This window comes from Negativicoccus succinicivorans (genome assembly GCF_014207605.1).
Classification (GTDB): domain Bacteria; phylum Bacillota; class Negativicutes; order Veillonellales; family Negativicoccaceae; genus Negativicoccus; species Negativicoccus succinicivorans.
Window position 1 is genome coordinate 15,005 of the sequence record NZ_JACHHI010000002.1, and the last position, 115,343, is coordinate 130,347.

Here is a 115,343-nt window from a genome sequence, read left to right on the forward strand (position 1 = left end):
GGCAGCTTCGTGCTCATGCTCATGTTCTTCTTCGTGAACGGCAGCTTCGTGCTCATGCTCATGTTCTTCTTCGTGAACGGCAGCTTCGTGCTCATGTTCATGTCCTTCTTCGTGCGCGTCGGCGGCATGTTCGTGATCATGATCATGATGATGTTCATGCGCTATCCAGACGCTGCGGATATCCGTTAAAACGGCGTGATCGTACGGGCCTTCCACCGGCGCCAAAATGCCGACGATCGTGTAGGTTTGATCTTTGTGGACATGACCGTGCGCGGTCGCGCCGTGAATGGATTGGAATGTGTCGCCGATTTTAGCGCCCAAAAGTTTCGCGGCGCCGTCGCCGATGACCGCTTCAAAAGGCGCGTTGAAACGGCGGCCCTCTGCGACTTTCAGCCATGGTTCGCTTTGCGGCTTGACGCGATAGTCGAAAATCGTATTTTCGGTGCCGACGATGCGAAAGCCGCGCCAGTTGTCACCGAACGCCAGCGGGATCGCCTGCTTCACCAAAGGATTATTTTTTACATCCTGATAGAGATCGCCGGATATATTACCGATCGGACGGTCTTTCAAATATACCGTGTTGAGTACCAACTGGTTGGCGCTGCCTTTGGCGCCGACGATTTGTGGGAACGGTTCGGTCGCTTTCGTGAGTCCGTAATGCATGCCGAACGAAAGCGCGGCGATAAATACGGAGGAGGCGATCGCCAGCGCGATTAAAAGTGTCAGCAAAAGCGTTTGCCACGGCCGGTGGCGCAGTTCGCTCCAAGCTATTTGGCGCAGCATAGGCGGCCTCCTTCCAAACGAATCGTGCCGTCGAGCTTCGCCGCGACGTCTTTATCATGGGTCGCCACAATCAGCGTGGCGCTCGCCGCGCGCGCGCGTTGCTGTAAAAGTTCGATCACGGCCATACCCGTGGCGCGATCCAGGCTGGCGGTGGGCTCATCGGCGAAAATATAATCAGGATTTTTGATGAGCGCGCGAGCCACCGCTACGCGCTGCTGTTCTCCCATGCTGAGTTCGCGCGGCAACTGATGACCGCGTTCCGGTAAACCGACCGAGCGCAAAAGTTCTTCCGCCGCGTCGGCACGGTCGCGATCAGAGGTGCGGGCGAAAAAAGCGCCGGCCAGGATATTATCCCGCGCGCGTAACGTCGGCAATAAAGAAAAGTTTTGCATGACGTAGCCGACATGCGCCGCGCGAAATTCATCAAGTTGGGATTCACGGCAAGCCGTAAGATCCGTGCCGTCGATCTGAATGACGCCTTCCTGCGCGCGCGTTAACCCCGCCAGTAAGTGCAGTAACGTCGACTTGCCGCTGCCGCTGGGACCGACCAATGCCCATTGGCTGCAGTCACCAAGCTCCAGAGCTTCGATCGCCAACACGGTGCGTTCGTGATCGCCGTCGCGATATGATTTTTTCACATTACGTAAAGTGATCATAAATTCCTTCCTATTGCGCGTTAACGCTGTAGGCGTTAATGCGAACTAATGATACAAAGCCCGTTTCCGCGTCGACCGCCGAACCGAGTTCGAGCGAACCGCGCACCGTGATAGGCGCGTCAAAAGGCAACGCGACAACGGGTTCCTGTAATTTTACGACAACGATATTATTCGGCCAATCGGCGTCTGTCGAACAGAACGGACAAACAGACATCGGCACTTCCGTCAACACGAAAAAATTAATGGTCGGCGTTAACGGCGGGGCCATAAAGCCTGTCATCTCCACTTCCTGCCCGGCGAGACTTTGCAAATAATCGGACAAAACCAAGCCGCGAACGGTAGAGCCCGCGTACATTTGCCCAAAAGAAAGCGAAGCAGCGGCGTGAACTACTCCGCTGCTTGCTCCTAAAGCCACAACCAGAGCAAGAACGAGATGCAATAATTGACGTTGCATGGTCATGCTCCTCTCGTACTATGTTGTTTGTTACTTCGTTGCGTCAATACCCAGAGCGCGCATGATCGCAAAGAAGATTTCGGTGTTGTCCATCAGACCGTGGAACTCTTCCGAGCCCGGACCGCCGGCCATGACGACGATGTCATCCGCGGAGTGGACTTCCTGCGTTTCCTTGGTCGAAGGCAACGAACCTTCAATGTAGCGAGCGCCTTTCGGTGCGCGATACGGGTTGCCGATAATCTTGCCGTTTTCGCCGGTAATCGCCGGTGACGTCGGTTTCGCTTGGAAGCGATAGTTTTCGTAGTGATCCGGGAAGTTGGCGTATTGCAGAGCGAGCGTTACGTCAGCATCGGGATCATCCGGGTAGCCGTCGGCGTTGCGGTCCACGAATGTCGGCCAGCCGGCTTCCGCGTACGTGCGAACCGCGTCGCGACCTTTCACGCCGTCATGTTCGTGGTACGTGCCGGTCAGCGATACGCCGTGCGAGTGGTCGGCAATGACGACGATCAAGGTATCGTCGCCGTTGGCTTTCGCCCAGTCGGTGGCGTAGGCTACGGCCTGGTCCAATTCGATCGTGTCGTAGGCGGCGCGCTGCCAATCCATCGTGTGCAACTGTTTATCAATGCAGGCGCCTTCGGACATCAGGTAGAAGCCGTTCGGGTTTTTCGAGAGAATATCGATCGCTTTCGCGGTCATTTCAATCAAGTTCGGCTGATCCGGGAAGTTTTTCAGAACTTCCGGATTCTTTTTGAATTCACGATCCATGTAGACGTTCATATGGTTCATCGTGAAGAGGCCGAGCAGGGGTTTATTGTCGTTGGCCGCCAACATTTCCTGACGGTTGCCGGCGAATTGGAAACCCGCTTTTTCAAAATCGGCGATGACGTTCTGTTCGTCTTTCCGTTTTGAACCGTTGGTGGAAAGCGGCAGGAAGAACTGCGCGCCGCCGCCGAGGATGACATCCGGACGATGGTATTCGGCGAGGTAGTCGGCGGCGATCGCCGGCTGTTCCGCGCGACGACGGGTGTGGGCAGTTACCGCGGCCGGTGTCGCGTCCGTAATGGCGGCCGTGGATACGATGCCGACGCCCATATCTTTGGTGCGTTTAACAATCTCGGCAATCGTTTCGACTTTCGGATCGTCCAGCGGATCTTTGGTGCGGTTTTCATACACGCCCATCGCGTTGACGACGGATTTGTGCCCTGTATTGTAGGCCGATGCCGAGTTCGCGGAGTCGGTGACCAGCGAGTCATAACCCGACGTGGTGACAAAGGCCATGTTCGGCAAGTTTTCCATGGACAGATGACCGTTGTAGCGGCCTTCGTAAATCCCTTTGGAAAGAATGCGCGCCGCTTCTTTGATCTGCGGGCTCATGCCGTCGCCGACAAAGAGGATGACGTTTTTCGCTTTTTTCTTCGCCTTTTCATCGACTACTTTGTAGTTGATTTGGCGTTTGAGCGCGCCTTTGGAAGTATTGGCGGCGACAGCGATGTCGATTTCGCCGCGCGCTTTGAAGCTGACGTTGTCGATCCGGTACGACGTGTAGTCGTCATGTACCGTAATCACCGGCTTTTTGCCGAAGTATTTAGCGGCGTCTTTGCCGTTGACGGTGATGTTTAACGCCGTCGGATTATTGCCGTTGACTTCGACTTCAAAGTCAAAGCGTTGCCCCTTTAAAAACTTCGCCTGATCGATCGGCATGATCGCGATTCCCGTGCGGGCCGCGCTGCGGGATGCGAGCTTTTGACCGTGCTGCCAGTCCGCTTTGGCCTGCTGCGACATGTAAGTCGGCATCGGTTGGGATGCGAAACTTACGTCGGCGGGCATCGCCAACGAGAAAATTCCCGCGGCCAGGAACAGGCGCAAGGTGCATTTGGTAATACTGCGTGAGTTCATAGTAACCTCCCCTTAATGGAAAATCCATTTTAGCTAAACGTATAATAGCAATCTGTCACCAAAATACGGTAAATTTTTCGCCGTTTCTGTGTAAACCTGAATGAGTATTCAAAAATGTTTTGTTTTCGCCGGAGACAGCGCGAATTTCCGCAATGATTTACGCAAGGGGAGAACAGCATTAACCAAAAAATGTATTGTTTTGTAAAATCCGCGTAAGCAAAAAGGCAGTCCGAGGACTGCCTTTTATGTTTGTTTTTTATTTAGCGTCTTCGTCGATCAAAACGACGGGCTTAATCAAGTCTTTCGGCTTGTCGTGCATCAACTCAAGCGCTTCCGGCAAATGTTCCATGCCGTGGAATACGTGAGTGACGAGCTCGGCGATGCGTAAGCGTCCCGATTCGACCATGTCCAAAAGCTGTTCCATGCGCAGACGACCGCCCGGCGTGAGACCGCCGCGGATCTGTTTGTGCGCCATGCCGGCGCCCCACGCTTCGCGCGGGATTTCGAGATAATCAGCGCCGCTGTAGTAGTTGACGGTGCTGACGATGCCGCCCGGTTTGACCATTTCAATCGCCTGACCAAGCGTTTTCGTTGTGCCGCCCGCGATGATGACGCGATCGACGCCTTCGCCGTTCGTTAATTTGAGGATCTGTTCGGCGATCGGACCTTCTTTATAGTTCACGATGGTGTTGGCGCCGAACGCTTGCGCCACTTTGACCGAAATGGGACGCGAACCGACGGCGTAGATGTGACCGGCACCGCGCAACGCGGCACCCTGCAGGGCCATCAAACCGACGGCGCCGATGCCGATGACAGCGACGGAATGACCGAAACCGATATCGGCGAGTTCCGCGCCGTGCAGACCGGTAGTGGCCATGTCGCAGAGCATGACGGCGTGTTCCGGAGCGAGCCAATCCGGCAAGAGAGCGAGGTTGGCGTCCGCGTCGTTCACGTGGAAAACGTCGGCGAAAACGCCGTCTTTAAAGTTGGAGAATTTCCAACCGGCGAGCATACCGCCCGAATGCATCGGGAACCCCGCCTGCGAGCGTTCCGCGCCCCAGTCCGGAGTAATCGCGGGCACGATGACGCGGTCGCCCGGCTTAAAGTCCTTGACCTCCGCGCCGACTTCGACGATTACGCCGACCGCTTCGTGACCTAAAATCATGTCATGGCGATCCCCCAGCGCGCCTTCGTAAACGGTGTGAATATCCGATGTGCAAGGCGATACCGCTAACGGCCGTACCAACGCGTCTTTGGCGCAGAGCGCGGGACGATCTTTTTCGGTAAAGCCGACTTCGTTCGGGGCAAGCATTGCAAAACCTTTCATGAAAAATCCTCCTTATGTGAACAAAATTCTCCTACAAGAGTACTCTTATTCTATCACAATATATTTTATTTATCATCTGTTGCGTGCGATAGATAGAAAGTACGATGAGGTTGCTGTGTTATAATAAATAGAAAAATAAAGTGATATCGCAGGCGGCCGTGGTTTACGCGGCGCGGTGCGGTGCTTTTCCGCATCCGCGAGAACGCTTGGCGGTCCACTATGGAGAATGGAATGAATATTTATTTATTGGCCCACAGCGGCGTCGCGCTGGAAACGGACGACCGCGTGTTGGTGTTTGATCCCTGGCAAGATCCCGAAAACCATTTGAAAAGGTTGGCGCGGACGGAAAAACCTTTGTATTTTTTTGTCACGCATGCGCACGGCGATCATTTCGCACCGCGCTACGGGAAAGAATACGGCGAACGCGCGGCCCGTTTCGTGCTGGAAAACGATTGCCGCGATGCGGCGTATCCCGCGGCGAAAACGGATTATGTCGGCGCGGGCGATACGTTGACGCTCGATGATATGACGATCCGCGTGTACGGCTCGACGGACGCGGGCGCGTCGTACCATGTGAGTTGGCCGGAACTGAGCGTGTTTCACGCGGGCGATTTGAACTGGTGGCATTGGACCGGCGATACGGACGCGGCGAATCGGGACATGCGCGCGCTTTTCTTCCGCGAACTTGCGCCCGCGGTCGAACATGGCGCGGATATTGTTTTCTTCCCGGTCGATGATCGCCAAGGTCCGGCGCAGGAATGGGGCGTCATTGAATATTTGCAAAAGCAGACGCCGGCGCGTTTATTGGTGCCGATCCATCGCAACGGCGCGCCGTGGCAACCGTCACTGTATTTTTCCTGGCGTTTTGCCGATGTCGCGGTCTGGACGGGTCTCACCGACGGCGATGTGCGTAAAGGAGTGTAAGATGACAAACAGTTGGTTATATATTCTGGTCGTCATGCTGGCCGGAAGTTTTATTATTCATATGTACCCGACGCTGGTCGTGGCGATCGGCGTCAACGTGGGTATTTTTATCGCGAGCTATTTTATTTTGCGGCGCGATCCGCGCGTGGATATGCGGGCGGGCATGCTGTTTATTTTCGGTTTGACGGTGATTAATATTTTGGCGGCGCTCGGCTGGATGTCGAGCATGATGGCCAACCTCGCCTTTATCGCGCTCTTTATCTGGTCGATGGCGGGCGGCGGCAGGAGTCGTTGATGACGCGTCGAAGGATCGCGACGGGCACGCTTTTGTTGTGTGCTGTCATCGTGCTTTCCTGCTACCCCGCGCGATTTACGTTTTGGGGCGGTTTTGGCGTGCATACGGCACTGGCGGCATTAGTGGGCGGTCTGGCGGATTGGTACGCCGTGACCGCCCTTTTTCGTCGTCCTCTGGGGATTCCGTGGCAAACGGAGTGGTTGCCGCGCAGCCGAGAAAAAATCATGACGATGGCGGGCACGATGGTTAAAGATGAATTGTTGACGCCGCGTCATCTCTATCGGGCGCTGAAGGCGCATTCTCCGTTGCCGTACCTGCTCACGCTTTGGGAACGCGATACGGAACGCTTTGTTCGGGCGCTTACAACGCTTTTTGAAACCCTTCCCGACGGCCTTTCGCCGGATCTTTTGCAGCATGAATGGGAGCCGCTGCGTAAGCGGATTTTGACCGCGCAATGGCCGGCGGATGTCGCGGCGGAAGCGTTATTGCTCTGGCAAAAGGAAGGCAATGCGAGCGGTCGCGAACGATTGGCGCAATGGTTGCAGTCGCGCATTAACGCGGCGCCGACGGCGGAATTTTTAACCGCGCAATACGAGCAATTCATGACGCTTTTGGCGGCGAAACATCCCGTGCGCGCGAAACTTTGGCAGGAAGCGTTGCGCACGCAGGGAGAAACGCCGAGTACTGTCGGCGTCTTCTTGCAGGAACGACTGGCCCGCGCCGCGGCGGATTTGGCTCAGCCGATGACGACGATCGGCGCGGCGTTTGACGACATGGTGACGATGGCGGTCACGCGCCTGCAAAATGATCGGCGTTTGCGTCAGCAAATTACGGACGCGGTCGCGCCGCTTTTGGCGACCAACATACCGACGGACAGTCAGGTTGTATTTGATCTGATTGTTACGCCGAAGCGTCGTCACGCGTTTGCGCAGACGCTCGCGACATTGGCGGTACGATGGCTCACCGCGGCGCGGCAGGATCCGGCGCGGATTCGTAAGTTGGAGCGGCTGCTCTTTGTGACGCTTGCCAAAATGTTGCCGCTGGTGCAGCCGTATTTCGGGACATGGGCGCAGGCGGCGTTGGCGCCGTACAGCGCGCGCGAACTCTCCGACTTGATCGAAGCCAAAGTCAGTGACGATTTACAGATGATTCGACTCAACGGCACGCTGATCGGCGGCGTGCTGGGCGCGGTTTTCTATGTGCTCGGGCACGCGATGTTGGGAGGCGGGTTCTGATGCGCACATGGCAACTGGCCCAACGTTTTTTGTGGGGGAGTGTCCTCTTTTTCGCCGCGGCGTTTGCTTTATTCGCATGGACGCGGCAATGGTGGAGCGAATGGCTTTACTATATCGCGCAAGCGGCGCTGATCGGCAGCGTCGCGGATTGGTTCGCGGTCATGGCGCTTTTCACGAAACCGCTCGGCATACCGTTTCACACGGCATTGATCCCGCGACAACGGGAAAAATTAATTCGCGGCTTGCGGCAATTGCTGGAAGAAAAATTGCTGCGGCGTGAACTTTGGGAAGCGGAACTCAATCAATGGCAACCGACGAACTACCTCGCGCAGTGGTGGCGCGATCCGGAACATCGCCGTGCCTTTTGGGAGTGTACGCGCAGAAATGTTGAGCAGCGCTTGCCGTCGCCGCAACCGGAGGAATGGGCGCGCACGCTTGCCGCTTGGACGCGACAGGTGCTCGGAACGGTACCGATGGCCGCCACGGCGCTTGCGGAAGTATCGCAAGAGGACGCCGAAAATGTAGTTTGGCAACCCTTGCGCAAGCGTTTGTTACAGACCGTCGGGACGCCCGCGTTCGCCGCACGGCTGGCAAGTGAAATGCGTCGGCTGGCGCGCGCGGAAACAGAGGGCGTGACGAAGTGGGTACGCATCGTCGGTGAAGCGACGGGCATGGTCGATTACGACGCGCTGGCGCAAACCTTACAGACATTATTGCAGGAGGAATTGAGAAAACGGGACACGATGCCGCCGGCGGTCTTGCGCTATTGGTCGCAGTGGCGAACCGAATGGCAAACGCCCGCGCACGCGAACGATTTACTGTTGTGGCAGCGCCAGGCGGCGGCGCTGCTGCCGCTCGAGAAGTGGTGGGAAGTCATCGGGGACGATTTCGCCGAAAAATATCTCACGCCGAGTGCGTACGGATCACGCTTTTCACAAGTGGTGGCGGATGCGGTTTTGCACGGCATCGACCGTTTCTTCGCCGACGCGGAGCAGCGCTCCCGACTCGATCGCGCGCTGCGCGGTTATTTCGCGGAATGGTTGGCGCGCGAACACGGCCGTCTCGGCGAGGTGGCGGAACAGGTGCTCAGCGTTTACGATGAGAAGATGCTGAATCGTTTTATTTTCACTAAAGTGGCCGATGAATTGGCGAAGATACGCATCAACGGCGCGTACGTCGGCGCGGTCATCGGCGCGCTGGCATGGCTGGCGCTGACCGGTTACGGCGCACTTTTGGAATATTTATAAAATTCGATTGAAAAGATTTCATCGGTACTCTACAATAGGAACATATGATCCTTTTTCATTCGCTTCAAAGGAGGAGCTTTTATGTGGGATGATTTTAAAAAATTTATCATGCGCGGTAACGTTATCGACATGGCCGTCGGTATCATTATCGGCGGCGCATTCGGTAAAATCGTCAGTTCGTTCGTCAACGATATTGTGATGCCGCCGATCGGAGTGCTTTTGGCCGGCGTCGATTTCAAGGACCTGTATATGAACTTGTCGAAGACCCATTACGCATCGCTCGCGGACGCGGAAGCCGCCGGCGCGCCGGTAGTTAAGTACGGCCTTTTTATCAATAACTGCATTGATTTTCTGATTATCGCGTTGGTCATTTTCCTGGTCTTGCGCGCGTTGATGAAATTAAAAAAACCGGAAGTGGTCGAAGAGACGGAAAAAGAATGTCCGTTCTGCAAAACGAAGATCGCGATCGCCGCGACTCGTTGCCCGCACTGCACATCGCAGCTGAATGAATCTACGGAGGTGCGTTAAGAGATGAGTAAAGCGCTGATTGTGATCGATATGCTGGAAGATTTTATCGCGCCGGACGGCAAATTGACTTGCGGACCGGCAGGACAGACGATTGTGCCCGCGTTGCAGGCGGAAATCGCGGCGGCGCGCAAAGAGGGCACGCCCGTCATTTATCTGTGCGATAATCACCGGGAAGATGATCCGGAGTTTGAAATGTTTCCGCCGCATTGCGTGGCGGGTACGCCGGGCGCGGAAATCATCGCGGAACTGGCGCCGCAAGCGGACGATATCGTTTTGCCGAAACGCCGTTACAGCGGCTTTTTCGGCACGAGTTTGGACCTTTGCCTGCGGGAACGCGGCGTGACCGAGCTCACGCTGAGCGGCGTCTGCACCAATATCTGCGTCTTTTTCACCGCCGCCGACGCGCGTAACTTCGGCTATGAGGTGCGCGTGCCGAAACATTTGGTCGCAAGCTTCGATGCCGAGGCGCACGCCTTTGCTCTGCGTCAAATGGAATCCGTTTTGGGTTGCCGTGTAGAATAAAATACGCAATAAAAAAGCACTCCGCGGAGTGCTTTTTTTATTGTATTCAGAAGTTTACACGTTGTCGTAATCGTACAGCGGCAGACCGTCTTGACGTTTTTCATCGTAATCGCGCAACACGGCTTTGATTTCCTTATGCAAAAGAATCAGCGCGATCAAGTTCGGGATGACCATGATGCCGTTGAACATGTCGCTCATATCCCAAACGAGTTCGACCTTGCCCAGCGTACCGAGCACGATAAAAGCGAGCACGAGCACGCGGTAAACATTCAGAGCCGCGGGCGAACGGAAAAGGAAACGAATATTCGACTCGCCGAAGTAGTACCAGCCGATGACCGTGGTGAAGGCGAAAAACGTGAGGCAAATCGCGATGATCATCGGACCGATTTCGCCGAACGCGGTGTGAAACGCTTCCTGCGTGACGAGCGCGCCGCTGAGACCGAGTTGATCCGCGCCGGTCAAAAGAATAATCAGCGCGGTCGAAGTGCAGACCAGCATGGTATCGACAAAGACGCCGATGAACGCGGTAAAACCTTGCAACACCGGATGCGCGACGAGCGCGGTCGCATGCGCGTGCGGCGTAGAACCCATGCCGGCTTCGTTCGAAAAGAGGCCGCGGGCGACGCCGAAGCGAATCGCTTCTTTCATCGTGATACCCAAGACGCCGCCGCCGAGCGCTTGCGGATTGAATGCGCCCATCACGATATGTTGAATCATCGGCAAGATTTCTCCCGCGTAGAGGAACAGAATGGACAGCGCGCACAAAATATAAATCACCGCCATCAACGGCACGATGAGCTGCGCGAAATGCGCGATCCGATGAATGCCGCCGATGAAGATTAAGCCCGCGAAGATCGCGATCACGACGCCGATCATCAGCGGGTCCAGACCGAACGCGTTGTTGACGGCGCCCGCGATCGAATTGGACTGCACCATGATGCCGATAAAGCCGAGCGCGATGATAATCGAAACGGCGAAGAAACCAGCGAGAAATTTCGCCCACCCTTTGCCGATGACAGGCGCTAAACCGCGCGAGATGTAAAACGCGGGTCCGCCGATAAATTTACCCGCCACTTCCACGCGATATTTTTGCGCTAAAATCGCTTCGGCGAAGATCGTGCCCATGCCGAACAGCGCGGATACCCACATCCAGAAAATCGCGCCCGGGCCGCCCGCCATAATCGCGGTCGCGACACCGGCGACGTTGCCCGTGCCGACCTGGGCGGAAATGGCTACCGCCAGCGCTTGGAAAGAGGAGATCGTACGACCGTCGCGATCGGTGTGCTGCTCTTTATACAAGCGACCGAATACCTGCCGCACGGCCGGACCGAAACGACGGAACTGCGGCGCGCCGAGATACACGGTAAAAAACAGACCGACGCCGACCAGCGCGTACATCAGTACGGAACCCCATAAAATTTCGTTGACAGATGCCACGAATTGGGACCACAGCCCCAAAAGCTCAGCCATAATATCTCCTCCACAAAAACAATTGACCGTGTTAAAAATACAAATAAATTGGATTAAGTGTACCACGATCATTAAAAAATGGCAAGGAGAAAATAATTTATTTTACAAAATAAGTATCGACAGTGTTTTTCATCCTTCCGCGCCTTGTTTATTTCATGTGATTCGGCGTTGCTCTGCACAGGAAAAACACGCCTCAAAAAACACGTCGCGGATGACCGACAGCTTTTTGCAAAGTCTTTTTTGCGCGCTCGGCACATGAAAATAAAATTTGCCAAAATAAAAATAACCCTATATACTTTCACCATATTCCGGAACAATGGAGTGCAACAGTAAAGGGGTGATACAATGCGCGTCAGTCAATTCAATGAAAAAGTCGCCGGAGCTTGCGGGAAAAAAGCCGTCCTTATGGACAAGAGTCCGGCCCGGTACATGGTTCGATCCGCGTTTGCCGGGGGATTTTTAACGTTGACTTCCTTGGCGGGTTTTGCCATGGGTGATGTGTTTAATACGCTTCATCCCACCTTGGGAAGATTTATTTTTCCCTTCGTCTTTTGTTGGGGATTGATTTATATTTTATTTTTGAACGGAGAGCTTATCACCTCCAATATGATGTACTTGACGGCGGGTCTCTATCGTCAATGGATCGCGCCTCGCAAGGCGCTTAAAATGGTGATTTTGTGCACTGTGGGCAATATTGTCGGCGCGTATTTTGTCGCGTGGCTCGCTTCCTACACGTCGGCGCTGCAAGTGTACGACGTGACGGGCATGGCGGCGACCATGGTCGGAGGAAAACTCGCGAAATCCGGCATGGAAATCATCTTCGCGGGAACCTTGGCCAATCTTTTTGTCAATATTGCTATCTTGTCCTGGCTATTTATTGAGAACCAGGCGGCGCGCATGGCCACCGTCATGTCCGCCATTATCATGTTTGCATACTTGGGATTTGAACACGTGGTCGCCAACTTCGGTTCGTTTGCGCTGCTGTACTTTTCGCCTGCCACGACCGCGGGATTTACCTTAGGCAATATTTTGCGGCAGTGGGGACTGGCCTATCTTGGAAACTATATCGGCGGCGGACTGCTGATCGGCCTCGTCTACGCCTGGCTCAATCGCGGCGCGGATGAATATGTGGATTAATTTGTGAGCGGAAAAGTCACACTGCTTGTCAAAAAAGAAATAAAAACGCCCCGTACGGGGCGTTTTTATTATGCGACGCTGTCATAGTCATAGAGAGGGATGCCGTCCTGCCGTTTTTTGTCGTAATCGCGCAAGATGCCTTTGACTTCTTTATGCAGGATGATGAGGGCGATTAAGTTCGGAAGGACCATAATGCCGTTGAACATGTCAATCATGCTCCAGATCAGGTCGACCGTGCCGAGCGTGCCGAGCACGATGAAAACCAGGACCAGCGCCCGATACGTGTAAAGAACGGCGTTTGATTTAAATAAATAGCGGACGTTTGATTCGCCGAAATAATACCAGCCGATGACGGTCGTAAAGGCGAAGAATGTGAGGCAGATCGCGATGATTTTCGGTCCGATGGCGCCGAACGCGATGTGAAATGCTTCTTGCGTGACCATCGCGCCGTCTAAACCGAGCTGATCCGCGCCCGTAAGTAAAATAATTAAAGCGGTCGAGGTGCACACCAGGATGGTGTCCACGAAGACGCCGATGAATGCGGTGAAGCCTTGCAGCACCGGGTGAGCGACCAGCGCCGTCGCGTGCGCGTGCGGCGTCGTGCCCATGCCGGCTTCGTTCGAAAAGAGGCCGCGGGCGACGCCGAAGCGAACGGCTTCTTTCATGGTGACGCCGAGTAAACCGCCGCCCAATGCCTGCGGATTAAACGCGCCGATAACGATGTGTTGAATCATCGGCAGAATGTGCTCGGCGAACAGGAACAGGATGACGACCGCGCAGAGAATGTACACTGCCGCCATTATCGGTACGATCAGTTGCGCGAAACGCGCGATCCGATGAATGCCGCCGATGAAAATCGCGCCCGCGAACAGAGCGATGAGTACGCCGCACACGACCGGCGAAATACCGAACGCGTTGTTCACGGCGGTGGCAATCGAGTTCGACTGCACCATGCTGCCGATAAAGCCTACGGAGATAATAACAATGACCGCGAAGATACCGGCGAATATTTTGGCGTTTGTTCGGCCGATGTAGCTTTGCAGGCCGCGCGAGATGTAAAATGCCGGACCGCCGATAAATTTACCGGCGACTTCCACGCGATACTTTTGTGCCAAAACCGCTTCGGCGAAAATCGTACTCATGCCGAAGAGCGCCGACAGCCACATCCAGAAAATCGCGCCGGGACCGCCCGCCATGATGGCGGTCGCAACGCCCGCGACGTTACCGGTGCCGACTTGGGCGGAAATCGCGACGGCCAGCGCTTGGAACGAGGAGATGGATTTGCCGTCGCGATCGGTATGTTGATATTTATACAGTTTACCGAAGACCTGACGCACCGCCGGTCCGAAGCGGATAAATTGCGGCGCGCCGAGATATATCGTAAAAAATAATCCCACGGCGACTAAACCGTACATGAGAACGGAGCCCCACAGTACCTCGTTGACAGCGGCAACGAATTGGGACCAATACGTGAGAAAATCGGATAAAAAGTGCTCTGTCGTCATGTGCTCGTCTCCTTGAAAATACATATGTATAAATCGAATTCATCTTATCACAAAAGCGCATACACGACAATAAAATATCAAACGAATTTTATATTTTTAAAAAATTTGCGAAAAAAATACTTTATGCGTACAATTAAGCCAAATCTGAAAATTTGGTGGTGAGGATCATGCGCGCCCGACCGCGTCATTACGCAGACGGGGTAGCGTCGGTGCGGCATGGCCAAAGGGAGGGAAAGGCGTGGCTTATCGAGTAGAGCATGACACCATGGGAGAAGTGCGAGTTCCCGCGGAACGGAAATGGGGCGCGCAAACCGAGCGTTCGTTTGAAAATTTCAAAATCGGTCAGCAAATGCCGCAGGAAATTATTCGGGCGTTTGCGGTATTGAAAAAATGCGCGGCGAAAGTGAACGCGGATCTCGGTAAATTGGACGCGAAGAAAGCGGACGTTATCGAAACCGTGTGCGATGAAATTTTAGCGGGTCAATGGCCCGATGAATTTCCGCTGGTCGTGTACCAGACAGGTTCCGGTACGCAATCCAACATGAATGTGAACGAAGTAATCGCGCATATCGCCAATGAAAAATTGGCCGCGGAAGGCAATTCGCTACGGATTCATCCGAATGATGACGTGAACAGTTCGCAGTCCTCGAACGACACGTTCCCGACCGCGATGCATATCGCCGCCGTTGTGGCACTGCACGAAAAATTGTATCCGGCGCTGGCGGAGCTGCACCGCATTTTAGAGCAAAAGAGTAAAGATTTCATGGACATTGTCAAAATCGGCCGCACGCATTTGCAAGACGCGACGCCCTTGACATTGGGCCAGGAAATTTCCGGTTGGGCGGCGATGCTGGAAGCTGCGGAAAAAATGATCAAGGAAAGCGAAGCGCATCTCTACCCCCTCGCGTTGGGCGGCACCGCCGTCGGCACGGGCCTCAATGCGCCGAAGGGGTTCGCGGAAGGCGTGGCGAAAGAAATCGCGCGCGCGACGGGCTATGATTTCGTTTCGTCCACCAATAAATTCCACGCGCTGACCGCTCATGATCAATTCGTGTACAGCCACGGCGCTTTGGAAGCGCTCGCGATGAACGCATTCAAAATCGCCAACGACGTGCGGTTGGCGGCGTGCGGACCGCGCGCCGGGTTGGCGGAAATCACGATTCCGGAAAATGAACCGGGCTCGTCGATCATGCCGGGTAAAGTGAATCCGACGCAATGCGAAGCGCTTACGATGGTGGCCTGCCGCGTTCACGGCAACAGCGCTACGATCGCGCTGGCCTCGGCGCATGGTCAGTTTGAGTTGAACGTGTATAAACCGGTACTCGTCGACGCGTATCTCGAATCCGTGCGTCTGCTGGGAGAAGCCTTGCATTCGTTTGCGGTTCATTGCGCGGAAGGTTTGGAACCAGATCGCGAACGCATTGCGAAAAACGTGCAAAACTCGCTCATGCTCGTCACGGCGCTCGCGCCGAAAATCGGTTATGAAAAAGCCGCGGAGATCGCCAAAAAAGCGCATCATGAAGGAACCGACCTCAAGAGCGCCGCGCTCGACCTCGGCTATGTCATCGCGGAAGAGTACGACGAGATCGTCGTTCCCGCCGATATGGTGCATCCGAAATAAACATCTGCAAAAAGCCGCCGCGGCGGCTTTTTGTTTTGGCAAAATAGAGTATGCTGTTTTTATGGTATGCATTTTTATTATATGTATCGCATCGCATGCGAATTTAGAAAATACTTGAAAAATAGTGTTGTCATGTTGTTTGCGCGTGCGGAATAGTGGTATAATAATTTTGTTAATAGCATACTCTATTTCATTAGGAGGTTACAACATGCGTATTGGTGTAGCAAAAGAAATCAAAAATAACGAATTTCGTGTAGGTCTTACCCCGGCCGGCGCGCACGCGTTAGTAGAAGCGGGACATGAAGTATTCGTCGAAAAAGGAGCCGGTCTCGGTTCGTTCATTGAAGACAGCGAATACGAAGCGGTCGGCGCTAAAATCGTCGCGGATAAAAAGAAACTGTTCGACGATTCCGAAATGATTATTAAAGTAAAAGAACCGATCGCGGAAGAATACGATCTCTTCCACGAAGGTCAGATCTTGTACACGTACCTGCACTTGGCGGCGGAACCGGCATTGACCGAAGCGCTGTTGAAACATAAAGTCATCAGCATCGCGTATGAAACGGTTCTCGGTCGTGACGGTCGCAGCTTGCCGCTCTTGCAGCCGATGAGTGAAGTCGCGGGTCGTATGTCGATCCAGGTAGCGGCTCATTTCCTCGAAAAAATCAACGGCGGCAAAGGTAAATTAATGGGCGGCGTTGCCGGCGTACAACCGGCCAAAGTCACCATCGTCGGTGGCGGCACGGTAGGTACGAACGCGGCGAAAATGGCGGTCGGCATGGGCGCGATCGTCACCGTTATTGATAACAACCTCGACCGTTTGCGTCAGTTGGATGACATCTTCGGCGCTCGCGTACATACGCTCGCGTCGAACCCGCTCAACATTGCGCAGTCCGTTAAAGAAGCGGACGTCGTTATCGGTTCGGTATTGATTCCGGGTGCGAAAACACCGCAGCTCATCACCACTGAAATGGTCAAAGAAATGAGCCCGGGTTCGGTCATCGTCGACGTGGCGATCGACCAGGGCGGCGCGGTTCAATCGGTTGACGGCCCGACCACGCACGATGATCCGGTCCGCATGAAATTCGGCGTGGTTCACTACTCGGTTGCAAACATGCCGGGCGCGGTAGCCAACACCTCAACCTACGCGTTGACGAACGCGACGCTGCCGTATGCGATCGCGATTGCCAACAAAGGTTGGAAACAGGCGCTCAAAGACGACAAGGGTCTGGCGAACGGTTTGAACACGTTGGACGGATACGTTACGTTCAAAGGCGTAGCGGAAGCGCTCAACAAAGAATGCAAAGACGTCAACGATCTTTTGAAATAAAAAGCGCATAAAAAATCCCCTTGCATAAGGGGATTTTTTTTACTTCCATTTTGTGAAATCGGACACAGACGGTTATAATAAGTGAAACATCTGGAGGGGATATGATGAATACAGGCTTGGTCACTGATTTTTATCAATTGACAATGGCGCAGGGACTTTGGCGCATCGGCGCGCATGATGTGCCCTGCGTATTTGATCGCACGTATCGCAACAATCCGTTTGGTGGCGGGTACACCGTCGTCGCGGGTCTGGAACACCTGGTCGATTTCATTCAAAATTTCCGGTACGGCGAAAGCGAAATCGCGTACTTACGTTCGTTACATACCTTTGACGAAGGCTTTTTACAATGGCTCGCCGATTTTCGCTTTACGGGAGACATTTACGCGATGACCGAAGGCACGATCGCGTTCCCCGGCGAAGTGCTGCTGCGAATGGAAGCCCCGAAAGCGCAAGCGCTGTTGATCGAAACGGGTCTGACGATGATCATGAATCACGAATCATTGATCGCGACCAAAGCGCGCCGCGTGCGTTCGGTAGCGGGCGATGACTTCTTGATGGAATTCGGCTTGCGGCGGGCGCAGGGCGAATCCGCCGGACATTATGGCGCGCGCGCGTCCATTGTCGGCGGCTTCAACGCGACGAGTAACGTCGAAGCGGCGCGACGTTTCGGTTTGTTGGCAGTCGGTACGATGGCGCACAGCTGGATCATGAGCTTTCCCGACGAACTTACCGCGTTTCGCGAGTACGCGCGGCAGTACGATAACGCGACGCTGCTCGCCGATACGTACAACACGCTCGAGTCGGGCGTTCCGAATGCTATCACTGTTTTTAAAGAATTGCAGGAAGCCAACCGCTTACCGGAAAAATACGGTATCCGTCTGGACAGCGGCGACATCGCCTACCTCTCTCGCAAGGCGCGTGAAATGCTCGATGCGGCGGGATTTACCACGGCCGGTATTACGGCATCGAACGACATTGATGAACACACCGTGCTGAGTTTGAAACAGCAGGGAGCGGCGATCAACTCTTGGGGCATCGGCACCAAGATTATTACCGCGGACGGCACCTCGGCGTTGGGCGGCATTTATAAATTGGCGGGACAGGAAGAAAACGGCGTATTGATTCCGAAGATGAAATTCTCGGATCAGCCGGAAAAAATGACAGATCCGGGGCGCAAGGAAGTGTTCCGCATTTCTCATCGCGACAGCGGGAAATTGATCACCGACGTGTTGACGCTGGCGGATGAAGACATTTCCCCGGCGGAGGACTACGAACTGATCACGTACGAATATCCGTGGCGGCGCAAAAAATTGGCGGCGAATTCGTTTGACGTGCGTCGCATGCTGGAGCCGATCATGCAAGGCGGCGAACTCGTGTACGAACTGCCGAGCCTTGATGCGATCAAGACGTATGCCGACGCGCAATTCAAGCAACTTTGGCCGGAATATACGCGCTTGGACAGCCCCGAGATACTTGAAATTAACCGTTCACCGAAATTGCAGCAATTGAAAGAGAAATTGATTCACGAACAGGTCGACAGCCTACACTGAAAAAAGCGTTGCCGCGCGGCAACGCTTTTTTCGTTCGCGAAATCTTAAAATTCTGTATGATGAAGACAAAATAATAGACCTTTGACATAATGGGCATGCAAATATGGATCTTTATTGTACAAATAATAACTCCTGCTATGTTAATCATGGCATTGTATGAATGGAGGAGAAAATAATGAAGCTTGATGATGTGATGGGCTTGGGTGAAGCCGCCGAACGTTGGAATATGGCGCGTATCACGTTAAAAAAAGCCTGCGCAGGACAAAACGGAAACGCGCCGCGCTTTATTGTGGGAGAAGAGTGTAAAAAATCGGGCGGAATATGGCTTGTTACGCGCGCCGGTATGGAACGTTTATACGGAGAAGAGGAAAACTCGCTTTGAAAGGCTGAGTATTAATAAAAAGAGTTGGAAAACACCGGCTCTTTTTATTAATACTCGTATTGAAATAATCTCCCCAAATTTTTCCCGAGCGATATTTTCTCATGGAAAGCGCCTGTTTGTGGGGTTCTTTATGATCTTTATTGTATAATGAAAGGAAAAGGAGGCAATGCATGGCAAAGCATTTGACATATCTTACCGCGGCATTACTCGCGGCCTTGGCGGTCACGACAAACGTGAGTTACGCGGCGGCGCCTGTCGTCGCGAGTGAACCCGCGGCGCTTACGACCGCGACCGAAAACGCGCCGGCGCAGACCGTCTGGCAGGCCGCTTGGCAGGCGCAGCGACCGCAAGTCGTAACGCGCAAGCAGGAAATGAAAAAAACCTATTTTCAATCGACTTGGCGGGGACCCGACGCAGGTAAAGAATTGGCTCGCGCGCTGGCGGAATATGCCGATAGCGGCTTGTTGCCGCCGCAGCAATATATGACGACGGCGCAACGCGAAACATTTTTGCAAAATGCCGATGTATTTCAAGCCGCATTTGTCGACGGCAACGTGGCGGATGTACTTATGATGCGCATGACGACTGCGGAGTTTCAGCGGGCGTTGGGGAAACGGTCTGCGCAGGCTTTGCGCGACGGCTTGGGACCGGCGCCGAGCGCAGCCGCGAAGCAGGTGCTCGCGACGCTTATGCCAAGTCGCGCCGACGTGCAAAAACAACTGGATCGCGCGGTGCGACGCCTCGATGAACGGTTGACGGAGGACATTTTTGTCGCCAGGCTCATGCAGGTCCGAGCCGAAGGAAAAATATTGCAAATGCGCGCCGATTTCGCGCCGATTATGGATGTAAAAATCACGGCGTATACGCCGTTGACGCGCCGTTTGGCAAACGGTCAGCCGTATTGGGAGCAAAGCGCACGCTACCGTGAGCGGGTGATCACGAAACCGGGCGAGCCGCCGATGGAAGCGGTCGTGACATGTATTGTGCAACTGTTTCCGCGAGAAGACGGCTGGGATATCGCGTATACGCTCATTGATGGCGACAGTAAGGAAAAATCAACGCAAACAAGTAAACGGATCGGTGTGCTTTTAATTTTTTGACGTTCTCGTTGTATGCATTATATTTGCGACGTGAAAAGCGATAGAGTATGATGAAAGCGCTAAAAGACGGATAGTATGCAGGGGTTGATTATCCTGCAAAACGAAATTAAATTAAAACGGATCGCGATAAAGGAGGAGCGGGCATGCATCGGATATTGTGGAGCGTGAGCTTGACGCTGGCGCTGTTGGGCAACGGTTGCGCGCAGGCGGCGTTGCCGAAGGACGCGCCGGCGCCGGTGAAAACGCATGCCGTGACGGACGGCTATTGGGGTAAGCAACTGTGGCAAAGCGACGTATTGAAAACGGCGTACGCGTCGGCGCTTTCATCCGCCGCCGCGGCCAGTGGAGAAATAGGCCAGGACGAAGTTACGCCGCGCATCGTCAAGGCGGTAATGGATTCGCTGATGTGGACGCAGTGGCAGGCGGAGGATCATCGCGGCGTGCATGTGGCGTATGTGGTGACGGCGCAGGTGCCGTTGGATCTCATGGCGCGGAGCCAAGCCGCGAAAGGAAATCGCGCGGCCGAGTTTTGGGCCACCGCGTTTAAAAATACCGACGCGCGGGAGTTGCCGGAATATCTCTTGACGCAACCGCGCACGAAAGAAGAGGTGCAGGCGCAAATGGATCAGGCGAAGGCTTCGCTTATCGCGGAAAACGCCGAGGCGTCGGAGCTCGTGCCGACATTGACACTGCGTTCGTACCAGCCGCTGATTCGTTATCGTGACGGGCAGGGCGGCGTTTACTACGGACAACATATGCGCCTTGTTATCGATACGGGGGGAGTCGTTTGGCCGATCGCCGTATTTTCCGATGTTCGCAAGACGGCGGACAATATTCAGTGCACGTGGCTGATTACGGCGGATACGGAGTACGCGTATTTCGCGCGAATTTGGAACCGATATGTGGGAATAGGAGGCGATCGCGATGCGTAAAGTGGCATGGTTGCTCAGCGGCTTGCTCGCGCTGACGACGGCGGCGTACGCGGCGACGCCCATCGCGGTGCCGCCGATGGGCACACTGCAATGGCCGGATACGATCACGGCGGCGTCCCTTGCGGATGGCTTCATGGATTCGCAGAAAGGCTCGGTTGCGCAGGAGCCAATGGCGGCGGTCGATGAAAATTTGACGCCAACGGAGGGTTGGTTTGTTTACCAGCTGCAGGCGGAGCGGCCGGAAGGATTGGCGACGGCGTGGCTGGTCAGCTTTGCCGTGCCGATGGACGACCCCGCTGAGCTCGAGCCGTTTTTCCGTTCATCATTGGGCGATGAGGAGCGCGCTGCATTGGCGCATTTTAATGTCATGCTCTACGGCTTGGAAACGAAATTAAATCAGCAAATCGCCGCGCACTGGGCGAGTATGGTGAAAGACAATCCGCAGTTACGCGGCGCGAACGAAATGCAAAATCAGCCGCCTCTTTATGTGCGTATCCGCGAGATCGATTCGCTCGTGCGGGTCACGCAAGCGCATGAAGTGATGTACCGCGTGGGCGCGCGACTGGCGCCGGAGATTGATGGCGGCTGGGTGCTTCCGTACTATGCGCAGTGTTACATTATTCGCCGCGATGATCAGTTGGCGGGCGTGCTGCTCCTGGTAAGCGATACGGATCGTGAATATTTTGCCCGCTATTTGGCGAAAGCCGTTCTGACTTTATAGCTTGCTACATAAAAAAGATAAACAAAAAAGACCGCGTTGCGGTCTTTTTTCATGCGTGGCGCACGTAAGTCACGAAACGATGCGCCAACGGATTTTTGGCATTTACTTCGCCCTCTTCGACACGCGTTTTTTCCCAGACGGTTTCATCTATCACGGGGAAATACGTGTCCGCCTCCGGTTCGCTGTCCACTTCGGTGATGTGCAGTTGCTCCGCGTACGGGAAAAAGGCGCGATAGATTTCGCCGCCGCCGATGACGAAGTAATCCTCATTTTGCTGCAGCGCTTGCAGCACCTCAGCGACGCTCGCGAAACATTGGACTTCGGGGTGCGCCGCGGCCCAGTTGCGGTCGCGGGTGAGCACCCAGTGCGCGCGGCCCGGCAGCATGCCCGGCAGACTTTCAAAAGTTTTACGACCCATGATGATCGGGTGTCCGGTCGTTATTTTTTGAAAGCGTTTCAAATCATCGCGTAAGTGCCAAAGCAGTTGATTGTCTTTGCCGATCGCCTGATTTTTCGCGACCGCGACGATGATGTGCAGCATCAGACGGACACCTCCATGGCCAATTTGCCGAGATGTTCATAATTTTCCAAATAAATATCGTCCGGCGTAAATTCATAGAAATTTTGCACGTCGGGATTGAGGACCAGCCGCGGCGCCGCCAGCGCTTGATCCCGGCGCGCGAGTTGCGCGGTGAGTGCGTCGACATGGTTATCGTAAATATGCGCGTTGTTGATGACATGCGTGAACAAGCCCGGCTGCAAGCCCGCGTGCCGCGCGATTAAGTGCACGAGCACGGCGTACTGCGTGAGGTTGAACGGCACGCCGAGGCCCATGTCGCCCGACCGCTGCACAAGCATGCAATTCAGGCGGCCGTCAGCGACGTCCCACATGGTGAGAAACGCGCAGGGGTATAATGCCATCTCCGGCAGATCTTCCACGTTCCAAAGCGACACGACCATGCGGCGGCTCTCCGGATTTTCGCGGAGCGTTTGCAATAGGGTGTCAACCTGACCGTATTTTTTTAACTGGTAACCGTAGGCTTTACCGATCGTGCCGTCAGGTTGCATCCATTCATCCCAAATGTGGCAGTTCCAATCCTGCAAAACGCGCACATCGTTTGACTGCTTCTGCCAAATCCAGAGCAGTTCTTTGACGGCGGTTTTGAACGCGACAAACTTTGTCGTGAGAATCGGAAATTCCCGCGCCAGATCAAATTGCATGATTTGGTGCGGCAATTTATAGGCCGGCATACCGGTGCGGTTGTTGCCGTGCGCGCCGGTTTTCAAAATGGCTTCGACAATGTTGAGATATTGCTGATCGGCAAGGCTCATAGGGATTCCTCCGGATGGTTTTGAATAAGATCGAGAAAGACGGGTGCGTAGTTAATCAGTTTAAACGGGCCGACGCCGCTGACTTGCGCCATGTCGTTCAGCGTTTGCGGACGCTTTTCGCACATTTCGAGCAGCGTCGCGTCGCTGAAAATGACGTAGGGCGGCACGTTGCGTTTTTCGGCCAGCGTTTTGCGCGCCGCGGCGAGACGGGTGAAAAGCGGATCTTTACGCGGCGCGGCGTGCGTTTTCGGCAGGGCCGTTGCGCCGCGGCGGCGCGGACTTTGCGGGATCGGCATGGTCACCGTCTGCGTGCCGCGCAATACTTCTTCACCGCTTACGGTCAGCGCCAGCAGCGGATACTTGGCGCCGCGCTTATATAAATAACCGTCGGCGATATACTGCTCGATTTCCCGGCGCAAATCGCGTTCGCTTTCCCCGCTGCGCGCGCCGTAGTAGCGGCAGTACTCAAATTCGCGAGCGCGATCTTTGGCCTGCAATGCGCCGCGTAAAATGCGAACTACGGTCGCGATGCCGTAGCGCTCTTTGATTTCTTCGACGGTTTTGAAAACCGTACGCGCGTCGCCCGTCACATCGCAGGTTGCCGTCGGGGTTTCGCATTGACTGCAATGACCGCAAGGCGCGGTGTCGGTCGCGCCGAAGTGTTGGAGAATCTGCGCGCGCAGGCAGCGGTTCGTCTGGCAATACGCTTCCATTTCCTCCAAGCGATCACGGGCGGCGGTATCGATAACGCCGGTTTCCTGTTCCGTTTGTTCGATTAAAAATCGTTGCGTACGCACGTCCTGACCGCTGTATAAAAGAATGCATTCCGCCGGCGCGCCGTCACGTCCGGCGCGGCCCGCTTCCTGATAATACGCTTCAATGCTTTTCGGCAATTGGTAGTGGAGCACGTATCGCACATCGGGTTTATCGATGCCCATGCCGAACGCGTTCGTCGCTACGATCACGGACGCTTTGTCACGCACGAACGCGTTTTGCGCGCGCGTGCGCACCGTCTCGCTTAAGCCGGCGTGGTAGCGCACGCAGGGCACATTGGCGCGGGTGAGATCATGGTACACTTCATCGACGGCTTTGCGCGTCGCGCAATAAATAATGCCGGCTTCGCCGCGATGCGCCGCGACATACATGCGCACGTAATCCTTTTTCTTCGCGCCGCGGACCACGCCGAAATACAAATTGGGTCGGTCAAAACCGGTCACGAAAATCGCGGGCTTTTCCAACTGCAGGAACGTCATGATGTCCTGTTGCACCTGCGGCGTCGCCGTGGCCGTGAAGGCGCCGATGACCGGCCGCTCGGGCAACGTTTGCAACGCGGCGGCGATAGTGCGATAGCTCGGCCGAAAATCATGACCCCACTCGCTGATGCAATGGGCTTCATCGACGACGCACATCGTCACATTGAGTTTACTGAGAAAATTGAGAAATGACGACGAGGTCAGCCGTTCCGGCGCGATATAGAGCAGCCGATACGCGCCGCGCAAAAGCGCGCGCATGCGTTCCCGATACGTTTCATCATCCAAGCTGGAATTCAAATACGTCGCGGGAATTTCGTTGGCGACCAAGGCGTCGACCTGATCCTTCATCAACGCGATTAACGGCGAGATGACAAGCGTCAGCCCGCTTTGTACGAGCGCCGGCAACTGGTAGCAAAGCGACTTGCCGCCGCCGGTCGGTAAAATCGCGAGCGTGTCGCGTCGCGCGAGGAGCGATTGCACGATGTCGGCCTGCGCCGGACGAAATGATGTGAAGCCGAAATAGTGTTGCAGATATTGATGCAAAGTCGTGGTACTCATCGCTCCTCCTTTCGGAATTATTATAGCAGACAAAAAGTGAAATCTTTTTCGCTTTCATTTCCCGTAATAAAAAACACGCCGTAGGCGGCGTTCAAAGAAAAAATCGGGACAGAAAAAAAGAGCATGTACATGCTCTTTTTTCTCCACTTACCTTCTGCCCAAAGTCATAATAACACGGAAAATATAATAATGCAATTATATTTATGTAATAATATATAATATTACATAAATATATAAGGGAAGCGAATGAAGCCGTTTTTCGCAAGTTAAAAAATGACTGCGGTCAAGATTGTGCGCCAACGGAGTTTCCGACGGCTGAAAACGGTAAGCAACGTCGGCGCAAGCTTTATTGCTAACGCGGTTACGCAGCGCGGCGGCGGTGGTGGGACGCGAACGCGCGCGTAAAATATGGATGGTCGCTGCGTTGAAGAAAATTTTTCGTAAAATAAAATAAAAAGTCAAAAAATTTTTTCTGAGAAAAAACGATCATTATACGCCGGTCAATTTACCTCGCGGGATAAAAATAAATCTGAAAAAAGTCCGCGGCAGTCGTTTTCAGTGTGTAATACAAGGAATTAAAGTTTTAGGCCCTGCTTTTTTATAAAAATATTGTCAACATATATTTTTTAATAAACAAACGAATTTTAAAAAATGCGATTGAATTATCGCCGACGGTTCGGTATAGTAAACACAGAAGCGGCATTTCGCAGGAGATGCCCTGACTATTATCGAATCATTGCTATTACTTATTCGGAACGGAGTAGGAACCTGTTAGGAGGAACCGAAATGAACGGAAAAATTTTAATTGTAGAAGACGAAAAGAAAATCGCCCGCTTTTTACAGCTGGAATTGGAACACGACGGCTATGAATGCGTGCTCGATTTTACCGGTGGCGGCGTTATCGACCATATCGGCCAGGGGCACTTTGACTTGATTTTGTTGGACTTGATGTTGCCGGAGGAAGACGGCTTTTCCATTATCAAACGCGTGCGCGAGATGAGCAATATACCGATTCTCGTGCTTTCGGCGAAAGACGATGTCGATTCCAAAGTGAAGGGTTTGGATCTTGGCGCAGATGATTATCTCACCAAGCCGTTCTCGAGCAAAGAACTTTTGGCGCGTATTCGCGCGTTGCTGCGCAAAAAGGTCGGCGGCGACAAACTCAATGAATCTTCGTACCACATCAAAGATTTGTACATTTTCCCGGATCGGCATGAAGTGCAGGTCGGCACGACGATCATCAATTTGACGAAAAAAGAATTCGAATTGTTGACGTATCTTGCGAAAAACAAAAACATCGTGTTGGGACGCGATCGCATTCTGGAAGATGTTTGGGGTTATGATTATGTCGGCGACACCAATATCGTCGACGTGTATATCCGTTATCTGCGCAGCAAGGTGGATGAAGTAGTCGGCAAGAAGTACATCCACACGGTGCGGGGCATCGGTTATGTCGCCCGCGATTAAGGGATGGCTGCGTAAACTTCAAAAATTTAATCAATCGTTGTCCGTCAAGTTGACGTTTATGTACGGCGGGATGATGTTTCTCATCCTGATTTTTACCGCGTTTCTTGCGATCGGTAGCGTCCATTACCTCTTGATGCGACAGCTTCAATTTGACGTGCGCATGAGCGCACGTCAAACTGTTTTTTACCTCGATCATCACGGTCAGGTGGACGCGAGTATTTTCCAAGGGCAAAACGTGCTGACGTACGTCAATCTTGTGGTGTACAACGACAAAGGGCGTCCGATTCTTGACAATATAGCCCGTTACGAGCCCGGAGAGCCGCTGACGCCGGGGCAGCTGCGCCAGCTGAACGAAACGGATCCCGACGGCGCTCACTTTGAGATTATTGATACGGAAAATGAATTTACCTATCGTTACCTCAAACGCTGGGAATCGGCGGACGGCAAGGTCTACTACCTGCAGTTTATCCGCGGCGCGCAACGCGAACGCTTTTTCATTGAGCTTTTGATTCGCCAGATCCTCGTGACGGTGCTCGCCAGCTTGGGCGTTACGATTTTAGCGGGCGTGGTACTGACGAATAAAGTGCTCGCCCCGCTGCGCGCGATGAAAGAGCCGCTGAAACATATCGAAGTCAATGAAATGGGCTACCGCATTCCGTTGCCGGAATCACGCGACGAACAGTATGAACTGGCGGTGACGATTAACCGCACGCTCGATCGTATCGAGCACGGGGTCGCGCAGCAGCGGCAGTTCGTCAGCGACGCGTCGCATGAGTTGCGTACGCCGATTACGGTGATCAACGGGTATACGGATCTGTTGATTCGCTGGGGGGCGCAGGATCCCGAGACGCTTTCGGAATCGTTGGCGGCCATTCAGGCGGAAACGGAATACATGCGGCAGCTGATTGAGCATTTGCTCTTTATCGCGCGCGCGAGCGCCGGCGAACTCAATATTCGCTTGCGGCCGCTGGAAACGTCGGAGATTGTGCGGGAAGTGTGGAACGGTCTGCAGATCGCGGATCGACAGGGACCGCACCACGAGTTGTATTTAGCGGCGAATGAGTCGGCGCTGATTGAGGCGGACGATGCGCTCTTCAAACAATTGTTGCGTATTTTCCTCGACAATGCGGTGAAGTACACGCCGGAAGGTCGACGGATCATGCTTTCGGCAACGGTCACGGGCGCGCAATACATTGTCTCGATCATGGACGAAGGCGTCGGCATTTCGGAAAAAGATTTACCGAATATCTTCACTCGTTTCTATCGTGTCGATTCCTCCCGAACCAAAGCGACAGGAGGTACCGGTTTGGGATTGGCGATCGCGCGTGACATCATCGACATGCATCACGCGGCGATTGAAGTTACATCGGAGCTCGGTTCCGGTACGACATTTACCATTACGTTCCCGCTGCTTTCTGAAGACGATTCAGAGGATATTTCACCGGAAGAATAAAAAAAGGAGGTCACGACCTCCTTTTTTTATATTTTAATTGTTATCTTTTGCAACTTTCTAATGTTGATTGTGGTAAAATGGATAAGATATAATTTTGTTTTTAAAGGAAAGGAACGGTATGGAACAACCGTTAATGTTTGATATTCATCATATGGCGCATGCCTATGTCGATGAAGAGGGCAACACGGGATACGCGATCCGTGATGTCAGCGTGCAAATCAAACGCGGCGAATTTGTGGCTGTCATCGGTACGAACGGCAGCGGCAAGTCGACGTTTGCCAAACATTTGAACGCACTTTTGCTGCCCACGGAAGGGGACGTCTTGGTGGACGGCATCTCGGTGCGCGATGAAGCGAGAGTTTGGGATATTCGCAGCCGCGTCGGCATGGTTTTTCAAAATCCGGACAACCAAATTGTCGCGGCGGTCGTCGAGGAAGATGTGGCGTTCGGCCCGGAAAATCTCGGCGTGCCGCGGGAACAACTGCAGGAGCGCGTCGATGAGGCGCTGGCGGCGGTCGATATGACGGCGTATCGCAAGCATGCGCCGCATATGCTTTCGGGCGGGCAAAAACAGCGCGTAGCGATCGCGGGCGTATTGGCGATGCAACCGGAATGCATCGTTCTTGACGAACCGACGGCGATGCTCGATCCGCGCGGTCGTGAAGAAGTCATGCATACGGTGCAGGCCTTGCATGACAAACGCGGTATGACCGTCGTGTACATTACGCATTTTATGGAAGAGGCCGCGCAAGCCGATCGTATTCTTGTCATGATTAAAGGAGAGCTGGTCATGGACGGCACACCGCGCGAAGTGTTTGCCGATGTGGATCGCTTAAAGGAACTCGGGCTCGATGTTCCGGTCGCCTCCGAAGTGGCGCACGATTTGCGCGCGGCGGGCATACCTTTGCGGGAAGACATCATCACGGATGAAGAATTGGGAGAGGCGCTATGTCAATACAACTCAAAGGGGTAAGTTATACCTACGGCGCCGGCACTCCTTACGAAAAGAAGGCCCTGCGCAATATTAATCTGGAAATTAAAGAAGGCGAATTCGTCGGCATTATCGGTCATACCGGCTCGGGAAAATCGACATTGGTGCAGCATTTGAACGGTTTGCTGCTGCCGACTTCGGGGACGGTCACGGTCGACGGCGTCGACCTCACCGGTAAAACCGCCGCGGCGCGCAAGGCGCGACACAGCGTCGGCATGGTATTTCAGTATCCGGAGCATCAGCTCTTTGAAGAAACGATTCGCGCTGATATTGCGTTCGGCCCGACGAACCTGGGGCTTGACGCGGCGAAGATTGATGAACGGGTCCATGTGGCGATGCGCTTTGTGGGCTTACCCTATGATGAATTCGCGGAACGTTCACCGTTTCGTCTTTCCGGCGGTCAGCAACGGCGCGTGGCGATCGCGGGCGTGATTGCGATGCACCCGCGCTACCTCGTTTTGGATGAACCGTCGGCGGGTTTGGATCCGATCGGTCGGCAGGCGATTTTTGATCGCGTGAAAGCGTGGCATGAAGATCGGCGCTTTACGGTGATCTTGGTGTCTCATAATATGGAAGATATTTCCCGCTTGGCATCCCGTGTAATTGTCTTGAACAAAGGGGAAATCATGCTCGACGGCAACCCGTTGGACATTTTCATCAACCACAGCGCGGAACTCGCCGCGGCGGGCGTGGAAGCACCGCCGGTGTCGCGCCTTTTAGCGCGCATCAATGAGTGCGGTTGCGCGGTCGATGAACGCGCGATTGAACCGGAAGAGGCGACGGCCAATATTTTGGCGGCGCTTGGAAAAATACCGCCGTCGAACGCCGCTCACGATGCGTTGCAGGGGAGACAATGATGCTGGGCAATATTACATTAGGACAATACTATCCGACAAAATCATTTATGCATCGCCTCGATCCGCGCACGAAGATTCTCTGCACGATGATTTTCATCGTCGGGATTTTTCTCGCCGATACCTGGGTCGCGTACGGCGTGGTGACGGCATTTGTACTGCTGGGCATCGCGCTTTCGAATTTGCCGTTATCACTCATATGGAAGGCAGTCAAACCGCTTTGGATTATTATCGTTTTCACGATGGTGATTCATGTCTTCACCACTCCGGGCACGCTCGTTTGGCAATGGGGCTGGCTGCATGTGACGGAAGAAGGCTTGCGGCAAGGCGCGATGATGACGATGCGGCTGGTCTATTTAATCAGCTTTTCCGCGCTGCTTACGTACACCACGAGCCCGATTGTTTTGACCGACGGCATTGAGCAGCTGTTGAATCCGTTCCGCGGCATCGGCGTGCCGGCGCATGAATTGGCGATGATGATGACGATCGCGCTGCGGTTTATCCCGACGCTGTTGCAGGAAACGGAACGCATCATGAAAGCGCAAAAAGCGCGCGGGGCCGACTTTGAATCCGGTAACCTGATCCGCCGCGGCAAGGCGTTGGTGCCGCTGATGGTGCCGCTGTTTGTGAGCGCGTTTCGGCGCGCGGATGAACTCGCGACCGCGATGGAAGCGCGTTGCTATCGCGGCGGTGAAAATCGGACGCGACTGCATGAATTGCATTACGAAAATGTGGACATGGTCGCGTTTGCGGGAACGATCGCGGTCGTTTTGGTGCTGGGAATTCTGCGATGGCTGCACTGAGAAATATCCACATCACCGTCGCGTATGACGGCAGTCCTTTTGTCGGTTTTCAACGACAGTTGAACGGCATGGCGGTGCAGGAAGTGATCGAAGATGTACTGCAACGCATTTTAGGAGAGAAAACGACGCTGTACTTCGTGGCGCGCACCGACTCGGGCGTGCACGCGTGGGCGCAGGAATGCACTTTTTATACGACCGGCACGATTCCCGGCGAACGGTTCGCGTCCGCCATGAACGCGCTTTTGCCGCCGGCCGTGCGCGTGCGAAAAAGCCGTGAAGTGCCGGAAGATTACAGCGTGCGTCGGCAAAATACGGGCAAGACCTATCTTTACCAGATTTTACGCGGCCGCGACGACGACCCGTTTCGTTACCGCTACGTCTGGCGACTTGGGTACGCGCTTGACGTGGCGACTATGCGCGCGGCGGCGCAAGTATTATGCGGCACGCATGATTTTACGGCGTATCGCGGTAACAATTCCGTGCCGAGCAATCCGGTGCGCACGATTTACGATATTCATCTCGAGGAAGCGGGCGACCTGCTGAAAATTTACGTGACGGGCGACGGTTTCCTGTACAAAATGGTGCGCAATATTGTCGGGGCGCTCGTCGATTGCGGACGCGGCCGTAAAACGCCGGCGGATCTTGTCGCGATCGGGGAGAGCAAGGATCGCCGCCGACTCGGCATGACCGCGCCGGCGCAGGGACTCTGCCTTTTGCATGTGTATTTTGACGCCGTCACGCCGGAGGCGATCGCCGAAGTGCGGGCGCTTGCCGTGCCGTTATGGCAAATGTAAATACCAACCGATGCGGCGATGTACAACGTTATAAATGAAATGAAAACAGACCTTTGCGGTCTGTTTTTTGTTTTCTGCCGGGCATCATGTGCGCATGTCGGGGCAGCGCATGCGTCGGACGTAAAAGCGGCGCTGTATTCCGCGCTTGTCACCCGCGTACCGTCCGACAGAGGGGCCGCCGTTGTTCCGCTTTGGAAAAAGAAATAAATCATTGTAAAATAAAAGTAACGAGCTTAGGCACGTATTGACGCAGAGCCTGCGTGAAAAGTTTTTTTACAACCTTGCTTTAGGGTGGCATACCTGCGTCGAATAGCGTACACTTATAAGAGAGAGTTTTGTAAAAGAACGGAGGAATCCCATGAAAAATCTACGTAAATTAACTTTACTTTGCGGTTTACTGACCGCGGTTTCACTCAGCGCCTGCGCGATGCCGACGACGACAACGACATGGAGTCAGAGTGAGGTAAAAATCTCCGGTCAACCGGTCGCTTCCACGAGCATTAATAAAGCATTGGCTCATTATGCGAGTGAAGCGCGCCAAAATGGCGAAAAAATTCAGGCCGAAGCGAAAAGCATGCAGGAACGCAGCTGGTCGTACGAACATAACTACACGCAAAAAGCGACGTACTGCGGAGATCAATATATTTCCTTTTTGACGGAGGAATATACGTACGAAGGCGGTCCGCACGGCTATACCGAAACGCGCGGACTCGTGTTCGCCACGAAGACGGGCGAGAAAGTCACGCTGGAGCAATATCTCGGTCGTTCCCGCGCGGAGTTGCAGACACTGCTGGGAGATGTGGTCCGCAACGATTTGGACGCGCGCAATGTAGCGTATTTTGAAGACGAGTTGCCGGCGGCGCTGGCGACGGATGCGCCGTACAATTACTACCTCGATCAGGCGGGACACGCGATTTTGCTGTTCAACCAGTATGAAATCGCGCCGTACTCCTCGGGACTGATCAGTATCGACGTATCGTCGCTGCGCAAATAAATCGGACAGATACGCTGCCTGTCGGCGGCAGTCATTAAAAATTATGGAATGCGAACACAGGAGGATTCTTTATGAAAAAATTATTTCTTTTAGCCGGCGTCATGATGACGCTCGCGCTCGGCACGGCGAGCGCCAACGATTACAATGATGTGGCGGGGGTCAGCGTAAGCCTTTCCGAGCGTCCGCGCGTGGAAGCGAAGATCAACGCGACGCTCGCGAAAGATGTGGCGCGCGCGCAGTATGCGGGTGCGCAATTACTGGCTAAAGAAGCGCCGGCGACGGGTCCCGTAGCGGACCACTGGCAGATGTACAGTCAGCAAGTGACCTACCAGAGCGACCGCTATCTTTCCGTGGTAGCGAAAGGCACCTCGTTTGACGGCGGCGCGCATCCCGATACGCAATGGCGGGCGTGGGTGTTTGATAAACAAAACGGTCAAACCGTAAAATTGGCGGACTTTTTAGGAGAACGCTCCAACGCCGCGACCAATCGGTTGGTACGCGCTTACGTGCAACGCGCGCTGGCGGCACGGGCGATTGAATACTGGCCGGAAGAACTTGCCAAAGCGACGGCCGTCTACAATGATTTGCCGTACTATTTGAATGATCACGGCGACGCCGTGGTGATTTTCAACCCGGCGCAAATTGCTCCGTACGCGACGGGCGTGTTGGAAGTCGTCGTACCGGCGCGCTTGCAACATAACTGAACCATAGCAGTCAGTGAAGGAGGGTTTTACTTTGCAGACGAGAGAAGATTTTGTCTGGAAGATGGGCGGCCAGCAGGGCGAAGGAATTGAATCGGGCGGTGAAATTCTTGCCAAAGTGCTTGCCGCGCTTGGCTACTCCCTGTTTTCCCAGCGTTTATTCGCCTCGCGCATCAAGGGCGGCCATACGACCTTTGCATTGCGGATCGCCAGTCACCAGTTGGGAACGATCGGCGAAGGCGTGGACAACCTGATCGCGCTCGATCAGGAAACGATTGATCAGCACGGCCACGAATTGCGTTCGGGCGGCGTGTTGATCGCCGATACGAAATTCGCTCCGAAAGGCGATGATTTGCCGGCGGGCGTTACGCTCCTGGCTTTGCCGATCACGGATACCGCGAAAGAATGCGGCTCGCTGCAAATGAAAAACATTGTGGCGCTCGGCATGTCGGTCGCGTACCTGGGTTTCCCGCGTGAACGTTTCATCGCGGCGATTTCGGATCGCTTCGCGAAAAAGACGCAGGAAGTGATTGCGGCCAACGTGCGCGCATTCAACGAGGGGGCGCGTCTGGTCGATGAACAGAAAGATAATTTTGCCGCGCCCGGAAGCTTGCCCGAACCGCCGGATGCCGATCTGCTGTTTTTGATGGGTAACGAAGCGATCGCGCTCGGCGCTCTCGCGGCGGGCGCTCGTTTCATGGCGAGCTACCCGATTACGCCGGCGTCCGAAATCATGGAATACATGATTCAGGCGATTGACCGCGTGCACGGCGCCGTTGTGCAAACGGAAGATGAACTGGCGTCTTGCATGATGGCGATCGGCGCGAACTTCGCCGGCGTCCGCGCGTTCACCGCGACATCGGGTCCGGGTCTGTCGCTGATGGCGGAATCGATTTCGCTGGCGACGATCGCGGAAATTCCGATGGTCATTATTGATGTCATGCGAGCCGGCCCGTCGACGGGCATGGCGACCAAGGTCGAACAAAGCGACATCATGGCGGCGATTTACAGCGCGCATGGCGACGTGGGCAAAATTGTCGTCGCGCCGACCTCCACCGAGGAATGCTTCTACGTGACGGCGGAAGCATTCAATCTCGCGGAACAATACCAATGTCCGGTCATTGTCTTGGCCGATTTGCAGCAGGGCTTGAATAAACAGAGCGTACCGGCGCTCGACCTCAGTCGCGTCAAAATTGAACGCGGCAATTTGCAGACGAAGGATTTGCCGGAACTGATACGACCGGATTATTTCGCGCGTTTCGCCGATACCGAATCGGGCATTTCGCCGCGAACGATTCCGGGCACGCCGAACGGCATGTTCCTGTCCACCGGTTTGGAACACGACACGGTCGGTAAGCCGGCGGAAGCGCCGTCGAATCGCGTCGTGCAGACGGATAAGCGTTTGCGTAAATTTACGACGGTGGCCGATCATTTCGCGCCTCTGGCCATTGATGCGCCGACCGAAGAGGCCGACGTACTGTTGATTTCGATTAATTCCGCCTGCGGCGCGGCCGCGGAGGCGGCGGAACCGTTGCGCAAGGAAGGCATTAAAGTCAACCGCATCGGTTTGCGACTCCTGGAGCCGTTCCCGACCGAAGCCTTGCGCCCGTATGTCGAAAAGGCGAAAAAAGTGCTCGTACTCGAGCAAAATGCGACGGGGCAGCTTACACAGCTCCTGACGATGCATTTGCCCGAATTGGCGCCGTTTTCCATGTTGAAACGTTATGACGGCCTGACACTGACACCGAGTCAGATTGCGGCCCGCGTCAAGGAGGTGCTCTGATGGCGAACGCACGAGAGTATAAAAATGCGATTCAGCCGAACTGGTGCCCCGGCTGCGGCGACTTCGGCATTCAGATGGCGATTCAGGAAGCCGCTTCGAAACGCAACATTCCTTTTGAAAAATTAATGCTGATTTCCGGCATCGGCTGTTCGAGCCGCATCGGCGGTTACCTGTACTGCTACGGCGCGCATACGACGCACGGTCGCGCGTTGCCGTTCGCGCAGGGCGTGAAATTGGCGAACCGCGATTTGGAAGTGGTGGTTTGCTCGGGCGACGGTGACGCGTACGCGATCGGCATGGGGCATACGATTCATGCGATCAAACGCAATTTGAACATCACCTACATCGTTTTCGATAACCATGTTTACGGTCTTACCAAAGGTCAGACCAGTCCGCGCAGCTCGCTCGGCTTCGTAACCAAGACAACGCCGCACGGCAATGTGGAAACGCCGCTGGCGGTATCGTCGATGGCGCTGGCCGCCGGCGCGGGATTTGTGGCGCAGGGATACGCGCTGGACCGGCGAGGGCTCGTGGATATCATCATGCGCGGCATGGATTACCAAGGTTTCTCTTTCATCAACGTCTTTACGCCTTGCGTCACGTACAATAAATACAATACGTACGAATGGTTCAAAGAACATCTCACCGATGTGAACGATGTGGCCGATTACGATCCCGCCGACAAAGCGCGCGCGTTGACGCTGTTGAATGAACGCGAAGGCTTGATCACCGGCGTGCTCTACGAAGAAAAAGATCGTCCGAGTTATGAAGACTTGATTCATCTCGCCGAAGAGCCGTTGGCCGCCAAGGTCGAAACGATAAATGAAAAAACATTTACCGATTTCATTGCGGCGTTTCGCTAACCCCCTGAAACAGGGACAAAATAATACAAAAGCAGCTGGTATTACACAGCTGCTTTTAAAATTCCGGAAAAACGACCCGCGCGCCGGTCGGAAAAATGAAAAGTGCGCGTTATACGGGAACGTCAGACCGCTAAATGTGTTAAAATAAAACATAATAATGTTTTTAGGAGGATGCGCGTTGTGAACGAATTTTTGACCTCGCTCGGGCGCTCAACGATCTATGTTTTGGCGCAGATCGGCGCCGCCGTTCAATTATTGATCGCGGCGTGGCAGCGCATTACTTCGCTCAATATGCGCCAGACAATTAAACAGATGGCGCTGCTGGGCGTCGGCTCGTTTCCGATTGTCGCGCTGACGCTGCTGTTCACCGGCATGGTGCTGACCTTGCAGATCGCCACCGAACTCTCGCGTTTCGGCGCGCAATTTTCCATCGGCGCGATCGTCTCACTCGGGATGGGCCGCGAATTGGGGCCGGTATTATGCGGCGTCGTTTTAGCGGGCCGCGGCGGTGCGGCGATTACGGCCGAGATCGGCACGATGAAAGTCACCGAGCAGATCGACGCCTTGCGCGTGCTGGCGACCGATCCGATCAGTTACCTGGTGGTGCCGCGCATGGCAGCATGCATGATCATGCTGCCGCTTTTAAATGTATTGGGACTGATTGTCGGCACCTTCGGCGGCGTTTTGGTCTGCACATTGAATAACGGTATTTCCGCCTACACGTTTTGGCGTTCGATTGAGATGTTTGTCACGCCGAGCGACGTCTATCTCGGGATGATTAAAGCGGTCGTCTTCGGGATGATTGTCGCGGTCGTCGGCTGCAGTCGCGGCATGCTCGCGACCGCCGGCGCAGAAGGCGTCGGCAAAGCGGCGACCGAAACCGTGGTGTATTCGATTATGATGATTTTTGCCGTCAACTATTTGTTGTCGAGCGTTTTATTTTAAGAGGCGAAGATGATTGAATTACAGGACGTGACGGTGCGCTTCGACGAACGCGAAATCCTGCGCGGCGTGGATCTGACCGTGGCGGCGGGCGAAACGCTCGTTATTTTGGGCGCATCCGGCTCGGGCAAATCGACGATTCTCCGCGTCCTCATCGGTTTGGTCAAACCGACCTCGGGACGCGTTTTGATCGACGGAGTCGATGTGACGGATTACAGCGAACGGCAGTGGAACGAAGTGCGTCGGCACATGGGCTATGTATTCCAATACTCCGCGCTGTTTGATTCGATGACCGTCGGCGAAAATGTCGCCTTCGGTCTGGTGCGGCAAAATGAATTAAGTAAAGACGAAATCGCAGCGAATGTGCGCGAACGTTTGCAACTGGTGGGACTGGCGGAGTGGCAAGATGCGTTGCCGCAGCAGTTGTCGGGCGGCATGAAAAAACGCGTCGCGTTGGCGCGCGCGCTGGCGACCGAACCGAAAGTCGTTTTATATGACGAACCGACGGCGGGGCTCGATCCGATCAGCGCGGCGACGGTCGATCGTCTGATCCGCCGCGCGCAGCATCAATACGGCACGAGCGGCGTGGTCGTTACGCATGAACTCGATTCGGCCCGAACCGTCGCCGATCGTCTCGCGTTTTTACATCAGGGGCGTTTTATTGCGGATGCTCCGGCCGATACATTTTGGCAATCGGACAATCCGCTCGTACAGAATTTTTTACAGGGCAAGAGCGAATTGGATGAGGAGGAGCGGCGTCCATGAAGTGGTCAACAGAGGCCAAGGTCGGAGCGTTTACCTTAGCGGGGCTGATCGCGACGGCGATCGTCTTGGCACAACTTTCAAACTTTGTATTTTTCGGCAAAAAAGGCTACGACGTCTATGGCATTTTTCCGGAAGTGAACGGTTTGGCGCAGGGCAACCAGGTGCGCTATTCCGGCGTGGAAGTCGGAAAAGTCGAAGAGGTGTCGTCACTGCCGCACGGCGCGAAAGTGCGGTTGCGCATTTACGACGGCATTTCGATTCCGAAAGATTCTTATTTTGCGGTCGAAGCGGACGGCGTGATGGGCGAAAAATTTATTCGCATTACGCCCGGCGATTTAAAAAACGGCGCGCTGCAACCGGGTGATACGATCACAGGCGGCATGCCCGGCGGTATTGATGCGATCATGCGGGAAACCAACCGCTTGCTGGCCAAGACGCAGGAAGCGATGGACAGTGTCAACAAAGTGATCGGCGACCCCGTCATGCAAGAGCAGTTGCGCGCCACGGTGGCCAACGCCAATGACATGACGGCGCGGATGATCGTGCTGACATCTTCGCTGCAGCAAATGACCGACGATGTGAATTTACTGCTCGCGCGCTTGGATGCCGACGGTAAATTAACCGACGATTTGCGGGCGACCGCGGAAAACTTTCGCGTGACGAGTGAAAACGCGCGGCAGATTTCCAGTCGCATCGGCGGAATCCAACGGTCGTCGCTCACCATGCCCGGCGAAGTCGAGATGTTATATAATACGGATAAGCATAAAGCCACACTGAACGCCAATTGGCGCATCGGTAATGAAAATGCGTTCGGACTGATCGGCGCGGAAGATATCGGTAAAGGTACGCTGGCCAACTTGCAATACGGTAAGCACAACGGCCGTTGGTCGTTGCGGGCCGGTTTGATTCGCGGCGAGGTCGGAGCGGGGGCGGATTATGAGATCGGCAAAGGCCTGCTCACGGTCGATGCGTATAATTTAGAGGATTCCGAATATCGGTTGCGCGCGCGTTGGCCGGTAGCGGAAGACTGGTCGGCAGTCGCCCAGTCGATTTTCCCGGAAAGTGCGCCCAACGGCGGTTACTATTTCGGTGTCAACCATACCTTTTAAGAGTGTAGAGAGTAAGAGGAGATCAATATGAACTATGTAAAAATTGCCGCGGTACTCGCGGCTGTCGCTTTAGTCGGACAAGGATCGGTATTCGCGGCGGATAACCCGCTTTTGGCGACGAAGAAGATCGTCAATACGACGGACGCGCTGCAACGGGAAAGCATCCCGACGCTTGTCGATCCGAACGAAGAGCTGGCGCCGCAGACACTGGAACTGTCTTTATCGGAAGCGGTACAGATCGCCGTGGTCAATCATTATGCCGTGCATATCGCGGAAGCGAAATGGCAGGCGGCTAATGCGGCCGTCAGCGAAATAGCGGCGAAAAAGAATCCGAGTTTTGATTTCCAGTTCGGCGCGTCGAAATTTAAAGAAAAAAGCCAGACGGTCGCCGTGCCGCGTCCGCTCGGACCGGAACATGCCGCTAAAGTCGACGCGACCGCGCAGACGATGTTGAACGCGTTGCAGCAGGTGAATCCGGGGGCTAATCTGACGCTCGAAGATCTGAAAAAGACCGACTTGTATAAAGGTCTCACAACGCAAACGGTACCGATGACGTTTGCGCAGGATCGCGGTTTTCAAAACACGCTTTCGGTCACCTGGCCGATTTGGACGGGCGGTCGTGTCGAAAGCGCGGTAGCGGCGGCGCGTTACGGCCGTGACGCGGCGGAATGGGGCATCTATAAAGAAGAAGCGGATTTGAAATACAAAGTCACGCAAGGTTACTATCAGTTGATGGAGGCGCAGCATTTTGCCGACATCGCCAACACCGCCGTGGAAAATCTGACGGCGCACGTCAAAAACGTGACGCAGATTTATAACGCGGGCGTCGTGGCGCGGATCGACGTGCTTTCGTCCGAAGTCGCTTTAGCGCAGGCGCGGGAAAAACAAATTAAAGCGCAAAACGCCGTGCAACTCGCGCGCGCCAACATGAGCAATCTTTTGCGTCTGCCGACGGTCACGACAGTCGTACCGGACACTAATGAATTGCCGCACCGCGCGATTACGATCCAGCGGGCGCAGGCGATCGACTATGCGCTGGCGCATCGTTGGGAATTGCAGCAGGCGGCGTTGAATGTCAAAGCCAGTGAAGAAAAATTAAATGTCGCGAAAGCCGGCAACAAACCGACCGTTGCGCTGACGGCGAACATGAGTTGGCAGGACAAGGATTTTCCGGGCTTTGAAAATGAAGACTGGAAAGTCGCCGGCGGCGTGAGCTGGCCGCTCTATGACGGCGGCGCCACTACAGGAAAAGTAAAAGGCGCTAAGGCGGATCTCGCCGCGGCGGAAGAAACGTACTTGCAAGCGCGCGGTCAAATCGAATTGGATGTGACGCAGGCCTACTTGAATATCGACAGCGCGGAAGAACGGATTCAATCCACCGCGCAGGCGGTAGAGCAGGCGCGGGAGGCGTACAAGATCGCGCGCATCCGTTACCGTGCCGGCGTCGGCATCAACTTGGACGTTTTGGATGCGCAACTCGCGTTGGATCAGGCGCGTACGAATTACATCACCGCATTGTACGATTACAACACGGGTCTCGCTCGTTTGGAACAGGCGATGGGCGTACCGGCTGTCGTGCGTTACGATGAAAGCGGCAAGGTGATCGCGCCGATTGAACCGATCACGCTGAGCAATGATGAAGCGATCCTGGTGACGCACAAACGACAGGTGGAACAATAATTTTTGTCAAACAATACATGGACAATAGCGAGGGGGCATGTCCGTGCGACGTTGGCTTTTGACGGGAGCCACGGTACTCGCCATCGGTGCGGGCGCGTTCGAGTTCTATGTGAAACCGACCGTGCTCGAGCAGACGCCGGCACTTGTGGACGAGGCCTTGGCGACGAGCGTCAACGGCACAGTCCGTTACGATAAACTGGATATAGACTGGGCTTGGAACGCGCATGTGAAAAATGCGACGGTCACCGATGCCAAGGGAATGACGGTAGCGCGCATTCCGGATATCGAAGTCAGCTGGAATCTGTGGCGGGCGCTCGAATATGCCATGGGTAAGCGCGCTGCTTTAGGCGTCATTGACGGCATTACGATTGAACAGCCGGAAGTTTGGTTGCGGGAAGAACCGGACCGTTCTTGGAATATTGCCCATTTGATCCGTCCGCAGGAAACGCAGACGGAGTTCTCTTTGCGCGCCAAAATCATGATTAATCGCGGTTTGGCGCATTTGGAATTTTTACAGGATCCCACCATCGATCTGACCGATGTCACGTGCGGGATGGATTTAAATGATTATCCGATCGTTACCGGCAGAGCGAAATTTTTATATAATAACGAACCTGTCACGCTGACCGGAAACTATACTTCGGCGGACGATTTTAACGCACACGTGACGGCGAAACGCTTGCCGATCACGCTCGCGAATTACGTGCTGCGCGATGCGGCGCCGGACATCGCGTTGCAGGCGGGTGAAATTCACAACACCGATTTGAACGTCAGCGCTGACGCCACCGGTTTGCGTTATGACGGCACTACGGAATTGCGCGACGGCGCGCTGCAATACGACCGGTATAATGTCACCGACGCCAAGGCCGCCGTGCGTCTGGCGACCCGCCGCCTGTCCGTTGCCGATATGCAGGCGCAAGTGAACGGGCAACCGCTGACGGCCAACGGTACGATATTACTTAATGATGATCCGGCGTTGGATCTGCATTTGGCGACGACGGGCGCGGAAGTGGCGGCGCTTGCCGATGTGCCTCTTTACGGGCCGGTCGCGGCCAATGTGCATGTGGGCGGCACGGTGGCGGCGCCGACGGCGGAAGGCGTCGCGATGCTGCAACAGGGGCGCTACGGCGCGACGCCGTTGGAAAATGTTTTTACCAAGTTTGTCTATCGCGGGGATGTTGTAAACCTGCCGGAAGTGGTGGCGGGAATCGGCGACGGACGAGTCCGCGGCAGCGGTTATTATAATGTTGTAACGAATACCGGCGCCGGTGAATATGCGGCGGACAATATTGATTTGGCGCAGCTTCCGGAAACGGACGGCGCGTACGCCGGTACGGTGAACGGCCGCGGCGCGGTCGAATTTCATAACGGGGAAATGGCGTTGGCGACGTTTACCGGTTCCGGAACGGGCGTAAGCGGCGCGGGTATCATGACCGATTCGCTGCGCGCGTCGTTGCGCTATGAAGCGGGCGCGCTTGCGTTGCATTATCTGAACGGCACCATGGGTGACGGCGCATTTACGGCGTTCGGCAGCATGGATACGCCGCAGGGTATTCAAGTGGCCGCGCATCATTTACCGCTTTCGTATCTTTCCGGTTTGGTCGGTGTCACTATGTCGGGCGCGGCGGATCTCACAGGACAACTTACCGGCAGCGTCGCGGCGCCGCAATTCGTCGGCACGGTGAGCGCGCGTGACGGCTCTGTGCACGGTCTCGCATATACGTCGATTCACGGCGATGTGGCGTATGTCGACGATACGTTTACCACAGATCGTCTTGTCTGGCAGGATGCCGAAGGCGGTCATGTCGTTTCCGGCAGCGCGCAGCTGACCGGAACGAAAGCACTGGATCTTACGGTTCAAAGCGACAACATCCGCCTGGAATCGTTACTGCGGGCCGCCGACTTGCCGTTGGACGCCACCGGTTGGGCCACCAATTCGCTGACCGTGCGCGGCACCCTCGATCAGCCGGAAGCGAGCGGTGAACTGCATCTTTGGGACGGTTCGGTGATGGGCGAACTCTACCAAGACGTAGTCGCCCGTTATCGTTACAATGGCGATATTTTATATTTGGATGAGGCGCTGGCCTCGATGTACAACGGTACTTTGTACGCGTCAGGCACGATCGCACCGAACGCGTTGAATATTCAGTTGAAGGCCAGCGAAATTGATATTGATCGCGTATTGCGCGAAAAAAATACATACCGACTGGCGGGCACCGTATCCGCCGAGGGAACACTGCGCGGCACGCCGGCCGATCCGCGCTTGGAAGCCGATTTTTGGGGTCATAATTTATATGCCAACGGCGAACCGATCGACGGTTTGCGCGGTCATTTAGCTTACGCCGAAGGCGTGGCGGCTTTGACCGATACGACGCTGACGCAGCGCGACGGCGTCTATCGTTTGAACGGCACGTATCGCTTGGACGGCGGCGTGTTCCGCGGGGCCGGCGACGTGGAGGGAGCGGATATTGCGCGCCTTTTGCGTCTGGCGAATATCCCGTATGAGAACTTGGCCGGTCAGGTGACGGGGCATGTCGAGCTCAACGGCACGGCCGCCAACCCGAGTTTGCGCATCAACGGCAAACTGGAAAACGGCAGCATTGACGGCAAACCTTTCGGCACGACGGAAATCGACGCGGATTACGCCAATCGCGTGGCGACCGTTCGCAAATTGCATATGCCGATCGGCGCGGGCGTGCTCGCCGCCGCCGGCACGGCCGATCTCGACGGTGAAATCGATATGCAGCTGGCGGCGAAAGATGTCGATGTCACTTACGTCACGGCGCTGGCGGGACAGCCGCTTGATCTCACGGGGAATTTGAATGTGAGCGCGGTCTTTACCGGACCGACGAAAACACCGGTGATGGATATGTCGTTCGAACTTTCGAACGGCGCATTCGCAGGTGTTGCCTTTGATCGTTTCATCGGCTTGTTGAATATGCGCGATCAAATCATCGAAGTCAACCAGACCTTGCTGCAACGTGAACCGTATCAATTAAGCATGTACGGTAAAGTTCCGGTCGCCGCGTTGACGAAAGCGGGACGGGCGACGCAATCGAATGAATCAATGAACTTGGAAATCCGCCTGGATAAAGCGGATTTGGAACTGCTGCGCGCGTTATCGCCCGCGGTTCTTTCCGCCGCAGGCGAAACCAAAGGCGGCATCACGGTCACCGGCACGCTTGCGGATCCGCACATCAACGGGCGCATTTTTGTCGCGGACGGTGCGGCGACGATAGAAACGATGAAAAGTCCGCTGGAACATATTCACGCGGAGTTGAAGTTTAACGGTAAATCCGCCACCTGGCGCGGCCAAACGACCATCGGCGGAGGCGATCTTACCACTGCGGGCGAAGTTCGCTGGACCGACTTTACCGATACGCGCTATGAAGGGACGCTTGACGCTGACGCGATCAATCCGCAGAGCTCGTACTACTCCGGTCCATTGACGGCGCATTTGCAACTTACGCAACAGGCGGGCGTGCCGTATCTTACCGGCGATGTTCTGGTGGAAAAATCTCGTTTCGATGTTCCGCTGACATTTACGGATGGCGGCTCGTCGCTGTTGATGGGATTTGATGTGAACGTCAGCATAGGCGAAAAGACACGTCTTTACAACAGCTATCTCTATGATTTGACATTGGCCGGCGATTTGCACGTCGGCGGCACGACTGCGGCGCCGGATGTTGACGGCAAAGTAGTCGTGAACCACGGGTACTTGCGGTATCTGAGCAATAAATTCAAGGTCGAGGAAGGCGTGGCCGATTTCAATCGCACGCAGAGCTTCCTGCCGAATCTGCACGTGCTCGCGACGACAAAATTTAATCGTTACCGTATTCATATGCAGGCGGACGGCTTACCGACGGAGCTCGATCTGAAACTTACTTCGGAACCGGCGTTAAGCCAGGAAGAAATCGTCATGATGCTTACCTTGCACACGCAGGGAGATATCAACGATCTCGGCCGGGCGGACGCCAACGCCGCCTTGGCGTCCGCGGCGCAGACATTGGTTTTCGGCACGCTCGAAAATCGCCTGCAGGATGTGTTGGGCCTCGACATGATCCAGGTCACGACCGGTTCGGTCGACCCATTTGAAACATCAACGGTCGCCAACCAAAGCTTTTACAACCTGCAAATCGGCAAATATCTGTTCGACGATTTTATGTTGGTGCTGACAACCGGCGTCAACAATGAACAGCAAAGCGCCGGTTTCCGTTACGACATTAACCAAAACTTCCAAGCGGAAGCGTGGCTGAATAATGAAGACAACTACTATATCGGCGGTAATTGGCAGTATCGATTCTAAAGGAGCGCCATGTTAAAAGAATATTTTCAGGAACTTGCCAAAATTGAATTATTGGATTCCGAAACGGAAGCTTCTTTGTGGCGCGCCTATAAAGAAAACCAGGATCGCGGCGCCCGCCAGACGCTGATCGAGCATTACCAGCCTTTGGTCGTCAAAGAAGCGATGCGTTGGCAGCTGCAGGAAGCGACTTTGCTGGATCTTTTGCAGGAGGGGACCGTCGGCTTGATGGAAGCCGCGGAACGGTATGAACCGGCGCGGTCGGTCGCGTTTTCACTCTTTGCGCGGCACCGCATTCGCGGACGCATGCTCGATTACATTTATAAAAACGGAACCGATATCCCGGTGAAAGACAGCGCCTGGGCCGAAAGCCGCGCGCAATTCAACAGTCTCGTGACGGAGGCGACGGATGCGTTTGAGGCGGCCGATCGGACGTTTTTGTGGGAAGCGGTACGTAGCGCCGTGCATCGTTTGCCGCCGAAAGAACAGCAGGTGGTCGACGGCATTTACATGCAAAATCGTGAGCCGAAAGAGCTGGCGCTCGAATTACAAGTTTCTAAAACTTACATTTATAAATTGCAAAAAACCGGCATACGCCGCTTGCGCGGCATGTTGTCGCGTTTGATGCACGAACGGCGCGAGTAAACGAAGATACATTGGCTATAATTTGCGAGAATTCGCTCAAAAACACGAGTATTATTCAGAAAAAGGATGCTGAATGCGGTTGCAAAGAAAATTCAAAAAGCCGACTTTAAATTGATTAGGAAATTTTACAAGAAAGGAGCACACGCATGAGTCTTTCCCGAGATGAGCTTGTCCGTCGCGTTGAAACGGCGCGTCGCTGGTTGGAACAGGCGGAGCATTCATTTCATGACGAAACGCCTCTGAAAGGTGAACTGAACTTGCTTTTAGCCCAAGCCGAAATGCAAAAACTTCGGGAAGACCGCGGCATGTCCCGACAGTGGCAACGTTGGCAACGCGCTCTCGCGTTGGTGACAGCGCTCGTTATGGTGAGCGGTTTCGGCTGGTGGTGGCAAAAGGATGATGACGCTCCCGCGCCGGTTACGGCTCCCGCAACGGTGGTGAAAACGGTTCCTTTGGAACACTCGGCGACATGGCCGCCACCGACCGTTTCGCAAACATCGCAACCAACACCGGCGGTAAGCACAGCGGTACCGGAGACGAGTGCACCGGCAGTGCATGCGCCGCCACCGGTCAAAACGGCAGCGGCAGCGCCAACAGTGCAACTTGCTCCGGACGAGATGCAGGCAGTGGTCAGCGATGCGGCGAAGGTGTTGCGTACACCGTAATTATCAAGTAAACTAAACCTATCATTCGGAGGAATGGATACCATTTGCAATTAGGAGGATATGACTATATGAAACATGGCAAACAGGCACGGCAATGGCTTGTCGCTGCAGTCACGTTGGCAACGTTGGGGGTTACCCAAGGATTCGCGGCGGATGCGCCGACAACGGTTTCCGAGCAGCATATGCCGTACACGGAAGCGGCGATCGCCACCGAAGTGGCACCGGGAGCAAGAGACTCGCTTGCGGCGCAGGGATTGATTGACAACCCGGCGCTGACCGTCGGCCAGACGACCGAGACGAGCAATGTACAGGCGCTGTATGTAGCCAAAGCGGATCAGGCGGCGATTGATGCGCAGGTCGGCAAAACGGTTACAAAAGTAGCGTTGGCAGGCGTTCCTGACGGAGTCGCACAGCAGATATTGCCGCGTTTGACGACCAAAGTCGGCGACAAAGTATCGTCGGAAGCGATCGCGGCCGACATCAAAGCCATTGGCGACAGCGGCATCTTTGCGCAAATCGCGCCGGTTTTCACCGCGGTGCCGGAAGGCGTGCAGTTGACGTACCAGGTCGCGACGAACCCGGTGGTCAATCAGGTTCGCGTGGAAGGCGTGTCGGCGTTTGATGCCGAGTACCTTGCGCAGATGTTGGCCATTCCGCAAGGCAGCGTTTTGAATACGGTGGAAGTGGGCGAAAAAGTTCGCGCGATTGAAGATCTCTACGTGAAGCAGGGTTACATTTTGGCCTCCGTTTCCGACGTGCAGGTCGCGCCGGACGGAACATTGACGGTCAAGGTCGATGAAGGTATTGTCGAAGATATTGTCATCAAAGGCAATAAAAAGACTAAAGATTATGTCATCACTCGCGAACTGCGCTTCAAAGAAGGGGATCCTTTCAATAAATATCTGGCGCAACGCAGCTTGGAACGTCTTTACAACCTGGGTTACTTTGAAGACGTCAACGTGCGTTTGCTGCCGGGCAAAGTCGATCATCAGGTCGTTGTGGAAATCGACGTGCTCGAACAAAAAACGGGCGTTGTTACCTTGGGCGCCGGCTACTCAAAGTCGGACGGCTTTGTCGGGATCGTGGAATTCGGTGAAAACAACTTCCGCGGCACGGGCGACAAGATCAATGTCCACTGGGAATTCGGCGGCAAGGGCAGCGATAAGAACTACCAGATTTCGTACACGCGTCCGTGGCTTGACGATAAAGGTACGTCGCTCGGTTTCTCGTTCTACAACCGCGTGGTGGAATATGATGATTACAACGAAGACGGCAGCACTGTCGCCACTTATGACAAGCGTCGCAAAGGTTACAACCTGACCCTGGGACGCGCGCATGGTGAATATCGTACGACATCGCTCACCTGGGAAAGCCGTGACGATAAGTATGATGAATATAAGGGCGGCTTCAACTACGGCGAAAACGCGGTCATTCCGCTGGTCGGCATGCAGCGCACGGAAGACGGCAAGTTGAAGCTGGATGCCAACGGCAAACCGATTCCGGTCGTTAACTTTGCGTTGAATGCGCCGCAGCCGACGCTTTTGGAACCGGGCGCGGCGGCATCCCTGCTTGGCAGTGTAACGCTTCCGGAAGCACCGAAACTGACCGGTGACGAGAACGCGGATATCGAAGCGCTCAACCAATGGCGCGATGACTTGCGCACGGCGGTGGCCAAAGTCACTCCGCAGGGTTACTACAATTTCAAAGACATGGACTACATCGGCAAAAACTTCGGTAGAACGAACAGCCTGTCCGTTACTCATGTGTTTGATAACCGCGACAATTACTTCAACCCGACCCGCGGCTACCGTTACTCGGTAACCGGCCAATGGGCGGGCCACGGCTTGGGCGGCGATTTCGACTTCTATAAAGTCAACGCCGAAGGACGTTTTTATAAGAAACTGAAAAATAACCACGTCTTGGCGCTGCGCGTCATGGGCGGTTACGCCAACGGCGAAATCGGTTATTCAGAACTCTTCAGCTTGGGCGGCGCGTACAACTTGCGCGGCTTTGAAGATGACCAGTTCAAAGGCAGCAACATGTATGCGGCTACCTTGGAATACCGCTTCCCGATCATCAAGAAAGTGGACGGCGTCGTCTTTACCGATGTCGGTAACGCGTGGGGCATTGATGAGTCGCGCGTTCCCTGGTACCATGACAGCAATAAGGTGCATTGGTCGACCGGTGTCGGCTTGCGTGTACAGACTCCGATCGGACCGATCCGACTCGACTACGCGCATGGTGACAAGAATAAATTCCACTTCAGCTTCGGCGGCCAATTCTAAACCGCGACAGGCGACAAATTCTTGTCGCCTGTTCACTGTTTATAAGAAAAGAGGGGATGTATGAGCAAGCGGCTTACCGGTCTCTTGAGTGCGGCTTTGGTCGCGCTGCCGCTGACTCTTTGGGCGGCGCCGATTCAGACGGTGGATGTCAGCGTGCAAACCGGTACGGGACGATTAGCGCCTTCGGTGGCCGACCGTATTGAGGCCAGTGTCAAAGTGATCGGTGAACGCGTTTTGATCGGTCAGCCATCGGAAACGGTGGCGGCTCATGCCGGAGAATACGGCAAAGTGTTGGCGGATGTCGCCGGACGTGTCATTTCGGGGTACGTGGTGACCGATGTCGAGGTGCACGCTGACGCAGCGACCCGACTGGTTCTCGTTCTGACACCCTACGGTGAGCACGTGCAAGAGGTGCACACGGCGGTTGACTACGGTAATTTATCGCCGACGGTGCATGCTTTGATGGCAAGTGATCTGGCGGCGATCGATGAAAGAATTAATGCGCTTTTGATTGGCTTACCGCTCGGCGCGTTGGATTGGGTGGGGGGCATTTCAGACACGCTCGTAAAAGATGAATTTGCCCGTCGTTTGCCGGAATTCAATGCCAAGCTTGAAATTATACCGGCGGCGACAACGAGCGCTAAAATCTACCTTTTACCGCAAGGACCGACGGTTCGTACCTATCAGGTGCGCACTGCTTCCGAAACAGTCCCGCGGATCTTCATCAACGGCGCGGCGGAACGTGTTCGGAAGGTCTTGCCGGAATACATCGGCGCGCCGCAGGCGTTTTTGCAACGTCACCGTGAAGAGATCGCAACGCGTTTGCTGGAGACGGCCAAAGAAGATCCCTTTGTCAGTCGTTACGATTTGGATTTGACAGGCGCGCTTACGATTGGCGAAGAACTTACCTATACGTTACATGCGGCCACGGATACGTGGTTGATTGACGCCAATGTCGCTCTGGATTTGGGACGGGAAGAAAAAAACACGCGGGTCCGCGGCACGCTCGGGAAACGGGCGACGGATCACGATACTTTCTTCGTCGATGTGGATTTTTTCCCGCATGATGTGAGTTGGGACGTTTCCACCGGTTACATGCACCGTTTTGGCGCGGGCACCTACTTGGGTTACCGTTACGAATGGACGGAACCGCAGCAAACGGCATTTTTGCGACAAGAATTCAGTCCGCGCTGGTATCTCCGGTGGGACCATGACTTGTCGCCGTCGGCGGACAGCGTTGCCGTCGGCTATCGTCTTCAGGATTATCTCGGTGTGGAGCTGATCCGCGACGAAGACGATTATTGGGTCCGTGTCATCGGACATATCTGAGGAATTAAAGGAGTCGATTGATTATGATGCGAGCAATGCGTAATAAGTACAATGTGAAAGTGGTTTCGTTCGTCGTCGCGGCGGTGTTCGTTCTCGGTATCGCGGCGTATGCCATGATGGGCATGGGGAATGTTGCGCAGGCGGCACCGACCTCGTCCATCGGCGTGGTCGATCAGGCCAACATTATTAAAGATACCTCCAGCTTAGGCGTGGAATACCAGCAGCAAATGGCGGCGGCGGCGCAGCAATTACAAAGCGAGTTTGACGCGAAATCGGCGAACATGTCGGACGCGGAAAAGCAGCAGTATTTCCAGGAAATGCAAAAACAGTTCAACGCCAAACAGGCTGAAATCCACAAAAACATTCAAGGTAAGATTGACAATGCCGTTAAAGAAGTAGCGGATAAAAAAGGCTTGTCGCTGGTTGTCGACAAAGCGGCTGTGCTTTACGGCGGCGTCGATATCACTAGCGAAGTGCAGACGGCGCTCAATAATGCTCTGACAAAAGAAGCGGGTAAAGAGCAGTCGGCAGAAACCAAGAAGTAATCTATGCAAAGGTCAACGCATGGAGCCCTGAGTGTACTTCTGGCCGCGTGTCTTTTGCTGAGCGGTTGCGGTATTGGCGGTTGCTCCCGTACGGAGCAGGCACCGCAAGCACCGCAGTACGGTGTGGCGGATATGGAAAAATTAGTGCACGCCCATCCGCGCTACAGTGATTATTTTCGTCTGGAGCAGGAGTACAAAAACCTGGTGGCCACGTATGACGCCGAACGCGAACAACTGATTCGCCGTTCCGCGCAGGCGCAGGAAACATTGCGCGAGCAACTTTCCTCCGGGGCCATCGAAAAGGGACTCAACACGGAATACCGGGCCAAAATGACGGCCCGTGAAACCGCATGGAACCAAAAGTTGGAAGCGTTGTATCGTGAGTGGATGGCGCGCGCGCCGCAACCGGCGGATGAAGCATTACAACAGGCGGATTTGGAAATCGTCAATCTGCAGCTGAAACTTCGGGCGCTCCATTTACCCGCGGCCGAACGTGAAACCATGGAAGCGCGGTTGCAGGAATTGCTCGCGGAACGCGCTGCTCTGACGGATACAGCGGTGGCGTTGCCGGAAGAAGGGCAAAAAGAGATTGCCGCTTTGAAAGCAAAAGCGCAGGCGGATCTGGCCCGATACAGCGACGAAGTGATCGCGGAACTGAGCGCCAAACGGGAGTCGGCGCAGCAGCAGCTCCACGATGAGATGGCGGCGCAACTGATGTCTGACGGCGCCGGTTGGAATCACGAATGGCGCGAAACACTCGCGACCAAACAAAATGAAATGAACCAAGTCAAAGAGGCAATCACCCAAGATATTCGTCACGAGGCGCAGGCGGTAGCGGAGGCCAAAAATCTCGAAGTGATTTTCGCCGAGTATCGCGCCAATATTTCCGCGCAAGATGTCACGAATGATATTTTGCAGAAATTGGGGACGAATCCTAAGGAGGTAAGTAACAGTGGTAAATAAATGGTGGCGGTCATTCGCGCTGGTCGGAATGCTGGCCGGCGTCATGCTGATGAGCGGCTGCGGCAATGATGAGAAAGTCGGCGTTGTCGATTTTGAACGCATCGCACGGGAAAGCGGCCAGGCGCAGCAGATCACTCAGGAAATCATGACCAAGCAGGCGGAAATCGCAGCGCGTCTGCAGCAGGCGCAGGCGACTTCCTCGCCGGAAGAATTCGCCGTGACGGAACAGACGGCCAAACGTGAATTACAAGTATTTCAGATGGCCAAACAACAGCAATTCCAGGCGCTGATCGAAAGTCAGTCCCAACTGATCGCCAAGGAAAAAAAGCTCGGCATTATTATGCATAAGAATGCCGTTCATTACCAAGGTGTGGACGTGACGGAAGAATTGCTGGCGAAACTCAAAGCCAACGACAACACGAATAAAAAACAGAATCAAGAGGCGCAACCGGCCTCCGCAGAGAAAAGCGGGCAAAAATAATGGCATACACAGTAGCGGATCTGGCTAAACGAGTCAACGGTAAAGTATACGGCGACGGAAATAAAACAATCACCGGCGTTGCGGGCGTGGAAACGGCCGGCCCGAACGACATTGCTTTTTTACTGGACGAATACGCCGCGCAATTGCCGCTGGTGAAAGCGGGCGCGGTACTGATGACAAGCGCGCCGGAAGAAACGGTGGCAACGACCGTGATCGTCACGGAAAATCCGAAATGGGCATTCGCGGAACTGGTCGATGTATTGAAACCCTTGTACGTGCCGCCGGTCGGCATTCATCCGACGGCCGTTGTCGATGCAACGGCGGAGATTGATCCGCAGGCGACGATTTTACCGTATGTGGTGATCGGTGCCGGCACTGTTGTCAAAGCGGGTGCTATTTTACATCCGCATGTCGTGTTGGGACGTGACGTGACCGTCGGTTGCGATACGGAAATTCATCCCGGCGCGGTGCTTCACGATCGGACCGAAGTCGGTGATCGGGTTATCATTCGCGCCAACGCCGTGATTGGCGGTGAGGGTTTCGGATTTGCTACCGAAGACGGTAAACATACGCGGATTCGCCAAATCGGTCGCGTCGTCATCGGCGACGATGTTGAAGTCGGCGCCGGCACGACGATCGACAACGCGACATTCGGTGAAACCTCGATCGGCCGCGGCACGAAGATTGACAACCTTGTGCATCTCGGTCACAATGTCCAAATCGGTGAAGACTGCTTTATCATTGCTCAGGTGGGCGTGGCGGGTTCGACCGCGATCGGTAACCACTGTATTTTAGCGGGGCAGACCGGCGTTTCCGGACATCTTACGATTGCCGATCATGTTACCTGCGGCGGTAAGACGGGCGTCGTGGGTAGCATTAAAGAGCCGGGCACATATGTGGGCTTTCCGGCCCGTCCGCATCGTCAGTGGGGACGGATTGAAGGAACACTCAATCATTTGCCCGAACTGATGAAACGCGTGAAACGTTTGGAAAAAGCGTTGGAGAAAACTACGAAAGAATAAAAAATGCCGTCGCAGACGGCATTTTTTTGACGGAGGCGGGATATGTATTTTTGGCTACAATTAGGGCGTCGTTGGGCATGCGGTTTGCCGGCCGGCGCCGCGCGTCATTGGGGGGATCGCCTGGGGCGGTTTTTCTGGCGCGTGCTGCCGCAAAAACGGAAAGATATTGCCGTGGAAAATATTTTGCGGGCCGAGCTGGCTGATTCGCCGGAGCAGGCGCGGGCGATCGCGAAAACATCCGCTGTTCGTTTGGGGCGGATCGCGCTCGATGTGCTGCGTTTTCCGCTGTACACCGAGGGCCGCATTTTAGAGCAGATGCATTTCACCGGCACGGAGGAACTCGACGCCCTTTACCGCAACGGCGGCGGCTGCATTATTGCGGCTTCGCACACGGACAACTGGGAGATGCTGGGCGGAGCGCTGGCGAGCAAATATCCCGGCAAAATTGTCGCCGTCGGTTTCAAACAGTCAAATGAAGGTTTCGATCGGTTCATTCGCGAGTCGCGCGCGATGCTCGGCGAAGAAGTGCTGTATCCGAAAAACATGCGGGAAATTTTGCGGCTTTTGGAAGAGGGCAAATGGATTTGCCTTTTGTACGATCAGGACGGCGGCGGCAAAGGAATGCTGGCGCAACTGTTTCGCACACTGGCGCTTTCCGTTACCGGACCGGCCGTTTTTTCCTATGCGCGCAAAGTGCCGATCGTGCCTGTGCAGATCTATACGCGTGACGAAGGTTTTGATGTGGTCGTGCAAAAATCGCTCCGGACGCGTCAGGATTTGAAAAAAGCGGTCGCGGTACGGGAAATGACCGATACCTTGAATGCGATTTTGGCAGAGCGCGTGAGCGAGCGTCCGGCAGATTGGTTTTGGATCCACAATCGTTGGAAATGGACGAAACGCATCTATGGAGATCCGCATGACCTGTGGCGCAAAGAACAGGCGCAACGGGCAAAGGAGGACGAAGCATGATTGCAAGTTATATTGACCACACGCTGCTGGCGCCCGACGCGAGTGCCCGCGCTATCGAAACGCTTTGTGAAGAAGCCAAGACGTATCATTTCGCCACCGTTTGCGTCGCGCCGTATCGCGTGCGACAGGCGGCGCAGGCGCTTGCCGGCAGCGGCGTCGGCGTGACGACGGTCGTCGGTTTTCCGCACGGCGCGAACGGCGGTCCGATGAAAGCGGCGGAAGCGAGCTGGGCGTTGGCGCAGGGCGCGACCGAAATTGACATGGTGCAAAATATCGGCGCGGTGAAAGACGGCGCGTGGGATATGGTGGCGAAGGAAATTCGCCAGGTGCGTGCGGCGATCGGTGATGTTACACTCAAAGTGATTTTGGAAACGGCGTTGTTGACGCCGACGGAAATTGTGAATGCCTGCAAGCTGGCCCAAGAAGTCGGCGCGGACTTTGTGAAAACCTCGACCGGTTTTGCCGGTGCAGGCGCCACCGTAGCGAACGTGAAACTGATGCGCGACACCGTGGGACCCCATTTTGGAGTCAAAGCCGCCGGCGGCATTCGCGATTTTGCGACGGCGCGCGCGATGCTTGACGCGGGCGCGAATCGGCTCGGCGTCAGCGCGGGCGTTGCGATTGCGCGGGCGGAAAACGCTGAAAGCAAATAAAAAGACCGCAAGGTCTTTTTTATTTTCACGAATAACAAAGATTTGACGAAACGATTACGCGTTTTTTCCGATGTGTGATATAATATTAAAGTTATTAAAAATCAGGAGGAACATCTATGCAACGGCAAGATATACGTAATGTCGCGATCATCGCTCACGTTGACCACGGCAAAACTACATTGGTCGACGCCATGCTGCGTCAAAGCCACGTTTTCCGTGAGAATGAACGCGTTGCCGAACGCGTTATGGACTCGAATGATCTTGAACGCGAACGCGGGATCACCATTTTGTCCAAAAATACCGCTGTCATGTACAACGGCACGAAAATCAATATTGTCGACACACCCGGCCACGCCGATTTCGGCGGTGAAGTCGAACGTATTTTGAACATGGTCGACGGCGTCGTGTTGCTGGTCGACGCTTTTGAAGGCCCGATGCCGCAGACGAAGTACGTGCTGCGCAAAGCCTTGGAGCAAAATTTGAAGCCGATCGTCGTCATCAACAAGATCGACCGCCCGGATCAACGCGTCGAGGAAGTCGAAGGGGAAATCATCGACCTCTTTATTGAACTGGATGCGAGCGACGAACAGCTCGACTTCCCGGTCATTTACGCGTCCGCTCGCGCGGGGATTGCCAAATTGTCAATGGATGACAGCAGCGACAGTGTCGAGCCGCTTTTCCAAACGCTTTTGGATTACATTCCGGCGCCGGAAGGCGACATGGAAGCGCCTCTGCAGATCATGGTTACGACGCTGGATTACGATGATTACGTCGGCAAAATCGCCATCGGTCGTATCGTGCGCGGTTTCGTCCGTTACGGTCAGCCGGTCGCGATCATGAACGGCGATCAGGTGCGCCAGGATAAAATCGGCCGTCTGTACACGTACAACGGTTTGGCGCGCGTGGAAACGAACGACGCGAAGATGGGCGACATCGTCGCGATCACCGGTTTCAAAGACATCAACATCGGCGAGACCATCACCGATCCGGAACATCCGGAAGCATTGCCCTCGATCAATATCGACGAACCGACATTGTCGATGGTATTTTCCGTCAACGACAGCCCGTTCGCGGGCCAGGACGGCGAATACGTCACCAGCCGTCATTTGCGCGCCCGCCTTTTGAAAGAAGTGCAGACGAACGTCGCGATGAAAGTGGAAGAAACCGATTCCGCCGACGCGTTCAAAGTGTCCGGTCGCGGCGAATTGCATTTGTCGATTTTAATCGAAATGATGCGCCGCGAAGGCTATGAATTGCAGGTCGGCAAACCGATGGTCATCATGAAAATGATCAACGGTCAGAAATGCGAACCGTTGGAACGCTTGAATGTCGACGTGCCGCAGGAATTCATGGGCACCGTTATGGAAAGTCTCGGACCGCGTAAAGCGGAACTCATCAGCATGAATGAGCTGTCGGGTTACCTGCGCATGGAATTTATCATTCCGGCGCGCGGTCTGATCGGCTTCCGCAGCGAGTTTTTGACGAATACCAAAGGCAACGGTGTTATGTACCACGTATTCCACGGGTACGCTCCTTTCAAAGGGGAGATTCCGATGCGGACGCGCGGCGCGCTGGTCGCTGTCGAACCGGGCGAAACCACCGCGTACGGCTTGGGTAATATCGAAGAACGCGGTACGCTTTTCCTCGGACCGAATGAATCCGTGTATGAAGGCCAAGTAGTCGGCGAAAACGCTCGCGATACCGATATGGACGTCAACCCGTGCAAGAAAAAACACGTATCCAACATGCGCGCGTCGGGCTCCGATGATACGATTCGCTTGACTCCGCCGCGTCAATTTACGTTGGAAGAAGCGCTGGAATGGATCAACGACGACGAAACGGTCGAAGTGACCCCGCACGCCATCCGCATTCGCAAACGTATTTTGAGCCAGCAGGCCCGTTACAAAGCGGCGAAGAAAAAACAGCAATAATAAAAAGACCTCGCAAGAGGTCTTTTTTGCGTGCATCAGGAATGTGTCACTCGGCGCCGGCTGATGAAACGGAGCAGCCACCAACCGAAGTAGGCGAAGAGAATAAAGATCGCGAAATAGTCAACGAAAAATAAAATCGCGCTCGGTTCCGCTTTTGGGTGTTTTAAATACAAATACGCCATTTTCAAAAAGAAATTACGAGCGACCGCGATATACAAGCCGTACAGACTGATCGCGCCGAGCACCGCATGCCATTTCGCACCGAGCGGCGGCAAAACACGTCGCATTGTGTGACGCAAACTGTCCCAATAAAAGCCGGCGTGCATCGCGACAAGCGCGTAAAACCAAGAAGACGAACAGATGTGAACGTACTTGGCATAGCGTAACACTTCACGGCCCGGATGCGGGATCAGCGATGAAAATAAAAATCCCGAAAGGAAACAAATGACGAACACCGCGCAAAGCACATAGTTCGCTGCGCGCAGAAAACGAGTTCTCGGCGTCGCGCGCCGGGCTAATTTTCCCAAGGCGCGGCGATGTTCGTAGACATGGTAGCCGACAATCAACGCGAAAAGATAGGCGATCCACTCATGACCGCTGAGTTTCGTCAACGGATACGCCATAGTGGCAAAGAGGCTGACCAAAAGCCCGATGTGCATAATGCGTCGTTGCATAATTCCTCCCTCGCGACCATTTCCCCGTGGCCGCTTTACTTTCATTATACCAGCAGAAAGGCGCGCGGCAACCGTCGTCAAAAGACCGCAAAGGCGATTCTTACTATGCTATAATAAAACCAGCTGTTTTACGTCTGCGTTGACGTAATTGTCATGGTTGTAGAAAGGGGAAAGAACGTGGACCCTTGGGTAGTCATGCGGCATCGTCTTAACGAAGCGCAATGGTTCAAACGTCTGCGTGATTCGCGGGCTTTATATATTGGTAAACGTTTATATCAGCGGTATATGGATGATGATGTGGGGATGCTGGCCGCGGCCGCGACCTACTACCTGATTTTGGCGCTGGTGCCGTTTATGATTTTCCTGTTTAATATCATATTGTTCGTGGCGGCGTCGCAAATCGATACGGTGTTGCGTTACATGCAGTACCTGCCGGGCGATGTGCCGGCGACGCTCGCGCCGGTGGTTACCGATATTATCGAGCAACGTTCGACCACGGTATTGTCCATCGGTCTTTTATTGGCGCTGTGGTCGTCATCCAAAGGCATCGACACCTTGATCCGCGCGACCGATATCGCGTTTCAGACGGGCAAAAATGTCCAGTCCTATATTCGCGTCAAAACGAAATCGATCCTGTTCACCTTGCTGATTGTCGGGACGATGCTGGCGTCGCTCGGCATTACCGTATTCGGCAATCTGATCGTGAAAACATTTATGGGAGTGCTCGGTTTGACGAAAGAATTTCTCTTCTTTTGGAGAATCGGCACCTACCTGATTCCTTTTGTGGCGATGATTTTGGTGTTGGCGGTTTTCTACCGTTACGCGCCGCGTTTTGTCGAACACGAGGGGCGCACGCCCTGGTCGCACACGCTCACCAGCGCCGCGATCGTGACGACGATTTGGGTCGCTATGACGGGGGCGTACGGCTTTTATGTGAGCAATATCGCCAATATGGGCGCGACCTACGGCTCGCTGGTCGGCTTGATGATTCTTTTCATCTGGCTCAATTTGACCTCGCTCATTTTCATTATGGGCGCGGAATTTATCGCGGCGTTTGACGATATGCATTTGTTTTTCACGGTTCCGCGTCGTAAAGATTACCAAACGGAAGACTTTCGGATTGTCTGACGCGACATGTTTCGCACGCCGGATATCCTGTGTTACAATACACTGTATTGAAAGATTTCTATGTAGGAGGCAAGTATGCACATTGTTTTAGTCGAGCCGGAAATTCCCGGTAATACCGGCAATATCAGTCGCTTATGCGCGGCCAATCATCTTGTCTTGCACTTGGTGAAACCGCTCGGATTTTCGATTGATGACAAGCATTTGAAGCGTGCCGGGTTAGACTATTGGGATTTGTTGGAAGTTCATATTCACGAAAATTATCAGGCGTTGGTCGAATATCTCAAGGGCCGACGTTTCTGGTTTAATACGACGAAAGCGGAAAAAAGCTATACCGATGTCCGCTTCACTGATGAAGATGTCCTGGTATTCGGCAAGGAGACCAAAGGACTGCCGGAAGAATTATTGGCCGCGCATCCGGAGCAATGCATTCGGATTCCGATGCGGGCCGAAGCCCGTTCATTGAATTTATCGAACGCGGTGGCGATTGTTTCGTACGAGGCCTTGCGTCAGTTAGATTTTCCCACGCTGGCGCAAAAAGGACATTTACCCGAAGGGAAAGGAGATTCCCATGAATATGTATGATGACGCTTATAATTTAGCGAAAAGTATTCGCGAAAGCGCGGAAATGAAACAGCTGATCGCGGCGAAAGAAAAACTGGCGCAGGACGCGTCGGCGAAAGATCTGGCGGAAGAATTTCTCGCCTTGCAGATGGAAGCGGAATACCGTCGCATGCTGCAGAAAACAGACGGCTGGGACGGCATGGAAAAGTTACAGAGTTTGCAGGTGATGGTGCAAAATAACTCGCTTGCGAGTGAATATCTGCACGCGTTCATGCGTTGGCAGCAGGTGGCCGCCGATATTCAAAAAATTGTTAGCGATGCTATCAGCGAAGGCGTTCCCGATTTATCCCGCTTTGCGCCGGCGGAGGGAAAGCAGTGACTAAAGAGTATTGGGAAGAGTTGTTTTCCGGCGTTGTCCCCAAGAGCGCGTTGCATTTTGCCGAGCCGATGGCGCGGCATACGACCTTTGCGATCGGCGGACCGGCGGATCTTTATATCGAGCCGGCGACCGAGGCGGAACTGGCGGGCGTATTGCGCGTTGTCGCCAATGAAAAATGCCCGCTGATGATTCTCGGCGGCGGGGCGAATGTGTTGGTGCGCGACGGCGGTGTGCGCGGCGTTGTGGTCGGTCTTTCACGGCTGGTGCGACCCTGCTACACCGACGGCACCCGACTTGTCGTGGCCGGCGGCGTGCGTTTGGCGCAGGCCTCTCGCGCCGCGGCGAAAGCGGAACTGTCCGGTTTGGAATTCGCTTGCGGTATTCCCGGTACGATCGGCGGCGCCGTGTGGATGAATGCGGGCGCGTATGGCGGCGAGATGCAACAGATCGTGACGGAAGTGACGGCGCTCACGCGCGCGGGCGAACGGGTCGTCTACGCGGGAGATCAGCTGCATTTCGCGTATCGCCACAGCGTGTTCCAGGAAACGGGCGATATCATCACGCAGGTGACGATGGAGCTGCAACCGGGGAATGCGGCGGAGATTCGCGCGAAGATGGCGGATTATACGCAACGGCGGACGACGAAACAGCCGCTCGATATGCCGAGCTCTGGCTCCACATTTAAGCGGCCCGTCGGCTACTATGCGGGGACATTGATTGAAACGACGGGACTCAAAGGTTTGACGGTCGGCGGCGCGCAGGTTTCCATGCGTCACGCGGGCTTTATCGTCAATTGCGGCGGCGCGACCGCGGCCGATGTGCTGGGCTTGATTGCCGAAGTGCAGCGGCGTGTTTTCGCGGCGCATGGCGTAACGCTGGAGCCGGAAGTACAAATTTTCGGTGAAGATGAACAAAGGAGTGAGACCGACGATGCGTATTGACGGTCGCGAAACAAATGAATTGCGTCCCGTGACAATTGAACGGGGCGTGAATAAATATGCGGAAGGTTCGGCGCTGATTACCTGCGGCGATACGAAAGTATTGTGCACGGCGTCCGTGCAGCCGCGCGTGCCGCGCTGGTTGCGCGGCGCAGGACGCGGCTGGGTGACGGCGGAATACCAGATGTTGCCGCGCGCGACGAAAGACAGAAATCAGCGTGAAGCGGTACGCGGCAAATTGTCCGGCCGCAGTCAGGAAATCCAACGACTGATCGGCCGCGGCTTGCGGCAGGCGGTCGATTTGGAGGCGCTCGGTGAAGTCGCTATCACGTTGGACTGCGATGTGTTGCAGGCCGACGGCAGTACGCGCACGGCGTCGATTACGGGCGCGTATGTCGCGCTCGTGGAAGCGATTGCCGGCATGTGGAACGGCGAAGGGCCGTTTCCGGTGAAAGATTTCTGCGCGGCGGTTTCCGTCGGTGAACTGGCGGGCGTGCCGCATTTGGATCTCTGCTACGAAGAAGACAGCACGGCCGATGTCGACATGAATGTGGTCGCTTTGCAGTCGGGCGAACTGGTCGAGGTGCAGGGCACGGGCGAAGGCGCGACATTTTCGCGCGCGCAGTTAAATGAGCTCTTGGATCTGGCGCAAAAAGGCATTGCAGAATTGATCGCGGCGCAACAGGAAGCGCTCGGTGATTTGGCGGATCTCGTCGGCAGCGTCGGACGGCGCGGCATCTTGCTGGCGACGCATAACGAAGGGAAAATTCGCGAGATGCAGGCGATGCTTGCCGAAGTCGGTTACCAAGGCATTCCCGTGACGGAGGTGGCGGATCTTCCGGATCCGGAAGAAACCGGCACGACATTTGCGGAAAACGCGCTCATAAAAGCGCGCTACTATATGGAAAAAACCGGACTCCCCGCGTTGGCGGACGACTCGGGTCTGGCGGTTGACGCGCTCGACGGCGCGCCGGGCGTGTACTCGGCTCGCTACGCGGGCACGCATGGCGATGATGCGGCCAACAATGCGAAACTGGTCGCGGAAATGACAGCGGTCGCGCCGCAAGATCGCGGCGCCGAATACGTTTGCGAATTGGCGCTGGTGTATCCGGACGGCACCAAACGCACGGCGCGCGGCATTTGCCGCGGCGAAATCGTGCTCGAACCGCGCGGCACGGGTGGATTCGGCTATGATCCGTATTTCTACCTGCCGGAACGTGAAAAAACGATGGCGGAACTCACTTTAGAAGAAAAGAATCGCATCAGTCATCGAGGCGAAGCGTTGCGCATTCTCAGTGAACGCTTGCGGGAACAGTCCGAGTAGCGGGCGCGGGGCGGAAAAGCATGACAACCAAAAAAACGCGGAAATTAAAATTATACGGTTTCAATAACCTGACCAAGACGCTCAGTTTCAATATGTATGATGTTTGCTACGCGACCAGCGAAGAGCAGCAGGAACAATACATCGCGTATATCGATGAGATGTATAACGCCGAAAGGCTCACGGAAACATTGTGTGAAGTGTCCGACATCATCGGCGCGCATGTCTTAAACATCGCCGCGCAGGATTACGATCCGCAAGGCGCCAGCGTAACCATGCTGATCGCCGAAGGGCATCCGGGCATAGCGAAAGAAGATGTGGTCGCGCATTTGGATAAAAGTCACATCACGGTGCATACCTATCCGGAACGCCATCCGCAACGCGGCGTGTGCACGTTTCGCGCCGACATTGATGTCTCGACCTGCGGGGAAATTTCACCGCTCAAAGCGCTCAACTTTTTGTTGAAACGCTTTGCGCCGGATATCGCGATCATGGATTATCGCGTGCGCGGATTCACGCGGGATGTCAACGGTAAAAAGATTTACATCGACCACCGCATGCAGGCCATTTCCCACTATATTGAAGCGGCTTTGCGCAACCGTTATAATATTGTCGATGTCAATATGTACCAGGAAAATATTTTCCATTGTAAAATGATGGTAAAGGATTTCGATCTTGACGACTATCTCTTCGATCAGACGCGCGCGGACCTATCCGCAAGCGCGGCGCAAAAGGTCCGGCGACAGTTACGCCAGGAGATGACGGAGATTTATTACGGTCGCAACTTACCGGCGATCAAGGGTGTGTAACCAGAGGAGGGATTACTGTGGATTTGAAACAAGAATCAATGGCAATGCGAAAACAGCACAACGGCATTTTAACGACGGGGCTCAAGATGCCGATCAATGATCGGCACGCGCTGGCGGTTGCGTATACGCCCGGTGTCGCCGAACCGTGCTTGCATATTAAAGAGGATGAGGATCTGTCGTTTTCGCTAACCTTGCGCGGTAACGTGATCGCCGTTATTTCGGACGGCACGCGCGTGCTTGGCTTGGGGGATATCGGCGCGGCGGCCGCCATTCCGGTCATGGAAGGTAAAGCGGCGATTTATAAACGTTTCGCGAACATCGACGCGTTGCCGGTCGTTATCAACACCAAGGATCCGGAAGAATTTATTCGCACTGTCAAATTGTTGGAGAAAAATTACGCGGGCATCAACCTCGAAGATATTTCTTCGCCGAAATGCTATGACATCGAAGACCGTTTGATTGAAGAAATGGAAATTCCGGTTTTCCACGATGATCAGCACGGCACGGCGATCGCCGCCTTGGCGGCCTTGCTGGGCGCGCTGCGCTTCGTGAAAAAAGATATTTCCAAAGTTAAAATCGTCATCAACGGCGCGGGCGCGGCGGGCACCGCGATCGCCAACATGATTTTGGCGGCCGGCGCGACCGATATGACGATGCTCAACAGCAAAGGGATTTTGCATGACAACGGCAAATTGAACCGCGTGCAGAAAGACCTTGTCGATCGGATCAATCCGGAAAACCGTCAGGGCACGTTCCAAGACGCGATCAAGGGCGCGGACGTTTTGCTCGGCGTTTCGAAGGCGGGCGCGTTCAAACCGGAAGACATGAAACTTTTGGCCAAAGACAGCATCGTCTTTGCCATGGCGAACCCCGTTCCGGAAATCATGTACGAAGACGCTATCGCGGCCGGCGTCGCCGTTTGCGGTACGGGTCGCAGCGATATGCCTAACCAGGTCAACAACTCGAGCGTGTTCCCGGGTCTGTTCCGCGGCGCGATCGACGTGCATTCGCGGCGAATCAATATGGAAATGAAATTGGCGGCGGCGTATGCGCTGGCCGATTTGGTCGACGACAAAGACTTGCGGCAGGATAATGTCGTCATCGACGTCTTCGATGAACGCGTGCCGCTTGCAGTCGCGAAAGCGGTCGCGAAAAAAGCGATCGAAACGGGCGTGGCCCGCATGAAGGAACTGCCGGCGCAGTATCGCGACTAAGTGAATGAAATAAAAAAGCACTCTCTTTTGCGGAGAGTACTTTTTTATGTAGCGATGCGCAAGTCGGGGCGTACTTGTCGGGTGTATTCAACTATGTAATAATTAAACCAAGCAAATGAACCGAAATGTGTGCGCAAGTGGAGGGCTTTATGCAAAAGAAGGGAAAGATTATCCTTGCCGTCATCGCGCTGCTGGTATTGTGCGGACTGCTTTACTGGGTCACTCGTCCGCAGGATAAAGGTTTGACGGCGACGGGCACGGTCGAAGCGACGCGGTATGATGTCACCGCCAAAGTGCCGGGATACGTGCGCGAACTTACTTTGCAGGCGGGCGATACGCTGAACGAGGGAGATCTTGTCTGCCGTATCGATCGTGAAGATCTGCGCGCGCAAGTGCTTGCCGCCAACGCCGGTTTGGCCGCCGCGCGAGCTCGCTTAGCGGATCTGGAAAGCGGCGCGCGGCCGGCGGAGATTTCCGCGGCGCAGGCGCAAGTAGCGAGCGCGCAGGCGCAAGCGAACAAAGCGTCTGCTGATTTCGACCGCTATCGCCAGCTTTATGATCAGGACGCGATTTCCGCGCAACAACTCGACGCGGCGCGCACGCAGGCCCAAGTGGCTCAGCAGGCGCTGACTGCGGCGCAGGATCAGTTGACCATCGTGCAGGACGGCGCGCGCAGCGGGCAAGTGGAAGCGGCTCGCGCGGAAGTGGAACGCTTGCAGGCCCAGGTGGATGCGCAACAGGCGCAGGCGGACGGGATTGATGTGGAAAGTCCGGCGAGCGGCACGGTTTTGAGCAAAAATTTTGAAAATAACGAATTCGCTCCCGCCGGTGTTCCAATCGTCACCGTCGGCGATTTAGACAACTGCTATGTGCGGGTGTATGTGCCGAGCGAAGATCTCGCGCGCATTCAGGTCGGTCAGGCGGTGAACGTATATGTGGACGCCTATCCGGGTCGCGCGATCGCGGGCACGATTCAGGAAATCAGTCAGCAGGCGGAATATACGCCGCGGCAAAGCATCACGGCGCGAGAACGGGCCAACCTGGTATTCGCCGTTAAAGTCGCCGTGCAAAATCAGGAGCGGATCGTCAAACCAGGCATGCCGGCGGACGTTGATTTCGAATGATTACCTTTCAAGATATCAGTAAGTCCTACGGAGAGGTGCAAGCTTTACACGATGTCAGCTTCACGATTCAGGACGGCGAGGTATTCGGCTTTGTCGGCGCGGATGGCGCGGGCAAATCCACGCTCTTGCGCATTCTCTTGGGGCTGATGCGGCCGGATGCGGGGACGGTTACCATTCACGGCGAAGCGCCGGGGCGTGTGCCCGTCGGCTACGTCGCGCAACGTTTCAGCCTGTACCCGAACTTGACCGCGCGGGAAAATATGGAACTCATGGGGGCGCTCTACGGACTGGATCCGCAGCAGGCGCGTGATCGGGCGACAGAAATGCTGAATTTCGTCGGTCTCGGGAAATTTGCCGACCGTTTCGCGGGCACTTTTTCCGGCGGCATGAAACAAAAATTGGCGCTGGCCGCCGCTTGGGCGCATGAGCCGAAGTATCTCGTGCTCGATGAACCGACGACCGGCGTCGACGCGGTTTCGCGCCGTGAATTTTGGCAACTTTTATACCAAACGCAACGGCAGGGGGCGACCGTTGTCATCGCGACACCGTATTTGGATGAGGCGTCGTATTGTCACCGCATCGCCTTTTTTGATCACGGGCATGTGTTGGACGTCGCGACGCCGCTCGCGATGCAACGCAAAATCGGTCCCGACGCCACCTTGGAAGACGTCTTTTTCTCACTGAGCAAGGGGGAAGAAGCATGAGCGATTACGCGATTCAAACGGACGGTTTGACGCGCCGTTTCGGTGATTTTACCGCCGTCGACCACTTGCCGCTGGCGATTGCCGCGGGAAGCATTTACGGCTTGCTCGGCGCGAACGGCTGCGGTAAATCGACGACGATCCGTATGCTTTGCGGTGTGTTGCCGCCGAGCGAAGGCACGGCGAATGTGTTGGGATGCGATCTCGTCACGCAGACGGAAGAAATCCAAGCGCGCATCGGTTATATGTCGCAGAAGTTCAGCCTGTATCCCGATTTAACCGTGACCGAAAATTTGGAATTTTACGGACGGCTGTACGGCTTGCGTGATGCGGATGTCGCGACGCGGATCCAAGAAGCGATGGAAGAAGTCGGCGTCAAACATTATCACGTGACGAAAGTCCGTCAGCTTTCCGGAGGTTGGCGGCAACGCCTGGCGCTCGCCGCCGCTCTTTTACATCATCCCGCATTGCTTTTTTTGGACGAACCCACGAGCGGCGCCGATCCGCGCGCGCGTCAAATTTTTTGGGATATCATTCACGATCTCGCCGCGCAGGGCACGACCGTCATTGTTACCACGCACTTCATGGAGGAAGGCGCGCAGTGTGACCGCGTCGGTTTGATGCACTCCGGCAAAATGATTGTGGAAGATACACCGGAACATTTAACCGCGCAATTGCCGGTGACGCTTTGGGAGCATCGCGGCGAAGTCGATTTGCACGCCGTATTACCGCCGGGCGTTTACGTCTACGGCGATCGCATGCGGACGATGGCGGACACGTTGCCGCCCGATTGGCGAAAAGAGGATGTCAGCCAAGTGGAACCGACTTTAGAAGACGCGTTTATTTACTACATGCAGACATCCCGGACGGAGGAACTATGATTCGATTTCGGGCGATGGTCATTAAAGAATTTATTCAAATGTTGCGTGACCCCGCGACGATTGTGATCATGGTCGCCATGCCGATTATTCAGTTGCTTTTATTCGGTTTCGCGCTGCGTACCGATGTCAAGCACATGCCGACCGTCGTTTTCGACCAGGCGCGCGTCACGGAAAGCCGGGAATTGCTCGATACTTTTGTCGGCACAGGCTACTACGATATTACGCACGTCGCGCACAGTTTTGACGACGTCAAACACCAAATCGATTCCGGCGCGGCGAAAGTCGGGATCATTTTCCCGCCGGATTTCGGTGAAAATCTGCGGCACGGTCGCGCGGGTTCGGTGCAGGTCATCGTCGACGCCTCCGACAGCATGACATCCGGCTCCGCCATTTCCACTGCGCAGATTGTCGCGCAAATGAAGTCGCAGGAAGTCGTTCAGTCCCGGCTCATGTCCGCGGGCGGCAAGACTTTCGTCGCGCCGTATGATTTGCGCATTCGGGCCTGGTACAATCCCGATATGGTCTCGGAATTTTACATGGTGCCGGCTATCATGGGCATGGTGCTCACCATGACGCTGGTCGCCATCACGTCGATGGCCATCGTTCGCGAACGCGAGCAGGGAACCCTGGAGCAACTTATGGTCACGCCGCTGAAACCGCATGAACTGATGTTGGGCAAAATCATTCCCTACATCGTCGTCGGTTACACGCAGATCATCATTGCCATTTTGATCAGCCGGATAATTTTCGACGTGCCGTTTGAAGGCAGCATCTTACTATTCTTCTTGTTGACAACCTTCTTCATTATCGCGTCGCTTTCGTTGGGAGTCATGATTTCCACATTTGCTGAAAATCAAATGCAGGCGATGCAACTTTCCGTTTTCGTCATCATGCCGAGCGTCCTCTTATCGGGCTTCATGTTTCCCATCGCCGCCATGCCGACGTTTTTTCAATATGTAAGTCAGGTCATTCCGATGACGCACTACCTCGTCATCGTGCGCGGGATCATGCTGAAAGGCATCGGGATCGTTGATCTTTGGCAACCGACGTTGGCGCTCGCCGTTTTCGTCGTCGTTACGCTGACCGGCGCGGTTCTGCGCTTCAGAAAAACGATGTAAATAAAAAAGCACTCTCTGGCGGAGAGTGCTTTTGTTTGTGATCAATCGTATTGCCGCGGCGAAATTCGGTGCCGATGCTCATTCGAATCACTTTCGGCAGCTTCGCCGGTTTCGTGAATCGTGTCGGCAAGATTTCGGTATAGTATAAGTCGTGTGCGGTTTCAGCGGTTTGGAGTGTTTTTGACGAATTACGCACGGATTTATTTTCTTGCGGAAAATAAATTTAGCGCGGCGGGCGCATCCTTATTTTTCTGCGGAAAAATATAAAATCTCGCGCGCTGTTTTCGCGCAATAAAAAAACGGCCTGCGCCGTTTAACCGCCACCCACTGAAAATGGAGCGGGTGAAGGGAATCGAACCCTCGTAGCCAGCTTGGAAGGCTGGAGCTCTACCATTGAGCTACACCCGCAAGTGGTCGGAGCAGCAGGATTTGAACCTGCGACCCCTTGGTCCCGAACCAAGTGCGCTACCAAACTGCGCTATGCCCCGATGAAAAATATTATAGCAAAGAAAAAATCATTTGTCACGTACTTTTTTATTTCTTTTTTCAATTGCTTGACAAAGATTGGGTTTGCCCCTGAAATCCGCTATAATGAAAAGAAGATATAAAATATTGTACCCCAAAGGAGACGAGCATGCAAGCGCCGAGCGATCTGATTACGACGATAAAATTAACCGCGGCGGAATATTTGCGGTGGCAGGAAGTAGCGGTAGAACGGTTCCATGATGTGCCGGAACTGGGCGCGATATTGTCCGAGATGCAGCAGAGTGAAAATTTATATAATTTCGTCGCGCAAAAGGGCATTTATCAATACCGAACGAAGTTGGATCCCGACGTGTGGCAAGAGATTGTGCGACGCTATACGGCGGCGCGTGAGCAATTGGCGCCGTACGCGACGGCGGACAGTTTGCCGGAGCCGCGTCGGCAGGAGTTCGCGCATGTGTTCTCGCGCATGGAGGCGCAGCATGCCGCGTTGACGGAGGCGGTTGACGACTGGTTTTACCAGGAGAGCGCGCGCACTGAACGCAAGGCGAAAAAAGGCTGCTTGGGATTGGGCGTGGCGCTTTTGGCGATCGGCGCGTCACCGGCGGCGCTGCTGTGGTGGTGGCTTGCGTAGCGTAAAGATGTTTGATTTTATATTGCATGCGTAAAATGTTTCTGAAATTTGTCCGACGCGCGCGCAAAATACATGCGACAGGCGGCGGGTTATGCTATAATAACGATAACAATTAAGGAGGGAACGACATGGCTAAACATATTCGTACACTCAATCCGGTGTCCCTGCAACAGACTGCGAAACACGGCGGTTGCGGCGAATGCCAGACCTCGTGTCAATCCGCTTGCAAGACAAGTTGCACCATCGGCAACCAGGTATGCAAACAACAACAACGGTAAACAGCTGAGGTCCTTTGCGCAGGCGAAGGACCTTTTGCATGTAAGGAGAACTCAATGACGGAAGTTTCTGCAGTACAACCTATGATTCACAAGTTTTATTTAAATGGCGAATACATCGTGCTCGATGTCAACAGCGGCTGCGTGCATCTGCCGGATCAGTTGACGTATGAGCTTTTAGATACCTATGACGGAACGAATCCGGACGAAGCGCGGGCGGCGTTCGGCGACCGCTATCCGGCGGCGGAGATTGAGGAAGCGATCGGCGAAGTCGACGAGTTGATCGCCGACGGTCTTTTGTTCGCGGAAATGGATCCGGCGTTTACCGTCGCGCTTGAAGAACGTCCGATTGTTAAAGCGTTATGCTTGAATATCGCGCATGACTGCAACTTGCGTTGCCGCTACTGCTTCGCGGGCCAAGGCGGTTACGGTAAATGGCGCGAGCTGATGAGCTTTGATACGGCGCGTCGGGCAGTCGATTTTCTGATCGCGCATTCCGGTCCGCGTAAACATTGCGAGATTGATTTCTTCGGCGGCGAGCCGCTGATGAATTACCATGTGGTGCAGCAGACGATCGATTATATCCGCGCGCAGGAGAAAAAACACGACAAGATTTTCAAGCTGACGCTGACGACCAACGGCATGCTGTTGGATGAGCGCAAGGTGCAATATTTCAATGAGCAGCATGTCAGTCTCGTGTTGAGTTTGGACGGTCGTGAAGAAGTGCATGACGAGATGCGCCCGGGAGTGCGTGGCGAGGGTACGTACCGGCCGATCCGGGACCACTTGGCGTACGCGGTGCAAAATCGTAACGGCGAAGAATACTACGTGCGCGGCACGTATACGGCGAAGAACCTTGATTTTACGACCGACGTGCTCGACATGGTGGACCAGGGCTTCAGCGAACTTTCGATGGAACCGGTCGTCAGTGAAGACGAGGCGTTCGCGATTACGGAAGAACATCTGCCGCGCATTTTCGCGGAGTACGAAAAATTGGCGCAGGCGTACTTGGATCGCCAGCGCGAAGGTCGTCCGTTCCAATTTTTCCATTTCAATATGGATCTTTACCGCGGTCCGTGTCTGCAAAAGCGTTTGCGCGGTTGCGGCGCGGGGCATGAGTACATGGCGGTCGTGCCGAACGGAGATATTTACCCCTGCCATCAGTTCGTCGGTCGGGACGGGTATGTGATCGGCAATGTGAAGACGGGGCTGTTCGATATGGATACGCCGCGCTCCTTCCGTGAAAATCACGTGCTAAAAAAACCGACCTGCCAAGGTTGCTGGGCGAAATTTTTCTGCTCGGGCGGTTGCCACGCCAACAATGAAACCTTTGCGGGCGATATTCATGAACCCTACAAGGTCAGCTGCGAAATTCAGAAAAAACGCATCGAGTGCGCCATGATGATTCAGGCTAAAATGGCGGATATCAAGGCGGAGCGGGCGCAGGCGGACAACGTCTCGGCGCGCGCGTAAGATTGTCGCGGGCGACATCGTTTAGTATAATAAAGAGAGTGTAATGCTAAAGGAGTGAGAGCTATGCAAAAGAAAATGAAACAGGCAATTTCCGCGGTTCTCGTCGGTACCTTATTGACATTCGGCACCGTCGCCAACACCCAGGCGTTTGATTTGGGACGCGTTTTGGGCGGCGTGCTGAAAGTCGGCGGCATCGGCTATGTGGTAGATCGTTATTCCGATCAACTCAATAATTTTATTAACAAATTGATGCGCGAAAACGACGTCGAAGCAAGCTACGCGACGAAAGTCGTGCCGATCATCAGTGTCGGCGATAAAGGCTACATCGGCGCGGCGCAGGTCATCGGCCCGCAAGCGGCGGTGGACGAAGTCGAAGCGGTCGCGCAGGTGGAAGGCAGCTTCAATGACAAGCTGTTTCGTATCCGTGGTCTGGTGCCGGTCGACAGCAAAAATCCTACGCGTCTGAACCGCGTCAGCGGTGTCGGCGTGTCGGCTATTATTGACGTGCGTTTCTAACGGAAAGAGCTGTTTCGCATGGCGAAACAGCTCTTTTTGAAAAACCGAACGATATATTTGCGGCGTGATTTTCACGTCAAGGGAAAAGAGGTAATGGAATGAAGAAACGATTGGCGCCGTTGCTTTCGCTTTTATTGACACTCCCCTGGGCCGCTTGCGCCGCCCAGCCGACATTGGCGGATCAGGCGACGATTATTGATAATGTTTTGTACGGTGAAGCGCAGTCGGGCGCCATGCTCGATCGCGTGCAAAAAGCGAGCCGTGATGTGTACGGTACGAAGCTCGCGCAAGACGGTCTCGCCGAACAGATCGGAACGCTTTATAACGACGTGGTGCGAAGCGACACAACGGAACCGTCGCTGGCGACTCGCGTCAACACGCTCGAATGGCAGCTGCGCAATGAAATCAGTCGCGCCGCGTTAGCCGATCGGATCGGCGCGCTGGAAACCGAAGTATACGGTGAGAAAAAAGGCGGCAGCCTTTCCGCGCGCGTGCTCGGTTTGGAAAAAAGCATTTATAAAAATCGTCACTTTGAATTGCGTGAAGTGGAAATGCCGGCGAATACCGTTTTCCCGATCACGCTTTCCGAAGAAGTAGCGACGGAAACCAATCATGAGGGCGATGAAATCCGTTTCACGGTCGCGCAGGATGTATTTGTCGATGATGTTCTCGTGCTGCCGCAAGGCGCGCAAGGCACGGGTGTCGTGACAAAAGTGCAACCGCCGCGCAGCTTCGGCCGTAACGGCAAGCTGGAAATCGAGTTCAATCAGGTGTTCGGCATCGATGATGAACCGATTGCCACCGTATTGGGACCGGAAGCGAAAGAAAAATTGAAATATGAAGCGGCGGCGCTGGGCGCGTCGGCGGCCGGCGCGATGGTATTGGGCCCGATCGGTTTGGTCGGCGGGTATTTCGTCAAAGGCAGCGATGTCGATATGCCGGCGGGAACGGCGCTCTACATTCAGGTGCAGGATACCGTCAAGACGCATGGCGTCGTCAGTGTGGACGGCGCGCCGCAGGCGCGTAAAAATGATCTCGTCGTGACGGCGGAAAACGTCGCGCAGCCGGGCGAAACGAATGCGGAGGTCAAAGAACGTCGGCGCGAAATGAACAGCGCGGACTCCGCGTCGACAGGTGAGGTCGCTGATGAAGATCTTGAAACCATTACTTTGCCGAACGAAGCGTCCGCGATGACGTCGGCGGAAAATGCGACGACGGCCGCCGGCGTAGCGGAAGATGCGGCGAAAGAAGCGGAAAAGGCGGCAGCGCAAGCGGAAAAGCACGCCTCGAACGCGAAAGTAGCCAAAGAAGTCGCGACGGATGAAAATTCGAGCGATGCGGCGGTAAAACAGGCGAAAGAAGTCGCGGCGACTTCCGAAAAAGAAGCGCATGAAGCGAAAGCCAAGGCCGACGCCGCTGCGGAAACCGCCAAAGTAGCGAAGGACGCGGCGAAAGACGCGGCCAAAAACGCGAAAGGGAAAATAAAAGCGGAAAAGAAACAGGATGCCGCTGAAGTTACCATTGAACCGATCAATGAGGAAGATGAAGACGATCTTCCGGTTGTGATTATTCGTCAGGAGTAGAAGACGGTATGAACAGTGCGTGGTGGTCGCGGGCGGCGCTCGCGGCTTTATTGGTGACACCGATGGCGGCGCAGGCGACGCTTCCTTCGCCGATTCACAGCGGCGCGCCGGCCGCGGAAGGGGAAACGCATGTATACCCGATGCATCCGTCCACGGGAACGGATTGGGTCATTACGGCGGATACCATGAAGTACAACGGCACCGACGGGGAAATCGCGGCGCTCGGCAACACGGTCGCGCGTTACGATACGGCGCAATTTGTAACGCCCCGCTTGCTCGGCAATCACAAAACGGAAGTGTACCATTTGCCGGATGACGTCGCCTGGACGGACGGCGCGCGGCAGATTGACCTTGCCGTGCGTGATCTCGAGTACAATGCGATGGAGGATACGGCGGCCTTTGCGAATGCCAAGGGTTACTATTCGCGCTTGTACATCGAAGCCGGTCGCGGCGCGTTTTCGCAAGGCGCGAACACCGGCATATTGCAAGAAGCCATGGTGACGACACCGTCGGCGGTGGCCGAGACGCCGGATTACCGCATCGAAGCGGAAACGATTACCATCATTCCGCAGGAATCGCTGCTGGCGGAAGATGTCAATTTTTATATCAAAAATAAACGGATTTTCCATCTGCCGCGCTACCGCGTGAACATGGAGCCGGGACGCAGCAGCAGCGTGGCGTCATTTTTACCGCGGCCGTCGTATAAAGCGCATAACGGTTTCGGTTTCAAAGCGAAGATGGAGTATCCTTTGAGCCAACGTACCGAGGCGTTCTTTAACTACGCGTGGTACACCAAGATCGGTTTCAAGCCCGATATCGGCGTACGCTATTACGCGCCGTACGGAGAATGGAAAATCCATTACAGCAAGGAAGAAAGTCGCTTAAATGACGAATCCGTCTGGATAAAAAAACGACCGGAGCTCATCTTCACGAGTCGGCCGTACCATTTCGGCGCTCGTCCGATCTACGCGCGGGCGCAGCTCGATTGGGGCGATTGGAAAGAGGGCGCAACGAGCGGCAGTCATAGCGGTTACAGCTTGCTTTTGGCGACCGATCCTTTGCGTTTGTCGGAGCGCGCGGAACTGACATTGGCGACAGGGTATTGGAAAGATTTTTACGGCTACGGGGATATGGACCGCAGCAATTTCTACTACGGCGCGCGCTTGGATTATGACGCCGGCCGCACGCAATGGTGGACGGGCGCGCAGATCAACCGACTTTCCGGTGAAACTCCGTATCGGTTTGACCGGCTGGACTTGGAACAACCGGCATTTGTAGGTTTCAAATATAAAGTCGATCGTCTTAACGCGCTCGGCGCGGAATACACATGGGATCTCGTCAACGGCGACTTAAAGCACGCGGACTACACCTGGTATCGCGACATGCATTCGCTGGCGGGAACGCTCACGTATCGCGCCAAAGATGACGAATGGCGTTTGGACGTGTGGGCGAAGGATTTCTGATGTTCGGGAGCAAAGTCGGTGCAACGCTGAAACTAAGCGCTCGACGTATTTCAAAATGGTATTATTTGGCAGGCGCGACGACATGTGTCGTCGCTCTTTGCATGCTGGGCGCGATGCCGGCGGCGCAGCCGCTCGCCGTGGCGCCTGCCGTTTCTTCCGGCGTAACCCTGTCCGACAGCGGCGCGAATACGCTTTCAATTTCGCATCGCGGCCATGCGCGCCAACCCTTTGGCGCCATGACGACCGCGGCGGAAATGGGATCGAGCAACACGGCGGCTTTTGACGCGGCGCAAGAGGAAATTCATTCGCAAGCGGCCGTTACCGCCACCCCCGCGATTATTTGGAACGGCACCATGACCGAAGGCGCGACGACGCTCGCGTTGCTGACGATCAACGGTGTACCGGTGACATTGGCGCCGGGAGAAAGCTATGCCGGCTACACGGTCACCGGTATGACAACGCGGGATTTAACGTTGGCGGGACCGCAGGGCGATCTGCATTTACAGCCTTTGGAGGCGCAATGATGAGCGTAGGCAAATGGGGAACTTTGCTGCTCGGCCTGAGCTTGCTTGCCGGACCGATTCAAGCGGCGGATGTGCAGGCGAGGGATTCTTCCGTGCGGGAAGTGTTGACCGGGCTGGCGCGGCTGACCGGAGATAACATTATCATCGCCGATGATGTTCACGGCAACGTCACGCTGACACTGCATGATGTGACGCCGCAGGAGGCGTTGCAGCTGGTGGCCGAGGCGGCGGACGTGACGCTGGTGAAAAACGGACGCACGTGGCTTGTACATGGCACGCAAACGAACGAAAAAGCGGCTAAACAGGCGCGCTCCTTCGCGCTGAATTATGCTGATCCCGTGAATGTGCAAAAAGAGCTCACGGCGATTGTGCCGGCGGAACAGGTGCAAATTAATCCGGAGAGCGCGAGCGTCATCGTCTACGGTACGCCGCGCGAACTGGCGGAAGTGGATCAGCTGCTGAAGAAAATCGACTACGCGTATCGGCAGGTCAATGTTTCGGTGGAAGTCGTCGCGGTCAATCGCGACCATATCAAAGAGCTCGGGATTGATTGGGACTGGTTGCCGCTGACGGGCAGCGCGCGCTATGAAACGCGTTACGAACGCGGCCGCGGCGCGCGGGAGAAGGTAAAGGAAATTGTCACGCCCGACGGGTTCGGTTCCATTCAATTCGGCAAAACCGTGGCGGGGCATCCGTATTCCTTTTTCTTCCGCGCGAAGTTAAATGCGTTGGTTGCCGACGGCAACGCGCAAATTTTGGCGCGACCGAATATCACGACGGTCAACGGCAAGACGGCGCGAATTTTGATCGGCAATAAAATTCCCGTGCTGGTCGATCAGATCACCAATGGTGAAAAAGTGACGACGACGGAGTATCGCGACGCGGGCATACGCCTTTTATATACGCCGCGCGTCAATGCGGCCGGTGAGATCACGGCTGATGTGACGGCGGAAGTATCGACGCCGTACCTTGTTCCGGAACTGCGGGCCTACCGTATTACGACGCGCGAAGCGCAAACGACGGTGCGCTTGCAACCGGGCGAAGCGCTCACAATCGGCGGTCTGATCGATCGCGAGGAACAAACAAGCGAACGGCGCGTACCGATTTTAAGTGAAATCCCGATCCTCGGACGATTATTCCGCACGACCGAGCATACGAAAAATAATGCGGAAATTATGATAACGATTACGGCGGATTTGCTTCCGGAGCGGCCGCCGAAGCCATAACGAAACGCCGAATCGGCGGGGAGGGCACATGGCTATGATCAAAGTCGCCGGGCTCTCGAAAGCCTTCGGCATCGAAACTATTTTTAAAAATGTCACATTCACCGTCGCGGAAGGACAGCGCGTCGGCTTGGTCGGCCGTAACGGCGCGGGCAAATCGACGCTGCTGCGTTGCGTCATGGGGACAATGGAGGCGGACTCGGGCAGTGTCAGCGTGACCGATCAGGCGACGATCGGTTACGTGCAGCAAAGCATCGATTTCGGCGCGCAGACATTGCGCGAAGTGGTGGAAACCGCGTGGGAAGATGTGCGGCGCATCGAACATGAACTCGAGGATCTGACGCAACGCATGGGACGGACTTCCGATCCGGCGCTGCTCGAACGCTACGCGAAACTGGAAGACCGCTTTGAACGGCTCGGCGGTTACGCCTATGAAACGATGACGCGGCGGATCATGGTCGGTCTCGGTTTTACGGAAGCGGACTGGGATCGCGCGGCGAATAATTTCTCTGGCGGTCAAAAAACCAGGATCAATTTGGCGCGCGCGCTCGTGCGGCGGCCGGATTTTTTGTTGCTGGACGAACCGACGAACCATTTGGATATCGCGATGACGGAATGGCTTGAAGATTTCTTGCGCAGTTATCGCGGCGGCATTTTGCTGGTGTCCCATGACCGCTACTTTTTGGACGCGGTGACGACGGACATTCTGGATCTCGAGCAGCATCGAGTCACGTCGTATCGCGGCAATTACAGCGCGTTCAGTAAAAAGAAGGCGGCGCGCTTGCATGCCGACTTGCGCGCGTATGAAAAGCAGCAGGAAGAAATTGCGCAAACCGAAGCCTACATTCGCAAATATAAAGCGGGCATCAAGGCGAAGCAGGCGCGCGGTCGGCAAAGTCAACTGGATCGCCTGGAACGCCTGCAAAAGCCGGTGACTGAAACGACGCTCGCCTTTTCATTTCGTCCGGCGACCGGCACGGCGGAACGCGTCTTGGATGTGCAGGAGCTGGCAGCGGCGTATGGGGACCGCACTATTTTTAAAGATATTTCCTTTTTGTTGCGTCGCGGCGACACCGTCGGCATCATCGGTCCGAACGGCATCGGCAAGTCGACGCTTTTGTCCGTGATTACCGGCGAAAAAACACCGGCACACGGCACGGTCACATTCGGCAATCGCGTCGCGCTCGGCTACTATTCGCAGGAACACACCAATTTACATCCGAGCCGCACGGTGCTCGAAGAGGTCATGCAGGAATACGGTTGCGGCGAAGATGACGCGCGTCATATTTTGGGCGGTTTTCTCTTCCGAGGCGATGACGTGTATCGTCTCGTCGGTCAGCTTTCCGGCGGGGAGCAGGCTCGGCTGGCGTTGCTGCTGTTGCTTTTGGAAGAACCGAATGTGCTCATTTTGGACGAACCGACGAACCATTTGGATATCCCGACGCGCGAAATGATTGAAGACGCGTTGCTCGAGTTCGGCGGCACGTACCTGGTCGTGTCCCATGACCGCTACCTTTTGGATCGGCTGGTGCAGCGCACGCTTTCCTTTGAAGACGGCACTTTCCGTGAATATTTGGGCAATTATTCCTATTGGAAAGAAAAGCGTAAGGAACTGCTGGAGACGGGTCGCATTCCGATACCGGAGACAGCAGAGCCGCGCAAAAAAGAAAATACGGCGACAGCGCCGTCGGCGGATGTTCCACCCGCGCCGCCTTCGCCGCGCGCGACGGATTCTTTCCGCGCGGCACCGCAGGCGGCGAAAAAAATCGCGGCGCTCGAGCAGGAAATCGCCCGCACGGAAGCGACGATCACGATGATTGAGACGCAGATCGCGCAAACGGTCGATGCGGACGCGTTGACGGAACTGGCCGAATCGCTTTCGACCGCGCAGGAAAAATTGGCGACGCAGTACGAAAAATGGGAACACTGGGCGCAAATGCTTGATTAAAATATTTTTTTGGAAAAGTTTAAAAAAGTGTTGACAGATGTAAAAATCGCTGGTAAAATCAGTCCAACACCAAAAAGCAATGACCGGGACCAAATTTTTCGGCAAGGAACTTTTCAGAGAGCAGACGTTCGGTGCGAGTCTGCAAGTCAGTCGGGAAAGATTACATCACTCGTGAGCTTTCGTCATGAATGAAGTAGTGACGAACGTCGCCGGCGTTAACGGAATGAGAGATAAACCAGGGTGGTACCGCGTAACTACGCCCCTGCAGAGATATTTTCTGCGGGGGTTTTTAAGTACCGCCAATCAAAAGGCAATGACCGGGACTAAATTTTTCGGCAAAGAACTTTTCAGAGAGCAGACGTTCGGTGCGAGTCTGCAAGTCAGTCGGAAAAGAATACATCACCCGTGAGCTTTCGTCATGAATGAAGTAGTGACGAACGTCGCCGGCGTTAACGGACCGAGTAATAAACCAGGGTGGTACCGCGTAACTACGCCCCTGCAGGGATATTTCCTGCGGGGGTTTTTAAGTACCGCCAATCAAAAGGCAATGACCGGGATCAAATTTTTCGACAAAGAACTTTTCAGAGAGCAGACGTTCGGTGCGAGTTTGCAAGTCGGTCGGAAAAGATTACATCACCCGCGAGTCGCAACGTGAACCGAGTAGCGATTGCCGTCGCCGGCGTTAACGGACCGAGTAATAAACCAGGGTGGTACCGCGTAACTACGCCCCTGCAGGATATTTTCTGCGGGGGTTTTTAAGTACCGCCAATCAAAAGGCAATGACCGGGATCAAATTTTTCGACAAAGAACTTTTCAGAGAGCAGACGTTCGGTGCGAGTTTGCAAGTCAGTCGGAAAAGATTACATCACCCGCGAGTCGCAACGTGAACCGAGTAGCGATTGCCGTCGCCGGCGTTAACGGACCGAGAGATAAACCAGGGTGGTACCGCGCTGCCGCGCCCCTGCAGGATATTTTCCTGCGGGGGATTTTTTATCCTCGAAGTAACGCCAAAACGGTTTTTAATAGAGAAAGGATGATATTCATGAAACGCTCCCAGGAATTAATTCAAGAAGAAAGTCATTATTTTGCGCCGGCCGGTCGGATTCCGTATTATCCGCTGGTCATTGATCATGCGCACGGTTCGACGCTGACCGATGTCGACGGTAACGAATACCTCGACTTGTTGACGAGCGCCAGTGCCTTGAATGTGGGGCACACACCGGAGCCGATCGTGAATGCCATTATCGCCCAGGTCAAGAAAATGATTCATTATACTCCGGCCTACATGTACCATGAGCCTTTGGTGCATCTCGCGAAAAAAATGTGCGAGATCACGCCGGGAGATTTTGAAAAACGCGTTATCTTCGGCTTGACCGGTTCGGACGCCAACGATGCTCTGATCAAGTTCGCCCGCGGGTACACGGGTCGTCCGTACATTATCTCCTTTGTGAACGCGTACCACGGATCGACCTACGGTTCGATTTCCATGTCGGCGATCAGTCAAAACATGCGCCGCAAAATCGGTCCGTTGTTGCCGGGCTTCTACCATATTCCATTTCCGGACAGCTATCGCGGCATGTACGGCAGCGCGGAACCGAATACGGTAGAAGAATACCTTGCACCGTTGAAAGAAATGTTGGCGACCTACGTGCCGCCGGAAGAAGTGGCGGCGGTGGTTATCGAAACGTTGCAAGGCGACGGCGGCTTGTTGCAGCCGGTCGACGGTTACTTTGAGGCTTTGCAGCAGTTGTGCAAAGAGCACGGCATTCTCTTTTGCGTTGACGACACGCAGCAGGGACTCGGACGCACCGGCACATGGTGCTCGTTGGAACACTGGCATTTGGATCCCGACCTTGTCGTTTACGGTAAATCGCTCGCGGCGGGACTGCCGCTCTCGGCCTTGGTCGGACGCAAAGAGATTATGGAAAGTCTGGATCGTCCCGCGCATATATTTACGACCGGAGCCAATCCGGTATGCTGCGCGGCGGCGCTTGCGACTTTGCAATACATGGAAGACAATGATTTGCTTGCGGAAAGCACGCGCAAGGGCAAGATCGCGCACGATCGTATGGAACATTGGCGGGAACGTTTCGACTGCGTCGGTGACGTTCGCGGTTTAGGCCTTTCGCTCGGCGTTGACATCGTCGCCGATAAAAAAGCGAAAACGAAAGATCCTCACGCCGCGCTCGTTATTTGCAACCGCGCCTACGAAAAAGGCGTCGTGATGATCGCTTTCGCCGGCAGCGTTTTGCGTTTCCAACCGCCGCTGACGATCACGGATGAGGAACTCAATAAAGCATTGGATGTTATCGAAGAAACCTTAACGGAATGGCAGGATGGCCGGCTCGCCGATTATGAAGTCGACGGGCAAGGCTGGTAAGGAGGGACATTATGGAACAAGTCAACTGGCGTAACGTAGTCAAGCTGAGCGGGGCGTACATCGCCTACCTCATCGGCTCGGGCTTTGCCACGGGGCAGGAAGTATTACAGTTTTTCGTTTCGTACGGCATGAAAGGTTTGTACGGCGCGTTGATCAGTGCCGTTTTGTTCTGCTCCATCGGCGTGATCGTCATGCGCAAGGGACATGAATTGCAGCTCGCACGGCCGTCGCTGATTTTCCGTCATTACTGCGGCAATTATTTGGGCCGCGCGATCGAGTATTTCACATTGCTCTTCATCTTTTCGATCGTCGTTATCATGATCGCGGGTTCGGGGGCCATCGCGGAAGAATATTTCGGCGTGCCGTCCGCGGTCGGCTGGCTCGGCATGGGCGTTGTCGCGATGATCACGGTGCTTGCCGGTTTGCGTCGCCTGGTCGATATCATCGGCGCGATCGGACCGTTTATCGTCGTCTTTACCGTCGCCGTCGGCATGTACACATTTTTCCATGATTTCAATTGGACGACTGCGCCGGTCGCGACGACGACAGCCGCGCTCGCTGCCCGGCCGGTCGCGCACTGGTGGCAGGCGGGAACATTATTCTTTTGCTACAACATGCTCGCCGGCATGGTCTTTTTCACCGAACTCGGCGCCCAGGCCTCGAGTCGTAAGGAAGCGGGTATCGCCGGTTTTTGCGGCGGCTTCTTCCTGATGCTGACAGTCGTCGGCATGCTGTGCGGCATGCTCGCCAACTTTGACGCCGTGATCGGTTTGCAAGTGCCGAATCTGTACCTCGGCGCGAAGATCAGTCCGTTGGTCGCGCTCGTTTTCTCCGTCATCATCATGTTCGGGATCTACTCGACCACCGCGCCGATGTATTGGCTGATCAAAAATGAATGCTTGAAAGTCGTTCCGCAGCGTTGGGAAATTGCACTGACCGTTGCGCTCGGCGTGGTATTTATGCTCGGCGGTTCGTTCCCGTTCGGTAAACTGGTATCGCTCATTTATCCGTTTGTCGGCTACGTGGGCATCGCGCTGGTTCTTGTCGTCTTTGCCCGCACGCTCTTTAAAAACTCGTCCAATGACGCGCAAGGTGATGTAGAGACGAATTAAGAAATTACGACACTAAAAAAGCTCTCCCGAGGGAGAGCTTTTTTAGTTGTTTGGAGAATTAGTAAGATTAGGCTTCTTCCGCGACGGGACGAAGCACGGGGTGGGTAAAACCGAGACCGAGATCGCGTACCATCACGCGATCCGCTTTGGGATCCCGACCGCCCGTAGTGAGGTAGCCGCCGACCATAATGCCGTTCAAACCGGCATTTAGCGCGTACGCCTGCAGATCGCGCAAGTTGACTTCGCGACCGCCGGCGGTGCGGATCAAAGCCCGCGGCAAGATGAAACGGAAGACCGCAAACGCGCGTAGAATTTCCAGCGGCGAAAGCGATTTGTTGTTTTCAAAAGGAGTGCCTTTAATCGGATTCAGAATATTGAGCGGTATGGAATCGACGCCGAGTTCTTTCAGCGTAAACGCCATTTCAACGCGTTGCTCGTTCGTTTCTCCCAAGCCGAGAATCCCGCCCGAGCAGACGCGAATGCCGACGTCCTGCGCTGCCTTTAAGGTCGTCAATTTATCTTCAAAAGTATGCGTTTGGCAAATGTCCGGGAAATGGCTCGGAGCGGTTTCGATATTGGAATGGTAACGGGTGACCCCGATATCTTTGAGTTGTTGTAATTGGTCTTTGGTGACGAGTCCGAGCGAGCAGCAGATTTCAATGCCCACTTCGGCACGGATGCGTTTGAGCGCGCGCACGATGTTTTCAAATTCGCGCGGATTGCCCTGGTTGCGTCCGCTGGTGACGATAGAAAAACGCACCGCGCCGGCCGCTTTGGCTTTCTTCGCGGCATTGACTAAGACGTCTTCATCGAGGAGGGGATATTCTTCCACGCCGGTATTATAGTGAGAAGACTGTGCGCAAAACGCGCAATTTTCCGGGCAACGGCCGCTGCGCCCGTTGATGATCGCGCAAAAATCAACACGATGACCATTGTACTTCTGACGAATTTTATCCGCCATCGCCATTAAAAGCATCGTATTTTCATCACTGGTGTTGATTAGGGAAATGCCTTCTTCTTTTGTAATTTCACCGCCGTCAAGAACACGGTCGGCCAGCGCAATAATTTGCGCGCAATTTGCGTCCATCATTCCACCCCGTTCATGCTACAACCATTTCCTTGTTTCTTATGTTTACTTCTATATTTTAACTACATTAACAATATAAGTCAACAGAAAATTTTTTATCAGTTTACAAAAAAGATCTGCGCCGATAATTTGCGTTCTTTCTCTGTCATGTTTTACAATAAAGTTATTAATGGAGGAACACATGACAGCTACCAAAGAAGTGCCGTTATATTTGCGGCTGTATCGCGCGATGCGCGAAAAAATAGAAACCGGTGTTTGGCCGGCCGGCATGCGGTTGCGTTCGGTACGTGCGCAGGCGGCGGAGCTTGGCGTCAGTAAATTTACCGTTGAACGCGTGTACAGTCGGCTCGCGAGCGAGGGCTATATCGTGGCGAAAAATCGCGCGCGTTTTACCGTGATGCCGCAACTGACGATCCGACAGCATCCTGCGCGGACGCAGCCTCGCGCCAAAACCGAAGTCACGTATCGCTATGATCTGGCGCAAAGCGGCATGGATCGCGACGGCTTTTTATTCGCCGCGTGGCGGCGTTCGCTTGCGCGGGTGTTTCGTGATGAAAAACGGTTGCTGCGTTACGGCGATATTCAAGGGGAGCGGGAACTGCGCGAAGCGTTGGCGCAGTACGGAGCCCAAGCTCGGGATACGCGGGCGTATGCCGACGACATCATCATCGGTTCGAATACGCAGCAATTACTGCGGATTTTAGCCAGCCTTTTGCAAACGGATTACGGGGAAGTTTTGTTTGCGGAAACGGAATTTCCGTTGGGCGTGGATACGATGAGCGATGCGGGATTTACCGTACGCATGTTGTACGGCGGACACGCGGAACTTTTGCAGCCGCCGTTGCAAAATGCCCGCAAGCGCATTCTTTACGTGTTACCGTCGCTGGCGTATCGCGCGGCGGATGTGATGCCCGCGCAGATCCGCGCGGAACTGTTGTCGTGGAGCGAGCGCACGGACGGACTGATCATCGAAGACGATTTTGACAGCGAACTTTCTTACTACGGCGCACCGGTCGCCTCGTTGCAGGGGATGGGTGACGGCACGCGCGTCGTCTATATCGGGGCGCTTTCCAAAGTGCTGCCGCCGTCGTTGCGTTTGGCGTACATGATTTTACCGCCGGACTTGCTGCAACGTTTTCTGGCGCGCCGCGAGTTATATCGTCAGACGGCGTCGGTGGCGGAGCAACTGGCGCTGGCGGACTTCATTGAGCGCGGGCACTTCACGCGGCAAATTCGCCGTTTACGCAAACTGTACGCGGAAAAAGGAGAGCTGCTGACGAACGCATTGCAGCGGATGTTCGGTGACGCGATTCGGATCGACGCGCCGACCGCGGGCATTTATTTGCCCGTGTACGTCAAAACCGCCGCGTCTCGCGCCGTCTTGGTGCGCGCGGCCGCTCGACGCGGATTGCATTTGCGACGAGTGAAACCGCAGCATAATGAACCGGACAACGAACGCATGCTACTGCTTTCTTTTGGCGAAATTGAGAGCGATGATATACCGGAGGTCAGCAAAATATTATACGCGGCGTATCAAGATACTTTGAAGGAGGCCTGAGATGGCGAAACGATTTCGATTTATTCACTGTGCGGATTTGCATTTAGGAACGCCGTTGGCTATCCGGGAAGCGCCGTCACGGTACTGGGAAAAAACATTGCGGGAAGCGACTTTTCAAGCGTTCCGCAACATTGTCGATACGGCGATCGAAAAGCGTGTCGCCGCGATTGTGATCGCCGGTGACGTATATAATTCGGCGGACCACAGTTTACCGGCGCAGCTGGAATTTTCGCGCGAGCTGTTTCGCGCGGCCAATGCGGGCATCAGCACGTTTATCGCGCACGGCAACCACGATCCGGTGAGCGCGTGGCAGGCGCAGGTGCCGTTGCCGCCGACCGCGCATGTGTTCAGCGCGGACAAAGTGGAAGGATTACCGCTCGTGGTGGAAAATGAAACCGCCGCGATGATTTACGGTCGAAGCTACGCGACAATGCATACGGATGGTCGCTGGGCGCCGGATTATGTGCGCGGCGAAAGCGATCCGTACGCGATCGCCGTCATGCACACGCAGGGACCGAAAGCGGCGTCGGAGGGTCCGTATGCGCCGCTCAGCTGGGACGAGATTCGTCAAAGCGGGATTGATTATTGGGCGCTCGGCCATGTGCATACGCGCGAGGTATTATCGGAAGATCCGTATGTCGTCTATCCGGGCAACGCGCAAAGTCTGACGGCGGCGGAAACCGGCCCCCGCGGCTGCTACCTTGTCGAAGTGGGCAGTCACGGCACGACGATGCTTGAATTTATCGCAACCGATGCCATTCGTTCGGAAACATGGGAGTTTTCCGTGACGGATCTGACGGACGTGGAGATGTTCATCCAAGCGGTGTTGGCAAAACGGCAGGAGCGTCGTCAGGAAGTGGGCAAACCTTTGCTCGTGACCTTGGTCGTGAACGGGCGCGGCGCGCTGCATCAGGTATTCTCCGATCCGGCGGCGCGACAGTCCATTTTGGCGCGCTTAAATGAAGAAGAAGAAATGAAACATATCTTTGTGTATTGCCGCGCTCTTTTAGATCAGACGACGGCGGCGGTCGATTGGCAGGCGCGGCGGGAGATTCCGGATGCGACGGGCGATTATCTGCGCGCGGTGGATCGACTGCGCGCCATGTCGCCGGAGGAGCGGCATTACGCGTTGCGGCAGGCCGTCGCGGCGCGACCGGAATGGGAACGCTACGCGCGTTACTTCGGCGAACTCAGCGACGAACGCTTGGAAACGGCGCTCCGTCGCGCGGAAATAACGGGTGCACAACGAATATTGGGGGACAACGGCGATGAAGCTGACTGATTTACAATTGCAACGATACGGCATTTATCAAAATGTTTCCTGGCAGCCGCCGGCCGCCGGACTGACCGTTATCTGCGGTGAAAATGAAAGCGGCAAAACGACGCTGCTGCAATTTGTGCGCGACATGCTGTTCGGTTATCGCCGCGGCAAACGGCGCGGCCGCAAAGGCAATTTGGCGGTCGAGCTTGCGAACGGTCGCGTGTATCGCATTCATCGCGATGAAGGGGAAACGAAAGTCACGGATGATCGTTTGGAAACCGTCATCGGCGAACCGGCGGATTTGTGGTGGAACGGTTTGGATCGCAATACGTATGAGCAGGTTTTCGCGATCGGACTGGAAGATCTGCAGGGAGCGGCGATTCTCGCTCAAGATGATGTCCGCGCCGGTTTTTTGAGCATGCAAGGCGGCGAGCAGCTGGCGCGCACGCAGCGGGAAGTGGCGAACGCGCGGGAAGAGTTGCTGGTGGCGTCACCGCAGGGCAAACGCGTCATCAATCAATTGTTGAACGATTGGCAAAAGGCGCAAAATGATGTCGCGACGCTGGCCGGGGAAGAGGAAGAATTCGCCGCCATTCGTCGTGAACAAAACGAAGTCGATTCGCAAATCAAAGCGGCGGAAGAAGCCATTGCCGCACTCGATGTGCGCGATCGCACGATGGATAAACAGATCGGCGCGTGGGAATACTATCGGGAAGGCATCGAAACGAAACGGCGCCTGGATTTGTGCAGCACGATCGAGCATTTTCCCGCCGACGGCAAAGAGCGCTGGAATAAATTGGTGCAGCGCATGGCGGATGTCAACGAGCAGCGCGAAGCGGTACAACAAAAACTCGCGGCGATTGCGCCGACCGCGCGGCAGGATGTAGTGACGCTCGAACCGGAGCGCGATGAAATCGCCGCGCTCTATCGGGAAAGCGAACGTTGGCGCGAACTGCGAAATGAAGAGATCGCGAAAAACGAGGCGCTGGCCGCTTGGCAGCAGGAATTTGCGGCGCGCACGGAAGCTATGGCCGCGTGGCCGGGGACGGAAGCTGCGAAACTTGGCACCGTTGACTGGACGAAAGGGCGGGAGCTTGCGGCGCAGTTGCTGCGGCGTGATAACGAACTCCATTACTGGGAAAATGATGAGCCGGTGATCGAAAGCGCGCAGGAAATCAAAACGGACGACGTACCGCGCCTGACCGATGAAGGCGAATTCCAAAAGTGGGAGCAGGAAGGGCAGGAAATGTTACTGCTCGCGCGTGAAAAGAAGCACTTAACCGATGAGATCGAGTGGTTGGAAACGCTTCCGGTCAAACGGTATTCCGCGTTTTTCTGGCTGGGCTTTTTACTCGTGCTGGGAGCGCTCGCGGCGTTTTATCTTTACTTCACCGGCGGTCTCGGCATGGAGGCATTGTACATTGTCGGCGGCGCGTTGGCGCTTTCCCTGCTGTGCTTTTATTGGAACTATCGCAAGAGTCATCAAAATGAATATCGTCTGGCTAAACTGAACGCGCGACTGGCGGAACTGCAGGCGCGGCAGACGGAATTGGCGCAAGGTCTGGAGCTTGCCGTTCCGGAAACGGAAAGCGAACTCGAAAATTTTCGGCAGGAACTGGAAACGGCGCGCCGCGATTTTTATCGCTACCAAACGCAACTGCAGGCGATCTCCTGGCAGGCGGAAAGCGAACGCCGGCAGCGCTTAGAACATGAAAAATGGGCCGCGCGCGGCGCGAAATTGCGCGCCGATCGAGAAGTTTCCGAGGAAGCGTGGACGAAGTGGCTGGCGGCTGAACATTTGCCGCCGACGGAGGCGACGCAACTCGATTTGCGTCAGGCGCAATGGCAGGAACTTTTCACGGCCAAAGGCGAAGGCGAAATTTTGCGCGTGCAGTTGGAGCGGATTGACCGGCAATTGACCTCCTACACCGAGCGAACGGCATCGCTTTTGCAACGCATCGGCGAAACCGCGCCGGCGGCACCGGAAACGATCATCGAATTGGCGGATCGCTATCAGGAGCAGATGCTGCAATGGCAAAGTTTGCAGGAAAAAAATCGGCGCCATGAAGAATTATCTAAAGAAAAAGCGTTGCTCGATGAGCGTTGGACATTGTGCGAGAACGAAATGAACGCGTTGCTCGCGCTGGTGAACGCCAAAGACGCCGCGGAGTTCGTCGACAAAGTGAGCGCGTATGAAGAATGCGACCAGCTGCGCAAAGATTACGAACGCGTACGGCAAAATCTGCGACTGTACGCGGGTAGCGAAGCAGAATTTAACCGCCTCTGGCTACAGCTGGAAACCGGCGCGTATGAAACGTGGCTGGATCGGCGCGATCAGTACGAACGCTCGCTCAGTCAGCGCAAAACCGAGCTCACGCAACTGCGCCAACGGGAAGGCGCGTTGCAAAGCGAATTGGCGCGTTTGATCAAAGACGATCGCCTCACCAAAGCGCTGGAACGTCGCGCCCAAGTGGAAACGCAACTGCAGGCGGCCGTGGACGATTACCTCGCGCTCGTCGTGAGCGAATACTTGCTTGATGAAGCGCGTCGCGCCTATGAAGCGGACGGCAAACCGAATGTGATTGCGCGCGCCGGACAGTACCTCTCGCAGATGACGAGCGGCCGCTACACGCTCGCGCTGACCGCTGAGGGCGTCGTACAGACCATCGACAGCACGCACAGCACGAAAGAAGCTGCGATCTGGTCCAGCGGTACCGGCGATCAGGTGTATCTTGCGTTGCGCCTGGCGCTGGCACTCGCGTTCGGCGAAAAAACGGAACCGATGCCGATTATTTTAGATGATATTTTCGTGCGCTTTGATGAAACGCGGCAGCGGGAAACATTACGTTTTCTGCTGGCATTCGCGCGGACACGACAGGTATTGCTGTTCACCTGCCACCAACGCACCGCGGAATTGGCCAAAGAAGTGGATGCGGATAATCACGGCCATTACTATCGTTTGCGTTCCGGCACGATCAGCGCGGAATAAAATAAAAAGCGAAGACATTGTCTTCGCTTTTTTTTGTATTTTTTGTGATCATCCGACGTAAAAAAATGCGCGCGACTCTTTATTCTTCACTCGTCGCATCGGCGAGATGCAAATCCGCCGCGTACAACAGTTTCGCTTCCGCGGGGCTCAACATGCCCTGTTCGGTCATCGCGTCAAGCACTTGGCGCTGGCGGGCCTTCGCGTTTTCAAAATGGGCCAGCGGATTATAGGCGCTCGGCGCTTGCGGCAAACCGGCCAAAACGGTGCATTGCGCCGGCGTAAGATCGCGAGCGTCGCAATGGAAATAGGTCAGCGCGGCCGCCTGCAAACCGTACGCGCCGGCGCCGTAGTAAATGGTATTTAAATACAACTCCAAAATTTCTTCCTTACTGTACACGCGTTCCAGACGGCTTGCGAGCAACATCTCCTGCGTCTTGCGCATCCACGTGCGATCATGAGAGAGAAACAAATTTTTCACGGTTTGTTGTGAAATCGTACTGCCGCCCTGCAGCGTCTCACCCGCCTGATAATTAGCGACGAGCGCTCGCGCGACGCCGATTAAATCAATGGCGCCGTGAGTGTAAAAACGTTTGTCTTCCGTCGCGATGATCGCCTGTTTCAGCGTCGTCGGAATTTCCTCGGCGGGCACGAAAGTCGATCGGTCGATCATGCTCTCGACGGCGGCGTGCGGATCATACAGTTGCTGCCCGAACGAGATCGGATCCGCATCCCGCATCGCGTCGGCGGTCGACGTCACGCCCTCTTTGAGCGTGCCGAATGGCGCCGCGGGATCGTCAGGCGGAGCCGACCACCACCACCAACCGCCCAGCATAAGTGCAATCACTAATATAAAGCGCATAAAATCTCCTTTTCTATTATCGTTATTATACAATAAATAAAAATACGCATGCAGACAAATATAAAAAGGTTGAAATATTATTCATGGTGACGTATAATTATAACAATATTTCAAATGCTCTTACCGCAAACCAAAGGAGGAAGTTCTATGTCAGACGTAAAAAAAGTAGTGCTTGCCTATTCGGGCGGGTTGGATACATCGGTGATCATTCCCTGGTTGAAAGAAAATTACCAATGCGAAGTCATCGCGGTCTGCGCCAATCTCGGCCAGCCGGAAAATTTTGACGCCATTGAAAAAAAGGCGCTGAAAAGCGGTGCGTCGAAAGCGTTTGTTTTGGATCTGCGTCAGGAATTTTTGGAAGAGTACGTATGGAAGGTGCTGCAAGCGGGCGCGGTGTACGAAGGCAAATACCTGCTCGGCACTTCCTTCGCGCGGCCGATCATCGCCAAAGCGCTGGTCGATATCGCCAAACAGGAAGGCGCCGACGCGGTGGCGCACGGCGCGACGGGCAAAGGCAATGACCAGGTGCGGTTCGAACTGACGGTGAAAGCGCTCGCGCCGAATCTCACCATTATCGCGCCGTGGCGTTTGTGGGATATCAAGTCGCGGGAAGACGCGATCGCTTACGCGGAACAACATCAGGTGCCGATCAACATGTACGCGAGCGACGATCCGGCGAAACCGAAACAGCCGTACCCGTACAGCATGGACTGGAACATTTGGCATTTATCGCATGAAGGCGCCGATTTGGAAAATCCGGCGAACGCGCCGCATGATGATATGTACATGGTGACTTGCGATCCGACCAAAGCGCCGGACGAAGTGACGGAAATCACGCTGGGCTTTGTGGAAGGCGTGCCGAAAACGCTGAACGGCAAAGAACTTTCGGCGGTCGAAATGATCACCGAGTTAAATAAAATCGGCGCGGCCAACGGTATCGGCATCGCGGATATCGTCGAAAATCGTCTCGTCGGTATGAAGTCGCGCGGCGTATATGAAAATCCGGGCGGCGCGATTTTGTTCTACGCGCATCGCGAGTTGGAATACCTCTGCCTCGATCGCGCGACCTACCATTTCAAAGAACAGGCGGACGTGCGCTATGCGGAACTCGTGTACGACGGCATGTGGTATTCACCGCTGCGCGAAGCCTTGCAGGCATTCGTGACGGAAACGCAGAAAACCGTGACGGGCGAAGTCGGCTTGAAATTGTACAAGGGCAATATCATGAGCAACGGCGCGAAATCGCCGTACTCCCTCTACAATGAAGAATTCGTCACGTTCGGCGCGGACGAAGTGTACAATCAGGCGGATGCGGAAGGTTTCATCAACCTGTTCGGCTTGCCGCTCAAAATCCGCGCGCTGATGCAGCAGAAGGAGCAAAAATGAAACTGTGGGGCGGCCGCTTTCAGGAAGAAACGGCACTGGAGGTAGAAGCGTTTACCGCTTCGATTCCATTTGATAAAAAATTGTACCGCGAAGATATCGCAGGCTCGATCGCGCATGCGCAAATGCTTGCCGCGAACGGGATCATCAGTGAAGACGACGCGGCGCAAATCAAAGACGGCCTGTTGAAAATTTTAACATCGATTGAAAACGGCGAATTCACTTTTTCGATCGGTCTGGAAGATATTCACATGAATATCGAAAGCGCGCTGACGGAGGCGATCGGCGATGCGGGCAAACGCTTGCACACCGCACGCAGCCGTAACGATCAGGTCGCGCTCGATATGCATTTATACATGCGGCGCGCGATTGTGGAAACGGGTGAGGCGCTGCTGGCGCTCCTGAAGACGCTCAAAGAGGTCGCGACAGATTACCAAGATGTCATCTTGCCGGGGTACACGCATTTGCAAAGGGCGCAACCCATTTTACTCGCGCAACATCTCATGGCGTACTTCCATATGCTGGCGCGCGATTTCCGTCGGCTCGAAGGTTGCTGGCAGAGCGCGGATATCATGCCGCTCGGTGCGGGCGCGCTCGCCGGCACGACGTATCCGACACAGCCGGAAATGGTCCGCGACGCGCTCGGTTTCAAAGCGCTCTACGCCAACAGCATGGACGCGGTCAGCGATCGCGACTATTTGCTTGAATATCTCGCCATGGCCTCAATCGCCATGATGCATTTGTCGCGCCTTTCGGAGGAAATCATCTTGTGGGCGTCGTCCGAGTATCGTTTCATTGAACTTTCCGACGCGTTTACCACCGGCTCGTCCATCATGCCGCAAAAGAAAAATCCGGACGTGAGTGAGCTCGTGCGTGGTAAAACCGGCCGTGTTTACGGTCATTTCATTGCGCTGGCGACGGTCATGAAAGGCTTGCCGCTCGCGTACAATAAAGATTTGCAGGAAGATAAGGAAGGCGTGTTTGACACGGTCGCGACCCTCGGTTTCGCGCTGCGGGTTTACGCCGATATGCTGCGTTCCATGAAAGTCAATCGGGAACGGATGCGAGCCGTGCTGGACGACGATTTTTCCAACGCGACCGACATGGCGGATTACCTTGCCAAACGCGGCGTGCCGTTCCGTGAAGCGCACGCGATCGTGGGCAAGGCGGTGCATTATTGCATTGAAAACAATAAAGTATTAACCGATCTGACGCTTTCGGAATTCAAAACATGGAGTCCGGCGTTCGATGAGGATATTTTGGACGCGATTTCGATCGAAGCGTGCATCGCCGCGCGCGATACGCACGGCGGTACAGCGCCGGCGCGCGTGGCGCGGCAACTCGAAGGCGCCGCCAAGTTGCTCGCCGTGTACGAAAAGATCCAGGCGGAACGCGCCGAGAAAGCGACATTGCCGCTCGCGTAAATAAAAAAGACTGTCCGCGGACAGTCTTTTTTAGTGCGGAAAATGCGGCGGCTCCGCTTTTTCCTGCGGGCGACACAAAATCTGCAACGCTTCGGCCAGACGCAAGGCGACGGGGTAGAGCGGATGGGCGGCCGGTTGCGGTAAAAACGCCAGCGCTTCTTCCAAGTGGCGCCGCACCGTCGCGGGCTGCCAATACACCGTCAAGTGCGCGCCGCCGTGCAGCAGTACGGACGCTTCATGGGCGCAAGCGCCGTTTTCCACTTGCTTCACGCAAAGCACATTGATGTAACCGATCGTCGCATCGCGCGGACATTTCGGGCGGCGCACTTTCAGCGGCACGAGCACCGTCGGCGGCAGCACGAGCGGACGGTACAACGCGCGTTTTTGAAATACGCCGCGCAATAATCGCGGACTGGTGGCCTGCCGTTTGGTCATGCGGCGTAGCCACGTCGGCAGCGTGACGGCGAGATCTTCCTCGGCGCCGTCAGGATAATATACGCGCACGCAGTCACCGGCGTCGGTATAGACGGGACACGCCGCGGCGATGGCCTCCGGCCGTTCCGAAAGCGGCACATTCATAGAATCAAAAATGGACAAATCAATCACGAAATCCTTTCCCAAACAAACCGAACATATGTTCTATTCGTATGGTAGCAAGTTATGCGTAACGCGTCAATGCGCAAAAATATTTATGGGATTTTTTCGGCGAAAGAATCGGTTTCCGTTTGACACGGTCCGCGCTTTTGCGGATAATAAAAGCAACGCGAAGGAGGAAATATGTCTACTATTTTATTGACCGGCGGTGCGGGCTTCATCGGGTCGCATATCGCCGAAACATATACGCGAAAAGGTTGGCGGGTGGCGATTGTCGATGATTTTTCATCCGGCACGATGGAAAACCTCGCGGCCATCAAAGACGCGCCGAATGTCACGATTTATCATGCGGATATTCGCGATCGTGAAAACTTGCGCGAGATATTCGCCGAAGTGCGTCCCGACGTGGTGAACCATCACGCGGCGCAAAAGTCCGTGGCCGATTCCGTCACGGATCCTCTTCATGATCTCGATATCAACGGCCGCGGCTGGCTGAACGTGTTGCTGGCGGCGGGGGAATACGGCGTGAAAAATATCATTTACGTCTCATCCGGCGGCGCGCTTTCCAAAATCATCGAAGGCGATGAAAAATCGCAGGAAATCGACCCGCCGCAGTTGATTTCTCCGTACGCCATTCACAAGTACGCGGGCGAGCAGTATTTGGCGAATTATCAGGAAAAATACGGCTACGAATACACGATTTTACGTTACGCGAATGTGTACGGACCGCGGCAGATTCCCGACGGTGAATGCGGCGTGATTCCGATCTTCGTGAATAATGTGCACGCCGATCGTCCTTCCGTGCTCTTTACGTATCCCGATATGCCGCGCGGTTGCTCGCGCGATTACGTGCATGTCGCTGACGTGGTGCGGGCGAACGTCATGGCGCAGGAAAAGCCGGCGAATGAGCCGGTCAACATCGGTTCGGGAGAAGAAATTTATATTCTCGATATCTATGAAAAAATTTGCGACGTTTTCGGCTCCGACGCGCCGATCGCGATCGAAGGACCGCGCGAAGGCGATATTCGCCGTTCCGTTTTGGCGGCCGATCGCGCCCGCGCGCTTTGGGGTTGGCGGCCGCAAGTGACGTGGCAGGAAGGCTTACAGTCACTGAAAAATGAATAAAAAAACGGCCGCAAGGCCGTTTTTTTATGGCTTGTCCGGCGCGTACGCGGCGAGTTTTCGACGCAACGCGTCAAGCGCCCGACGTTTGAGCGCGCTGATCGCTTGCGGTGTGCAATGAAGTTCCCGCGCGAGTTCGCCGCGCGTTTGTTGTCGAAAGAATACACCGTAAATCACGCGGCGCTGACGTTGCGGCAAGGTGAGGAGCGCGGCGTGCAACGCGCGATAGAGTTCTTTTCTGTCGTACGTCACGTCCGGTTGTTCGCGCGGCGGTGCGGAAAGCGGCAAAGTGTCCGTGTCACCGCCGTTTGCCCGTTGATCCGTGCGGGCGTGTTTCGCGCAGGCATTCCAGGCGGCGTAACGCAGCTGCGTTTTCAAATATCCCGCCACCGGCACGCCGCGACTTTTATCGTAGCGGCCGACGGCTTCCCAAAAAGCGAAGCGAATGACGGCGAGCAATTCATCGCGATCGCGCGTGAAAAAGGTTCGCGCCGTCGCGTGGATAAGCGGCAGGTAGCGGCGGTACAATACGGTCGCGGCGATCGCATCGCCGTCTTGCGCCGCGGTCATCAGGTCGATGTCGTTCGCGGTCAGATATGAAGTTTCCATGTTGTCTCATTTCCGAGGCCTCTTGTTTTTTGCGCATGTCTACTGTAACGCGCGGGCATGCCGCGGCGCAAAAACCGAGCCGGCGCGGGCAATGAGCACTGCCGCGTAAGCAAAACATACTCCGAAGCGAGTTGTCGCGACTCGTCAAAAAAACACTTCAGACACTGTGCACCGCCTGATTTTTCGGCAACAAAAAAAGACGCTCGAGCGAGCGTCTTTTTTTGTTTATTTTAGGCATTTACCTGTTTGCGACCGCGTTGCCATTGCAGGAAGAACAGAGCGGCGAGGAGAACGATGCCGATGATGTCGGTCGTTGCCCCCGTATCGATCATGCACAGACCGCCGATTATGAAGAGAATGCGTTCCCATGCTTTCTCTTTGACGACGAAGTGACCGATCATCGCGGAGCTGATCGCGACCATGCCGATGATGGAAGTGAGCAGCACCATGAGAATTTTAGGAATCGTCGTATCAATCATCAACATCGCGGGTGAGTTGACGAAAATATACGGAATCAGGAACGCGGCGATCGCGAGCTTCGAAGCCTGCACGCCGGTGCGCAACGCGTTACCGCCCGCAATCGCCGAACCCGCGTACGCGGCCAGCGCGACCGGAGGCGTCACGTCGGCGACAATGCCGAAGTAAAAGACGAACATATGCGCCGCGAGTACCGGTACGCCGAGTTGTACCAGCGCCGGCGCGGCAATCGTCGAAGTAATGACGTAGTTCGCCGTCGTCGGGACACCCATGCCCAAGACGAGTGAAGTCAGCATCGTGAAGAAAAGCACGGCGAGGAAAACGCCGCCCGAGAGATCGATCAAGGCGGAGGCCATCTTCAAACCGATACCGGTTTTGGTGACCACGCCGATGATAATACCTGCCGCCGCGCACGCCGCGAGCACGGAAAGCATGTTGCGCGCGCCGTCGATCAGACCCTGCACAACTTCAATGAATGAGAGCCGCGTGTTTTTGCGGAGCATCGCCGCCGCGACCGTCAGGAAAATACCGATCAACGCGGCGCGCATCGGCGTATAGCCGCTGACCAAAAGACCGATGATAACGACCAGCGGTAATGCCAAGTGACCACGCTCACGGAAGATCACGCCGAATTTCGGCAGACTTTCCCGCGGCAAGCCTTGCAGATTTTCCCGCCGCGCTTCGAAATGAACGCCGAGCCAAATACCGAGGAAGTATAAAATCGCCGGGATTGTCGCCGCTTTGACGACTTCCATGTACGGTACGCCGACAAATTCCGCCATCAGGAACGCCGCCGCGCCCATGATCGGCGGCATCAACTGCCCGCCGGTGGAAGCGGCTGCCTCGACCGCGCCGGCGAAGTCGCGGTGGTAGCCGAGTTTTTTCATCATCGGGATCGTAAATGAACCGGTTCCGGCGACGTTGGCGACGGACGAGCCCGATACCGTGCCCATCAAGCCGCTCGACAGCACGGCGACTTTCGCCGGACCGCCGCGCGCCCAGCCGGCGACGGCATTCGCCAAATCAATAAAGAAGTGACCGAGCCCCGTCGACTCCAAATAGGCGCCGAACAAAATAAAGAGAAAAATAAAAGTACTCGAAACGCCCAACGGAATCCCGAAAATACCTTCGGTCGTAAAATACAAATGGCCGACGAGTTGGTCCCAGTTCACGCCGCGATGTCCTAAAATGCCGGGGATATACGGACCGGCAAAGGCGTAGGCGATGAAAAACAGCACCACCGACACCATCGGGATGCCGACCACGCGCCGCGCCGCTTCAATGACGAGCAGCACGCCGATTGAGCCGACCGCCATGTCCAGCGTATTGAAATTGCCCGCTCGCAATACTAAATCATGATACTGCGTGATGATGTACAAAGGACCGCTTGCCGCGAGCAGCGCTAAAAACGCGTCCAGCGGATGAATGCTGGTGCGATTCAGCCAGGTCTTGCGCGTCGGATATAAGAGAAACACCAGCACCAATCCGAAACCTAAATGCACCGCGCGTTGTAATTGCGCGTCAAGTACACCGAAAATACCTGTATATAATTGAAACAGAGAAAAACAGATCGCGATGAAAGAAATGAGTTTTGCGATGTGACCGCGATATTGCGCCACGCGATTTTCTTTTTCCAGCGCCATGACCGCCTCTTGCGACACGGCGTCATCTTGTTTTGAACGAACCTTACGTTCTTCTGCCATTTCTCTCACCTCCTAACCAATGGTTGAAATGCTCATAGTAGCTGCGCCAGCGCGGGGTGACGGACAATGTCACCAATGTGCCCGGCGCATGTCGTTGATACAGCGCGTACGTCGTTTGCAACGTAACGGTAAGTTCCGTCCCCAAACCCGTCCGTAACGTCAGCGGGCGGGGCAGAACCCGGTTAATATCATCCAAATAAAAATACTCGCCGTCGCTTCGAAAATTACCTTCACTCGGCAAAAAAGGCAAACCCACGTCGTAGGATTTGTACTTGGTTGCCCGCAAAATAAAACCGTCCGCGGTATCATTTACCGTCAAATATTCCCAGACGTGGGTCTGCTGGACCGAATGCCGATAATGAATAACGACGGAGCGTCCGCTGTACGCATGACCCAAGTCATGCCATTCGTCGCCCGCCGTCAGAAAAATCGCCGGCCGCATCGACCACCAAGCGATCGTCACCACCAAAGCAAAGCTCAACAATGCCAATAGGTAGAACGGTCGCTTGATGAGTAAGCGTTGCAATTATTTCTCCTTAAAGAATTTTTCCGCCCCGGCGTTCATCGGAATCGACATGCCGTCCTGCGCGGCGTCTTTGGTAATCATCTTGCCGACCGCGTGGGCCGCGGCCATCTTGTCGAGATTCGTGTAAATGGCTTTGGTAACGTTGTAGCCCATTTCATCGGAGAGTTTACTTGTTGTCGCGATCATCGCGCGTACCGAGACGGCCAGCGTATCGCCGGCTACGCCATTATACGTACCTGCCGGAATGGAAATCTTAGTATAGTACGGATATTTTTGCAAGAGCTGGTCGGCCACCGCCGCATCAAGTGAAATAAGGGAAATCTGATTCGATACCGCCAAATCCTGGATGGCGGCTGTCGGGAAACCGGCCGTGACGAATGCGACATCGACATTACCGTCTTTGAGCGCGCCGGCCGCTTCACCGAACGAGAGGTATTGCACTTGGATATCGCTGTATTCAATGCCTGCGGCGTTCAAAATTTGCCGCGCGTTCGCTTCCGTGCCGGAACCTGCCGCGCCGACCGCTACGCGTTTGCCGCGCAAATCATTTATCGATTTGATGCCGGATTTTTCCAACGCTACGATCTGTACCGTTTCCGGATACAGCGTCGCTATGCCGCGCAGGTTGTCAACTTTTTTGCCGTCAAACATTTCCAGGCCGTTCGCCGCATAGTAGGCGATATCGTTTTGGATCAGCGCCAAATCCAGCGAGCCGTCTTTGAGCATATTGACGTTGGCGACAGAGGCCCCGGTGCTTTGCGCGGACGCATTGACATTGGCGATATTTTTATTGAATAACTCCGCCATCGCACCGCCCAGCGGGTAGTAAGTACCTGCCGTGCCGCCCGTGCCGATATTCAAATATTGCTGTTTGGCACCGCCCGAACCGCCGCAACCGGCTAACGCGACTACCGCGGAAAGACCGGCGGCCATCATCAATGTCGTCATTTTGGAAAACTTCATTTTGATCATCCTCTCTTGGTTTGTGGGGTTTCGGCAATAAAAAAAGGAGCTTACGCTCCGAGCTGCGTTCAACGGCTCACTGAGCACGCCGACGCCATTGCCGACTCGATACCCCAAGGTACGAAATGTTAAGTTTTCGTTGCCAACTTTTTAATTGCCATCATTGTATCATTATCAAACGCAGGTTGCAACCGTAATGCGCATGAATTATGTATACAGTAAAATTTATCGTCGTAAAAGCGTGCAGGAACCATTATAACAATAAATAAAAATACCATTGACCAAATACTTGTCATCTATTGACAAAAGAAGCTGCTATCGTCTATACTAATCAAGTCGATGCCGGCATAGCTCAGTTGGTAGAGCGGCGCATTCGTAATGCGTAGGTCGTAGGTTCAAGTCCTATTGCCGGCTCCATATAAAAAGAGCACTCCCCGAGATTTTACGGGGAGTTTTTATTTTAGAGCGGCGCGACGCAATGCACACGTAGGATCAAGTCCTATTGCCGGCTCCATAGCAAACCAAACTCTCCGAGACTTTTTGGAGGGTTTTTATTTCACTTTAGAGCGGCGCGACGCAATGCACACGTCGGTTCAAGTCCTATTGCCGGCTCCACACAAAACATAACTCTCCGTTTGGGGAGTTTTTTATTTCAAAACTAGAGCGACACAACGCAATGCACACGCAGGATCAAGTCGTATTGCCGGCTCCATAGTAAAATGAACTCTCCGCTTTAAGTGGGGAGTTTTTATTTTACTTTAGAACGGCGCCACGCAATGGACACGTAGGATCAAGTCGTATTGCCAGCTCCAGATGAAATATAGCTCCCCGTTTTTTTGCGGGGAGTTTTTATTTTACTTTAGAACGGCGCCACGCAATGCACACGCAGGTTCAAGTCCTATTGCCGGCTCCACACAAAAAATGACTCCCCGTTTTTTGCGGGGAGTTTTTTATTTTAGTACAGATGAAAATACAGATACAAAAATTTTCAGATAATATTCGATGATATTGAATAGTTTTTTTAAAAAATAATATAGTTTACACTGATGAAGAAATATATTACAATGAGAACTGATATCAAATAGTTTTAAATTAATTAACGGAGGGAAATAATGAATAAATTAGCACGCCGACAGGCTGCGCTTTTGGCAATGTGTTGTTTGGGATGCATGACTGCGGTGGCGGCAGATGCACCGGTATATGACATCGGTGATATCGTTGTCACGGCTACACGCACGCAAAATACGACGAAAGAAGTACCGGCGGCGACGCAGGTGATTGATGGCGAGAATATCCGCCAAAGCGGCGCGACGAATATTCGCGAAGCGCTTTCGTATTTTACCAATATCATGCAAACACGGATCGCTCATGGCGGCCATGATGTAATGATTCGCGGCATGGATACGAACAAATCGTTGATTTTAGTTGACGGTCGTAAACCTGCGAACGAGTCTTCGAGCGCCAGCTTGGGCACCGCGCGCGCCATGGAGCGAATCAATTTGCAACAGGTGGAACGAATTGAAATCCTCCGCGGACCGTCGAGCGCGTTGTACGGATCGGACGCGATGGGCGGCGTGATCAATATCATTACGAAAAAATCGACTTCGCCAAGCGGCTCGATCAGCGGCGAATACGCATCCACGGGCCATACGCAGTGGGTTCATTACGATACCGGGCGGCAAGGGAAACTGGCCGCTACTGTAGGAGCGCGTCTCCGTCATACCGATCGGGACACGATCGAAGGCGAACAATGGTCGGAATATTTCGGTAATGATCAGACGTACAATCTCGCTCTCGACTACTATTTTGCCGATGCGAATAAGCTGACGTTTACGGCGGATTATTACCATGAGAAATTATCCAGTGACGCGCAGAATCCCGAGTTGAGGCCTTTGCGGGTTATGACGGAAAGAGGTCCTTTAACCGGCATGGCGCAGATCGAGGGAGGAAGAGACAGCAAATCTGAACAGCAAACGTATGGTTTGCGTTGGCAACGTACTACGGCGGTTAATGATTGGGAAGTCAGCGCGTACATGAGCCGTTTTGACTGGGAAGACGCAACCGACCCCAAAGTTATTAAAACGGTACCTGGGTCGAAGCCTCTGGAAAAACGAGCGTATGACGCTGTGGTACGCAAACAAAATGCATACGACTTCAACGACAATACGAATCGCGAGTGGACGTTGGAGGGCAAAAACTCCACGCAGCTTACCGACAATCAGCGACTTACCTACGGCGTAACGTATACCGACGCTAAAGTCAGAGGCACGAATTTGGGTATCGCCGGTGAAAAGCAACACAATGTTTCGCAAAACGGTATGGATAAAGTGGCGTCGGAACGTTCGTTGGCCACGTACGCGATGTATGTGCAGGATGAAATTCGCGCTGACAAATGGTTTATCGTGCCGGCGTTGCGTTACGATCACAATGAATATTTCGGCGGTCATGTTTCGCCGAAGCTCGGCGTGACATATAACGCGCGTGACAATTTCCGCATCAAAGCGAACTACGGCAAAGGTTTCCGCGCGCCGTCGCTCATGCAGCTCTTCTATGATATGGATCGCAGAATGGGACCGAAGTGGGTGCATCTCCTGGGTAACCCGGATCTCAAGCCGGAAACATCGACCGGCTGGGACTTGGGCGTCGAAGGTGAATGGGATCGCGGCTACGGCTCGCTGACCTACTTCGACAACAAGGTGGATGACCTGATTGATAGCTCGAAAGTGGGCAAGGATAACAACGGACATGAGCTCTACCGATATAACAATGTGAAAAAAGCCCGTATTAAAGGCGTGGAAAATACGCTCGGCTATCGTTTCAGTGATACCCTTTCCGCGCAAGTGGTTTCCACCTGGCTGGATGCGAAAGATACGACGGCAAATAAGGATTTACCGCGTCGTTCCGAACTTTCACAAGCTTGGCAGCTGCGCTACGATGACCATCAGGATACAGGTTGGTCCGCGGCGTTGTCGTTGCAATATGAACACAACTACTTAGTGGAGCCGGCCCCGAAACAGGCGGCGACAGAAAAGAAAAGTTATCAACTTTGGAATCTGACCGTTACCCGTCAATTCAATCCGGATCTGCGTTTGTGGGGCAAAGTCGAAAACATTGGCGACAAGTACGATAAAAATCTTGGCTTGTATGGTCGCGAGTGGGCACTCGGTTTGGAATACAAGTTTTAACTGTGCAAGAAAAGGAGGAGAATCTTCTCCTCTTTTCTTTACATAGGGCGGGACACGCTGCAAGGGAATTTTTAATATTCATACTTACCATGGAAAGGATGATTGCGTGCATAGACATTGGTGGCAAGGCTGGCTGCTGTTTGTTCTCGCGGCGGCGTTGCTCGTCGGTTGCGGGCAGGATACGGCAACGAAAAAAACGCAAGAGCATGTGTTTTTCCAAGGAACGGACGTGCGCGGACAAACGGTTACGTTGACTAAAAAGCCGGAGCGGATTGTATTGTTGTCGCCGTCAATGCTGGGAATTATGGAGGCGGTAGGCGGCGATTACGTCGCCTGGGCGGAAACCGGTAATGATCGCGTTACGGAGAGGGCGAAAGATAAACCGAAAGTCGGCCATTTGGCGCATCCGAATGCGGAGGCAATTGTCGCGGCGAATCCGGATCTGGTGATCGGATACGGCAAACTGCACGGTAAATTGGCGCAGGTGCTGGAGGCGAATCATATTCCGGTATATTTGCTGAATTTGACAAATTATGATGATGTGTGCGAGGCGATTCGTTTGTGCGGAGCGGTGAGCGGGAATAATGAACGAGCCGCCGCAGTGCAACAGGAACTGGCGCGGAGAATGCAGCAGGAAATCGCCAAGGCGCCGCGCGAACCCGTGCGGGTAGCGATTTTATTCGGTACATCGCAGGCGGTGACGCTGGACTATGAAACGAGTATCGCTTCCGACGTCGCGCGTCGGCTCGGCTTCACGGATGTGTTTGCCGGTCGCGGTCAAACGGAATCCGCGCGTTTGGCGCCGTTCAGTTTGGAGGCTTTGGCGGCGGCGGATCCCGACGTGATTTTATTGCGGTCGATGGCCCGACGCGGAGAATCGGACGGCATTTTTGACAAGGCGCTTTTGGATCAACCCGCGTGGGCGACGTTGCGGGCGGTGCGAAACGGTCGCGTCTACCGGCTGCCGCAGGAACTTTTCACAAGCAATCCCGGTATTGAGTATCCGCAAGCAGTTCGGTACATGGCGGATATCGTCGGCGGTCATGCGAATTCCGGTGAGGAGCGCCAATGATGACGGTTACGCGAGAGCAATGGAGGGTCCGTTGGGAATCCTTGCGAAACGAACCGCTTTTTGTCGCGGCGGGAGCGCAGTGGCGACGTGCGCCCTGGGATATCGCATGGCGGGACATACCCGCATTGGCACAGCAGGTGCGGTTGGACCCGGATGCGTTGCAGGCGAGATTGAAAGATTATTTGGATCGGCCTGCGTCCGCACGACCGATCGCGTTGTACCTGCATATTCCCTTTTGCACACTACAATGCACGTATTGCGCGTTTTCCAAGCAGCATTATCAGGAGCGACAGGTGGAAGAATATGTGGCGCTGCTCTTGCAGGAAATCGCTTACATCGGACAAACGGAATTCGCGCGCACGGCGAACGTGGCGGCGATTTTCTTTGGTGGCGGCACACCCGGCGTATTGCAGTCGGAACAGATCCAAGCGATCATGGGAGCGTTGCACAAGGCGTTTACCATAGCTCCGACGGCGGAAATCACTTTTGAATCAAGTTTAGATGATTTGAATATGGAAAAATATCACGCTGCGGTCACGAGCGGGATTAATCGCTTCAGTTTCGGTGTGCAGGCGTTTACGACCGACGTGCGCCAACGTATCGGCCGTCGCGATACGCGGGAAAGCGCCAAGCGCCGCCTGAGCGAATACGTCGCGGCGGGGCGAGCGGATATTGTCATTGATTTGATTTACGGGCTTCCGGGACAGACAGTCGCGAGCATTCGTGAAGATGTGCGCGATGCGATGGAGTGCGGGATTGCCGGCTTGGATCTGTACAAATTGCAAATTTTGCCGAAATCGATTTTAGGGCAGCAATATAAAAGAAATAACTGGACGCAGGATCAAGATAAATTGCAGGAGTTGTTCCGCGCCGCCACGGAAGAGTTGGAAGCGGTCGCCGAGCCGATTTCCTGTTCACATTGGCGTACTCGCAAAAGTGAGCGCAGCCTGTACAATACATTGGTCTTTGCCGGCCACGACATGGTGGCTTTTGGCATGGCATGCGGCGGTCGCTTGGGACGCGTCCGCTTTATGAAACCGATTGTGCCGCCCATGTATCGCGCGGCGGTTGCGCAAGGATATCGGCCGATGGCAGGGAGTCTCGTTGGTACGGAAGACGCGGCGTTGCGGCGCCTGACATCGGCGGCGGATCGCGGTGTGATCATACCGCAACGTTTGGACGAAGAAACCGATTTACCCATGTCACTTTTTCTCACGCCGATTTTGCAATCTTGGGAAACTAACGGACTGGTCACGAGGCGCGGCGATGCCTACGTCTACACGGCGGCCGGCCGATATGCGTACAAAGCGATGTCGCGCTTTTTGAAATGGGCGTTTCATTACTTGGCGTACGACGCGGCAGCTTTTGCATCGGACGACAAAGACGCGAAAAATAATTTGGCTGCGGATAATCCGATGTCGTTTTAAGCATTGAGGAAACAGCCGCAAGCTCTGCGTCAGGCGATCATTGCGCCGGATAACCGACTCGCGGCAGAAAGAGGAGGAGAAAGAGCATGTCGAAATATCTGATTGTATATTCAAGCCGTACAGGCAACACTCGCCGCATGGCCGAAGCGTTTTATGAAGCGGCGCCGAAGGGCAGTCGTCTCGCGGAAATACGCGAAGGCGTCGATCCGGCGGAATTTGACGCGGTGTTCGTCGGCTTTTGGGTGGATAAAGGAATGCCCAATGCGCAGGCGCGGGATTATTTAGCATCGTTGCAAAATACGGAGGTCGTATTATTTGCCACGCTCGGCGCCGACCCGACATCCGAGCATGCGCAAACGTCGCTGCAAAAAGCGGCGGATCTGTTGGCGGATAACTGTCGCGTCTCGGGCGCGCTGGCGTTTCGCGGCGCGATCGATCCGAAACTGATTGAAGCGATGCGAAAACACGCCAAGCCGAATTCCTACCATACGCCGGAACAAATGCGCCGTTCCGTGGAAGAAAGCGCCGGTCATCCGAATGAAGCCGATTTCGCAAAAGCGCGCACGTACATGGAGAAATTTGCGGCGGCGCGCGGTTGAGCAGAGAAATATGAATCATAAAAAGCCGCTCTCATTACGATGAGAGCGGCTTTTGTATTTGTGTATATGTATTTGTGTATATACATATGTATAAAATAATATATTGATGTACAATAAAGAAAACTTTTTCTGACCACATATGAGGTGAAAATATGAAACAAAAACCGCATGATCCGGTGCAAAGTCCGGCCTACTACACAGACGGTCGTTATGAAACGGTCGAAGCCATTGAAGCGTGGGGACTGGATCACCATGCCGGTGACGCGCTGGCGTATATCAGCCGTGCCGGCAAAAAATCACCCGACACGTATCGTCTTGACCTGCAAAAAGCGCTTTGGTACATTGACCGTATTCTTGCCGAGCCTCGCTTGCGCAATATTGACCCGCAGGATTTTACCGAAGATAAACGGTTGACACCGATTTTGGCGACGGCAGTGGTTCACTTGCAGGCGGCGAGCGCGGCCGATCAGGCGGGTGAACGAGCGTGTGCCCGAGCGGAGTGGGAACTTGTGCGCCAGGCGTTGCAGTGTGCGCTGGCGGAGAAAGAATAGTCGTTACGCTTATGGCGTTTGCATGTGTCGAGAGATCGCATAAAAACATATGCGTATTGTTGAAACTTCCGGGATGCCGCGCGAATTTTGGCTCGTTGGGAAATATTCGGACAATAAAAAAGACCTGCCGCGGCAGGTCTTTTGGTGTGCTTAGAAAGCGGGGATGATGGCACCTTTAAATTTATCCGAGATAAATTTTTTGGTCGATTCGCTTTGCAGCGCTTTCATCAGTTTTTCGATTTCCGGACGTTTCTGATCGCCGTCACGAATGACAACGATGTTGGCGTACGGGGAATCTTTAGATTCGAGATAGAGCGCGTCGGAGGTCGGGTTCATGCCCGCGTCAATCGCGTAGTTCGTATTGATAACGGCAATGTCGACATCATTGATCGCGCGCGGCAATTGCGCGGCTTCCAGTTCCGAAAATACCAAACCTTTCGGATTGGCGATGATGTCTGCTACTGTCGCCGTGATGCCCGCGTTTTTCTGCAGGTCGATCAAGCCGGCCGCTTTCAGCAGAAGCAACGCGCGTCCGCCGTTAGTCGGGTCGTTCGGAATCGCTACTTTCGCGCCGTCCGGCAAACCACTCAAATCTTTCAACTTGCTCGAGTACACGCCCATCGGTTCAAGATGAACCGCACCTGCGGAAACTAATTTCAAATTGTGTTCCGAGTTGAAATTGTCCAAGTACGGCTGGTGCTGGTAGAAGTTCGCGTCGAGTTCTTTATCGTTCAGCGCGAGATTCGGCTGTACGTAATCGGTGAATTCAACGACTTCAAGTTTGATTCCCTCTTTCGCAAGCACGTCTTTGACATTGTTCAGAATTTCCGCATGCGGTACCGGGGTGGCGCCCACCTTAATCGTGACGGACGGTGCGGGAGCCGCCGCTTTTTCCGACTGTTTATCGCTGCCGCAACCGGCGATTACAAGCGCACATGCCATGACACCGACACCGGCTAAACTGTACCATTTTTTCATGTTATGACCTCCTTGAAATTTTTAAATTGTCATTAATATAGCAGATTGTCACAGCTTCGTCAAACAAATAGAATAATCAGGTAAAATGATTAGACAGGCAATTTTATATAAAAATAATAAAATGCACCGCAATAACATCAAATTCAGGCTGCACAGCGTGGTTCGTGAAGTGTAAATATAAAAATATCATGAACGCAAGATGAGCAAAAAGGCGACGCGCCTTGCCGTTACTGCCGGCGGAATATCTGAACGACTGTTCTGTGGTACAGTGCGAAATTGACGGCGTTTGCGAAATCGTTATAATCGGGAAATAGAAAGGATGTGGAAATGTGAAGAAATTAGTTTGGGTATTGAGTTTGTGCGCGGCTGTGCTGGCGCTTGTCGGTTGCGGTCAGACCCCGCAGGAAAATCAGGGAAAACTGCAGGTGGTAACGACCGTGTATCCCGTGTACGACGTGGTGAAAAAAGTGGCGGGGGATCGGGCCGATGTCACGCTTTTGGTACCGCCGGGAGCGGAGCCGCACGATTGGGAACCGACCGCGAGCGATTTGAAGAAAATCGGTCAGGCGAAAGTCTTTTTCTACAACGGCGCGGGTTTGGAACCGACCGATCAGATTTTGAAGAAGGAAATTACGCGTGACGCGACGGTCGTGGAGCTGAGTCAGGGCTTGGACCTGTTGAAACTGCAGGACGATGACGATCACGACCACGATCATGATCATGACGCCGACCATCATGACGAAGATCATCATGACGAAGATCATCATGCGGAAGGCCATCATCACCACCATCACGGCGGCGTGGATCCGCACGTGTGGTTGGATCCGCAAAACGTCATGAAAGAAGCGGCTGTCGTTGCCGACGCGTTGGCAAAAGCCGATCCGGCGCATGCTGACGCATATCGTGCCAATGCGAAAAAATACCAAGACGAATTGGCGGCGCTCGACAAGGATATGGATGCGGCGCTCTCGTCGCTCGCGAATAAAAATCTCGTCGTTTCGCACGAGGCGTTCGGCTACTTGGCCGCGCGCTACGGTTTAACGCAAATCGGCATCATGGGTGTCGACGCGGATGCGGAACCGACGCCGGATCGCATGGCGCAACTGGTCGAATTCATCCGTGAACATGACGTGCGCACGATTTACAGCGAAGAACTCGTCAATCCGCGTTTGGCGGACGCGATCGCCGCGGAAACCGGCGCCGTCGTACGCGTGTTGAATCCGATTGAGGGTTTGACTGCCGCGCAGGAAAAAGCGGGCTACGATTACATTAAGTTGCAGCGTGAAAATCTGACCACTTTGACCGCGGGCCAACAATAAAGAGCTTCCCTTCAGCCGTCACCTCGGTGACGGCTTTTTTCTTGCCGCTAAAGAATGGACGCACCATGTGCATGCAAAAAATGGAATTAACTTGCCAGGCTTTGAAAATTGCGGTACAATCACTTACGAAAGTTGAATATGGAGTATTACGTCTTTTGATTGACATTTTCTGTAATCAATGATAAAATTACTAATTGCAGTAGTGTCATTATGATCGTGGAGACTGATAGAGGAGAGACGCAGTACAAAAAATGCAAAAGCAAGGTTCAAAAAGGAACCTTGCTTTTATTGTCATTTTTCGAAAACGACACGTGAATAGCCGAGACGACACGATAACGCCAATATCAGAAAGGGTGACAAGTGCATGTTCAAACCGGTAAATATGGGCACGCGGAAACGGTACACCTATGCCAAGATCAATGAGGTCTTGCAAATGCCGCACTTGCTCGATTTACAGCGAAATTCCTACCTGTGGTTTCAGGAAGAAGGACTGCGGGAAATTTTTGAAGATATTTCTCCGATTGAAAGCAATGAACGGGGCAATAATCAAGACGGTAAATTAAAGCTTTATTTTGATGATTACAAATTCGGTGAGCCGAAATACGATATCGCTGAATGCAAGGAACGTGACGCGACATTCGCCGCGCCGTTGCGCGTGAAAGTTCGTCTGGAAAATGCCGAAACGGGCGAGCTCGCCGAAACGGAAGTATTTATGGGCGACTTCCCGGTAATGACCGATACCGGTACCTTTGTCATCAATGGCGCGGAACGCGTTATCGTCAGCCAGTTGGTGCGTTCGCCGGGCGTATATTACAGCGGCACGATTGATCAAATGGGTAAATCGCTGTTCAGCTCCACGGTGATTCCGAACCGCGGCGCCTGGATTGAACTCGAAAGCGATGCCAACGATATCGTGCACGTCCGCATCGACCGCAACCGCAAGTTGCCGGCAACGGTTCTCGTACGCGCGCTGGGCTTCGAAACGAACGATGAAATCATGGATCTTTTCGGTGACGATCCGCGCATCGCGGAAACATTGAAAAAAGATCCGACGCGTTCGCAGGAAGAAGCATTAATTGAAATATATAAGAAATTGCGTCCGGGTGAACCGCCGTCCATCGACAGCGCTACTTCGATGTTCAACAACCTGTTCTTCGATCCGCGCCGTTACGATTTGGCGCATATCGGACGTTATAAATTAGGTAAAAAATTAGGCTGGCAGGGACGTCTGTTCGGCCAGACATTGGCGCGCCCGTTGGTTCATCCGTACACGGGTAAAGTAGTTCTGCCCGAAGGCACCGTGATCGGTAACAAGGAACTGGAACAGATCGCGGCATCCGAAATGTTCGCCGATGCCGGATCCGACTGGGCGCGGCAGCTCGAAGGCAAGAAGCTGGCGGAAGCTCTCGTGGACACCAATACCGGTGAAGTGCTCTTGGAAGAAGGCACGAAAGTCGGCAAGAAAGAGCTGAAAGCCATTAAAGACAGCGGCATGTTCAAACGCATGCCCGCTAACGATATTGAGGCCATTATTGAAGGCGTACTGCCGGCGCGCCGTGTAGAAAAAACGTTCGCGCAGAAACGCATTCCGGGGCTGCAGGAAATCTATGTCCTGAAGGGCGAAGGCGACGGCCGACACGAAGTTAAAATCGTCTGCAATAACGCGAACCTCCCGGACACGTTGCGTACCGTCGAACCGGCGGATATGATCGCCAATATTTCCTATTTATTGAATTTAATGGAAGATATCGGTCGTGTGGACGATATCGACCACTTAGGCAACCGCCGCTTGCGTTGCGTCGGCGAACTGTTACAGAACCAGTTCCGCATCGGTTTGACCCGTATGGAACGTGTTGTTAAAGAACGCATGGCGACGCAGGATATCGATAATTTGACGCCGCAGATGCTGATCAATATTCGTCCGGTCACAGCGGCACTGAAAGAATTTTTCGGTTCGAGCCAATTGTCGCAGTTCATGGACCAGACGAATCCGCTGGCGGAACTGACGCATAAACGTCGTCTTTCCGCATTGGGACCGGGCGGTCTTTCGCGTGAACGCGCGGGCTTTGAAGTTCGCGACGTGCACCATTCGCACTATGGCCGTATGTGCCCGATCGAAACGCCGGAAGGTCCGAACATCGGTTTGATTTCGTCCTTGGCGAACTTTGCGAAAGTCAACAAATACGGTTTGATTGAAACGCCGTATCGCGTGGTTAAACACGACGGCGATGATGTCACCGTCACGAGCGAAGTGCGTTACGTCACCGCCGATGCCGAGGAAAACCTCGTCGTGGCGCAGGCGAACGAACCGCTCGATGAAAATAACCGCTTTGAACACGCGCATGTCGCGAGCCGTCTGCAATCCGAGGTTATTGAAGTCGCGCCGCAACGCGTGGATTTGATGGACGTTTCGCCGAAACAGGTGGTTTCGGTCGGTACAGCCTTGATCCCGTTTCTTGAAAACGACGACGCGAACCGTGCTTTGATGGGCGCGAACATGCAACGTCAGGCGGTACCGCTGTTGCGTACGCAGGCACCGCTCGTCGGCACGGGCATGGAATACACCGCCGCCCGCGACTCCGGCGTATGCGTACTCGCCAAACACGCGGGTACGGTAGAACGCGTCACCGGGAAAGAAATCATCGTCAAAACCGATGACGGCAAATTGGATCGTTACGATCTGATCAAATTCATGCGCTCCAACCAGAGCACCTGCATCAACCAGATTCCGCTCGTCTATAAGGGCGATCGCGTGGAAGCGGGCGACGCGCTGGCGGACGGTATGGCGACCGACGGCGGCGAACTCGCGCTCGGTTACAACGTGCTCGTTGCGTTTATGCCGTGGGAAGGCTACAACTACGAAGACGCGATTCTTCTCTCGGAAGAATTGTGCAAGGAAGATATTTACACGTCGATCCACATTGAAGAATACGAATGTGATGCGCGCGACACGAAGCTCGGCGCGGAAGAAATTACCCGTCAGCTCCCGAATGTCAGCGAAGATTCGTTGAAATATTTGGATGAAGAAGGCATCATCTCGATCGGCGCGGAAGTTCGTCCGGGCGATGTTCTGGTCGGTAAAGTCACGCCGAAAGGCGAAACCGAACAGACGCCGGAAGAACGTTTGCTGCGCGCCATTTTCGGTGACAAAGAACGAGAAGTTCGCGACACCAGCTTGCGCGTGCCGCACGGCGAATCCGGCAAGATCGTCGATGTTCGCGTATTCACCCGTGAAAACGGTGACGAACTGCAACCGGGCGTTAATAAACTCGTTCGCGTCTACATCGCGCAGAAACGTAAGATTCACGAAGGCGATAAGATGGCGGGCCGCCATGGTAACAAGGGCGTTGTCTCCCGCGTCATGCGCCAGGAAGATATGCCGTTCATGCCGGACGGAACGCCGGTTCAAATCGTACTGAATCCGCTCGGCGTACCGAGCCGTATGAACATCGGTCAGGTTTTGGAAACCCATTTGGGTCGCGCGGTTCAGGCGTTGGGTATGGAAATTCGCAACAACGATCCGGATCTGCCGCGTCGCTTGAAAGAATACGGTTACGATGTCGATAAATACGGCATGCCCGAACCGGATGTCGCCGGTATTCATATCGCGACGCCGGTCTTTGACGGCGCGTCCGAAGTCGACGTATTTAACACGCTAAAACTCGCCAACTTGCCGGAAGACGGCAAGACGGAACTGTTCGACGGCCGTACCGGTGAAAAGATGGACAACCGCGTCACCGTCGGTTACAAATACATGTTGAAGTTGCACCACTTGGTCGACGATAAGATTCACGCTCGTTCGACCGGTCCGTACTCGCTCGTCACCCAACAGCCGTTGGGCGGTAAAGCGCAGTTCGGCGGCCAGCGTTTCGGTGAAATGGAAGTGTGGGCACTGGAAGCGTACGGCGCGGCGTACACCTTGCAGGAAATCCTGACGGTGAAATCCGACGATGTAATCGGCCGTGTGAAAGCGTACGAAAAAATCGTCAAAGGGGAAAATATCCCCGAACCGGGTGTTCCGGAATCGTTCAAAGTACTCTTGAAAGAGCTCCAGTCGATCGGCTTGGACGTTCGTATTTTGAATGAAAACGGCGAAGAAGTCGTCATCCGTGAACTCGAAGAAGAGGACTTGCCGCAGGCGGAAGAAAATGAACTGCGCGAAGTCATGGAATCCGATGCCAGCGGGCAAAGCCGAACTTCCGCGGAGGCGGAAGATGCGGATAACGCACCGGAAGAAAATGAAATGAGCGTGGAAGACACGGCGCAGCAGGCTGATACCGCAAATATCGCCGCCGCGGAACCGTTCTTCACCGATACTGATAGTAACGACGCTGAATAGTGAAGGGAGCGGTAGATTTGTTAGATGTGAACGAATTTGATTCGATGCAAATCGGACTGGCTTCGCCCGAAAAGATTCGTGCCTGGTCGCATGGTGAGGTCACCAAACCGGAAACGATTAACTATCGGACGCTGAAGCCGGAAAAAGACGGTCTCTTTTGTGAACGGATTTTCGGTCCGACCAAGGACTGGGAATGCCATTGCGGAAAGTATAAACGGATCCGTAATAAAGGCGTCGTCTGTGATAAATGCGGGGTCGAAGTCACCCGCGCCAAAGTGCGTCGCGAACGCATGGGGCATATCGAATTGGCCACCCCGGTGTCGCACATTTGGTACTTCAAAGGAATTCCGAGCCGGATGGGACTCATCCTTGACGTCTCGCCGCGTTCGTTGGAACGTGTCCTGTACTTCGTGTCCTACATCGTGTTGGATCCGAAAGACACCGGACTTAAGAAAAAAGAACTGCTGAACGAAGCGGAATATCGGGAAGCGGTCGAAACCTACGGTTACAACTCGTTTGTCGCCAAGATGGGCGCGGAAGCGATCCAAACGTTGCTGGCGGAAATCGACCTGGAAGAACTGCGCAAAGAACTGCGCGCGGAAATGCAGGAAGCGAGCGGCCAGCGTCGTTTGCGCGCGATCCGCCGTTTGGAAGTCGTCGAAGCATTCCGTAAATCCGGCAACCGTCCGGAATGGATGATTATGAACTGCGTGCCGGTTATTCCGCCGGAACTGCGCCCGATGGTGCAGCTCGACGGCGGTCGGTTCGCGACCAGCGATTTGAACGATCTCTATCGCCGCGTCATCAACCGTAACAACCGTTTGAAACGTTTATTGGAACTGCATGCGCCGGAAATTATCGTGCGCAACGAAAAACGCATGCTGCAGGAAGCTGTCGACGCGCTCATTGATAACGGCCGTCGCGGCCGCGCGGTCACCGGACCGGGCAACCGCGCGCTGAAATCACTTTCCGATCTCCTGAAAGGTAAACAGGGCCGTTTCCGTCAGAACTTGTTGGGTAAGCGTGTTGACTACTCCGGCCGTTCCGTTATCGTTGTCGGACCGGAACTCAAAATGCACCAATGCGGTCTGCCGAAGGAAATGGCGCTCGAACTCTTCAAACCGTTTGTCATGAAAGAACTCGTGGCTCGCGGTTTGGCGAACAACATCAAAAATGCGAAGAAAAAAGTCGAAAAAATTGCGCCGGAAGTATGGGATGTCCTTGAAGATGTCATCCACAAACATCCGGTTCTGTTGAACCGCGCGCCGACCTTGCACCGCTTGGGTATCCAGGCGTTCGAACCGATCCTTTGGGAAGGTCGCGCCATCAAATTGCACCCGCTCGTTTGTGCGGCGTACAACGCCGACTTCGACGGCGACCAGATGGCCTGCCACTTACCGTTGTCGGTCGAAGCGCAAGCCGAAGCGCGTACGTTGATGCTTTCCGTCAACAATATTTTGTCGACGAAAGACGGAAAACCGGTTGCGGTACCGTCGCAGGACATGGTCCTCGGCGCGTACTACCTGACCATTGATCGCTCGGAAGATTACAAAGATGAGCAAGGCGCGTTGCGCATGCTCGTGCCGGCGGCGGAATACAGCTTGATGGACGAAGAGGCGCGGAAAAACGCGATCTCGATCCCCACATTTGCCGACTACGATGAAGTCGTCATGGCGTATGACCAACATTTCATCGACTTGCAGCATTATATCTTCGTACGGATTCCGGAACACGGTCGTGTCTTGACTACGGCCGGCCGCCTGATTTTCAACATGGCGCTACCGGAAGAATTGCGTTACTATCGCGAAAATGAAGACGGACAGACGATGCTCGGTGTACTCATGGACAAGAAAGAGCTCGCCCGTCTGATTAATAATTGCTTCCGTCATTTCGGCATGACGCAAACCGCGGATCTTCTTGACCGCGTGAAGACGCTCGGCTTCTACTATGCAAGAAAAGCCGGCATGACGATTGCCATCGCCGACATCAAAGTGCCGGCGACGAAAGAAACCATTCTCGCCAAAGCCGATCAGCAGGTCGAAAAAGTGAACAGCCTCTTCAAGCGCGGTTTGATTACTGACGATGAACGCTATCGCAAAACGATCGACATTTGGAATGAAGCGACCGGCGATGTTACGCGCGAAATGATGCAGGGCTTTGATAAATTCAACCCCTTGACCATGATGGCGCAATCCGGTGCTCGCGGTAACGAACAGCAGATCCGTCAGCTCGCCGGCATGCGCGGCTTGATGGCCGACCCGTCCGGTCGGATCATCGACTTGCCGATCAAGGCGAACTTCCGTGAAGGTTTGACCGTTTTGGACTACTTCACATCGTCGCACGGCGCGCGTAAAGGTTTGGCCGATACGGCTCTTCGTACGGCGGACTCCGGTTACCTGACCCGTCGTCTCGTCGACGTCGCGCAGGATGTTATCGTGCGGGAAGAAGATTGCGACATTGTTTCCGTCGATCTCATTCGCGAACGCGGTCGACTCGCGGCTACGGCCAAAGAAGCGATCGCCGCGATGCAGGATAAATTGCTCGGACGTGTTCTCGAAACGGCGGTCACCGATCCGGAAACGGGTGACGTGATCGTTGCGGAAGGTACGAAACTTACCGCCAAAGACTTGCAGGCGATCGGCGAACATCTGATTCCGGAGATTGTCTTGCGCGGTTCGTACGCGAACACCGAAGAACACGAACACGTATCCAGTGAAAATACCGTTGTCACCTTGGGTCAGCCCGAAGACAACCTGCGCAAAAAATTGCGTAAGCACATGGTGGATCGCATGCTCGGCAAAGAACTTGTCGAAGATGTGGAAACCATTGCCGGTGAAGTTCTTTACCAAAAAGGAGAGAAACTCACCGAAAGCATGATTGAAAAAATCCTCGCCAGCGATGCCCGTCGTGTTGTCGTTCATTTGGACGAAATCAACGGCATCGAGGTCGAAGCGATCGTCGAAGGCGACGGCGTCATTGAACCGTTGCGCGACCGTCTCACCGGCCGCATCACCGCGGAAGATCTTTACAATAAAGATACCGATGAGCTTATCATCGCGAAAAACGAACTCATTGACGAGGAAACCGCCGCTGAAATTGAAAAACATTATGACACCGTCAAGATTCGTTCGGTCCTCACTTGCCAGTGCCGTCACGGCGTCTGCCGCAAGTGCTACGGACGCAACCTCGGTACCGGCCGCATGGTCGAAGTCGGTGAAGCCGTCGGCATCATCGCGGCGCAGTCCATCGGTGAACCGGGCACGCAGTTGACGATGCGTACGTTCCACACCGGCGGCGTCGCGTCGAACGAAGATATCACGCAAGGTTTGCCGCGTGTTGAAGAACTTTTCGAAGCGCGCAAACCGAAACGCTACGCGATTATCGCGGAAATCGGCGGCACCGTACAGATCGAAACGCTCGAAGAAAACAAACAAATTCAAAAAATCCACATTACCGACGGCGGCGAAGAATGGTCCAAAACCATTCCGTACGGCCTGAAAATCGTGGTCGAAGACGGCGACACCATTACCAAAGGTGACCGCCTGACCGAAGGCTCGATCAACCCGCACGACATTCTGCATGTACTCGGTGTCCAGGCAACCCAGCGTTACCTCGTCTACGAAGTACAAAAAGTATACAAATCGCAAGGTGTTGAAATTAACGACAAGCACATCGAAGTCATCGTGCGTCAGATGCTCCATAAAATCAAATTGGAAGACGTCGGTGACACCGATATGCTGCCGGGCGATACCGTCGAAGCCAACCTGCTGGAACTTGAGAACAAACGCTTACGTTCCGAAGGCAAGAAGGAAGCCAGCGGCAAACACATCCTCTTGGGTATTACCAAAGCCGCGCTTGCGACCGATTCGTTCCTTTCCGCCGCATCCTTCCAGGAAACCACACGCGTTCTCACGGAAGCTGCGATCAAAGGTAAAATCGATCCGTTGCTCGGTCTGAAAGAAAACGTCATCATCGGCAAACTGATTCCGGCCGGTACGGGCATGTCCCGCTATCGCAACATCAGTCTTGCGGAAGACAAACCGCAAATCGCTGAGGAAAGCGCCGAAGAAAGCGCTGACCAAGCGGCAGAAGCGGCAGCTGAAGCATAAAGTAAAGTGAAACAAAAAGAGACGACATTGTCGTCTCTTTTTTTACGGCTCAAATTCGTAATCATTGGAAAAATCGTATAGGGAATCAACAATGGTCGACGGTTGGCAGGAGCGCGGAATGTGAATGGCATCATGCTTGCGACGTGAGAATCTTGAAAACGCATTAACAAACGGTATAATTTAATGTATAAAGAGCGCGCGAGTGGCCGGATCAAAACGGGCGGCGCAGACGCATACGACTTGGCAATGAAATATAGAGATGAGGAGGTGCCGGAGTGATAAGCTATGAAGAGTACAGAGCAATAGTTGTGCGCAATTTCAAGGAATCAAGAAGATCTTTGAGCGATGAAGAGGTAGAAGCTTACTTCGAGCGCGAGGGGAACGAGATCACGAGAGCACGCTATGAAGATGACGTTGAGAGCCTGAAAGAGGGGGAAATAACAGAGCGCATACTGGAAAAGGGTTGCCCCGAATCAGTGGCGTATTGTTTATCCCTGATGTATTAAAGACCGCTAAAGCGAAACGCTGAGGCGGTTTTTTATTGCGCGAAAGGAGACTCCATGCAAAGAATCGTAAAGACGGTAACCGTCGAGCGCGGGAAACTGTACGCAACGGTCGGTGAAATGCCTACCGCGCTGACTACGTTTGACCATGACGTGAAGACGGAGCCCGACCGGCAACGGATTGAATCCGTATAGATAAGAGAAATATGGTAGTATAAATACAGAACACAGTATTCGGAGGTGCGAGATGAAAAATTATTTTGACTTAAGCGGTAAAATTGCGCTCGTTACGGGCGGTTCATCCGGCCTTGGCATTCAGCTGGCCAAGGCTCTGGCTCGCCAAGGGGCGACGGTGGTGGTCGCCGCGCGGCGGGAAGAAAAACTGCAGGAGACGGTGCGGGCGCTGAAAGAACTCGGCGCGGAAGCGTCCTATGTGGTGATGGACGTCATGTCGCCGAAAAGCATCGAGCAGGCGGTGGCAGAGGTTGTCGCGCAA

General features: G+C 54.5%; 99 protein-coding genes, 3 tRNA genes, 1 pseudogene and 2 other annotated features (1 of these 105 cut by a window edge). Of the genes and pseudogenes, 82 read left to right on the forward strand and 21 right to left on the reverse strand.

The window, feature by feature from the left end; translation table 11 throughout:
* The 5 genes from HNR45_RS07220 to HNR45_RS01880 form a co-directional block, all read right to left on the reverse strand.
* On the reverse strand, positions 1 to 783 hold a 783-nt coding region (locus tag HNR45_RS07220; RefSeq protein ID WP_221417791.1), incomplete at its 3' end, for an ABC transporter permease.
* Positions 768 to 1,439, reverse strand: a complete 672-nt coding sequence (locus HNR45_RS01865; protein WP_034438261.1) for an ABC transporter ATP-binding protein — start codon at positions 1,437 to 1,439, stop codon at positions 768 to 770. The genes HNR45_RS01865 and HNR45_RS07220, both read right to left, overlap by 16 nt.
* A 10-nt stretch (positions 1,440 to 1,449) precedes the next feature.
* A complete protein-coding gene (locus tag HNR45_RS01870; RefSeq protein ID WP_024048486.1) occupies positions 1,450 to 1,893 on the reverse strand; it encodes a hypothetical protein in 444 nt (147 codons plus the stop codon).
* A gap of 30 nt (positions 1,894 to 1,923) precedes the next feature.
* Entirely contained in the window at positions 1,924 to 3,789 is a 1,866-nt protein-coding gene (locus tag HNR45_RS01875) for an alkaline phosphatase (protein ID WP_159823182.1), read from the reverse strand.
* A 256-nt stretch (positions 3,790 to 4,045) separates the two neighbouring features.
* Positions 4,046 to 5,116, reverse strand: coding sequence for an NAD(P)-dependent alcohol dehydrogenase (locus HNR45_RS01880; protein WP_159823181.1), 1,071 nt, complete (start codon positions 5,114 to 5,116; stop codon positions 4,046 to 4,048).
* A gap of 231 nt (positions 5,117 to 5,347) precedes the next feature.
* On the opposite strand from HNR45_RS01880, the gene HNR45_RS01885 reads away from it, so the two are divergent.
* From HNR45_RS01885 to HNR45_RS01910, 6 genes are all read left to right on the forward strand, one after another.
* On the forward strand, positions 5,348 to 6,040 hold the full coding sequence (locus HNR45_RS01885; RefSeq protein ID WP_159823180.1) for an MBL fold metallo-hydrolase: 693 nt from the start codon (positions 5,348 to 5,350) through the stop codon (positions 6,038 to 6,040).
* Position 6,041: 1 nt separating this feature from the next.
* Positions 6,042 to 6,335 (forward strand): hypothetical protein, encoded by a 294-nt coding sequence (locus tag HNR45_RS01890; protein WP_075939360.1) that lies wholly within the window; start codon positions 6,042 to 6,044, stop codon positions 6,333 to 6,335.
* Positions 6,335 to 7,570, forward strand: a complete 1,236-nt coding sequence (locus HNR45_RS01895) for a DUF445 family protein (protein ID WP_159823179.1) — start codon at positions 6,335 to 6,337, stop codon at positions 7,568 to 7,570. Before HNR45_RS01890 ends, HNR45_RS01895 begins: the two co-directional genes overlap by 1 nt.
* Entirely contained in the window at positions 7,570 to 8,817 is a 1,248-nt protein-coding gene (locus tag HNR45_RS01900; RefSeq protein WP_159823178.1) for a DUF445 family protein, read from the forward strand. Before HNR45_RS01895 ends, HNR45_RS01900 begins: the two co-directional genes overlap by 1 nt.
* A gap of 81 nt (positions 8,818 to 8,898) precedes the next feature.
* Positions 8,899 to 9,345, forward strand: a complete 447-nt coding sequence (gene mscL, locus HNR45_RS01905; RefSeq protein WP_159823177.1) for a large-conductance mechanosensitive channel protein MscL — start codon at positions 8,899 to 8,901, stop codon at positions 9,343 to 9,345.
* Positions 9,346 to 9,348: 3 nt separating this feature from the next.
* A complete protein-coding gene (locus tag HNR45_RS01910) occupies positions 9,349 to 9,867 on the forward strand; it encodes a cysteine hydrolase family protein (protein WP_159823176.1) in 519 nt (172 codons plus the stop codon).
* 54 nt (positions 9,868 to 9,921) lie between these two features.
* Here the strand turns inward: HNR45_RS01910 and HNR45_RS01915 are convergent, their stop codons facing one another.
* Positions 9,922 to 11,337, reverse strand: a complete 1,416-nt coding sequence (locus tag HNR45_RS01915) for an alanine/glycine:cation symporter family protein (protein ID WP_159823175.1) — start codon at positions 11,335 to 11,337, stop codon at positions 9,922 to 9,924.
* Positions 11,338 to 11,682: 345 nt separating this feature from the next.
* Here HNR45_RS01915 and HNR45_RS01920 point away from each other — a divergent pair, with 345 nt between their 5' ends.
* The gene (locus HNR45_RS01920; RefSeq protein ID WP_159823174.1) at positions 11,683 to 12,474 is read left to right on the forward strand and encodes a formate/nitrite transporter family protein; all 792 of its coding nucleotides are present in this window, start codon (positions 11,683 to 11,685) and stop codon (positions 12,472 to 12,474) included.
* A 68-nt stretch (positions 12,475 to 12,542) separates the two neighbouring features.
* On the opposite strand, the gene HNR45_RS01925 is transcribed toward HNR45_RS01920, so the two are convergent.
* Positions 12,543 to 13,979: an alanine/glycine:cation symporter family protein gene (locus HNR45_RS01925; protein WP_159823173.1), complete on the reverse strand. Its 1,437-nt coding sequence runs from the start codon at positions 13,977 to 13,979 to the stop codon at positions 12,543 to 12,545.
* 238 nt (positions 13,980 to 14,217) lie between these two features.
* On the opposite strand from HNR45_RS01925, the gene fumC reads away from it, so the two are divergent.
* From fumC to HNR45_RS01960, 7 genes are all read left to right on the forward strand, one after another.
* Positions 14,218 to 15,600 (forward strand): class II fumarate hydratase, encoded by a 1,383-nt coding sequence (gene fumC / locus HNR45_RS01930; RefSeq protein ID WP_159823172.1) that lies wholly within the window; start codon positions 14,218 to 14,220, stop codon positions 15,598 to 15,600.
* Between the two features lie 208 nt (positions 15,601 to 15,808).
* Positions 15,809 to 16,930, forward strand: a complete 1,122-nt coding sequence (gene ald / locus HNR45_RS01935; RefSeq protein WP_024047958.1) for an alanine dehydrogenase — start codon at positions 15,809 to 15,811, stop codon at positions 16,928 to 16,930.
* Positions 16,931 to 17,031: 101 nt separating this feature from the next.
* A complete protein-coding gene (locus tag HNR45_RS01940; RefSeq protein ID WP_159823171.1) occupies positions 17,032 to 18,480 on the forward strand; it encodes a nicotinate phosphoribosyltransferase in 1,449 nt (482 codons plus the stop codon).
* A gap of 175 nt (positions 18,481 to 18,655) precedes the next feature.
* A complete protein-coding gene (locus tag HNR45_RS01945) occupies positions 18,656 to 18,862 on the forward strand; it encodes a helix-turn-helix domain-containing protein (RefSeq protein ID WP_075939374.1) in 207 nt (68 codons plus the stop codon).
* Positions 18,863 to 19,032: 170 nt separating this feature from the next.
* Entirely contained in the window at positions 19,033 to 19,962 is a 930-nt protein-coding gene (locus tag HNR45_RS01950; RefSeq protein WP_159823170.1) for a hypothetical protein, read from the forward strand.
* A 143-nt stretch (positions 19,963 to 20,105) separates the two neighbouring features.
* On the forward strand, positions 20,106 to 20,894 hold the full coding sequence (locus tag HNR45_RS01955) for a hypothetical protein (protein ID WP_159823169.1): 789 nt from the start codon (positions 20,106 to 20,108) through the stop codon (positions 20,892 to 20,894).
* A complete protein-coding gene (locus HNR45_RS01960) occupies positions 20,887 to 21,615 on the forward strand; it encodes a hypothetical protein (RefSeq protein WP_159823168.1) in 729 nt (242 codons plus the stop codon). The genes HNR45_RS01955 and HNR45_RS01960 overlap by 8 nt, the downstream gene beginning before the upstream one ends.
* 49 nt (positions 21,616 to 21,664) lie before the next feature.
* Here HNR45_RS01960 and HNR45_RS01965 read toward each other — a convergent pair whose 3' ends face one another.
* From HNR45_RS01965 to recQ, 3 genes are read right to left on the reverse strand one after another with little or no spacing between them, the layout of a single operon-like run.
* Positions 21,665 to 22,156, reverse strand: a complete 492-nt coding sequence (locus HNR45_RS01965) for a dihydrofolate reductase (protein ID WP_159823167.1) — start codon at positions 22,154 to 22,156, stop codon at positions 21,665 to 21,667.
* Positions 22,156 to 22,947: a thymidylate synthase gene (locus HNR45_RS01970; protein ID WP_024049126.1), complete on the reverse strand. Its 792-nt coding sequence runs from the start codon at positions 22,945 to 22,947 to the stop codon at positions 22,156 to 22,158. Before HNR45_RS01970 ends, HNR45_RS01965 begins: the two co-directional genes overlap by 1 nt.
* Complete coding sequence (recQ, locus tag HNR45_RS01975; RefSeq protein ID WP_159823166.1) at positions 22,944 to 24,758, reverse strand: DNA helicase RecQ; 1,815 nt, start codon at positions 24,756 to 24,758, stop codon at positions 22,944 to 22,946. The genes HNR45_RS01970 and recQ overlap by 4 nt, the downstream gene beginning before the upstream one ends.
* Before the next feature lie 273 nt (positions 24,759 to 25,031).
* Between recQ and HNR45_RS07275 the strand changes: the two genes are divergently transcribed.
* The 27 genes from HNR45_RS07275 (at position 25,032) to typA (ending at position 55,748) form a co-directional block, all read left to right on the forward strand.
* Entirely contained in the window at positions 25,032 to 25,163 is a 132-nt protein-coding gene (locus HNR45_RS07275; protein WP_260399112.1) for a hypothetical protein, read from the forward strand.
* A gap of 381 nt (positions 25,164 to 25,544) precedes the next feature.
* Positions 25,545 to 26,225 carry a response regulator transcription factor gene (locus tag HNR45_RS01980; protein WP_024047967.1) on the forward strand — a complete coding sequence of 227 codons (681 nt, stop codon included), beginning with the start codon at positions 25,545 to 25,547 and terminating at the stop codon, positions 26,223 to 26,225.
* Complete coding sequence (locus HNR45_RS01985) at positions 26,209 to 27,678, forward strand: sensor histidine kinase (RefSeq protein ID WP_159823165.1); 1,470 nt, start codon at positions 26,209 to 26,211, stop codon at positions 27,676 to 27,678. Before HNR45_RS01980 ends, HNR45_RS01985 begins: the two co-directional genes overlap by 17 nt.
* A gap of 118 nt (positions 27,679 to 27,796) precedes the next feature.
* Positions 27,797 to 28,651, forward strand: coding sequence for an energy-coupling factor transporter ATPase (locus tag HNR45_RS01990; RefSeq protein WP_200841509.1), 855 nt, complete (start codon positions 27,797 to 27,799; stop codon positions 28,649 to 28,651).
* Positions 28,627 to 29,526: an energy-coupling factor transporter ATPase gene (locus HNR45_RS01995; RefSeq protein WP_159823164.1), complete on the forward strand. Its 900-nt coding sequence runs from the start codon at positions 28,627 to 28,629 to the stop codon at positions 29,524 to 29,526. The genes HNR45_RS01990 and HNR45_RS01995 overlap by 25 nt, the downstream gene beginning before the upstream one ends.
* Positions 29,526 to 30,326 carry an energy-coupling factor transporter transmembrane component T family protein gene (locus tag HNR45_RS02000; protein WP_159823203.1) on the forward strand — a complete coding sequence of 267 codons (801 nt, stop codon included), beginning with the start codon at positions 29,526 to 29,528 and terminating at the stop codon, positions 30,324 to 30,326. Before HNR45_RS01995 ends, HNR45_RS02000 begins: the two co-directional genes overlap by 1 nt.
* Positions 30,314 to 31,120 (forward strand): tRNA pseudouridine(38-40) synthase TruA, encoded by an 807-nt coding sequence (gene truA, locus HNR45_RS02005; protein ID WP_184327511.1) that lies wholly within the window; start codon positions 30,314 to 30,316, stop codon positions 31,118 to 31,120. The genes HNR45_RS02000 and truA overlap by 13 nt, the downstream gene beginning before the upstream one ends.
* Positions 31,121 to 31,478: 358 nt before the next feature.
* Positions 31,479 to 32,114 carry a DUF3298 and DUF4163 domain-containing protein gene (locus HNR45_RS02010; RefSeq protein WP_159823163.1) on the forward strand — a complete coding sequence of 212 codons (636 nt, stop codon included), beginning with the start codon at positions 31,479 to 31,481 and terminating at the stop codon, positions 32,112 to 32,114.
* A 71-nt stretch (positions 32,115 to 32,185) separates the two neighbouring features.
* On the forward strand, positions 32,186 to 32,818 hold the full coding sequence (locus tag HNR45_RS02015; RefSeq protein WP_159823162.1) for a DUF3298 and DUF4163 domain-containing protein: 633 nt from the start codon (positions 32,186 to 32,188) through the stop codon (positions 32,816 to 32,818).
* Between the two features lie 31 nt (positions 32,819 to 32,849).
* Complete coding sequence (locus tag HNR45_RS02020; RefSeq protein ID WP_159823161.1) at positions 32,850 to 34,598, forward strand: 2-oxoacid:acceptor oxidoreductase subunit alpha; 1,749 nt, start codon at positions 32,850 to 32,852, stop codon at positions 34,596 to 34,598.
* Positions 34,598 to 35,461, forward strand: a complete 864-nt coding sequence (locus HNR45_RS02025; RefSeq protein ID WP_159823160.1) for a 2-oxoacid:ferredoxin oxidoreductase subunit beta — start codon at positions 34,598 to 34,600, stop codon at positions 35,459 to 35,461. The genes HNR45_RS02020 and HNR45_RS02025 overlap by 1 nt, the downstream gene beginning before the upstream one ends.
* A 171-nt stretch (positions 35,462 to 35,632) precedes the next feature.
* Positions 35,633 to 36,406, forward strand: a complete 774-nt coding sequence (locus HNR45_RS02030; protein ID WP_159823159.1) for an MlaE family ABC transporter permease — start codon at positions 35,633 to 35,635, stop codon at positions 36,404 to 36,406.
* 9 nt (positions 36,407 to 36,415) lie between these two features.
* Positions 36,416 to 37,168: an ABC transporter ATP-binding protein gene (locus HNR45_RS02035; RefSeq protein WP_159823158.1), complete on the forward strand. Its 753-nt coding sequence runs from the start codon at positions 36,416 to 36,418 to the stop codon at positions 37,166 to 37,168.
* Positions 37,165 to 38,277 carry an MlaD family protein gene (locus HNR45_RS02040; RefSeq protein WP_159823157.1) on the forward strand — a complete coding sequence of 371 codons (1,113 nt, stop codon included), beginning with the start codon at positions 37,165 to 37,167 and terminating at the stop codon, positions 38,275 to 38,277. The genes HNR45_RS02035 and HNR45_RS02040 overlap by 4 nt, the downstream gene beginning before the upstream one ends.
* A 27-nt stretch (positions 38,278 to 38,304) precedes the next feature.
* Positions 38,305 to 39,957 (forward strand): TolC family protein, encoded by a 1,653-nt coding sequence (locus HNR45_RS02045; RefSeq protein ID WP_159823156.1) that lies wholly within the window; start codon positions 38,305 to 38,307, stop codon positions 39,955 to 39,957.
* 43 nt (positions 39,958 to 40,000) lie between these two features.
* Entirely contained in the window at positions 40,001 to 44,263 is a 4,263-nt protein-coding gene (locus tag HNR45_RS07360; RefSeq protein ID WP_159823155.1) for a translocation/assembly module TamB domain-containing protein, read from the forward strand.
* A gap of 9 nt (positions 44,264 to 44,272) precedes the next feature.
* On the forward strand, positions 44,273 to 44,905 hold the full coding sequence (locus tag HNR45_RS02055) for a sigma-70 family RNA polymerase sigma factor (protein ID WP_159823154.1): 633 nt from the start codon (positions 44,273 to 44,275) through the stop codon (positions 44,903 to 44,905).
* 146 nt (positions 44,906 to 45,051) lie between these two features.
* The gene (locus HNR45_RS02060) at positions 45,052 to 45,570 is read left to right on the forward strand and encodes a hypothetical protein (protein ID WP_159823153.1); all 519 of its coding nucleotides are present in this window, start codon (positions 45,052 to 45,054) and stop codon (positions 45,568 to 45,570) included.
* 68 nt (positions 45,571 to 45,638) lie between these two features.
* Positions 45,639 to 47,855: a BamA/OMP85 family outer membrane protein gene (locus HNR45_RS02065; RefSeq protein WP_159823152.1), complete on the forward strand. Its 2,217-nt coding sequence runs from the start codon at positions 45,639 to 45,641 to the stop codon at positions 47,853 to 47,855.
* A 60-nt stretch (positions 47,856 to 47,915) separates the two neighbouring features.
* Complete coding sequence (locus HNR45_RS02070; protein WP_159823151.1) at positions 47,916 to 49,184, forward strand: hypothetical protein; 1,269 nt, start codon at positions 47,916 to 47,918, stop codon at positions 49,182 to 49,184.
* A 23-nt stretch (positions 49,185 to 49,207) separates the two neighbouring features.
* Entirely contained in the window at positions 49,208 to 49,729 is a 522-nt protein-coding gene (locus tag HNR45_RS02075) for an OmpH/Skp family outer membrane protein (RefSeq protein WP_159823150.1), read from the forward strand.
* Between the two features lie 3 nt (positions 49,730 to 49,732).
* The gene (locus tag HNR45_RS02080; protein WP_159823149.1) at positions 49,733 to 50,692 is read left to right on the forward strand and encodes a coiled-coil domain-containing protein; all 960 of its coding nucleotides are present in this window, start codon (positions 49,733 to 49,735) and stop codon (positions 50,690 to 50,692) included.
* The gene (locus HNR45_RS02085; protein ID WP_159823148.1) at positions 50,682 to 51,173 is read left to right on the forward strand and encodes an OmpH/Skp family outer membrane protein; all 492 of its coding nucleotides are present in this window, start codon (positions 50,682 to 50,684) and stop codon (positions 51,171 to 51,173) included. Before HNR45_RS02080 ends, HNR45_RS02085 begins: the two co-directional genes overlap by 11 nt.
* On the forward strand, positions 51,173 to 52,195 hold the full coding sequence (lpxD, locus tag HNR45_RS02090) for a UDP-3-O-(3-hydroxymyristoyl)glucosamine N-acyltransferase (protein ID WP_159823147.1): 1,023 nt from the start codon (positions 51,173 to 51,175) through the stop codon (positions 52,193 to 52,195). Before HNR45_RS02085 ends, lpxD begins: the two co-directional genes overlap by 1 nt.
* A gap of 42 nt (positions 52,196 to 52,237) precedes the next feature.
* Positions 52,238 to 53,164, forward strand: a complete 927-nt coding sequence (locus tag HNR45_RS02095; protein WP_159823146.1) for a lysophospholipid acyltransferase family protein — start codon at positions 52,238 to 52,240, stop codon at positions 53,162 to 53,164.
* Entirely contained in the window at positions 53,161 to 53,817 is a 657-nt protein-coding gene (gene deoC / locus HNR45_RS02100; RefSeq protein ID WP_159823145.1) for a deoxyribose-phosphate aldolase, read from the forward strand. The genes HNR45_RS02095 and deoC overlap by 4 nt, the downstream gene beginning before the upstream one ends.
* A gap of 116 nt (positions 53,818 to 53,933) precedes the next feature.
* Positions 53,934 to 55,748, forward strand: a complete 1,815-nt coding sequence (gene typA / locus HNR45_RS02105; RefSeq protein WP_024047965.1) for a translational GTPase TypA — start codon at positions 53,934 to 53,936, stop codon at positions 55,746 to 55,748.
* A 35-nt stretch (positions 55,749 to 55,783) separates the two neighbouring features.
* Here typA and HNR45_RS02110 read toward each other — a convergent pair whose 3' ends face one another.
* Positions 55,784 to 56,422 (reverse strand): DUF4405 domain-containing protein, encoded by a 639-nt coding sequence (locus tag HNR45_RS02110; protein WP_159823144.1) that lies wholly within the window; start codon positions 56,420 to 56,422, stop codon positions 55,784 to 55,786.
* Positions 56,423 to 56,599: 177 nt separating this feature from the next.
* On the opposite strand from HNR45_RS02110, the gene HNR45_RS02115 reads away from it, so the two are divergent.
* From HNR45_RS02115 to HNR45_RS02165, 12 genes and pseudogenes are all read left to right on the forward strand, one after another.
* Positions 56,600 to 57,550 carry a YihY/virulence factor BrkB family protein gene (locus tag HNR45_RS02115; protein ID WP_159823143.1) on the forward strand — a complete coding sequence of 317 codons (951 nt, stop codon included), beginning with the start codon at positions 56,600 to 56,602 and terminating at the stop codon, positions 57,548 to 57,550.
* A gap of 75 nt (positions 57,551 to 57,625) precedes the next feature.
* Positions 57,626 to 58,132, forward strand: coding sequence for a tRNA (uridine(34)/cytosine(34)/5-carboxymethylaminomethyluridine(34)-2'-O)-methyltransferase TrmL (gene trmL, locus HNR45_RS02120; RefSeq protein WP_024047962.1), 507 nt, complete (start codon positions 57,626 to 57,628; stop codon positions 58,130 to 58,132).
* Complete coding sequence (locus HNR45_RS02125) at positions 58,119 to 58,490, forward strand: YlbF/YmcA family competence regulator (RefSeq protein ID WP_034438361.1); 372 nt, start codon at positions 58,119 to 58,121, stop codon at positions 58,488 to 58,490. Before trmL ends, HNR45_RS02125 begins: the two co-directional genes overlap by 14 nt.
* Positions 58,487 to 59,431, forward strand: coding sequence for a UDP-N-acetylmuramate dehydrogenase (murB, locus tag HNR45_RS02130; RefSeq protein WP_235020628.1), 945 nt, complete (start codon positions 58,487 to 58,489; stop codon positions 59,429 to 59,431). The genes HNR45_RS02125 and murB overlap by 4 nt, the downstream gene beginning before the upstream one ends.
* Positions 59,421 to 60,074 (forward strand): annotated as a pseudogene (rph, locus tag HNR45_RS07285) (ribonuclease PH); the annotation flags it as partial. The gene murB and the pseudogene rph, both read left to right, overlap by 11 nt.
* A gap of 90 nt (positions 60,075 to 60,164) precedes the next feature.
* The gene (locus HNR45_RS07290) at positions 60,165 to 60,752 is read left to right on the forward strand and encodes an XTP/dITP diphosphatase (protein ID WP_288218216.1); all 588 of its coding nucleotides are present in this window, start codon (positions 60,165 to 60,167) and stop codon (positions 60,750 to 60,752) included.
* 20 nt (positions 60,753 to 60,772) lie between these two features.
* The gene (gene speD / locus HNR45_RS02140) at positions 60,773 to 61,558 is read left to right on the forward strand and encodes an adenosylmethionine decarboxylase (RefSeq protein WP_024048327.1); all 786 of its coding nucleotides are present in this window, start codon (positions 60,773 to 60,775) and stop codon (positions 61,556 to 61,558) included.
* A gap of 17 nt (positions 61,559 to 61,575) precedes the next feature.
* Positions 61,576 to 62,772, forward strand: coding sequence for an NAD(P)-dependent malic enzyme (locus tag HNR45_RS02145; protein WP_075939411.1), 1,197 nt, complete (start codon positions 61,576 to 61,578; stop codon positions 62,770 to 62,772).
* A 149-nt stretch (positions 62,773 to 62,921) separates the two neighbouring features.
* Positions 62,922 to 63,896: an HlyD family secretion protein gene (locus HNR45_RS02150; protein ID WP_024048349.1), complete on the forward strand. Its 975-nt coding sequence runs from the start codon at positions 62,922 to 62,924 to the stop codon at positions 63,894 to 63,896.
* Complete coding sequence (locus tag HNR45_RS02155; protein WP_024048348.1) at positions 63,893 to 64,600, forward strand: ABC transporter ATP-binding protein; 708 nt, start codon at positions 63,893 to 63,895, stop codon at positions 64,598 to 64,600. The genes HNR45_RS02150 and HNR45_RS02155 overlap by 4 nt, the downstream gene beginning before the upstream one ends.
* Positions 64,597 to 65,478: an ABC transporter ATP-binding protein gene (locus tag HNR45_RS02160; protein WP_024048347.1), complete on the forward strand. Its 882-nt coding sequence runs from the start codon at positions 64,597 to 64,599 to the stop codon at positions 65,476 to 65,478. Before HNR45_RS02155 ends, HNR45_RS02160 begins: the two co-directional genes overlap by 4 nt.
* On the forward strand, positions 65,475 to 66,596 hold the full coding sequence (locus HNR45_RS02165; RefSeq protein WP_075939412.1) for an ABC transporter permease: 1,122 nt from the start codon (positions 65,475 to 65,477) through the stop codon (positions 66,594 to 66,596). The genes HNR45_RS02160 and HNR45_RS02165 overlap by 4 nt, the downstream gene beginning before the upstream one ends.
* A 334-nt stretch (positions 66,597 to 66,930) precedes the next feature.
* On the opposite strand, the gene HNR45_RS02170 is transcribed toward HNR45_RS02165, so the two are convergent.
* Positions 66,931 to 67,004, reverse strand: a tRNA-Gly gene (locus HNR45_RS02170).
* 3 nt (positions 67,005 to 67,007) lie between these two features.
* Positions 67,008 to 67,084 (reverse strand) — tRNA-Pro (locus HNR45_RS02175).
* A 146-nt stretch (positions 67,085 to 67,230) separates the two neighbouring features.
* Between HNR45_RS02175 and HNR45_RS02180 the strand changes: the two genes are divergently transcribed.
* The 11 genes from HNR45_RS02180 (at position 67,231) to HNR45_RS02230 (ending at position 80,210) form a co-directional block, all read left to right on the forward strand.
* Complete coding sequence (locus tag HNR45_RS02180; RefSeq protein WP_024048345.1) at positions 67,231 to 67,713, forward strand: hypothetical protein; 483 nt, start codon at positions 67,231 to 67,233, stop codon at positions 67,711 to 67,713.
* A 128-nt stretch (positions 67,714 to 67,841) separates the two neighbouring features.
* Positions 67,842 to 67,991, forward strand: coding sequence for a six-cysteine ranthipeptide SCIFF (gene scfA / locus HNR45_RS02185; RefSeq protein WP_024048344.1), 150 nt, complete (start codon positions 67,842 to 67,844; stop codon positions 67,989 to 67,991).
* A gap of 54 nt (positions 67,992 to 68,045) precedes the next feature.
* A complete protein-coding gene (gene scfB, locus HNR45_RS02190; protein WP_159823141.1) occupies positions 68,046 to 69,461 on the forward strand; it encodes a thioether cross-link-forming SCIFF peptide maturase in 1,416 nt (471 codons plus the stop codon).
* Between the two features lie 75 nt (positions 69,462 to 69,536).
* Positions 69,537 to 69,977, forward strand: coding sequence for a hypothetical protein (locus HNR45_RS02195; RefSeq protein ID WP_159823200.1), 441 nt, complete (start codon positions 69,537 to 69,539; stop codon positions 69,975 to 69,977).
* Positions 69,978 to 70,075: 98 nt separating this feature from the next.
* Entirely contained in the window at positions 70,076 to 71,560 is a 1,485-nt protein-coding gene (locus HNR45_RS02200; RefSeq protein ID WP_159823140.1) for a hypothetical protein, read from the forward strand.
* 8 nt (positions 71,561 to 71,568) lie between these two features.
* The gene (locus HNR45_RS02205) at positions 71,569 to 73,023 is read left to right on the forward strand and encodes an LPS-assembly protein LptD (protein WP_159823139.1); all 1,455 of its coding nucleotides are present in this window, start codon (positions 71,569 to 71,571) and stop codon (positions 73,021 to 73,023) included.
* On the forward strand, positions 72,990 to 73,547 hold the full coding sequence (locus HNR45_RS02210; protein ID WP_159823138.1) for a hypothetical protein: 558 nt from the start codon (positions 72,990 to 72,992) through the stop codon (positions 73,545 to 73,547). The genes HNR45_RS02205 and HNR45_RS02210 overlap by 34 nt, the downstream gene beginning before the upstream one ends.
* Positions 73,544 to 74,773, forward strand: a complete 1,230-nt coding sequence (locus HNR45_RS02215) for a type II secretion system protein GspD (RefSeq protein WP_159823137.1) — start codon at positions 73,544 to 73,546, stop codon at positions 74,771 to 74,773. Before HNR45_RS02210 ends, HNR45_RS02215 begins: the two co-directional genes overlap by 4 nt.
* Before the next feature lie 28 nt (positions 74,774 to 74,801).
* Entirely contained in the window at positions 74,802 to 76,718 is a 1,917-nt protein-coding gene (locus tag HNR45_RS02220; protein ID WP_159823136.1) for an ABC-F family ATP-binding cassette domain-containing protein, read from the forward strand.
* Positions 76,719 to 76,788: 70 nt separating this feature from the next.
* Positions 76,789 to 76,985: a binding site (T-box leader), on the forward strand.
* Between the two features lie 37 nt (positions 76,986 to 77,022).
* Positions 77,023 to 77,219, forward strand: a binding site (T-box leader).
* A 541-nt stretch (positions 77,220 to 77,760) separates the two neighbouring features.
* Complete coding sequence (locus HNR45_RS02225; protein WP_159823135.1) at positions 77,761 to 79,098, forward strand: aspartate aminotransferase family protein; 1,338 nt, start codon at positions 77,761 to 77,763, stop codon at positions 79,096 to 79,098.
* 11 nt (positions 79,099 to 79,109) lie between these two features.
* Positions 79,110 to 80,210 carry a YkvI family membrane protein gene (locus HNR45_RS02230; RefSeq protein ID WP_200841508.1) on the forward strand — a complete coding sequence of 367 codons (1,101 nt, stop codon included), beginning with the start codon at positions 79,110 to 79,112 and terminating at the stop codon, positions 80,208 to 80,210.
* A 67-nt stretch (positions 80,211 to 80,277) separates the two neighbouring features.
* Here HNR45_RS02230 and bioB read toward each other — a convergent pair whose 3' ends face one another.
* Positions 80,278 to 81,297 carry a biotin synthase BioB gene (bioB, locus tag HNR45_RS02235; protein WP_159823198.1) on the reverse strand — a complete coding sequence of 340 codons (1,020 nt, stop codon included), beginning with the start codon at positions 81,295 to 81,297 and terminating at the stop codon, positions 80,278 to 80,280.
* A 181-nt stretch (positions 81,298 to 81,478) separates the two neighbouring features.
* Between bioB and pdxR the strand changes: the two genes are divergently transcribed.
* The 3 genes from pdxR to HNR45_RS02250 are packed head-to-tail and all read left to right on the forward strand — an operon-like array spanning position 81,479 to position 87,105.
* On the forward strand, positions 81,479 to 82,855 hold the full coding sequence (gene pdxR / locus HNR45_RS02240; RefSeq protein ID WP_159823134.1) for a MocR-like pyridoxine biosynthesis transcription factor PdxR: 1,377 nt from the start codon (positions 81,479 to 81,481) through the stop codon (positions 82,853 to 82,855).
* Between the two features lies 1 nt (position 82,856).
* Positions 82,857 to 84,137 carry a metallophosphoesterase family protein gene (locus HNR45_RS02245; RefSeq protein WP_159823133.1) on the forward strand — a complete coding sequence of 427 codons (1,281 nt, stop codon included), beginning with the start codon at positions 82,857 to 82,859 and terminating at the stop codon, positions 84,135 to 84,137.
* A complete protein-coding gene (locus tag HNR45_RS02250; RefSeq protein ID WP_159823132.1) occupies positions 84,124 to 87,105 on the forward strand; it encodes an AAA family ATPase in 2,982 nt (993 codons plus the stop codon). The genes HNR45_RS02245 and HNR45_RS02250 overlap by 14 nt, the downstream gene beginning before the upstream one ends.
* A gap of 79 nt (positions 87,106 to 87,184) precedes the next feature.
* On the opposite strand, the gene HNR45_RS02255 is transcribed toward HNR45_RS02250, so the two are convergent.
* Positions 87,185 to 87,964, reverse strand: coding sequence for a transglycosylase domain-containing protein (locus HNR45_RS02255; RefSeq protein ID WP_159823131.1), 780 nt, complete (start codon positions 87,962 to 87,964; stop codon positions 87,185 to 87,187).
* A 147-nt stretch (positions 87,965 to 88,111) separates the two neighbouring features.
* Here HNR45_RS02255 and HNR45_RS02260 point away from each other — a divergent pair, with 147 nt between their 5' ends.
* Together HNR45_RS02260 and argH are read left to right on the forward strand one after the other, a co-directional pair.
* The gene (locus HNR45_RS02260) at positions 88,112 to 89,350 is read left to right on the forward strand and encodes an argininosuccinate synthase (protein ID WP_159823130.1); all 1,239 of its coding nucleotides are present in this window, start codon (positions 88,112 to 88,114) and stop codon (positions 89,348 to 89,350) included.
* Complete coding sequence (argH, locus tag HNR45_RS02265; RefSeq protein WP_159823129.1) at positions 89,347 to 90,771, forward strand: argininosuccinate lyase; 1,425 nt, start codon at positions 89,347 to 89,349, stop codon at positions 90,769 to 90,771. The genes HNR45_RS02260 and argH overlap by 4 nt, the downstream gene beginning before the upstream one ends.
* Before the next feature lie 30 nt (positions 90,772 to 90,801).
* On the opposite strand, the gene HNR45_RS02270 is transcribed toward argH, so the two are convergent.
* The gene (locus tag HNR45_RS02270; protein WP_159823128.1) at positions 90,802 to 91,377 is read right to left on the reverse strand and encodes a hypothetical protein; all 576 of its coding nucleotides are present in this window, start codon (positions 91,375 to 91,377) and stop codon (positions 90,802 to 90,804) included.
* 171 nt (positions 91,378 to 91,548) lie between these two features.
* Between HNR45_RS02270 and HNR45_RS02275 the strand changes: the two genes are divergently transcribed.
* Positions 91,549 to 92,490 carry an SDR family NAD(P)-dependent oxidoreductase gene (locus tag HNR45_RS02275; RefSeq protein WP_159823127.1) on the forward strand — a complete coding sequence of 314 codons (942 nt, stop codon included), beginning with the start codon at positions 91,549 to 91,551 and terminating at the stop codon, positions 92,488 to 92,490.
* A gap of 24 nt (positions 92,491 to 92,514) precedes the next feature.
* On the opposite strand, the gene HNR45_RS02280 is transcribed toward HNR45_RS02275, so the two are convergent.
* The 4 genes from HNR45_RS02280 to HNR45_RS02295 all read right to left on the reverse strand — a co-directional run bounded on the left by HNR45_RS02280 (position 92,515) and on the right by HNR45_RS02295 (position 96,765).
* Positions 92,515 to 93,096 (reverse strand): RNA polymerase sigma factor, encoded by a 582-nt coding sequence (locus HNR45_RS02280; RefSeq protein WP_159823126.1) that lies wholly within the window; start codon positions 93,094 to 93,096, stop codon positions 92,515 to 92,517.
* 230 nt (positions 93,097 to 93,326) lie between these two features.
* Positions 93,327 to 95,276, reverse strand: coding sequence for a TRAP transporter permease (locus tag HNR45_RS02285; RefSeq protein WP_159823125.1), 1,950 nt, complete (start codon positions 95,274 to 95,276; stop codon positions 93,327 to 93,329).
* Positions 95,260 to 95,802 (reverse strand): DUF1850 domain-containing protein, encoded by a 543-nt coding sequence (locus HNR45_RS02290; RefSeq protein WP_159823124.1) that lies wholly within the window; start codon positions 95,800 to 95,802, stop codon positions 95,260 to 95,262. Before HNR45_RS02290 ends, HNR45_RS02285 begins: the two co-directional genes overlap by 17 nt.
* Entirely contained in the window at positions 95,803 to 96,765 is a 963-nt protein-coding gene (locus tag HNR45_RS02295) for a TAXI family TRAP transporter solute-binding subunit (protein WP_159823123.1), read from the reverse strand.
* Positions 96,766 to 97,106: 341 nt separating this feature from the next.
* Between HNR45_RS02295 and HNR45_RS02300 the strand changes: the two genes are divergently transcribed.
* The 6 genes from HNR45_RS02300 to HNR45_RS02325 all read left to right on the forward strand — a co-directional run bounded on the left by HNR45_RS02300 (position 97,107) and on the right by HNR45_RS02325 (position 103,599).
* Positions 97,107 to 97,182 (forward strand) — tRNA-Thr (locus tag HNR45_RS02300).
* Positions 97,183 to 97,877: 695 nt separating this feature from the next.
* Entirely contained in the window at positions 97,878 to 99,950 is a 2,073-nt protein-coding gene (locus HNR45_RS02305; RefSeq protein ID WP_024049150.1) for a TonB-dependent receptor plug domain-containing protein, read from the forward strand.
* A gap of 106 nt (positions 99,951 to 100,056) precedes the next feature.
* On the forward strand, positions 100,057 to 101,022 hold the full coding sequence (locus HNR45_RS02310) for an ABC transporter substrate-binding protein (protein WP_159823122.1): 966 nt from the start codon (positions 100,057 to 100,059) through the stop codon (positions 101,020 to 101,022).
* Positions 101,019 to 102,449 (forward strand): radical SAM protein, encoded by a 1,431-nt coding sequence (locus tag HNR45_RS02315; RefSeq protein ID WP_024048216.1) that lies wholly within the window; start codon positions 101,019 to 101,021, stop codon positions 102,447 to 102,449. The genes HNR45_RS02310 and HNR45_RS02315 overlap by 4 nt, the downstream gene beginning before the upstream one ends.
* An 86-nt stretch (positions 102,450 to 102,535) precedes the next feature.
* Positions 102,536 to 103,048 (forward strand): flavodoxin family protein, encoded by a 513-nt coding sequence (locus HNR45_RS02320; protein ID WP_024048215.1) that lies wholly within the window; start codon positions 102,536 to 102,538, stop codon positions 103,046 to 103,048.
* 152 nt (positions 103,049 to 103,200) lie between these two features.
* A complete protein-coding gene (locus HNR45_RS02325) occupies positions 103,201 to 103,599 on the forward strand; it encodes a DUF3310 domain-containing protein (protein ID WP_024048214.1) in 399 nt (132 codons plus the stop codon).
* Between the two features lie 150 nt (positions 103,600 to 103,749).
* On the opposite strand, the gene HNR45_RS02330 is transcribed toward HNR45_RS02325, so the two are convergent.
* Positions 103,750 to 104,577, reverse strand: coding sequence for a MetQ/NlpA family ABC transporter substrate-binding protein (locus tag HNR45_RS02330; protein WP_024048291.1), 828 nt, complete (start codon positions 104,575 to 104,577; stop codon positions 103,750 to 103,752).
* Between the two features lie 329 nt (positions 104,578 to 104,906).
* On the opposite strand from HNR45_RS02330, the gene HNR45_RS02335 reads away from it, so the two are divergent.
* The 6 genes from HNR45_RS02335 to HNR45_RS02360 all read left to right on the forward strand — a co-directional run.
* Positions 104,907 to 105,896, forward strand: a complete 990-nt coding sequence (locus HNR45_RS02335; RefSeq protein WP_159823121.1) for a metal ABC transporter substrate-binding protein — start codon at positions 104,907 to 104,909, stop codon at positions 105,894 to 105,896.
* A 364-nt stretch (positions 105,897 to 106,260) separates the two neighbouring features.
* The gene (gene rpoB, locus HNR45_RS02340) at positions 106,261 to 110,235 is read left to right on the forward strand and encodes a DNA-directed RNA polymerase subunit beta (protein WP_159823120.1); all 3,975 of its coding nucleotides are present in this window, start codon (positions 106,261 to 106,263) and stop codon (positions 110,233 to 110,235) included.
* Positions 110,236 to 110,252: 17 nt separating this feature from the next.
* A complete protein-coding gene (rpoC, locus tag HNR45_RS02345; protein ID WP_159823119.1) occupies positions 110,253 to 114,344 on the forward strand; it encodes a DNA-directed RNA polymerase subunit beta' in 4,092 nt (1,363 codons plus the stop codon).
* 275 nt (positions 114,345 to 114,619) lie between these two features.
* Positions 114,620 to 114,850 carry a hypothetical protein gene (locus HNR45_RS02350; RefSeq protein ID WP_159823118.1) on the forward strand — a complete coding sequence of 77 codons (231 nt, stop codon included), beginning with the start codon at positions 114,620 to 114,622 and terminating at the stop codon, positions 114,848 to 114,850.
* Between the two features lie 54 nt (positions 114,851 to 114,904).
* A complete protein-coding gene (locus HNR45_RS02355) occupies positions 114,905 to 115,042 on the forward strand; it encodes a hypothetical protein (RefSeq protein ID WP_159823117.1) in 138 nt (45 codons plus the stop codon).
* Between the two features lie 52 nt (positions 115,043 to 115,094).
* A protein-coding gene (locus HNR45_RS02360; protein ID WP_159823116.1) for an SDR family NAD(P)-dependent oxidoreductase crosses the window boundary here: on the forward strand, positions 115,095 to 115,343 show its 5' end (the start). The gene runs 519 nt beyond the window's last position; the window shows 249 of its 768 coding nt (coding positions 1-249); it begins with the start codon at positions 115,095 to 115,097; the stop codon falls past the right edge of the window.

Excerpts from the sequence above, each read along its gene's own strand:
- HNR45_RS01910 (WP_159823176.1), top strand. The coding sequence starts at position 9,349 with ATGAGTAAAGCGCTGATTGTGATCGATATGCTGGAAGATTTTATCGCG.
- HNR45_RS01965 (WP_159823167.1), bottom strand. The coding sequence starts at position 22,156 with ATGCTGCACATCATCGTCGCGGTCGCGAAAAATCAGGCGATCGGCAAA.
- deoC (WP_159823145.1), top strand. The coding sequence starts at position 53,161 with ATGATTGCAAGTTATATTGACCACACGCTGCTGGCGCCCGACGCGAGT.
- HNR45_RS01885 (WP_159823180.1), top strand. The coding sequence starts at position 5,348 with ATGAATATTTATTTATTGGCCCACAGCGGCGTCGCGCTGGAAACGGAC.
- HNR45_RS02070 (WP_159823151.1), top strand. The coding sequence starts at position 47,916 with ATGAGCAAGCGGCTTACCGGTCTCTTGAGTGCGGCTTTGGTCGCGCTG.
- HNR45_RS02255 (WP_159823131.1), bottom strand. The coding sequence starts at position 87,964 with ATGCGCTTTATATTAGTGATTGCACTTATGCTGGGCGGTTGGTGGTGG.
- scfB (WP_159823141.1), top strand. The coding sequence starts at position 68,046 with ATGACGGAAGTTTCTGCAGTACAACCTATGATTCACAAGTTTTATTTA.
- ald (WP_024047958.1), top strand. The coding sequence starts at position 15,809 with ATGCGTATTGGTGTAGCAAAAGAAATCAAAAATAACGAATTTCGTGTA.
- mscL (WP_159823177.1), top strand. The coding sequence starts at position 8,899 with ATGTGGGATGATTTTAAAAAATTTATCATGCGCGGTAACGTTATCGAC.
- HNR45_RS02260 (WP_159823130.1), top strand. The coding sequence starts at position 88,112 with ATGTCAGACGTAAAAAAAGTAGTGCTTGCCTATTCGGGCGGGTTGGAT.
- HNR45_RS01950 (WP_159823170.1), top strand. The coding sequence starts at position 19,033 with ATGGCAAAGCATTTGACATATCTTACCGCGGCATTACTCGCGGCCTTG.
- HNR45_RS02330 (WP_024048291.1), bottom strand. The coding sequence starts at position 104,577 with ATGAAAAAATGGTACAGTTTAGCCGGTGTCGGTGTCATGGCATGTGCG.
- speD (WP_024048327.1), top strand. The coding sequence starts at position 60,773 with ATGACAACCAAAAAAACGCGGAAATTAAAATTATACGGTTTCAATAAC.
- HNR45_RS02320 (WP_024048215.1), top strand. The coding sequence starts at position 102,536 with ATGTCGAAATATCTGATTGTATATTCAAGCCGTACAGGCAACACTCGC.
- HNR45_RS02015 (WP_159823162.1), top strand. The coding sequence starts at position 32,186 with ATGAAAAAATTATTTCTTTTAGCCGGCGTCATGATGACGCTCGCGCTC.
- HNR45_RS02245 (WP_159823133.1), top strand. The coding sequence starts at position 82,857 with ATGGCGAAACGATTTCGATTTATTCACTGTGCGGATTTGCATTTAGGA.
- HNR45_RS02210 (WP_159823138.1), top strand. The coding sequence starts at position 72,990 with ATGGCGTTTGGACGTGTGGGCGAAGGATTTCTGATGTTCGGGAGCAAA.
- HNR45_RS01890 (WP_075939360.1), top strand. The coding sequence starts at position 6,042 with ATGACAAACAGTTGGTTATATATTCTGGTCGTCATGCTGGCCGGAAGT.
- HNR45_RS02155 (WP_024048348.1), top strand. The coding sequence starts at position 63,893 with ATGATTACCTTTCAAGATATCAGTAAGTCCTACGGAGAGGTGCAAGCT.
- HNR45_RS01900 (WP_159823178.1), top strand. The coding sequence starts at position 7,570 with ATGCGCACATGGCAACTGGCCCAACGTTTTTTGTGGGGGAGTGTCCTC.
- HNR45_RS01995 (WP_159823164.1), top strand. The coding sequence starts at position 28,627 with ATGTCAATACAACTCAAAGGGGTAAGTTATACCTACGGCGCCGGCACT.
- HNR45_RS02075 (WP_159823150.1), top strand. The coding sequence starts at position 49,208 with ATGATGCGAGCAATGCGTAATAAGTACAATGTGAAAGTGGTTTCGTTC.
- scfA (WP_024048344.1), top strand. The coding sequence starts at position 67,842 with ATGGCTAAACATATTCGTACACTCAATCCGGTGTCCCTGCAACAGACT.
- bioB (WP_159823198.1), bottom strand. The coding sequence starts at position 81,297 with ATGGACGCAAATTGCGCGCAAATTATTGCGCTGGCCGACCGTGTTCTT.
- HNR45_RS02060 (WP_159823153.1), top strand. The coding sequence starts at position 45,052 with ATGAGTCTTTCCCGAGATGAGCTTGTCCGTCGCGTTGAAACGGCGCGT.
- HNR45_RS01880 (WP_159823181.1), bottom strand. The coding sequence starts at position 5,116 with ATGAAAGGTTTTGCAATGCTTGCCCCGAACGAAGTCGGCTTTACCGAA.
- HNR45_RS02040 (WP_159823157.1), top strand. The coding sequence starts at position 37,165 with ATGAAGTGGTCAACAGAGGCCAAGGTCGGAGCGTTTACCTTAGCGGGG.
- HNR45_RS02095 (WP_159823146.1), top strand. The coding sequence starts at position 52,238 with ATGTATTTTTGGCTACAATTAGGGCGTCGTTGGGCATGCGGTTTGCCG.
- trmL (WP_024047962.1), top strand. The coding sequence starts at position 57,626 with ATGCACATTGTTTTAGTCGAGCCGGAAATTCCCGGTAATACCGGCAAT.
- HNR45_RS01925 (WP_159823173.1), bottom strand. The coding sequence starts at position 13,979 with ATGACGACAGAGCACTTTTTATCCGATTTTCTCACGTATTGGTCCCAA.
- HNR45_RS02305 (WP_024049150.1), top strand. The coding sequence starts at position 97,878 with ATGAATAAATTAGCACGCCGACAGGCTGCGCTTTTGGCAATGTGTTGT.
- HNR45_RS01960 (WP_159823168.1), top strand. The coding sequence starts at position 20,887 with ATGCGTAAAGTGGCATGGTTGCTCAGCGGCTTGCTCGCGCTGACGACG.
- HNR45_RS02325 (WP_024048214.1), top strand. The coding sequence starts at position 103,201 with ATGAAACAAAAACCGCATGATCCGGTGCAAAGTCCGGCCTACTACACA.
- HNR45_RS01940 (WP_159823171.1), top strand. The coding sequence starts at position 17,032 with ATGATGAATACAGGCTTGGTCACTGATTTTTATCAATTGACAATGGCG.
- HNR45_RS02215 (WP_159823137.1), top strand. The coding sequence starts at position 73,544 with ATGATGAGCGTAGGCAAATGGGGAACTTTGCTGCTCGGCCTGAGCTTG.
- HNR45_RS02230 (WP_200841508.1), top strand. The coding sequence starts at position 79,110 with ATGGAACAAGTCAACTGGCGTAACGTAGTCAAGCTGAGCGGGGCGTAC.
- HNR45_RS07275 (WP_260399112.1), top strand. The coding sequence starts at position 25,032 with ATGACTGCGGTCAAGATTGTGCGCCAACGGAGTTTCCGACGGCTGAAA.
- typA (WP_024047965.1), top strand. The coding sequence starts at position 53,934 with ATGCAACGGCAAGATATACGTAATGTCGCGATCATCGCTCACGTTGAC.
- HNR45_RS01970 (WP_024049126.1), bottom strand. The coding sequence starts at position 22,947 with ATGAGCCTTGCCGATCAGCAATATCTCAACATTGTCGAAGCCATTTTG.
- HNR45_RS02035 (WP_159823158.1), top strand. The coding sequence starts at position 36,416 with ATGATTGAATTACAGGACGTGACGGTGCGCTTCGACGAACGCGAAATC.
- HNR45_RS01985 (WP_159823165.1), top strand. The coding sequence starts at position 26,209 with ATGTCGCCCGCGATTAAGGGATGGCTGCGTAAACTTCAAAAATTTAAT.
- HNR45_RS01990 (WP_200841509.1), top strand. The coding sequence starts at position 27,797 with ATGGAACAACCGTTAATGTTTGATATTCATCATATGGCGCATGCCTAT.
- HNR45_RS02110 (WP_159823144.1), bottom strand. The coding sequence starts at position 56,422 with ATGCAACGACGCATTATGCACATCGGGCTTTTGGTCAGCCTCTTTGCC.
- HNR45_RS02165 (WP_075939412.1), top strand. The coding sequence starts at position 65,475 with ATGATTCGATTTCGGGCGATGGTCATTAAAGAATTTATTCAAATGTTG.
- HNR45_RS01870 (WP_024048486.1), bottom strand. The coding sequence starts at position 1,893 with ATGCAACGTCAATTATTGCATCTCGTTCTTGCTCTGGTTGTGGCTTTA.
- HNR45_RS02220 (WP_159823136.1), top strand. The coding sequence starts at position 74,802 with ATGGCTATGATCAAAGTCGCCGGGCTCTCGAAAGCCTTCGGCATCGAA.
- HNR45_RS02055 (WP_159823154.1), top strand. The coding sequence starts at position 44,273 with ATGTTAAAAGAATATTTTCAGGAACTTGCCAAAATTGAATTATTGGAT.
- rpoB (WP_159823120.1), top strand. The coding sequence starts at position 106,261 with ATGTTCAAACCGGTAAATATGGGCACGCGGAAACGGTACACCTATGCC.
- HNR45_RS01955 (WP_159823169.1), top strand. The coding sequence starts at position 20,106 with ATGCATCGGATATTGTGGAGCGTGAGCTTGACGCTGGCGCTGTTGGGC.
- HNR45_RS02280 (WP_159823126.1), bottom strand. The coding sequence starts at position 93,096 with ATGGAAACTTCATATCTGACCGCGAACGACATCGACCTGATGACCGCG.
- HNR45_RS02200 (WP_159823140.1), top strand. The coding sequence starts at position 70,076 with ATGAAGAAACGATTGGCGCCGTTGCTTTCGCTTTTATTGACACTCCCC.
- HNR45_RS02315 (WP_024048216.1), top strand. The coding sequence starts at position 101,019 with ATGATGACGGTTACGCGAGAGCAATGGAGGGTCCGTTGGGAATCCTTG.
- HNR45_RS01895 (WP_159823179.1), top strand. The coding sequence starts at position 6,335 with ATGACGCGTCGAAGGATCGCGACGGGCACGCTTTTGTTGTGTGCTGTC.
- HNR45_RS01915 (WP_159823175.1), bottom strand. The coding sequence starts at position 11,337 with ATGGCTGAGCTTTTGGGGCTGTGGTCCCAATTCGTGGCATCTGTCAAC.
- HNR45_RS02180 (WP_024048345.1), top strand. The coding sequence starts at position 67,231 with ATGCAAGCGCCGAGCGATCTGATTACGACGATAAAATTAACCGCGGCG.
- HNR45_RS02250 (WP_159823132.1), top strand. The coding sequence starts at position 84,124 with ATGAAGCTGACTGATTTACAATTGCAACGATACGGCATTTATCAAAAT.
- HNR45_RS01865 (WP_034438261.1), bottom strand. The coding sequence starts at position 1,439 with ATGATCACTTTACGTAATGTGAAAAAATCATATCGCGACGGCGATCAC.
- HNR45_RS02285 (WP_159823125.1), bottom strand. The coding sequence starts at position 95,276 with ATGGCAGAAGAACGTAAGGTTCGTTCAAAACAAGATGACGCCGTGTCG.
- HNR45_RS02125 (WP_034438361.1), top strand. The coding sequence starts at position 58,119 with ATGAATATGTATGATGACGCTTATAATTTAGCGAAAAGTATTCGCGAA.
- HNR45_RS02000 (WP_159823203.1), top strand. The coding sequence starts at position 29,526 with ATGCTGGGCAATATTACATTAGGACAATACTATCCGACAAAATCATTT.
- HNR45_RS01945 (WP_075939374.1), top strand. The coding sequence starts at position 18,656 with ATGAAGCTTGATGATGTGATGGGCTTGGGTGAAGCCGCCGAACGTTGG.
- recQ (WP_159823166.1), bottom strand. The coding sequence starts at position 24,758 with ATGAGTACCACGACTTTGCATCAATATCTGCAACACTATTTCGGCTTC.
- HNR45_RS02030 (WP_159823159.1), top strand. The coding sequence starts at position 35,633 with ATGCGCGTTGTGAACGAATTTTTGACCTCGCTCGGGCGCTCAACGATC.
- HNR45_RS02045 (WP_159823156.1), top strand. The coding sequence starts at position 38,305 with ATGAACTATGTAAAAATTGCCGCGGTACTCGCGGCTGTCGCTTTAGTC.
- lpxD (WP_159823147.1), top strand. The coding sequence starts at position 51,173 with ATGGCATACACAGTAGCGGATCTGGCTAAACGAGTCAACGGTAAAGTA.
- HNR45_RS02295 (WP_159823123.1), bottom strand. The coding sequence starts at position 96,765 with ATGAAGTTTTCCAAAATGACGACATTGATGATGGCCGCCGGTCTTTCC.
- HNR45_RS02065 (WP_159823152.1), top strand. The coding sequence starts at position 45,639 with ATGAAACATGGCAAACAGGCACGGCAATGGCTTGTCGCTGCAGTCACG.
- HNR45_RS02205 (WP_159823139.1), top strand. The coding sequence starts at position 71,569 with ATGAACAGTGCGTGGTGGTCGCGGGCGGCGCTCGCGGCTTTATTGGTG.
- HNR45_RS01980 (WP_024047967.1), top strand. The coding sequence starts at position 25,545 with ATGAACGGAAAAATTTTAATTGTAGAAGACGAAAAGAAAATCGCCCGC.
- HNR45_RS02025 (WP_159823160.1), top strand. The coding sequence starts at position 34,598 with ATGGCGAACGCACGAGAGTATAAAAATGCGATTCAGCCGAACTGGTGC.
- HNR45_RS01920 (WP_159823174.1), top strand. The coding sequence starts at position 11,683 with ATGCGCGTCAGTCAATTCAATGAAAAAGTCGCCGGAGCTTGCGGGAAA.
- HNR45_RS02355 (WP_159823117.1), top strand. The coding sequence starts at position 114,905 with ATGCAAAGAATCGTAAAGACGGTAACCGTCGAGCGCGGGAAACTGTAC.
- HNR45_RS02010 (WP_159823163.1), top strand. The coding sequence starts at position 31,479 with ATGAAAAATCTACGTAAATTAACTTTACTTTGCGGTTTACTGACCGCG.
- HNR45_RS02195 (WP_159823200.1), top strand. The coding sequence starts at position 69,537 with ATGAAACAGGCAATTTCCGCGGTTCTCGTCGGTACCTTATTGACATTC.
- HNR45_RS02225 (WP_159823135.1), top strand. The coding sequence starts at position 77,761 with ATGAAACGCTCCCAGGAATTAATTCAAGAAGAAAGTCATTATTTTGCG.
- HNR45_RS02275 (WP_159823127.1), top strand. The coding sequence starts at position 91,549 with ATGTCTACTATTTTATTGACCGGCGGTGCGGGCTTCATCGGGTCGCAT.
- HNR45_RS02080 (WP_159823149.1), top strand. The coding sequence starts at position 49,733 with ATGCAAAGGTCAACGCATGGAGCCCTGAGTGTACTTCTGGCCGCGTGT.
- pdxR (WP_159823134.1), top strand. The coding sequence starts at position 81,479 with ATGACAGCTACCAAAGAAGTGCCGTTATATTTGCGGCTGTATCGCGCG.
- truA (WP_184327511.1), top strand. The coding sequence starts at position 30,314 with ATGGCTGCACTGAGAAATATCCACATCACCGTCGCGTATGACGGCAGT.
- HNR45_RS02160 (WP_024048347.1), top strand. The coding sequence starts at position 64,597 with ATGAGCGATTACGCGATTCAAACGGACGGTTTGACGCGCCGTTTCGGT.
- argH (WP_159823129.1), top strand. The coding sequence starts at position 89,347 with ATGAAACTGTGGGGCGGCCGCTTTCAGGAAGAAACGGCACTGGAGGTA.
- HNR45_RS01875 (WP_159823182.1), bottom strand. The coding sequence starts at position 3,789 with ATGAACTCACGCAGTATTACCAAATGCACCTTGCGCCTGTTCCTGGCC.
- HNR45_RS02150 (WP_024048349.1), top strand. The coding sequence starts at position 62,922 with ATGCAAAAGAAGGGAAAGATTATCCTTGCCGTCATCGCGCTGCTGGTA.